The 115,343-nt window shown below is 43.7% G+C and carries 110 protein-coding genes, 2 tRNA genes, 1 other RNA gene, 2 pseudogenes and 1 riboswitch (1 of these 116 running past the window's edge); of the genes and pseudogenes, 93 read left to right on the top strand and 22 right to left on the bottom strand.

The window, feature by feature from the left end; translation table 11 throughout:
* The first annotated feature begins 36 nt into the window (after positions 1 to 36).
* From rsmH to pepC, 12 genes are all read left to right on the top strand, one after another.
* Positions 37 to 987 carry a 16S rRNA (cytosine(1402)-N(4))-methyltransferase RsmH gene (gene rsmH, locus SSV_RS08720; RefSeq protein WP_002901313.1) on the top strand — a complete coding sequence of 317 codons (951 nt, stop codon included), beginning with the start codon at positions 37 to 39 and terminating at the stop codon, positions 985 to 987.
* 7 nt (positions 988 to 994) lie between these two features.
* On the top strand, positions 995 to 1,318 hold the full coding sequence (gene ftsL / locus SSV_RS08715; RefSeq protein ID WP_002893529.1) for a cell division protein FtsL: 324 nt from the start codon (positions 995 to 997) through the stop codon (positions 1,316 to 1,318).
* Entirely contained in the window at positions 1,308 to 3,596 is a 2,289-nt protein-coding gene (pbp2x, locus tag SSV_RS08710; protein WP_072074493.1) for a penicillin-binding protein PBP2X, read from the top strand. The genes ftsL and pbp2x overlap by 11 nt, the downstream gene beginning before the upstream one ends.
* 1 nt (position 3,597) lies before the next feature.
* On the top strand, positions 3,598 to 4,581 hold the full coding sequence (mraY, locus tag SSV_RS08705) for a phospho-N-acetylmuramoyl-pentapeptide-transferase (protein ID WP_072074492.1): 984 nt from the start codon (positions 3,598 to 3,600) through the stop codon (positions 4,579 to 4,581).
* Positions 4,582 to 4,685: 104 nt separating this feature from the next.
* Positions 4,686 to 6,029, top strand: coding sequence for a DEAD/DEAH box helicase (locus SSV_RS08700; protein ID WP_072074491.1), 1,344 nt, complete (start codon positions 4,686 to 4,688; stop codon positions 6,027 to 6,029).
* 261 nt (positions 6,030 to 6,290) lie between these two features.
* The gene (locus SSV_RS08695; protein ID WP_072074490.1) at positions 6,291 to 7,097 is read left to right on the top strand and encodes an amino acid ABC transporter permease; all 807 of its coding nucleotides are present in this window, start codon (positions 6,291 to 6,293) and stop codon (positions 7,095 to 7,097) included.
* Positions 7,097 to 7,840, top strand: coding sequence for an amino acid ABC transporter ATP-binding protein (locus tag SSV_RS08690; RefSeq protein ID WP_072074489.1), 744 nt, complete (start codon positions 7,097 to 7,099; stop codon positions 7,838 to 7,840). The genes SSV_RS08695 and SSV_RS08690 overlap by 1 nt, the downstream gene beginning before the upstream one ends.
* A gap of 170 nt (positions 7,841 to 8,010) precedes the next feature.
* Positions 8,011 to 8,235 (top strand): DUF4059 family protein, encoded by a 225-nt coding sequence (locus SSV_RS08685; RefSeq protein WP_002893522.1) that lies wholly within the window; start codon positions 8,011 to 8,013, stop codon positions 8,233 to 8,235.
* A 65-nt stretch (positions 8,236 to 8,300) separates the two neighbouring features.
* Positions 8,301 to 9,215, top strand: coding sequence for a thioredoxin-disulfide reductase (gene trxB, locus SSV_RS08680; RefSeq protein ID WP_072074488.1), 915 nt, complete (start codon positions 8,301 to 8,303; stop codon positions 9,213 to 9,215).
* 107 nt (positions 9,216 to 9,322) lie between these two features.
* Entirely contained in the window at positions 9,323 to 10,783 is a 1,461-nt protein-coding gene (locus SSV_RS08675; protein WP_072074487.1) for a nicotinate phosphoribosyltransferase, read from the top strand.
* Entirely contained in the window at positions 10,780 to 11,604 is an 825-nt protein-coding gene (gene nadE, locus SSV_RS08670) for an ammonia-dependent NAD(+) synthetase (RefSeq protein WP_072074486.1), read from the top strand. The genes SSV_RS08675 and nadE overlap by 4 nt, the downstream gene beginning before the upstream one ends.
* 117 nt (positions 11,605 to 11,721) lie before the next feature.
* Positions 11,722 to 13,056, top strand: coding sequence for an aminopeptidase C (pepC, locus tag SSV_RS08665; protein ID WP_072074485.1), 1,335 nt, complete (start codon positions 11,722 to 11,724; stop codon positions 13,054 to 13,056).
* Positions 13,057 to 13,133: 77 nt separating this feature from the next.
* Here the strand turns inward: pepC and pbp1a are convergent, their stop codons facing one another.
* Positions 13,134 to 15,272 carry a penicillin-binding protein PBP1A gene (gene pbp1a / locus SSV_RS08660; RefSeq protein ID WP_072074484.1) on the bottom strand — a complete coding sequence of 713 codons (2,139 nt, stop codon included), beginning with the start codon at positions 15,270 to 15,272 and terminating at the stop codon, positions 13,134 to 13,136.
* A complete protein-coding gene (gene recU, locus SSV_RS08655; RefSeq protein WP_002905196.1) occupies positions 15,265 to 15,867 on the bottom strand; it encodes a Holliday junction resolvase RecU in 603 nt (200 codons plus the stop codon). Before recU ends, pbp1a begins: the two co-directional genes overlap by 8 nt.
* Before the next feature lie 67 nt (positions 15,868 to 15,934).
* On the opposite strand from recU, the gene SSV_RS08650 reads away from it, so the two are divergent.
* The 5 genes from SSV_RS08650 to SSV_RS08625 all read left to right on the top strand — a co-directional run bounded on the left by SSV_RS08650 (position 15,935) and on the right by SSV_RS08625 (position 20,186).
* Positions 15,935 to 16,462, top strand: a complete 528-nt coding sequence (locus SSV_RS08650) for an SLOG family protein (protein ID WP_002905195.1) — start codon at positions 15,935 to 15,937, stop codon at positions 16,460 to 16,462.
* Between the two features lie 71 nt (positions 16,463 to 16,533).
* Entirely contained in the window at positions 16,534 to 16,896 is a 363-nt protein-coding gene (gene gpsB / locus SSV_RS08645) for a cell division regulator GpsB (protein ID WP_023917285.1), read from the top strand.
* Positions 16,897 to 16,918: 22 nt separating this feature from the next.
* Positions 16,919 to 17,286: RNase P RNA component class B (gene rnpB, locus SSV_RS08640), an RNA gene on the top strand.
* Positions 17,287 to 17,570: 284 nt separating this feature from the next.
* Positions 17,571 to 18,725, top strand: coding sequence for a THUMP domain-containing class I SAM-dependent RNA methyltransferase (locus SSV_RS08630; protein ID WP_072074483.1), 1,155 nt, complete (start codon positions 17,571 to 17,573; stop codon positions 18,723 to 18,725).
* A gap of 12 nt (positions 18,726 to 18,737) precedes the next feature.
* Positions 18,738 to 20,186 (top strand): cell division site-positioning protein MapZ family protein, encoded by a 1,449-nt coding sequence (locus SSV_RS08625; RefSeq protein WP_072074482.1) that lies wholly within the window; start codon positions 18,738 to 18,740, stop codon positions 20,184 to 20,186.
* Positions 20,187 to 20,286: 100 nt separating this feature from the next.
* Here the strand turns inward: SSV_RS08625 and SSV_RS08620 are convergent, their stop codons facing one another.
* Positions 20,287 to 20,769 carry an S-ribosylhomocysteine lyase gene (locus SSV_RS08620; RefSeq protein ID WP_002893508.1) on the bottom strand — a complete coding sequence of 161 codons (483 nt, stop codon included), beginning with the start codon at positions 20,767 to 20,769 and terminating at the stop codon, positions 20,287 to 20,289.
* A 365-nt stretch (positions 20,770 to 21,134) separates the two neighbouring features.
* On the opposite strand from SSV_RS08620, the gene SSV_RS08615 reads away from it, so the two are divergent.
* The 13 genes from SSV_RS08615 to SSV_RS08555 all read left to right on the top strand — a co-directional run bounded on the left by SSV_RS08615 (position 21,135) and on the right by SSV_RS08555 (position 35,551).
* Entirely contained in the window at positions 21,135 to 22,748 is a 1,614-nt protein-coding gene (locus SSV_RS08615) for a ribonuclease Y (RefSeq protein WP_072074481.1), read from the top strand.
* 186 nt (positions 22,749 to 22,934) lie between these two features.
* Complete coding sequence (gene gmk, locus SSV_RS08610) at positions 22,935 to 23,567, top strand: guanylate kinase (protein WP_002893505.1); 633 nt, start codon at positions 22,935 to 22,937, stop codon at positions 23,565 to 23,567.
* 25 nt (positions 23,568 to 23,592) lie between these two features.
* Positions 23,593 to 23,907 (top strand): DNA-directed RNA polymerase subunit omega, encoded by a 315-nt coding sequence (gene rpoZ, locus SSV_RS08605; protein ID WP_072074480.1) that lies wholly within the window; start codon positions 23,593 to 23,595, stop codon positions 23,905 to 23,907.
* Between the two features lie 60 nt (positions 23,908 to 23,967).
* A complete protein-coding gene (locus tag SSV_RS08600) occupies positions 23,968 to 26,355 on the top strand; it encodes a primosomal protein N' (RefSeq protein WP_072074479.1) in 2,388 nt (795 codons plus the stop codon).
* An 83-nt stretch (positions 26,356 to 26,438) separates the two neighbouring features.
* Positions 26,439 to 27,374, top strand: coding sequence for a methionyl-tRNA formyltransferase (gene fmt / locus SSV_RS08595; protein WP_072074478.1), 936 nt, complete (start codon positions 26,439 to 26,441; stop codon positions 27,372 to 27,374).
* Positions 27,364 to 28,680 carry a 16S rRNA (cytosine(967)-C(5))-methyltransferase RsmB gene (gene rsmB / locus SSV_RS08590; RefSeq protein WP_072074477.1) on the top strand — a complete coding sequence of 439 codons (1,317 nt, stop codon included), beginning with the start codon at positions 27,364 to 27,366 and terminating at the stop codon, positions 28,678 to 28,680. The genes fmt and rsmB overlap by 11 nt, the downstream gene beginning before the upstream one ends.
* 18 nt (positions 28,681 to 28,698) lie before the next feature.
* A complete protein-coding gene (locus SSV_RS08585) occupies positions 28,699 to 29,439 on the top strand; it encodes a Stp1/IreP family PP2C-type Ser/Thr phosphatase (protein WP_002903268.1) in 741 nt (246 codons plus the stop codon).
* Positions 29,436 to 31,283 carry a Stk1 family PASTA domain-containing Ser/Thr kinase gene (pknB, locus tag SSV_RS08580; RefSeq protein WP_072074476.1) on the top strand — a complete coding sequence of 616 codons (1,848 nt, stop codon included), beginning with the start codon at positions 29,436 to 29,438 and terminating at the stop codon, positions 31,281 to 31,283. Before SSV_RS08585 ends, pknB begins: the two co-directional genes overlap by 4 nt.
* 144 nt (positions 31,284 to 31,427) lie before the next feature.
* The gene (gene liaF, locus SSV_RS08575; protein ID WP_072074475.1) at positions 31,428 to 32,123 is read left to right on the top strand and encodes a cell wall-active antibiotics response protein LiaF; all 696 of its coding nucleotides are present in this window, start codon (positions 31,428 to 31,430) and stop codon (positions 32,121 to 32,123) included.
* The gene (locus tag SSV_RS08570) at positions 32,120 to 33,139 is read left to right on the top strand and encodes an envelope stress sensor histidine kinase LiaS (RefSeq protein WP_072074474.1); all 1,020 of its coding nucleotides are present in this window, start codon (positions 32,120 to 32,122) and stop codon (positions 33,137 to 33,139) included. Before liaF ends, SSV_RS08570 begins: the two co-directional genes overlap by 4 nt.
* Entirely contained in the window at positions 33,117 to 33,749 is a 633-nt protein-coding gene (locus SSV_RS08565) for a response regulator transcription factor (RefSeq protein WP_002920048.1), read from the top strand. The genes SSV_RS08570 and SSV_RS08565 overlap by 23 nt, the downstream gene beginning before the upstream one ends.
* 39 nt (positions 33,750 to 33,788) lie before the next feature.
* Complete coding sequence (locus SSV_RS08560) at positions 33,789 to 35,189, top strand: bifunctional Cof-type HAD-IIB family hydrolase/peptidylprolyl isomerase (RefSeq protein WP_072074473.1); 1,401 nt, start codon at positions 33,789 to 33,791, stop codon at positions 35,187 to 35,189.
* Positions 35,189 to 35,551 (top strand): S1 RNA-binding domain-containing protein, encoded by a 363-nt coding sequence (locus SSV_RS08555; protein WP_002901252.1) that lies wholly within the window; start codon positions 35,189 to 35,191, stop codon positions 35,549 to 35,551. Before SSV_RS08560 ends, SSV_RS08555 begins: the two co-directional genes overlap by 1 nt.
* Positions 35,552 to 35,655: 104 nt before the next feature.
* On the opposite strand, the gene cysK is transcribed toward SSV_RS08555, so the two are convergent.
* The 3 genes from cysK to SSV_RS08540 all read right to left on the bottom strand — a co-directional run bounded on the left by cysK (position 35,656) and on the right by SSV_RS08540 (position 37,782).
* A complete protein-coding gene (gene cysK / locus SSV_RS08550; RefSeq protein WP_002893488.1) occupies positions 35,656 to 36,585 on the bottom strand; it encodes a cysteine synthase A in 930 nt (309 codons plus the stop codon).
* Between the two features lie 100 nt (positions 36,586 to 36,685).
* Complete coding sequence (locus SSV_RS08545) at positions 36,686 to 37,126, bottom strand: PH domain-containing protein (protein WP_002911311.1); 441 nt, start codon at positions 37,124 to 37,126, stop codon at positions 36,686 to 36,688.
* Positions 37,127 to 37,137: 11 nt separating this feature from the next.
* Positions 37,138 to 37,782, bottom strand: coding sequence for a YigZ family protein (locus SSV_RS08540; RefSeq protein WP_072074472.1), 645 nt, complete (start codon positions 37,780 to 37,782; stop codon positions 37,138 to 37,140).
* Positions 37,783 to 37,838: 56 nt separating this feature from the next.
* Between SSV_RS08540 and SSV_RS08535 the strand changes: the two genes are divergently transcribed.
* The 5 genes from SSV_RS08535 (at position 37,839) to SSV_RS08515 (ending at position 40,811) form a co-directional block, all read left to right on the top strand.
* Entirely contained in the window at positions 37,839 to 39,137 is a 1,299-nt protein-coding gene (locus SSV_RS08535; RefSeq protein WP_072074471.1) for an ATP-dependent helicase ComFA, read from the top strand.
* Positions 39,134 to 39,799 (top strand): ComF family protein, encoded by a 666-nt coding sequence (locus SSV_RS08530; RefSeq protein WP_072074470.1) that lies wholly within the window; start codon positions 39,134 to 39,136, stop codon positions 39,797 to 39,799. Before SSV_RS08535 ends, SSV_RS08530 begins: the two co-directional genes overlap by 4 nt.
* An 81-nt stretch (positions 39,800 to 39,880) precedes the next feature.
* Complete coding sequence (gene hpf, locus SSV_RS08525) at positions 39,881 to 40,423, top strand: ribosome hibernation-promoting factor, HPF/YfiA family (RefSeq protein ID WP_002893481.1); 543 nt, start codon at positions 39,881 to 39,883, stop codon at positions 40,421 to 40,423.
* 194 nt (positions 40,424 to 40,617) lie between these two features.
* Positions 40,618 to 40,691, top strand: a tRNA-Arg gene (locus SSV_RS08520).
* 46 nt (positions 40,692 to 40,737) lie between these two features.
* Positions 40,738 to 40,811, top strand: a tRNA-Pro gene (locus SSV_RS08515).
* Between the two features lie 340 nt (positions 40,812 to 41,151).
* Here SSV_RS08515 and SSV_RS08510 read toward each other — a convergent pair.
* From SSV_RS08510 to SSV_RS08495, 4 genes are all read right to left on the bottom strand, one after another.
* Positions 41,152 to 41,469, bottom strand: coding sequence for a DUF960 domain-containing protein (locus SSV_RS08510; protein ID WP_002899683.1), 318 nt, complete (start codon positions 41,467 to 41,469; stop codon positions 41,152 to 41,154).
* Between the two features lie 127 nt (positions 41,470 to 41,596).
* The gene (gene ntdP / locus SSV_RS08505) at positions 41,597 to 42,130 is read right to left on the bottom strand and encodes a nucleoside tri-diphosphate phosphatase (protein WP_002896978.1); all 534 of its coding nucleotides are present in this window, start codon (positions 42,128 to 42,130) and stop codon (positions 41,597 to 41,599) included.
* 86 nt (positions 42,131 to 42,216) lie between these two features.
* A complete protein-coding gene (gene recX, locus SSV_RS08500) occupies positions 42,217 to 42,993 on the bottom strand; it encodes a recombination regulator RecX (RefSeq protein WP_072074469.1) in 777 nt (258 codons plus the stop codon).
* Positions 42,994 to 43,019: 26 nt separating this feature from the next.
* Complete coding sequence (locus tag SSV_RS08495; RefSeq protein WP_072074468.1) at positions 43,020 to 43,796, bottom strand: aminoglycoside 3'-phosphotransferase; 777 nt, start codon at positions 43,794 to 43,796, stop codon at positions 43,020 to 43,022.
* Between the two features lie 55 nt (positions 43,797 to 43,851).
* Between SSV_RS08495 and rlmD the strand changes: the two genes are divergently transcribed.
* Positions 43,852 to 45,243 carry a 23S rRNA (uracil(1939)-C(5))-methyltransferase RlmD gene (rlmD, locus tag SSV_RS08490; protein WP_072074467.1) on the top strand — a complete coding sequence of 464 codons (1,392 nt, stop codon included), beginning with the start codon at positions 43,852 to 43,854 and terminating at the stop codon, positions 45,241 to 45,243.
* A gap of 175 nt (positions 45,244 to 45,418) precedes the next feature.
* Here the strand turns inward: rlmD and SSV_RS08485 are convergent, their stop codons facing one another.
* From SSV_RS08485 to SSV_RS08470, 4 genes are all read right to left on the bottom strand, one after another.
* On the bottom strand, positions 45,419 to 46,123 hold the full coding sequence (locus tag SSV_RS08485) for an MIP/aquaporin family protein (RefSeq protein WP_072074466.1): 705 nt from the start codon (positions 46,121 to 46,123) through the stop codon (positions 45,419 to 45,421).
* Positions 46,124 to 46,191: 68 nt separating this feature from the next.
* Positions 46,192 to 48,018: a type 1 glycerol-3-phosphate oxidase gene (gene glpO, locus SSV_RS08480; protein ID WP_072074465.1), complete on the bottom strand. Its 1,827-nt coding sequence runs from the start codon at positions 48,016 to 48,018 to the stop codon at positions 46,192 to 46,194.
* 67 nt (positions 48,019 to 48,085) lie between these two features.
* On the bottom strand, positions 48,086 to 49,594 hold the full coding sequence (gene glpK / locus SSV_RS08475; RefSeq protein ID WP_002931471.1) for a glycerol kinase GlpK: 1,509 nt from the start codon (positions 49,592 to 49,594) through the stop codon (positions 48,086 to 48,088).
* Positions 49,595 to 49,751: 157 nt separating this feature from the next.
* Complete coding sequence (locus SSV_RS08470; RefSeq protein WP_072074464.1) at positions 49,752 to 51,179, bottom strand: AcpB/EbpR/MafR family transcriptional regulator; 1,428 nt, start codon at positions 51,177 to 51,179, stop codon at positions 49,752 to 49,754.
* 253 nt (positions 51,180 to 51,432) lie between these two features.
* Here SSV_RS08470 and SSV_RS08465 point away from each other — a divergent pair, with 253 nt between their 5' ends.
* From SSV_RS08465 to SSV_RS08330, 28 genes and pseudogenes are all read left to right on the top strand, one after another.
* Positions 51,433 to 51,663, top strand: a complete 231-nt coding sequence (locus SSV_RS08465) for a DUF1858 domain-containing protein (RefSeq protein ID WP_002894544.1) — start codon at positions 51,433 to 51,435, stop codon at positions 51,661 to 51,663.
* A gap of 2 nt (positions 51,664 to 51,665) precedes the next feature.
* Positions 51,666 to 53,027 carry a DUF438 domain-containing protein gene (locus tag SSV_RS08460; RefSeq protein ID WP_072074463.1) on the top strand — a complete coding sequence of 454 codons (1,362 nt, stop codon included), beginning with the start codon at positions 51,666 to 51,668 and terminating at the stop codon, positions 53,025 to 53,027.
* 26 nt (positions 53,028 to 53,053) lie between these two features.
* Positions 53,054 to 53,308, top strand: a complete 255-nt coding sequence (locus SSV_RS08455; RefSeq protein WP_061595414.1) for a DUF1912 family protein — start codon at positions 53,054 to 53,056, stop codon at positions 53,306 to 53,308.
* A 265-nt stretch (positions 53,309 to 53,573) separates the two neighbouring features.
* Positions 53,574 to 54,143, top strand: a complete 570-nt coding sequence (locus SSV_RS08450) for a GNAT family N-acetyltransferase (protein ID WP_072074462.1) — start codon at positions 53,574 to 53,576, stop codon at positions 54,141 to 54,143.
* 60 nt (positions 54,144 to 54,203) lie between these two features.
* Complete coding sequence (locus SSV_RS08445; RefSeq protein WP_072074461.1) at positions 54,204 to 55,355, top strand: hypothetical protein; 1,152 nt, start codon at positions 54,204 to 54,206, stop codon at positions 55,353 to 55,355.
* A gap of 174 nt (positions 55,356 to 55,529) precedes the next feature.
* Positions 55,530 to 58,178 carry a valine--tRNA ligase gene (locus tag SSV_RS08440; RefSeq protein WP_072074460.1) on the top strand — a complete coding sequence of 883 codons (2,649 nt, stop codon included), beginning with the start codon at positions 55,530 to 55,532 and terminating at the stop codon, positions 58,176 to 58,178.
* Between the two features lie 94 nt (positions 58,179 to 58,272).
* Complete coding sequence (locus SSV_RS08435; protein WP_125438299.1) at positions 58,273 to 59,376, top strand: hypothetical protein; 1,104 nt, start codon at positions 58,273 to 58,275, stop codon at positions 59,374 to 59,376.
* A 246-nt stretch (positions 59,377 to 59,622) separates the two neighbouring features.
* Entirely contained in the window at positions 59,623 to 61,047 is a 1,425-nt protein-coding gene (gndA, locus tag SSV_RS08430) for an NADP-dependent phosphogluconate dehydrogenase (protein ID WP_002899701.1), read from the top strand.
* 9 nt (positions 61,048 to 61,056) lie between these two features.
* Positions 61,057 to 61,746, top strand: a complete 690-nt coding sequence (locus SSV_RS08425) for a response regulator transcription factor (protein ID WP_072074459.1) — start codon at positions 61,057 to 61,059, stop codon at positions 61,744 to 61,746.
* A gap of 286 nt (positions 61,747 to 62,032) precedes the next feature.
* Positions 62,033 to 64,225, top strand: a complete 2,193-nt coding sequence (locus tag SSV_RS08420) for a PTS transporter subunit IIBC (RefSeq protein ID WP_072074458.1) — start codon at positions 62,033 to 62,035, stop codon at positions 64,223 to 64,225.
* Between the two features lie 17 nt (positions 64,226 to 64,242).
* On the top strand, positions 64,243 to 65,058 hold the full coding sequence (locus SSV_RS08415) for an endonuclease/exonuclease/phosphatase family protein (protein WP_072074457.1): 816 nt from the start codon (positions 64,243 to 64,245) through the stop codon (positions 65,056 to 65,058).
* A 171-nt stretch (positions 65,059 to 65,229) separates the two neighbouring features.
* Positions 65,230 to 65,703, top strand: coding sequence for a transcriptional regulator NrdR (gene nrdR, locus SSV_RS08410; RefSeq protein ID WP_072074456.1), 474 nt, complete (start codon positions 65,230 to 65,232; stop codon positions 65,701 to 65,703).
* A complete protein-coding gene (locus SSV_RS08405; protein ID WP_072074455.1) occupies positions 65,704 to 66,864 on the top strand; it encodes a DnaD domain protein in 1,161 nt (386 codons plus the stop codon).
* Positions 66,865 to 67,761 (top strand): primosomal protein DnaI, encoded by an 897-nt coding sequence (gene dnaI / locus SSV_RS08400; protein WP_072074454.1) that lies wholly within the window; start codon positions 66,865 to 66,867, stop codon positions 67,759 to 67,761.
* The gene (locus SSV_RS08395; RefSeq protein WP_072074453.1) at positions 67,758 to 68,474 is read left to right on the top strand and encodes an NADPH-dependent oxidoreductase; all 717 of its coding nucleotides are present in this window, start codon (positions 67,758 to 67,760) and stop codon (positions 68,472 to 68,474) included. Before dnaI ends, SSV_RS08395 begins: the two co-directional genes overlap by 4 nt.
* Positions 68,475 to 68,516: 42 nt before the next feature.
* On the top strand, positions 68,517 to 69,827 hold the full coding sequence (der, locus tag SSV_RS08390) for a ribosome biogenesis GTPase Der (protein ID WP_072074452.1): 1,311 nt from the start codon (positions 68,517 to 68,519) through the stop codon (positions 69,825 to 69,827).
* A gap of 47 nt (positions 69,828 to 69,874) precedes the next feature.
* Positions 69,875 to 70,213: a hypothetical protein gene (locus SSV_RS08385; RefSeq protein WP_072074451.1), complete on the top strand. Its 339-nt coding sequence runs from the start codon at positions 69,875 to 69,877 to the stop codon at positions 70,211 to 70,213.
* Positions 70,213 to 70,401 (top strand): annotated as a pseudogene (gene engA, locus SSV_RS08380) (ribosome biogenesis GTPase Der); the annotation flags it as partial. The gene SSV_RS08385 and the pseudogene engA, both read left to right, overlap by 1 nt.
* Before the next feature lie 127 nt (positions 70,402 to 70,528).
* The gene (locus tag SSV_RS08375; RefSeq protein ID WP_072074449.1) at positions 70,529 to 73,630 is read left to right on the top strand and encodes a pilus expression-regulating Snf2 family helicase; all 3,102 of its coding nucleotides are present in this window, start codon (positions 70,529 to 70,531) and stop codon (positions 73,628 to 73,630) included.
* A gap of 54 nt (positions 73,631 to 73,684) precedes the next feature.
* A complete protein-coding gene (locus SSV_RS08370; RefSeq protein ID WP_072074448.1) occupies positions 73,685 to 74,344 on the top strand; it encodes a divisome accessory protein ZapJ in 660 nt (219 codons plus the stop codon).
* Positions 74,345 to 74,612: 268 nt separating this feature from the next.
* A complete protein-coding gene (murC, locus tag SSV_RS08365) occupies positions 74,613 to 75,947 on the top strand; it encodes a UDP-N-acetylmuramate--L-alanine ligase (RefSeq protein WP_072074447.1) in 1,335 nt (444 codons plus the stop codon).
* An 11-nt stretch (positions 75,948 to 75,958) separates the two neighbouring features.
* Positions 75,959 to 76,471 (top strand): GNAT family N-acetyltransferase, encoded by a 513-nt coding sequence (locus tag SSV_RS08360; protein ID WP_072074446.1) that lies wholly within the window; start codon positions 75,959 to 75,961, stop codon positions 76,469 to 76,471.
* On the top strand, positions 76,471 to 76,986 hold the full coding sequence (locus tag SSV_RS08355) for a GNAT family N-acetyltransferase (protein WP_072074445.1): 516 nt from the start codon (positions 76,471 to 76,473) through the stop codon (positions 76,984 to 76,986). The genes SSV_RS08360 and SSV_RS08355 overlap by 1 nt, the downstream gene beginning before the upstream one ends.
* Before the next feature lie 50 nt (positions 76,987 to 77,036).
* Positions 77,037 to 78,533, top strand: coding sequence for an endolytic transglycosylase MltG (gene mltG / locus SSV_RS08350; RefSeq protein ID WP_072074444.1), 1,497 nt, complete (start codon positions 77,037 to 77,039; stop codon positions 78,531 to 78,533).
* A 145-nt stretch (positions 78,534 to 78,678) separates the two neighbouring features.
* The gene (gene greA, locus SSV_RS08345; protein WP_002894584.1) at positions 78,679 to 79,161 is read left to right on the top strand and encodes a transcription elongation factor GreA; all 483 of its coding nucleotides are present in this window, start codon (positions 78,679 to 78,681) and stop codon (positions 79,159 to 79,161) included.
* Between the two features lie 153 nt (positions 79,162 to 79,314).
* Positions 79,315 to 79,935, top strand: a complete 621-nt coding sequence (locus SSV_RS08340; RefSeq protein ID WP_072074443.1) for a GTP pyrophosphokinase — start codon at positions 79,315 to 79,317, stop codon at positions 79,933 to 79,935.
* 4 nt (positions 79,936 to 79,939) lie between these two features.
* Complete coding sequence (locus SSV_RS08335; protein ID WP_304362503.1) at positions 79,940 to 80,641, top strand: response regulator transcription factor; 702 nt, start codon at positions 79,940 to 79,942, stop codon at positions 80,639 to 80,641.
* Positions 80,625 to 81,860: a sensor histidine kinase gene (locus tag SSV_RS08330; RefSeq protein WP_072074441.1), complete on the top strand. Its 1,236-nt coding sequence runs from the start codon at positions 80,625 to 80,627 to the stop codon at positions 81,858 to 81,860. Before SSV_RS08335 ends, SSV_RS08330 begins: the two co-directional genes overlap by 17 nt.
* 115 nt (positions 81,861 to 81,975) lie before the next feature.
* Here SSV_RS08330 and yidC read toward each other — a convergent pair whose 3' ends face one another.
* Together yidC and SSV_RS08320 are read right to left on the bottom strand one after the other, a co-directional pair.
* Positions 81,976 to 82,899 carry a membrane protein insertase YidC gene (gene yidC, locus SSV_RS08325; RefSeq protein WP_002909077.1) on the bottom strand — a complete coding sequence of 308 codons (924 nt, stop codon included), beginning with the start codon at positions 82,897 to 82,899 and terminating at the stop codon, positions 81,976 to 81,978.
* Positions 82,900 to 82,980: 81 nt separating this feature from the next.
* Entirely contained in the window at positions 82,981 to 83,259 is a 279-nt protein-coding gene (locus tag SSV_RS08320; RefSeq protein ID WP_072074440.1) for an acylphosphatase, read from the bottom strand.
* An 84-nt stretch (positions 83,260 to 83,343) separates the two neighbouring features.
* Between SSV_RS08320 and SSV_RS08315 the strand changes: the two genes are divergently transcribed.
* The 14 genes from SSV_RS08315 (at position 83,344) to yidD (ending at position 92,810) form a co-directional block, all read left to right on the top strand.
* A complete protein-coding gene (locus SSV_RS08315) occupies positions 83,344 to 84,084 on the top strand; it encodes a TrmH family RNA methyltransferase (RefSeq protein ID WP_072074439.1) in 741 nt (246 codons plus the stop codon).
* A gap of 44 nt (positions 84,085 to 84,128) precedes the next feature.
* Positions 84,129 to 84,620, top strand: a complete 492-nt coding sequence (locus SSV_RS08310; RefSeq protein WP_002931402.1) for an HD domain-containing protein — start codon at positions 84,129 to 84,131, stop codon at positions 84,618 to 84,620.
* 25 nt (positions 84,621 to 84,645) lie between these two features.
* Positions 84,646 to 85,329: a Bax inhibitor-1/YccA family protein gene (locus SSV_RS08305; RefSeq protein ID WP_072074438.1), complete on the top strand. Its 684-nt coding sequence runs from the start codon at positions 84,646 to 84,648 to the stop codon at positions 85,327 to 85,329.
* A gap of 104 nt (positions 85,330 to 85,433) precedes the next feature.
* Positions 85,434 to 86,684, top strand: coding sequence for a diaminopimelate decarboxylase (locus tag SSV_RS08300; protein ID WP_072074437.1), 1,251 nt, complete (start codon positions 85,434 to 85,436; stop codon positions 86,682 to 86,684).
* Positions 86,685 to 86,740: 56 nt separating this feature from the next.
* On the top strand, positions 86,741 to 86,989 hold the full coding sequence (locus SSV_RS08295; RefSeq protein WP_072074436.1) for a YneF family protein: 249 nt from the start codon (positions 86,741 to 86,743) through the stop codon (positions 86,987 to 86,989).
* Between the two features lie 98 nt (positions 86,990 to 87,087).
* Complete coding sequence (gene racE / locus SSV_RS08290) at positions 87,088 to 87,882, top strand: glutamate racemase (RefSeq protein ID WP_072074435.1); 795 nt, start codon at positions 87,088 to 87,090, stop codon at positions 87,880 to 87,882.
* Complete coding sequence (locus SSV_RS08285; protein ID WP_072074434.1) at positions 87,879 to 88,883, top strand: nucleoside-triphosphate diphosphatase; 1,005 nt, start codon at positions 87,879 to 87,881, stop codon at positions 88,881 to 88,883. The genes racE and SSV_RS08285 overlap by 4 nt, the downstream gene beginning before the upstream one ends.
* Positions 88,862 to 89,383: a metallophosphoesterase gene (locus SSV_RS08280; protein ID WP_002923538.1), complete on the top strand. Its 522-nt coding sequence runs from the start codon at positions 88,862 to 88,864 to the stop codon at positions 89,381 to 89,383. Before SSV_RS08285 ends, SSV_RS08280 begins: the two co-directional genes overlap by 22 nt.
* Positions 89,380 to 89,841, top strand: a complete 462-nt coding sequence (gene cbpB, locus SSV_RS08275; protein ID WP_072074433.1) for a cyclic-di-AMP-binding protein CbpB — start codon at positions 89,380 to 89,382, stop codon at positions 89,839 to 89,841. The genes SSV_RS08280 and cbpB overlap by 4 nt, the downstream gene beginning before the upstream one ends.
* Positions 89,838 to 90,569 carry a site-specific tyrosine recombinase XerD gene (gene xerD / locus SSV_RS08270; RefSeq protein WP_072074432.1) on the top strand — a complete coding sequence of 244 codons (732 nt, stop codon included), beginning with the start codon at positions 89,838 to 89,840 and terminating at the stop codon, positions 90,567 to 90,569. Before cbpB ends, xerD begins: the two co-directional genes overlap by 4 nt.
* Positions 90,570 to 90,571: 2 nt before the next feature.
* On the top strand, positions 90,572 to 91,282 hold the full coding sequence (locus SSV_RS08265; protein ID WP_072074431.1) for a segregation/condensation protein A: 711 nt from the start codon (positions 90,572 to 90,574) through the stop codon (positions 91,280 to 91,282).
* Entirely contained in the window at positions 91,275 to 91,844 is a 570-nt protein-coding gene (gene scpB, locus SSV_RS08260; protein WP_072074430.1) for an SMC-Scp complex subunit ScpB, read from the top strand. The genes SSV_RS08265 and scpB overlap by 8 nt, the downstream gene beginning before the upstream one ends.
* On the top strand, positions 91,831 to 92,559 hold the full coding sequence (locus SSV_RS08255) for a pseudouridine synthase (protein ID WP_072074429.1): 729 nt from the start codon (positions 91,831 to 91,833) through the stop codon (positions 92,557 to 92,559). The genes scpB and SSV_RS08255 overlap by 14 nt, the downstream gene beginning before the upstream one ends.
* Complete coding sequence (gene yidD, locus SSV_RS08250) at positions 92,556 to 92,810, top strand: membrane protein insertion efficiency factor YidD (protein ID WP_072074428.1); 255 nt, start codon at positions 92,556 to 92,558, stop codon at positions 92,808 to 92,810. Before SSV_RS08255 ends, yidD begins: the two co-directional genes overlap by 4 nt.
* 50 nt (positions 92,811 to 92,860) lie before the next feature.
* Here yidD and SSV_RS08245 read toward each other — a convergent pair whose 3' ends face one another.
* Both SSV_RS08245 and trkA read right to left on the bottom strand, forming a co-directional pair.
* Positions 92,861 to 94,300, bottom strand: coding sequence for a TrkH family potassium uptake protein (locus SSV_RS08245; protein ID WP_072074427.1), 1,440 nt, complete (start codon positions 94,298 to 94,300; stop codon positions 92,861 to 92,863).
* A gap of 4 nt (positions 94,301 to 94,304) precedes the next feature.
* The gene (gene trkA, locus SSV_RS08240; RefSeq protein WP_072074426.1) at positions 94,305 to 95,654 is read right to left on the bottom strand and encodes a Trk system potassium transporter TrkA; all 1,350 of its coding nucleotides are present in this window, start codon (positions 95,652 to 95,654) and stop codon (positions 94,305 to 94,307) included.
* A gap of 341 nt (positions 95,655 to 95,995) precedes the next feature.
* Here trkA and SSV_RS08235 point away from each other — a divergent pair, with 341 nt between their 5' ends.
* From SSV_RS08235 to SSV_RS08190, 10 genes and pseudogenes are all read left to right on the top strand, one after another.
* Positions 95,996 to 96,499 (top strand): tRNA (cytidine(34)-2'-O)-methyltransferase, encoded by a 504-nt coding sequence (locus SSV_RS08235; RefSeq protein ID WP_176693593.1) that lies wholly within the window; start codon positions 95,996 to 95,998, stop codon positions 96,497 to 96,499.
* Between the two features lie 116 nt (positions 96,500 to 96,615).
* A riboswitch (FMN riboswitch) is annotated at positions 96,616 to 96,763 on the top strand.
* 131 nt (positions 96,764 to 96,894) lie between these two features.
* Positions 96,895 to 97,452, top strand: a complete 558-nt coding sequence (locus tag SSV_RS08230; protein WP_072074424.1) for an ECF transporter S component — start codon at positions 96,895 to 96,897, stop codon at positions 97,450 to 97,452.
* Complete coding sequence (locus SSV_RS08225) at positions 97,442 to 98,092, top strand: phosphatase PAP2 family protein (RefSeq protein ID WP_072074423.1); 651 nt, start codon at positions 97,442 to 97,444, stop codon at positions 98,090 to 98,092. Before SSV_RS08230 ends, SSV_RS08225 begins: the two co-directional genes overlap by 11 nt.
* 95 nt (positions 98,093 to 98,187) lie before the next feature.
* Entirely contained in the window at positions 98,188 to 98,496 is a 309-nt protein-coding gene (locus SSV_RS08220) for an MGMT family protein (RefSeq protein WP_072074422.1), read from the top strand.
* A gap of 59 nt (positions 98,497 to 98,555) precedes the next feature.
* The gene (locus SSV_RS08215; RefSeq protein WP_072074421.1) at positions 98,556 to 99,503 is read left to right on the top strand and encodes a tRNA modification radical SAM protein MnmL/YtqA; all 948 of its coding nucleotides are present in this window, start codon (positions 98,556 to 98,558) and stop codon (positions 99,501 to 99,503) included.
* Positions 99,497 to 100,048, top strand: a complete 552-nt coding sequence (locus SSV_RS08210; RefSeq protein WP_072074420.1) for a tRNA 5-(aminomethyl)-2-thiouridylate-methyltransferase MnmM — start codon at positions 99,497 to 99,499, stop codon at positions 100,046 to 100,048. Before SSV_RS08215 ends, SSV_RS08210 begins: the two co-directional genes overlap by 7 nt.
* A gap of 239 nt (positions 100,049 to 100,287) precedes the next feature.
* Positions 100,288 to 100,884 (top strand): TetR/AcrR family transcriptional regulator, encoded by a 597-nt coding sequence (locus SSV_RS08205; RefSeq protein WP_072074419.1) that lies wholly within the window; start codon positions 100,288 to 100,290, stop codon positions 100,882 to 100,884.
* Entirely contained in the window at positions 100,884 to 101,837 is a 954-nt protein-coding gene (locus tag SSV_RS08200; protein ID WP_072074418.1) for an ABC transporter ATP-binding protein, read from the top strand. The genes SSV_RS08205 and SSV_RS08200 overlap by 1 nt, the downstream gene beginning before the upstream one ends.
* The gene (locus tag SSV_RS08195) at positions 101,824 to 102,600 is read left to right on the top strand and encodes an ABC transporter permease (RefSeq protein ID WP_072074417.1); all 777 of its coding nucleotides are present in this window, start codon (positions 101,824 to 101,826) and stop codon (positions 102,598 to 102,600) included. Before SSV_RS08200 ends, SSV_RS08195 begins: the two co-directional genes overlap by 14 nt.
* Positions 102,601 to 102,703: 103 nt before the next feature.
* Positions 102,704 to 102,872 (top strand): annotated as a pseudogene (locus SSV_RS08190) (IS200/IS605 family transposase); the annotation flags it as partial.
* 266 nt (positions 102,873 to 103,138) lie between these two features.
* On the opposite strand, the gene SSV_RS08185 reads toward SSV_RS08190, so the two are convergent.
* The 3 genes from SSV_RS08185 to SSV_RS08175 form a co-directional block, all read right to left on the bottom strand.
* The gene (locus SSV_RS08185; protein WP_072074416.1) at positions 103,139 to 103,513 is read right to left on the bottom strand and encodes a hypothetical protein; all 375 of its coding nucleotides are present in this window, start codon (positions 103,511 to 103,513) and stop codon (positions 103,139 to 103,141) included.
* Between the two features lie 111 nt (positions 103,514 to 103,624).
* The gene (locus SSV_RS08180) at positions 103,625 to 105,187 is read right to left on the bottom strand and encodes a beta-carotene 15,15'-monooxygenase (protein WP_072074415.1); all 1,563 of its coding nucleotides are present in this window, start codon (positions 105,185 to 105,187) and stop codon (positions 103,625 to 103,627) included.
* Positions 105,184 to 105,978 (bottom strand): ABC transporter ATP-binding protein, encoded by a 795-nt coding sequence (locus tag SSV_RS08175; protein WP_072074414.1) that lies wholly within the window; start codon positions 105,976 to 105,978, stop codon positions 105,184 to 105,186. Before SSV_RS08175 ends, SSV_RS08180 begins: the two co-directional genes overlap by 4 nt.
* 74 nt (positions 105,979 to 106,052) lie before the next feature.
* Between SSV_RS08175 and SSV_RS08170 the strand changes: the two genes are divergently transcribed.
* Both SSV_RS08170 and SSV_RS08165 read left to right on the top strand, forming a co-directional pair.
* Positions 106,053 to 107,177 carry an AI-2E family transporter gene (locus tag SSV_RS08170; RefSeq protein ID WP_002897049.1) on the top strand — a complete coding sequence of 375 codons (1,125 nt, stop codon included), beginning with the start codon at positions 106,053 to 106,055 and terminating at the stop codon, positions 107,175 to 107,177.
* A 151-nt stretch (positions 107,178 to 107,328) separates the two neighbouring features.
* Positions 107,329 to 108,669: a hemolysin family protein gene (locus tag SSV_RS08165; protein ID WP_072074413.1), complete on the top strand. Its 1,341-nt coding sequence runs from the start codon at positions 107,329 to 107,331 to the stop codon at positions 108,667 to 108,669.
* A 366-nt stretch (positions 108,670 to 109,035) separates the two neighbouring features.
* Here the strand turns inward: SSV_RS08165 and treR are convergent, their stop codons facing one another.
* The gene (gene treR, locus SSV_RS08160) at positions 109,036 to 109,749 is read right to left on the bottom strand and encodes a trehalose operon repressor (protein WP_176693629.1); all 714 of its coding nucleotides are present in this window, start codon (positions 109,747 to 109,749) and stop codon (positions 109,036 to 109,038) included.
* Positions 109,750 to 109,936: 187 nt separating this feature from the next.
* Between treR and treP the strand changes: the two genes are divergently transcribed.
* From treP to SSV_RS08145, 3 genes are all read left to right on the top strand, one after another.
* Entirely contained in the window at positions 109,937 to 111,934 is a 1,998-nt protein-coding gene (gene treP, locus SSV_RS08155; protein WP_072074411.1) for a PTS system trehalose-specific EIIBC component, read from the top strand.
* A 72-nt stretch (positions 111,935 to 112,006) separates the two neighbouring features.
* Positions 112,007 to 113,638, top strand: a complete 1,632-nt coding sequence (treC, locus tag SSV_RS08150; protein WP_072074410.1) for an alpha,alpha-phosphotrehalase — start codon at positions 112,007 to 112,009, stop codon at positions 113,636 to 113,638.
* Between the two features lie 187 nt (positions 113,639 to 113,825).
* On the top strand, positions 113,826 to 115,343 hold the 5' portion of the coding sequence (locus SSV_RS08145) for an endonuclease/exonuclease/phosphatase family protein (RefSeq protein ID WP_072074409.1). It continues 732 nt past the right edge of the window; 1,518 of the gene's 2,250 nt are visible here — the first part of the coding sequence; the start codon lies at positions 113,826 to 113,828; the stop codon falls past the right edge of the window.

The following is a 115,343-nucleotide window of genomic DNA, read 5'->3' as shown; positions in this document are numbered from 1 at the left end:
TTTTTTTGCTTTTGAATGTGATATAATAAGTAAGATATGACAAACGAATTTCATCACATTACGGTTCTTCTTCATGAAACGGTTGACCAGTTGGCGGTTAAGCCTGACGGCATCTATATCGATGCGACCCTTGGCGGTGCTGGTCACAGCGAATATCTTTTGAGCCAGCTCGGAGATGAGGGACATCTCTATGCTTTTGATCAGGACCAGACGGCTATTGACAATGCTAAAAAGCGCTTGGCTCCCTATGTAGAGCGGGGGATGGTGACCTTTATCAAGGACAATTTCCGCCACCTCAAGAGCCGTTTGCAAGAAGCCGGTGTGGAAGAAATTGATGGGATTTGTTATGACTTAGGCGTTTCCAGCCCTCAGCTGGATCAGCGTGAGCGTGGTTTTTCCTATAAACAGGATGCGCCTTTGGATATGCGCATGAACCGCGAGGCAGCCTTGACAGCTTTTGAGGTTGTCAATCATTATAGCTATCAGGATTTGGTACGAATCTTTTTTAAATACGGCGAAGACAAGTTTTCTAAGCAGATTGCCCGCAAGATTGAGCAGGCTAGAAGTGTCAAGCCTATTGAAACAACGACAGAACTGGCTGAAATTATCAAGTCAGCCAAGCCAGCTAAGGAGCTGAAGAAGAAAGGCCACCCAGCTAAGCAGATTTTTCAGGCCATTCGGATTGAGGTCAATGATGAATTGGGCGCAGCGGATGAGTCTATTCAGCAGGCTATTGATCTGCTAGCGGTGGACGGCCGGATTGCGGTCATTACTTTTCATTCGCTGGAAGACCGTCTGACCAAGCAGCTTTTCAAGGAGGCGTCGACAGTGGATGTTCCCAAAGGCCTGCCTTTCATCCCTGATGAACTGCAGCCTAAGCTGGAGCTGGTCAGCCGCAAACCAATTTTACCAAGCAAAGAAGAATTAGAAAGCAATAACCGGGCTCATTCTGCCAAGCTGCGCGTGGCCCGTAAGATACACAAGTGAGGAAGAAATGTCAGAAAAAAGACCAAACCCGCTTCAAGATCAGATGAGAAAATTTTCCCGAGTTGAGAAGGCTTTTTACGGATCTATCGTTTTGACTGCCATTATTTTAGCAGTCAGCATCGTCTTTATGCAGACCAAGCTATTGCAGGTGGATCGGGATTTGACGGAAGTCAATACGCAGATTGAAGCGGAGCAGACAGAGCTAGCCGACATCAAGCAGGAAGTCAATGAACTGACCCGCTATGAAAGATTGTCCCAGTTAGCCAGCTCTCAGGATATGAAACTCCAGAAGGGAAATCGTAAAACAGTGAGTTCAACGGATGAAGAATAAAATTTTTGAAAAAATTAAAAAATACGCCCTGAAAAATAGGCAAACCCCTGAATACAATCGGCGGCAAGTGGGAAAGAGCATGAGCATCTTAGCTATCTTTCTCTTTTTCGTTTTCTTGATTAATTTTGCCATCATTATCGGGACAGACCAAAAGTTCGGTGTTAATCTATCAAAGGGTGCAGAAGTAGTCCATCAAAAGACGGTTACAGTCGCTGCGCGGCGGGGAACAATCTATGACCGAAATGGAGTTCCCATTGCAGAGGATGCCACGACTTATAATGTTTATGCCATTATTGACAAGAGTTACAAGTCAGCTACCGGCAAGATTCTCTATGTAGAAGAATCCCAGTACGATAAGGTGGCAGAGATTTTCAATCAATACCTAGAGCTGGACAAGGACTACGTCAAAACTCAGCTGTCTCAGAAAAATCTCAAGCAGGTTTCCTTCGGGGCACAGGGCAATGGCATTACCTACAGTAATATGAACGCCATGCGGGAAGCTTTTGAAGCTGCTGGTATTGAAGGGATTGACTTTACTACCAGTCCTAACCGCAGTTATAGTAACGGTGTCTTTGCCTCCCAGTTTATCGGTCTTGCCCAGCTGCAGGAGGATAAGGAAGGCAATAAGACGCTGAAAGGGACTTCTGGTATGGAGCAGGCACTGGATAGGATTCTTGCTGGTCAGAATGGGATTGTGACCTACGAAAAAGACCGAAACGGTAATGTTGTGCCTGGGTCAGAAAAGGTCTCTGTACAGGCAGAGGATGGCAAGGACGTCTATACAACACTGTCAGCTGATTTGCAAACCTACCTAGAAACGCGGATGAACGCCTTTCAGGAAAAAGTCAAAGGTAAGTTTGTCAATGCGACCTTGGTCAGTGCCAAAACTGGCGAAATCCTAGCTACCTCTCAAAGGCCGACCTATAATGCAGATACCAAGGAAGGCTTGAATGAGAAAAATCTGGGCAACTGGAACACCATGCTCTATCAAGGCCAGTACGAGCCAGGATCTACTATGAAAGTTATGACTCTGGCTTCAGCTATTGATAATGGCAGCTTTAATCCTAACGATACCTATGACAGCAGAGAATACAAGGTTATGGATGCGACCATTCGGGACTGGAACGTCAACATGGGGATTTCAGAAGGGGAAACTCTGACCTTTGCCCAAGGATTTACCTATTCCAGTAACGTTGGTATGACTATTTTAGAACAGAAGATGGGCAATGACAAGTGGCTGGACTACTTGAGTAAGTTTAAGTTTGGTCTGCCGACCCGCTTTGGGATGGGGAATGAAACCTATGGCTCCTTGCCAGGTGATAACTATGTTACGATTGCCATGAGCTCCTTTGGTCAAGGGATTGGTGTGACCCAGGTGCAGATGCTGCGTGCCTTCTCGTCCGTTGCCAATGACGGCGTCATGGTAGAGCCTAAGTTTATCAATGCCATCCATGATCCAAAAAACAATACAGCTCGTAAGACAGCGACAGAAATTATCGGAAATCCTGTCTCAGAAAAAGCAGCTCAAACCACTCGGGATTATATGGTTCAGGTCGGAACAGACCCCTACAAAGGAACCCTGAATGTCGGTGGAGAACCCGTCATTCAAGTGGCTGGTCAGAATGTCGCTGTTAAGTCAGGGACCGCTCAGATCGCTTCTGAAAATGGTTATCTAGAGGGTGAGAATGACTATATCTATTCAGTTGTTGCCATGACGCCGGCAGAAAATCCTGAATTTATCATGTATGTGACAGTTCAGCAGCCTGAAGAAAAATTCCAGCCTATATTCTGGCAGGAAGTGGTCAATCCGGTCTTGGAAGAAGCGGTCGCTCTCAAAGATAGCCTTAATCTGACGACAGAGGCGACTCCAGCTCTTGAAACAGTCACTGAAGAAACCAGCTATAAAATGCCATCACTGGAAGATCTGACCAAGCAACTAGGTCTGAAACATCAAATCAGTCCTGGCGGTCTGGCAGATGAATTGCGCCGCAACCTAGTCCAACCAATTGTGCTGGGAACAGGTGGCAAGATTAAAAAAGTATCTGTCAAAGAGGGCAAGAATCTCAAGGCCAACCAGCAGGTTTTGATCTTGTCAGATGATTTAGACAGTCTGCCTGATATGTATGGCTGGACCAAGGCCAATGTCGAACGTTTTGCGAAGTGGCAGGACATTGAAGTCACTTTCAAAGGAGAGGGCTCCAAGGTCGTCAAGCAGAGCGAAAAGACCAATACTTCGCTGAAAAATCTCAAGAAAATAACAATTACAATGGGAGACTAATATGCTTATTGCTCTTATTGCAGGAATCGTAACTTTTATCCTAACTATCATCGGCATTCCTGCCTTTATTCGTTTTTACCATAAGGCTCGTATCACAGGCCAACAGATGCACGAAGATGTTAAGCAGCATCAGGCCAAGGCCGGAACACCAACCATGGGTGGTACTGTCTTTCTCTTGACATCTGTTCTGGCCAGCTTTGTTATCGGTCTGGTTTCGCATCAGTTGTCCAATGGTCTCATCATGATTCTTTTTATCTTGGTCCTGTATGGCGTTGTCGGCTTTTTGGATGACTTCCTCAAGGTGTTTCGTAAGATCAACGAAGGTCTAAATCCCAAGCAGAAACTGTTTCTGCAGTTGGTCGGCGGAGTTGTCTTTTACTTCTTCTATAATCAGCATGGTGCAGGTGACCAGCTGAATATCTTCACCGTTCCTGTCCAGATAGGCTTCCTCTATGTCTTTTTCGTCCTTTTTTGGCTTATTGGCTTCTCCAATGCTGTCAATCTGACGGATGGAATTGATGGTTTGGCCAGCATTTCTGTGGTCATTAGCTTGGTGGCCTATGCTGTAATTGCTGTTGAGCAGAAGCGTTTTGATATTTTGATTGTCATCATCAGTATGATTGGCGGCTTGCTAGGCTTCTTTGTTTTCAACCATAAGCCTGCTAAAATCTTCATGGGCGATGTAGGAAGTCTGGCTTTGGGCGGTATGCTGGCTGCTATCTCCATTTCCCTTCATCAAGAGTGGACCCTGCTCTTGATTGGTATCGTATATGTGTTTGAGACGACCTCTGTCATGATGCAGGTGACCTACTTCAAGCTGACCGGCGGCAAGCGGATTTTCCGGATGACTCCGGTTCATCACCACTTTGAACTTGGCGGCTTGAGTGGTCATGGCAAGGAGTGGAGCGAATGGAAAGTCGATTTCTTCTTCTGGGGAATCGGCATCGTGGGCAGTCTCTTGACCCTAGCCATTCTATATCTATAGCAAGAAGCGAGTTTCAGACTCGCTTTTCTGCTTCTTAGGTTTGAGGGGGAGCAGGATGGCAGTTTTTTTGGTATAATAGTTAGGATAATAGAATAGAGGACAAGATGAAATTTACAGAATTTAAGTTTAAAGAATATATTCAGGAAGCGCTTAGGGATTTGAACTTCGTTGAAGCGACTCCAGTCCAAGAAAAGCTGATTCCTTTGGTATTGTCAGATCGGGATTTGGTCGGTGAGTCCAAGACAGGCTCTGGGAAGACCCACACGTTTTTGCTACCAATCTTTCAAATGCTGGATGAGGAAGCAGACAGCGTGCAGGCTGTTATTACAGCCCCAAGTCGGGAGCTAGCAGCCCAGATTTATCAGGCGGCTCGGCAGTTAGCTAGCTTTTCTGAAAAAGAGATTCGGGTGGCCAATTATGTCGGTGGAACTGACAAGGCTCGTCAGATTGGGAAGTTAGAGTCCAGTCAGCCTCATATCGTCATCGGAACGCCTGGGCGGATTTATGACTTGGTAGAGTCTGACGACTTGGCCATTCACAAGGCCAAGACCTTTGTCGTTGACGAGGCAGATATGACACTGGACATGGGCTTTTTGGCGACGGTTGATAAGATAGCAGGCCGGCTGCCAAAAGACCTGCAGTTTCTCGTTTTTTCAGCGACTATTCCGCAGAAGCTTCAGCCTTTTTTGAAAAAATACCTGTCTAATCCAGTTATTGAGCAGATTAAGACCAAGACGGTCATTGCGGACACCATTGAAAACTGGCTCCTATCAACCAAGGGACGAGACAAGAATGCCCAGATTTACCAAATCAGTCAGCTCCTTCAGCCTTATCTGGCTATGATTTTCGTTAATACCAAGACGAGGGCAGATGAGCTGCACAGCTATCTGACAGCTCAAGGGCTCAAAGTTACTAAAATTCATGGGGATATTGCTCCGCGGGAGCGCAAGCGTATCATGAATCAGGTCAAAAATCTGGATTTTGAGTACATTGTCGCTACTGACTTGGCCGCGCGGGGGATTGATATCGAAGGTGTCAGTCATGTTATCAACGATGCCATTCCTCAGGACTTGTCTTTCTTTGTCCATCGGGTAGGCCGCACCGGCCGTAATGGTCTTCCTGGCACAGCCATTACTCTCTACCAGCCGAGTGACGACTCAGATATTCGGGAGTTGGAAAAGATGGGGATTAAGTTCACTCCCAAGATGATAAAGGATGACGAGTTCCAGGATACCTACGACCGAGACCGCCGGGCCAATCGGGAAAAGAGCCGGGAGAAGCTGGATACGGAAATGCTAGGGCTGGTCAAGAAGAAAAAGAAAAAAATCAAACCAGGCTACAAGAAAAAAATCCAGTGGGCGGTGAACGAGAAGCGCCGCAAGACTATGCGAGCAGAGAATCGTGCACGTGGTCGGGCAGAGCGTAAGGCTAAGCGCCAAACATTTTAGTGATATACTTTTCTTATGGCTGTGATAAGAAAAATATATTAGTCTTTGTGAGATAGATATGATAGACTAGTGAAACTAGTCTATTTTTATATTGGGCTTAGTGCGGTCTTTTTGGTATTCGGATACATAATATTTGCACAGACTGCTCATATTTTAATTGTCAAAAAGGCCGTAGCTTGCTAGTCCAAGCGGAGCAAATTCTTTGTTTTGTTCCAGATTTATGTTAAAATATTTCATTATCAAGAAAAGGAAGTAATAATAGTGGTTACAACTTATTTTCTGACAACTGGTTGGTATGAGGAGTTTCTCAAGATCATTCCAGATGGTAAATTATTTAGTTTAAGGGCCGTTTTTGAGGCCATTCCGGGCATTTTGCAAAATCTGCCAATCACCCTTCTTTTGACGGTGGGCGGTGCAGTCTTTGGTATTATGCTTGCCATGGTTTTTGCTGTCGTCAAGATTAATCGGGTTAAAGTCCTGTATCCGATTCAGGCTTTCTTTGTCAGTTTTCTGAGAGGAACGCCTCTGCTGGTCCAGCTCATGCTGACTTATTTTGGGATTCCTTTGTTGCTCAAGGCCATCAACCAGCAGTATGGCACAAGTTTTAATATCAATGATATACCAGCATCTGTCTTTGCGATTGTTGCCTTCGCTTTCAACGAAGCGGCTTATGCCAGTGAGACCATTCGGGCAGCAATCTTGTCCGTAGATCCGGGAGAAATCGAGGCTGCTCGTAGCTTAGGGATGACCAACAAGCAGGTTTATATACGTGTCATTATCCCCAATGCAGCAGTGGTAGCGACGCCTAGTCTGATTAATTCCCTGATTGGCTTGACCAAGGGGACTTCTCTGGCCTTTAGTGCTGGTGTAGTGGAAATTTTTGCCAAGGCGCAGGCTATCGCAGGGGCAGACTACCGTTATTTTGAGCGTTTTATCTCGGTGTCCCTGATTTATTGGGCTGTCAATATTCTCATTGAGCAGCTTGGTCGCTGGATTGAAAAGATGATGGATATCAAGCAGCCGGATAAATTTGAATCGCTTCAGCAAGCAGAAGGAGAAGGAATCTGATGATTAATATTTCACATTTAAGTAAGACTTTTTCAGGTCAAAAGGTTCTGGATAATCTCAGTTTGGATATTCAAAAAGGCGAAGTGGTAGCTTTGATTGGCTCTTCGGGTGCTGGGAAATCAACCTTCCTCCGTAGCCTCAACTATCTGGAACAGCCAGACAGCGGAAAGATCACCATCGACGGCTTCAAAGTGGATTTTTCAAGGATTTCCAAAGATGAGATCTTGCTGCTGCGCCGCAAGCTAGCCATGGTCTTTCAGCAGTTCAACCTCTTTTCTCGTCGGACAGCTCTGGAAAATGTTAAGGAAGGTCTACTGGTAGTTAAGAAATTGTCAGACCAAGAAGCGACTAAGCTAGCCAAGGAAGAGTTAGCAAAGGTTGGCTTGTCAGACCGAGAAAATCACTATCCTAGACATCTGTCAGGCGGTCAGAAGCAGCGGGTGGCTTTGGCAAGGGCTTTAGCTATGAAGCCAGATGTTCTTTTGCTAGACGAGCCGACCTCAGCCTTGGATCCCGAGTTAGTTAGAGAAGTAGAGAAATCAATCGCTGATGCAGCCAAGTCTGGCCAGACCATGATCCTGGTCAGTCATGATATGTCCTTTGTCGCTCAGGTGGCCGACAGGGTACTCTTTTTGGACAGGGGGAAAATCATAGAGTCTGGGACACCAGATGAGATCATCCATCATCCAAAGGAAGAAAGAACCAAGGAATTTTTTGCTAGTTACAAACGGACCTATATTTGATATAATAGAGACAGTGAAGGCTCAGTTGGCTAGACCAGCTGAGTTTGTTTTCAGTCTTAGCATACTGTGGAGCAGGCTTTCTTGTCTGGTGGGTGTTTTATGTAGATGGCTAGATTTGGAGTTATTCTTATTTTTGTAGAATAAGGCTGATTGACCTTTGAGGAGTTGACATGTTAGATCAAATATTTGCACTTTATATCGAGAGCTTGCTTTATACTGCAGTCGGTGTAGGGATCATTGCGGGTTTATGGATTGGACTACGGATGATTCGCCGCAAGGACAAGACAGCCAAGGAGCGCCAGAGTCATCTGTACGATGTCCTTCTGATTGTCATTATGACGATTCCAGTCCTGTCTTTTGCGACGTTGGGCCTGCTCATTGTCCTAAAAGCTTAAATGCTTGTAAAACTGTAGAAAAGTTGTTAGAATAATTCTAGTTACAACAAGGAGAAAGAAGAGTTATGTACGATACAATTATTATTGGAGCTGGGCCTGCCGGCATGACAGCTGCCCTCTATGCAGCCCGCAGCAACCTAAAAGTTGCCCTGCTGGAGCGTGGTATTCCTGGTGGTCAGATGAACAATACAGCTGACATTGAAAACTACCCAGGCTATGCCAATATCAGCGGTCCAGAGCTAGCAGAGAAAATGTTTGAGCCTCTTGAGAATCTAGGTGTTGAACATCTATTTGGCCTAGTAGAAAAAATTGAAGATCGGGGCGATTTCAAGGAAATCATCACAGAAGATGAGCGTTTTGAAACTAAAACGGTCATCATTGCTTCTGGTGCTAATCATCGACATCTGGGGGTTCCTGGTGAGGAAGACTACAACAGCCGCGGCGTTTCCTACTGTGCAGTCTGTGATGGCGCCTTCTTTCGTGATGAAGACCTATTGGTTGTCGGTGGAGGCGACTCGGCGGTAGAGGAAGCTATTTTCCTGACGCGCTTTGCAAAAAGTGTGACCATCGTTCACCGTCGTGATGAACTGCGAGCACAAAAAGTGCTGCAGGATCGCGCCTTTGCCAACGAAAAGATTCGCTTTGTCTGGGATTCTGTAGTGGAAAGTATCCATGGTGATGAGCGTAAGGTGACTGGTGTAACCTTCAAGAATGTCAAGACAGGTGAAACTAGCCAAGCAGATTTTGGTGGCATCTTTATCTATGTCGGCCTGGATCCAGTTAGTGAATTTGCTAAGGATTTGGGCATTACTGATGAGGCTGGCTGGATTCTGACGGACCATCAGATGAAGACTTCAGTAGCCGGCATTTACGCTGTTGGTGATGTTCGCCAGAAAGACCTGCGTCAGATTACGACGGCTGTTGGCGATGGTGCCATTGCCAGTCAGGAAGCCTACAAATATCTTACAGAGCAAGCATAAGAATATAAGCTAAGCAAGTGTGTCTGTTCAAGTGAGTTGACAGGATTTGCTTAGCTTTTTTGGAATTATGATATAATAAAAGGTATCTAGCGAAAAGGAGCAAGAAGATGTACCCAGATGATAGTTTAACTCTGCACACTGATTTGTACCAAATCAACATGATGCAGGTTTATTTCAAGCAAAATATTCACAACAAGCGTGCAGTTTTTGAAGTTTTTTTCCGTAAGAATCCTTTTAATAACGGCTACGCAGTCTTTGCAGGCTTGGAAAGAATTATTTCCTATCTCAATAATCTGACATTCAGCCAGAGCGATTTAGATTATTTGCAATCCTTGGGCTATCACGGAGAATTTCTGGATTATTTGCGGAATCTCAAGATGAGCCTGACCGTAAGGTCTGTTCAGGAAGGTGATTTGGTTTTTGCCAATGAGCCAATCGTGCAGGTGGAAGGTCCATTAGCTCAGTGTCAGCTTGTTGAGACTGCCCTGCTCAATATCGTTAATTTTCAGACGCTGATTGCCACCAAGGCAGCCCGTATCCGCTCTGTCATCGAAGATGAACCTCTGATGGAGTTCGGTACGCGCCGGGCCCAGGAAATGGACGCTGCTATTTGGGGGACTAGGGCAGCTGTGATTGGCGGAGCGAACGGTACCAGCAATGTCCGGGCTGGCAAGCTCTTTGATATTCCAGTTTTGGGAACCCATGCCCATGCTCTCGTTCAAGTTTATGGGAATGATTATGATGCCTTTAAAGCCTACGCTGAGACTCATCATAACTGTGTTTTCCTAGTAGATACCTACGATACATTGCGCCTAGGTGTTCCGGCAGCCATTCGGGTGGCGCGTGAGTTAGGGGACAAAATTAAGTTTCTGGGTGTCCGCATTGATTCGGGAGACCTTGCCTATATTTCTAAGAAAGTTCGGCAGCAATTAGATGAAGCTGGCTTCCCTGATGCTAAGATTTATGCGTCCAATGATCTGGATGAAAATACCATTCTCAACTTGAAAATGCAAAAGGCTAAGATTGATGTCTGGGGCGTGGGAACCAAGCTTATTACAGCCTACGATCAGCCGGCTTTAGGAGCAGTTTATAAGATAGTTGCTATTGAAGATGAGAGTGGAGAATTGCGCAATACCATCAAGCTGTCCAATAATGCTGAAAAAGTTTCTACCCCAGGCAAGAAGCAGGTTTGGCGTATTACCAGCCGTGAAAAAGGGAAGTCCGAGGGAGACTACATTACCTATGATGGCCTTGATGTCAATGCCTTGGAAGAGCTGGAAATGTTCCATCCAACCTATACCTACATCAATAAAACGGTCAAAAATTTTGATGCCGTACCGCTTTTGGTGGACATTTTCCAAGAAGGGAATTTGGTTTATAATCAGCCGACCTTAACTGAGATTCAAGCCTATGCCCGTAAGGAATTTGATAAACTCTGGGACGAGTACAAGCGGGTTCTCAATCCACAGGATTATCCAGTTGACTTGGCTAGAGATATCTGGCAGGATAAGATGGATTTGATTGACCAGATGCGCAAGAAAGCCTACCAGACAGGAGCAGAAAAATGAGTCTACAAGAAGAAATCATCGCTCAACTGGGCGTCAAACCAATCATTGACCCGGAGGAAGAAATTCGCAAGTCGGTGGACTTTCTCAAGGCCTATCTGAGAAAGCACCCTTTTTTGAAAAGCTTTGTTCTGGGAATTTCTGGCGGTCAGGACTCGACCTTGGCTGGACGCTTAGCTCAGCTGGCTGTAGAGGAAATGCGGGCTGAGACTGGGGATGATAGCTATCGCTTTATCGCTGTCCGCCTGCCTTACGGTGTTCAGGCAGATGAAGATGATGCGCAAAAGGCTCTGGCTTTTATTCAGCCTGATGTCAGTCTGACAGTCAATATCAAGGAATCTGCTGATGCTATGACAAGGGCTGTAGAGGCAACGGGTGCCAAAGTCTCTGATTTTAACAAGGGCAATATCAAGGCCCGCAGCCGTATGATTGCCCAGTATGCTTTGGCTGGTTCATACAGCGGGGCTGTCATTGGGACGGATCATGCTGCAGAAAATGTCACGGCTTTTTTCACCAAGTTTGGGGATGGCGGAGCAGATATCTTACCACTTTACCGTCTCAATAAGCGTCAAGGCAAGCAGCTTTTGACCGCCTTAGGAGCGGATCCGGCCCTCTATGAAAAGGTGCCGACAGCAGACTTGGAAGAGGAAAAACCTGGGATTGCGGATGAAGTTGCTCTGGGCGTGACCTACAATGAAATTGATGACTACCTCGAAGGCAAGTTTGTTTCAGCCCAAGCCCAAGAAACTATCGAGTCTTGGTGGCATAAAGGCCAGCACAAACGCCATTTGCCAATTACAATTTTTGATGAATTTTGGAAGTGAAAAGGCTAGTAGATTTTTTAGAAGAGGATACAAAGAAAAGTTAGGTTTTCCTAACTTTTTTACTTGCGCTCCTTTTTTAAAGTTCTATAATAGATGTATAATGACAAGGAGGGTTCTATGCATTCGTTAGAACAAGATTTTACAGATAAGCTATACGCTGCTTATGAGGCAAATCCCAAGTTTGCAGCAATGGAAAATGCCATCAGCCACAATGGCCTTTTGGCTTCCTTAGAGAAGCGAAGCGCTGCCGTGGAAAATACACCTGTCTTTTCACTAGACCTCACTAAGGACAAGGTCAGTGACCAGAAAGCTTCAGGACGCTGTTGGATGTTTGCAGCTCTTAATACCTTCCGCCACAAGATGATTGCTGGTTTCCAATTGGAAGATTTTGAGCTATCTCAGGCCCATACTTTCTTTTGGGATAAGTATGAAAAATCCAACTGGTTCTTGGAGCAGGTGATTGCGACGGCTGACCAAGAATTGACTAGTCGCAAGGTCAAGTTTCTCTTAGACACGCCTCAGCAGGATGGCGGTCAATGGGATATGGTTGTTTCCCTCTTTGAGAAATACGGCGTCGTGCCTAAGTCAGTCTATCCGGAGTCAATTTCTTCCAGTAACAGCCGTGAGCTCAATCAGATTCTCAATAAGCTCTTGCGCCAAGATGCGCAGATTTTGCGAGAATTAGTGGCAGAGGGTGCAAACTCTGCTGAACTTCAGGCCAAGAAAGAAGAACTCCTACAAGAAGTCTTTAACTTCCTAGCTATGAATTTAGGCTTGCCGCCTCGCCAGTTTGACTTTTCTTATCGCGATAAGGACAATCATTTCCACAGTGAGAGCGGCTTGACACCTCTGACTTTCTATCAAAAATATGTCGATCTAAAGCTAGATGACTATGTCTCTATCATCAATGCGCCGACTGCAGACAAGCCTTATGGTAGGTCCTATACAGTTGAGATGCTGGGCAATGTCGTTGGCAGTAAGCCAGTCCGTTATTTGAATGTTGAAATGGATCGACTAAAAGAGCTTGCGATAGCTCAAATGAAGGCTGGCGAGACTGTTTGGTTTGGTTCGGATGTTGCTCAGTCTAGCAATCGTAAGGCTGGTGTTATGGTTGAGGGGATGCACGATTTCACTGCCAGCATGGATATTGGATTAACTCAGGACAAGGCTGGCCGCTTGGACTATAGCGAAAGCCTCATGACCCACGCCATGGTCTTGACAGGGGTAGACTTGGATGAAAATGGTAAGGCTAAGAAATGGAAGGTCGAAAACTCTTGGGGTGAAAAGGTTGGTAACAAGGGCTATTTCGTAGCCTCTGACGCTTGGATGGACGAATATACCTATCAAATCGTCGTCCGAAAGGAGTTTCTGACAGCTGCAGAATTAGCAGCATATGAAGCAGAGCCTATTGTCTTGGCTCCTTGGGATCCCATGGGGGCTTTGGCAAAGTAAGCTTTGATGAGAGAATAAGAAAAGAGTAAGAATGAAGAATTCTTACTCTTTTAGTTTGTATTCTAATCTTCGTCTCTCTAGTCATTTCCACCGTCACCGGAAGATGAGTCATTGTGGCTAGAAGAGCTATTGTTTGAATCACCAGAATGCTCACTGGAAGCTGATGTGTCAGAGCTAGCTTCTGTACTGTAACTGCTATAGCTAGAATAGTTATAGTACTGCTGGTTATTGTAGTAACGGTTATAGCCAGTGCCACTGTTGAGGTAGACATAAGAGCCACTGCGGTAGAGACCATCTGGCATTTCCCAATCTTCTGAAGCAGAGCCATCTTGAGCTAGGTAAAGCATCATTTCGCGGTAGACATCTGTTGCAACCTTAACCCCGTCATCAAGGATTGGTGTCAGGCGGTTGGAGTAGCCAGTCCAAACAGCCATTGAATACTTAGGCGTGTAACCAACGAAGAGCTCGTCTGGTGTGACAATGCTAGAGTAGTAGTAAGGCTTGGTCAGTTTGGCTAATTCATCGTCAGCATAGTTGGAGGTTCCAGTCTTACCAGCCTGATAAACCCCAGAAATAGCAGCGTTTGTACCTGTACCAGACTGCAAGACTGTTTTCATCATATCGGTCATCATGTAGGCTGTAGTTTCCTTCATAGCCTTGGAACCATTGTTGGAGAAGGTCTTCTCCGTTCCGTCACTGAAGACGACGCGATTGACATACTGAGGTTTGTAGTAAGTACCACCATTGGCAAAAGCAGCATAGGCAGCAGCCATTTTTTCACTGCTGGCTCCGTATTCGTTGCCGGATTTGCTGGTGTTACTTGAAAAGGCATTAACATAGAACATTTCAGGATAGTTAATCCCAATACGATTTAGGAACTTGAGAGACTCATCCAGACCAACGGCTTCCAGCGTTTTCACGGCAGGAACGTTCCGGGATTCCTGAATAGCGTATTGAATCGTCATCCCGCCATAATATTTCTTATCCCAGTTGTAGACGGGTGTGCTGGAATACGGGAAGTTATATGGAGCATCCGTGATAGGAGCGGCTGTCGAAGTATAGACTTCATTTTCAAGAGCTGGAGCATAATCGGTGATTGGCTTCATTGTTGAACCGAAGTCACGGTTGGTTTCAACAGCTTGGTTGGTACCAAAGGATACGTTGGTAGATTGGTTACGAGAACCGAGCTGGGCAATGACTTTACCAGTTTGCACATCCATAACGGTGGACGCAACCTGCATTTCGTCATCTGGATAAGCAACATAGTCTCCTGTGTTGTAAATATCCCAGAGTTTCTTTTGGGCATCAGTGTTGACATTTGTATAGACTTCCATACCAGTTGTCAGGACATTGTAGCCAGTCTCTTCTTCTACTTGTTCAATTACTTCCTTAAGATAATTATCCATGTAAGCAGGATAGCTAGTGGAAGCTTTCAAACTTTGAAGTCCGTCGGTGACAGGGGTATTCTTAGCTTGCTCATACTGCTCATCTGTGATGTACTTGAGATCATGCATCTCACGAAGTACCAGATTACGGCGATTGGTTGCAGCCTCTGGATGGGTGTAAGGGTCGTATTGGTTAGGTGCCTGAGGCATACCTGCCAGCAGAGCCGTTTGGTGTAAGCTCAAGTCTTTTAGGTCCTTGCCATAGTAGCTTCGGGCTGCTGTCTGCATACCGTAGTTACTGTTAGACATGTAGACTTTATTGACATAATAGGTCAAGATTTGCTGCTTGGTTGCTTTACGCTCAAGTTGAGCGGCCAGCCAAGCTTCTTGGATTTTACGTGAAAGGGTCGCGTCCGAAGAAGAGGTTGAGAAATAGGACAGCTTAATCAATTGCTGGGTCAGAGTTGATCCCCCTTGGCGACCTCCGCGGATGTTGCTAACAAGGGCACCTGCAATCCGAATAAAGTCCACCCCGCGGTGATTGAAGAAGCGATGGTCTTCAATGGCGACAATGGCGTTGACCAAATCCGTAGGAATTTCACTTGTTTCAGCATTGACCCGCTTTTCAGCGCCTAGGTCCGCAATCAAATTGTTATTGCTGTCAAAAATCTTACTGGATGTGGTCGCGATGAGATCTTTTTCAGAAAGCTTAGGAGCCTTGACTGCATAGTAGGTAAATACCAAACAGCCAATTACGAATCCAATCATAAGCAGGGTTATAAGTGCACTTGCAAGATATTTCAAAGCCTGCATAAGAGTTTGTTTATTCATTTATAATACCACCTAGTAGTTTTTGTTCGATAATTTCAAGATAAGGGATGCTGGGAAGTTGCTGCATTTCAATCGGATAACCATGCTCTTGAATGTAGGTTAAGGGCATGGACTTCCCTCCCTTGTCAATCTTGTAAAACTCAATTAAATAAGAAGCGGGAAGCAGGTAAGTCTCCCTTAAGCTGGAAAAATGCAGTAAGACAAAGCAGATGCCCTTTTGCTCAAGGACAGCCTCCATGTGCTCAATCTGATGCGAATGAAAATTTTTCATGGGCATCGATTTTTTCTGTCGGGTTTCCTTGGCTTCAAAGTCAATATAATGGCCCTTGTAGACGCCAGAATAGTCTGTTGTGGAAGCTTGCCGAAAGTAAGCCTCTACAATCTTGGCTCGGCTACGGTGCGGATAATCAACCTTGACAATCTGAATGGGGGTGGGCTTTTTATGGATGACAGCGAGTCCTCTGCTTAGATAGTAGCTGTTGGATTCGTTGATCATCTTTTCAAAAGACATCCCACGATTGGCAAAGTTAACAATGCCGGGAACAGGCCTGTTGATACTGCTTTTTGCCTTTAGCTTATGCGGATAGTTGACCATAAAACTCCTTATTGGTACAATAGAGTGATGCTATTATACCACAAAAAACTTTTTTAAGGGAGAATAAATGACCAGTCTACTAATAACAGGCTACAAAGCCTTTGAAATCGGCATTTCAACGGAAAAAGATATGAGAATAAAAATTATAAAAGAAGCCGCTAAGAGGGACTTAATCCGTTTTTTGGAAGATGGAGTAGATTGGCTGGTTTTTATGGGCAATCTGGGCTTCGAGTCTTGGGTTTTGGATCTAGCGAATGAATTGAAAAAAGACTATGAATTTCAGACGGCAACCATCTTTCTCTTTGAGAATCAAGGTGAAAATTGGAACGAAGCCAATCAGGCAAAATTAGCTGCTTTTAAGCAAACCGATTTCGTCAAGTATGCTTATCCGACCTACCAAAATCCTAGTCAGTTTCGTGATTACAATCAATTCGTCATTCAAAATACAGACGGAGCCTACCTCTTTTATGATGAAGAACAGGAGACAAAACTGAAATATCTTTACCAAGAAATGAAAAAACAAGAACAATATTTTATCAAAAAATTAACATTTGATGACTTGAATGAAGTGGCCGAAAATTTTTCGGGAAATTAGATGATAAATCTTGATTTTTATTAGGCATTTTGTTTATAATTGAATATGATAAACTAGATTGGAGAGAGAAGATGGCAAGTATTATTTTTACAGCAAAAGATATTTTTGATCAGGATTTTAAGCGCGAAGTACGCGGCTATAGTAAGTCCGAAGTGGATGAGTTTTTGGATGATATTATCAAAGATTATGAGACTTACGCAGCCTTGGTAAAGGAGCTGCGTGAGGAAAATCGCCGTCTCAAGGAAGAGTTAGCTGCGAAGCCGGTTGAAAAAGCACCGGTTCAGCCGACTCAGCCTGTCCAATCAACACAAGCGACTCAGTCAACTGCAGAAAGCTTCCCTCAGATGACTTCTGCGACTAATTTTGATATCTTGAAGCGCTTGAACCGTCTTGAAAAGGAAGTATTCGGAAAACAAATTCTGGATCGTGAATAATGGTTCTTTTTAGAACAGTGCAATTTTTGGATAATCGCGTGGAAATTTTAGATTTTCATGAGGAAAGTCCATGCTAGCACTGGCTGTGATGCCGGTAGTGTTTGTGCTAGGCGAAGAAATAAGCCTAGGGACGGATTTTTCCGTTACGGCGACTGAAAGGGCTAAGTCTTTGGATATGTCTGATTAGGTCTGAAAGTGCCACAGTGACGTAGTTCTTCTGGAAACAGAAGAAGTGGAACGCGGTAAACCCCTCAAGCTAGCAACCCAAACTTTGGTCGGGGCATGGAGTGCGTGGAAGCGAACATAGCACTCTGACTGGAAACAGTAGACAGATGATTATCGAAGGAAATGGTACCTAGTCATTTCCGGAACAAAACATGGCTTACAGAAAATTGCATATAGGCTGAGGCTGGGACGTCAAGTCCTGTCCTCTTTAAATTTTATAATAGAATAGCAAGAGAGTGGCTGAGCGCTCTATTCTCTGCCAAGTTCAACTAGCTGTTGCTTCATTTGTCTGATGGATATTTCAAGGAATGAGCTAGCTGATAAATGGCAGCGAAACCTTCTCAGCCCAAAATTTAAAAAGGGAGAGTGAGGAAAATCGATGTGACGAAATCACGATTTTTGTCTCACTCCCTTTGTTTGTATAGATTGGAATCCATTTAAAAGCCGAGATGAAAGAAAAATTTAATTTAATTGCGACCGCAGCGGCAGGGCTAGAAGCTGTCGTCGGCCGTGAAATCAGAGAGCTGGGACTTGATTGTCAGGTCGAAAATGGCCGGGTTCGCTTCGAGGGTGATGTCAGTACCATTATTCAAACCAATCTCTGGTTGCGCGCGGCCGATCGGATTAAGATTGTAGTTGGCAGTTTTCCAGCCAAGACTTTTGAAGAGCTCTTTCAGGGAGTTTTTGCTCTGGATTGGGAGAATTATCTACCGCTGGGAGCTAAATTTCCTATTGCCAAGGCCAAATGCGTCAAGTCAAAACTTCACAATGAGCCTAGCGTTCAGGCTATTTCTAAAAAGGCGGTTGTCAAGAAGCTGCAGAAGCATTATGCACGTCCGGAAGGGGTTCCTTTGCAGGAAAATGGAGCTGAGTTTAGGATAGAGGTTTCTATTCTAAAAGATGTAGCGACGGTCATGATTGATACAACAGGGTCTAGCCTCTTCAAACGTGGCTATCGGGCAGATAAGGGCGGTGCACCGATCAAGGAAAATATGGCAGCGGCCATTTTACTCCTGTCCAATTGGTATCCAGATAAGCCTTTGATTGATCCGACTTGCGGCTCTGGTACTTTTTGTATCGAGGCTGCTATGATAGGGATGAAGATGGCACCAGGACTTCATCGTTCCTTTGCCTTTGAAGACTGGAATTGGGTAGATAAAGACTTGGTAGCACAGGCTCGCTCGACTGCACTCAGTCAGATTGATCAGACCATTCAGCTGGATATTTCTGGCTCGGATATCGATGGCCGTATGGTAGAGCTAGCTCAAAAAAACGCTGAGCAAGCAGGAGTAGCAGAGCAGATTCACTTTAAGCAGATGCGTCTGCAGGATTTGCATACAGATAAGATTAATGGTGTGATTATCTCTAATCCGCCGTATGGGGAGCGCCTCCTAGATGATGAGGCTGTGACTCGTCTTTATCAGGAGATGGGAGAAACCTTTGCTCCGCTCAAAACCTGGAGCAAGTTTATCCTGACTAGCGATGAAGCTTTTGAAAGCAAATATGGCAGTCAGGCCGATAAAAAACGCAAACTTTATAATGGAACTTTAAAAGTTGATTTGTATCAGTATTTTGGCCAGCGGGTCAAACGTCAGTTAGATTAGAAAGGATTTGCCGTGACGAAAGAAGAAAACTACTCACCGGAAGAAGAAAAGAAAGAGTCGGTCCTTGATTTTGAAGAGGCCAAGGAAATGACAGTCGGTCAAGCTACTCGTAAAAAAGAGGAGCTGGAAGCCGGTGTGAATGAAAGCGACAATGTGCTGGATAAGTACATCAAGCAGCACCGTCAGGAAATCGAAGCTGGAAAATTTGAAACCCAGAAAATCAGAAAGCTGCAGGAGCAGGAAGCTGCTCAAGCCTCTTCTGATTTGACCGACTTCATCAAAGAAAGACGGCAAGAGGTTGAAAGTGAACAGGAGACTCCAGCAGCTCAGTCGGCAGGCACTGAGACAGCAAGCGAGCCAGAAGCAGCTCCAAACCCCTTAGGTTCTCGCAGTCAACGCACAGAGCAGGAAGATGCGGTTCCCGCTTCTCCCGTTCAAAAGACATCTTACGGTCCTATTCCGGAGCCGCTTGATGAGAAGGAATTACAGGTTCCTAAGACACCTTTCTACAAGAAAAAAGCTTTCCTTTATCCAGTTTTAGGACTTTTCGGGATTGCTGTAGCGGGCACAGGGCTTTACTTTGCTCTGGGGCATAATTGGGGGCACAAGACTGTTACAAGCTCAAGCTCTTCAACATCGCAGTCCAGCAAAAAGAGCTCGTCTTCCTCTAGCTCTGATAATACTGCCAAGGATCTGAAGTCCTTTAATGATGAGTATGCTGCATTCTTCACAGATAGCAATCAGACAGCTGTCAAAAACAGTAAATTCGGCGATTTGGAAAAATTAAAAACCTTACTTGAAAAGCTAAAAGGCAGCAAAGATTATGATGCAGCCAAGAGTAAGTATGATTCCCTAGTAAAACAAATTTCAGCTATCCAAAGTGTCAATTCGCAGTTTGACGGTGGAGCGATCACTGACGGTGTCTTGAACAAGGATGCCAAGGCTAATACAAATGCGACCTTCTCAGATGTATCAAGTGGCAATGCTAAGCTAGATGAAGTTCTAAAGGCAGCAATTGCCCAAGGACGCGGCCAACAGGTACCAACTCCAGCTCCTGCTACTGATCAGGGAGGCGCAGGTGCAGGTACAAGTGGCGGTTTAAGCTCGTCTGCTTCTGGTTCAGGAGCTTCCAGCTCTTACTCTGGCTATGGTCTTCCTAGCAACGGAGTAAATCTGCAGAGAGACCTCAGTCGTGTCCCTTATAACCAAGCGGCTATTGATGACGTCAACAATCCAGCTTGGACATTCAATCCTGGCGTTTTGGAGAAGATTTTGCAAACTTCTCGTGAACGTGGCTATATTTCTGGAGATAACTATATCCTGGAACGCGTCAATATTATCAAAGGAAACGGCTACTATAACCTCTTCAAGCCAGACGGCACCTACCTCTTCAGTATCAACTGTAAGACAGGATACTTCGTCGGCAATGGACCAGGTTATGCTGACTCGCTTGATTTTTAGTTATATTTGAACATTTCTTCAGCAGCTGGCTTTCTAGTTTGTTTATGGATTCCATTATACATGCACAAAAAAAGTTCTCAATTTCGAGAACTTTTTTGTTTTAAATCACATGGCGTTCAAAGGCATCATCTGAGATTCCTTGGCTGAGAATAAGTTTGGCCCATTCTTTGGCTGAGAAAAGACTGTGATCCTTGTAGTTTCCGCAGGATTCAATGGTTGTTCCAGGGACATCTTCCCAGCTAGTTGACTCAGCGATTTCTTCCAGACAGGATTTGATGACCTGAGCAATCTGGCTGGAGCTGTGTTGGCCCCACATAATCATGTGAAAACCAGTGCGACAGCCAAAAGGTGAGCAGTCAATCATACCATCAATGCGCTTGCGAATCAGCATAGCCAGCAGGTGCTCGATGGTATGCAGGCCAGCAGTCGGAATGGAATCTTCATTGGGCTGAACCAAACGGATATCAAAATTGGAAATGATGTCTCCTTTAGGACCAGTTTCCTCTCCGATGAGACGAACATAAGGTGCTTTGACAATGGTGTGATCCAGCTCAAAGCTTTCAACGATAACTTCTTTAGACATGGTTTCTCCTTTACAATGTAGCGGGTGCGAGAAGGTTTTTCTAGTGATATCAAGCCATAAGTTTGTCTTGTTAGTGAAGAAAAAGCCTATCTCATAGACACCTTTTCTTCTCTGATTATAGCATAAAAAATTTTTATTTGGGAATAAAGTTCAAGTTTTAGGAAAATGAAAAGTTTGAATAATCTTGCTTATGGTTTGAAAAGAGTTTTGGTGCTCAGGCTTCTACAAACTTTGATGATTTTGTCTCTAAAAATTGGACAAAAGCTTTCTTGAATTTCAAAAAATAGGTTTGTGAATTTTTTAGATTTGTGATAGAATAGTATGGAATTTTGAATTCAACAATTAAATAGATTTGGAGTAAAAACATGGACCTATTTCCTATAATTATGTCTGTTTTTGCTGCCATCATTGGTTTAGTGATTGGATATGTAAGCGTCTCAGCTAAGATGAAATCATCTAAAGAAGCTGCAGAGCTTACTCTTTTAAATGCTGAACAAGAAGCAACCAATTTACGTGGACAGGCTGAACGCGAAGCTGATTTGATTGTCAAAGAAGCCAAGCGGGAAACAAGTTCGCTTAAAAAAGAAGCACTTTTGGAGGCAAAGGAAGAAGCCAGAAAATATCGTGAACAAGTTGATGCAGAATTTAAGTCTGAACGTCAAGAGTTGAAACAAATCGAAAGCCGCTTGACAGAGCGTGCTTCCACCCTTGACCGCAAAGACGATAATTTAAGCAACAAAGAAAAGGCTTTGGAGCAAAAAGAACAAAGTCTCTCAGATAAATCTAAACACATTGATGCGCGTGAAGAACAAGTAGCGGAACTTGAAAAGCAGAAGGCGGCAGAGCTGGAGCGAGTTGCTTCGCTATCGCAGACAGAAGCGCGTGATATTATTTTGACGCAGACCGAGGACAAGCTTTCTAAAGAGATTGCGACTAGAATTCGGGATGCTGAGCAAGATATCAAAGAGCGGTCTGACAAGGTTGCGAAGAATATCTTGGTCCAAGCCATGCAGCGTATTGCCGGTGATTATGTCGCTGAGCAAACCAACTCAACGGTACATCTGCCAGATGACAGTATGAAGGGTCGGATTATTGGTCGTGAAGGTCGCAATATCCGGACTTTTGAAAGTCTGACTGGTATTGATGTCATCATTGATGATACGCCTGAAGTAGTCACTCTCTCAGGTTTTGATCCGATTCGCCGGGAGATTGCTCGTATGACCATGGAAGCACTCTTGAAAGACGGTCGTATTCACCCAGCTCGCATCGAGGAGTTGGTTGAGAAGAACCGTCTGGAAATTGACAATCGCATCCGTGAGTACGGAGAAGCCGCAGCTTATGAAATTGGAGCACCTAACCTGCATCCTGATTTGATGAAGATTATGGGTCGCTTACAGTTCCGTACTTCTTATGGTCAGAACGTCCTTCGGCACTCTATTGAGGTTGCCAAACTTTCCGGTATCATCGCTGGTGAGCTTGGTGAAAATGCCAATTTAGCTCGCCGTGCTGGATTCCTCCATGATATTGGCAAGTCTATCGACCGTGAGGTTGAAGGTAGCCACGTGGAAATCGGGACAGAACTTGCTCGTAAGTACAAGGAGCATCCAATCGTTGTTAATACGATTGCCAGCCACCACGGGGATGTGGAAGCAGAAAGTGTCATTGCTGTTATCGTAGCTGCAGCAGACGCTCTCAGTGCCGCTCGGCCAGGTGCTCGTAGTGAATCTCTGGAAAGCTATATCAAGCGTCTCCAAGATTTGGAAGAAATCGCTAATAGCTTCAAGGGTGTCAAGAACAGCTTTGCTTTACAAGCTGGCCGGGAAATCCGGATTATGGTTCAGCCAGACAAGATTAAGGATGACAAGATTACGATTTTGGCTCACGATGTTCGTGAAAAGATCGAAAACAACTTGGAATATCCAGGCAATATCAAGGTAACGGTTATCCGTGAGATGCGTGCCGTTGACTACGCAAAATAAAGAAGAAATGCAGTCTGGTAACAGATTGCTTTTTTCTTGAATTTTCTGCTGGTCTATTTGGTTTTCCGTATGCTTGCTTGCTTATTTTTCTATTTTCTCAAAACTCTAGACACATACATTTCTTCCTATCCTCTTGAAATATCAGCCTAATTTTGTTACACTAGATAGAAAGACTGTGAAGGAGACATGATGACGGAACGAGGCTTACTAATCGTCTTTTCTGGTCCCTCTGGTGTAGGAAAAGGGACTGTTAGACGAGAAATTTTTGAAAGCACTGATAACCAATTCCAGTACTCGGTATCCATGACGACTCGTCCGCAGCGTCCAGGTGAAGTGGATGGAGTTGACTATTTCTTCCGCACTCGCGAGGAGTTTGAAGAGCTGATTCGTCAGGGACAGATGCTGGAGTATGCAGAGTATGTAGGAAACTACTACGGTACGCCTCTGACTTATGTCAATGAAACGCTGGATAAAGGTATTGATGTCTTCCTAGAGATTGAGGTTCAGGGAGCTTTGCAAGTCAAGAAAAAAGTTCCAGATGCCGTCTTTATTTTTTTGACTCCTCCAGACTTAGAAGAACTCAAAGACCGCTTGGTCGGGCGTGGGACAGACAGTGCTGAGATTATCGCCCAGCGCATTGAAAAGGCCAAAGAAGAAATTGCCCTTATGCGCGAGTATGATTATGCCATTGTCAATGATCAGGTGCCGCTGGCTGCCGACCGTGTCAAGCGCGTGATTGAAGCAGAGCATTTCCGAGTAGACCGTGTTATCGGCCGTTATCAGGACATGCTTCCCAAAAATGAAACGATTATTCGATAGAAAGTTAGAAATTAGGTAGAAAATTATGATGTTAAAACCGTCTATTGACACTTTGCTGGACAAGGTTCCGTCAAAATATTCCTTGGTTATTTTAGAAGCTAAGCGCGCTCATGAGCTTGAAGCTGGAGCTCCCGCTACGCAGGAATTCAAGTCTGTCAAATCCACTCTTCGTGCTTTGGAAGAAATTGAATCCGGCAACGTGGTCATCCATCCAGATCCAGATGGCAAGCGCGAAGCAGTTCGCCGTCGGGCAGAAGAAGAGCGCCTGCGTAAGGAAGAAGAAGAACGCAAGATTAAAGAGCAAATCGCTAAAGAAAAAGAAGAAGGTGAGAAGATTTAAGGTTGGGGATGCTCAATCTTATTTTTTCTGTAATGACGTTTAGGAAAGTGGGGTGAGAATGTGAAGTTAGCAAAGATTATTGTGGATGTTCCTCTGATGCAGACGGACAAGCCCTATAGTTATGCTATTCCAGAAGAGTTTGCTGGAATGCTAACGGCTGGCATGCGGGTCCATGTCCCTTTTGGGCAGGGAAATCGCCTGATTCAGGGGATTGTGGTCGGCTTTGATGAGACGGGAGGCCAAGAAGAGCTGAAGGAAATTGCGGAAGTCCTTGATTTCAGGCCAGTGCTGAATCAGGAACAGCTCTGGATGGCGGACGAACTGCGCAAGTCGGTCTTTTCCTATAAGATTACCCTTTTAAAGGCCATGCTGCCTAGTCTTCTCAACTCAAGTTATGATAAACTGCTCTATCCGACGGAGCTGCTGAATGATGAGGAACGTTCAGCTATCTTTGGACAGGAAGACAGCCTTCGCTTTTCTGATTTGGACAAGAAAAGCCAGGCTAAACTGATGCGAATGACTCAGACTGGCCGCATTCGACTGGAGTATCAGGCGACGGACAAGAAGCATATTAAGACTGAGAAATGGTATCAGGTCAATCATACTACTCTGCAAAATCATGATCTTCCCCGAAAGGCTAAGAAAAAACAAGAATTAAAAGAAGTCTTGCTAGAGCAGAAAGATAGCCGTCTCTTGGCTGATTTGCGAGAAAACTTTTCGCGCGATATTATTAATTACTTTATCAAAGAAAATCTAATTAGCATAGAAGATAGAGAAATCAGCCGTTCTGCTGCTTATTTCCAAAAGGAGCGGCAGCAGCAAAGTCTGACCTTAAACGATGAACAGGCCGCAGCGGTTGTGGCAATCACTCAGAAAATTGGTCAGAGTCATTCTCAGCCAGTCCTCTTAGAAGGGGTTACTGGCAGCGGGAAGACCGAAGTTTACCTGCAGGTCATCGCAGAGGCACTGGCCCAAGGCAAGACCGCTATCATGATGGTTCCAGAGATTTCTCTGACTCCGCAGGTTACTGATCGCTTTATTTCTAGATTTGGCGACCAAGTTGCAATTTTGCATTCAGGTCTGTCTGACGGTGAGAAATATGATGAATGGCGCAAGGTGGAGCGAGGAGCTGCTCAGGTTGTTGTCGGCGCGCGTTCAGCTATTTTTGCTCCGCTGACAAATATTGGAGCCATCATCATTGATGAAGAGCATGAATCCTCCTACAAGCAGGATTCTAATCCCCGCTATCATGCCAGAGAGGTGGCTCTCCTGCGAGCTCAGTACAATCAAGCTGTTTTAGTGCTGGGTTCGGCGACTCCGAGCTTGGAGAGCCGTGCTCGAGCAAGCCGTGGTGTCTATGATTTTCAGCTGCTCAGCAAGCGTGCAAATCCTCTGGCGCAGATTCCCCAAGTGGAAGTGGTGGATTTCCGGGATTATATCGGACAGCATGAGGCCAGTAATTTCACTCCAGTCTTGCTAGAGGCAATTCAAGATCGTCTGGATAAGGGAGAGCAGACGGTTCTCATGCTCAATAGGCGGGGTTATTCCAGCTTTGTTATGTGTCGAGAATGTGGGACCGTTGATAGCTGTCCTAACTGTGATATTTCTCTAACCCTGCATATGGACACCAAGACCATGAACTGCCACTACTGTGGTTTTACTAAGAACATTCCTCAGTCTTGTCCTAACTGTGCCAGCCGCAGCATTCGCTATTATGGTACTGGGACACAGAAAGCTTATGATGAGTTGGTTCAGCTCTTTCCCCAGGCTCGCATTTTGCGGATGGATGTAGATACGACCCGTAAGAAAGGCAGTCATGAAGCCATTTTAGAAAGCTTTGGTCAGGGTCAGGCAGATATTCTCTTAGGCACCCAGATGATTGCCAAGGGATTGGATTTTCCAAACGTGACGCTAGTTGGTGTACTCAATGCGGATACTGCTCTTAATCTACCGGACTTTCGCTCTTCAGAGCGAACTTTCCAGCTGCTGACTCAGGTGGCTGGCCGTGCTGGTCGGGCTGAAAAGGCTGGTCAGGTCTTTATCCAGTCCTACAATCCTCATCATTATGCCATTGAATTTGCCAAGCAGCAGGATTATGAAGGTTTTTATACTTATGAAATGGGAATCCGCCGGCAGCTAGGCTATCCGCCTTATTACTTTACGGTCGGCCTGACTCTGTCGCACAAGGACGAAGAGACAGCAGTGCGAAAAGCCTATGAGGTTATGGATATTCTGCGGAGAGGTCTGTCAGAAAAAGTGCAAATCCTAGGTCCAACTCCGAAGCCCATTGCCCGCACCCACAATCTCTATCATTATCAGATTTTGCTCAAATATCGCTTTGAAGACAAGCTGCAGGCGACACTAAATCAAGTCTTGGACTGGACACAGAATCGAGACAATAAAGATTTACGCCTGACAATTGATAATGAACCACAAAATTTTATGTAAAGCTTTTTAGCCGAGATTAAGGTAGTTGCAGGCGACTTCTGATATAATAAGGGAAGGAACAAAGAAGGAATCAATAGTTAAAAATGATGAAAATAATATTTATGGGAACGCCGGACTTCTCAGCGACTGTCTTAAAAGGGGTGCTGGATAGCGGTCAATACCAAGTGTTAGCCGTGGTGACGCAGCCGGACCGTGCGGTCGGCCGTAAAAGAGAGATACGCATGACTCCAGTAAAAGAATTGGCCTTGGAATACAAGCTGCCGGTTTATCAACCGGAAAAGCTGGCACAAAGCTCGGATTTAGAGGAGTTGATGAACTTAGAAGCAGATGGTATTGTCACAGCTGCTTTTGGGCAGTTTTTGCCTAGCCGCTTGCTGGACAGTGTTGACTTTGCGGTAAATGTTCATGCCTCTTTGCTGCCTAAATACCGAGGTGGTGCGCCTATTCACTACGCTTTGATCAACGGCGATGAGCAGGCGGGTGTTACGATTATGGAAATGGTCAAGGAAATGGATGCCGGAGACATGATAGCCAGCAAGGCGACGCCGATTGAAGAGACAGACAATGTCGGAACTCTCTTTGAAAAATTGGCGCTTATCGGTCGAGATCTGTTATTGGATGTTCTACCAGCTTATAGGGCAGGGCAGATTACACCTCAGCCGCAGGATCCTAGCCAGGTCACTTTTTCTCCGAATATCAGCCCAGAAGAAGAGCGGATAGACTGGAGCAAAACAAACCGGCAAATTTTCAATCAAATTCGCGGCATGTATCCTTGGCCGGTAGCTCATACCTTGCTGCAAGGGCAACGTTTTAAGATTTACCAAGCAGATATGGCAGCTGGCAGCGGTCAGCCGGGACAGATATTGTCTATTAGTAAAAAAGAACTGGTGATCGCAGCTGGTCAGGGAGCTCTCTCGCTGAAGACAGTTCAGCCTGCTGGTAAGCCCAAGATGGCTATCGTTGATTTTTTGAATGGACTAGGCCGCAGCCTGTCCATAGGAGATACTTTTGGAAAGTAAGCAAAAAACGGCCCGTTGGCAGGCCTTGGAAATTTTGGAAGAAGTTTTTGAAGAAGGAGCCTATTCCAATATTGCCTTAAACCGAGCTCTGAGTCAAAGTCCGCTGAGCCAAGCAGATAAAGGTCTGGTAACAGAGCTGGTTTACGGCACAGTTGCTCGGAAAATCACTCTGGAATGGTATTTATCCCATCTGATTGAGGATAGGGACAAATTAGATAACTGGCTCTACATTCTGCTTATGCTCAGCCTGTATCAGATGCTCTATCTGGACAAAATCCCTCAGCACGCAGTTGTTCATGAGACTGTTGAAATTGCGAAAATCCGTAAGCGCGGCAGCGAAAAATTTGTCAATGCTTTGTTACGTAGGATTGAGCGTGAGGGTGTAGCTGATTTTGAAACAATCAAGCGCAAAAACAAGCGCTATTCGATCCAGTATTCTCTGCCGGTCTGGCTGGTCAAAGCATTGATAGAAGAGTATGGCGAAGAAAGAGCTCTAGCTATCTTTGCCAGTCTCTTTGTTCGCAGCAAGGCCAGCATTCGCGTGACGGATATGTTGCGCAAGGCAGAGCTTCGTCAGCTTTTAGGGGTTGAGGACTCGCTCTTGTCTCCGTCAGCCTTGGTTAAGAAACAGGGGCATTTTGCTGGGCATCAGCTCTTTGAAAGCGGAGCGATTACGATTCAGGATGAGTCTAGCCAGCTGGTGGCTCCGACTCTAGCCATCGAAGGGGGGGAGGAGATTTTGGATGCCTGCAGTGCACCGGGCGGCAAGACTGTCCACATGGCTTCTTATCTGACGAGTGGCCACATTACAGCCTTGGACCTCTACGATCATAAGTTAGAGCTCGTAGAAGAAAATGCAAAAAGACTGGGCTTGGCTGATAAAATCACCACTAAAAAGCTGGACGCGACCAAGGTATTTGAGACTTTTGGCCCAAATACTTTCGATAAAATCTTAGTGGACGCTCCTTGCTCAGGTATTGGCTTAATTCGTCGCAAACCAGATATAAAATATAATAAAGAAAATGCAGATTTTGAGAATTTACAAAAAATTCAGCTGGATATACTAGACAGCGTTTGTCAAAGTCTACGTAAAGGTGGTATAATAGCTTATAGTACTTGCACAATCATGGCCAAGGAGAATTTTGAGGTTGTCGAGAAATTCTTGGCCAGTCATCCGAATTTTGAGCAAGTCTTATTAGACCATGAAAGAAAAGATATCGTCAAAGACGGCTGTATCTTGATTACGCCGGAATTATATGAAAGCGACGGATTTTTTATCAGTCAATTTAGGAAGATATCGGAATAAGAGGAGGAAACTGACAGTATGGAAATTTCATTATTAACAGATGTTGGTCAAAAGCGTACAAATAACCAAGATTATGCCAATCTTTTTGTAAATCGGGCTGGCAAGACCCTGATCATCTTGGCAGATGGTATGGGCGGCCACAGAGCTGGAAATATTGCCAGTGAAATGGCTGTGACAGACTTAGGAGCTGCCTGGGTTGATACACAGATTGATTCGGTGAATCAAGTACGTGAATGGTTTGCGGAGCACTTGGAAGAGGAAAATCAGCGCATTCATCAATTTGGTCAAGATGAAGAATACAAGGGCATGGGCACGACTTTGGAAGCCTTGGCTATCATTGATAATCAAGCCATCTATGCCCATATCGGCGATTCTCGCATTGGCTTGATTCGCGGTGATGAATACCGCCAGCTGACCAATGATCACTCGCTTGTTAATGCTTTATTGAAAGCTGGACAGATTACTCCAGAAGAAGCAGAGCGTCATCCGCAGAAGAATATCATTACCCAGTCTATTGGTCAAAAAGACGAAGTACAGCCTGACTATGGCATGATTACCTTGGAAGATGGTGACTACCTTCTGCTCAACAGTGACGGTCTGACCAATATGATTTCAGACAGTGAAATTTGTGACATTGTCACTAGCGACATCAGCCTGTCTGAAAAAACACAAACCTTAATTCGCTTTGCCAACAATGCTGGAGGACTGGATAACATCACAGTTGCTCTGGTTCGCTTTGACAAGGAGGATAAGGCATGATTCAAATCGGCAAAATCTTTGCCGGGCGATATAAAATCATCAAGCAGATTGGCCGCGGAGGCATGGCAGATGTCTATCTGGCCAAGGACTTGATTTTGGATGGTGAGGAAGTTGCGGTAAAGGTTCTTAGGACCAATTACCAGACAGATCCTATCGCTGTCGCGCGTTTCCAGCGGGAAGCTAAGGCGATGGCTGACTTGGACCATCCGCACATCGTTCGGATCACTGATATTGGAGAAGAAGACGGCCAGCAGTATCTGGCTATGGAATACGTGGCGGGTCTTGACCTCAAGCGCTATATCAAAGAGAATTCTCCGATTTCAAATGAAGAAGCAGTCAGAATCATGGGACAAATCTTGCTGGCAATGCGCTTAGCGCATACACGCGGTATTGTCCATCGTGACCTGAAACCACAAAATGTCCTCTTAACCCCAGATGGCAATGCCAAGGTAACAGACTTTGGAATTGCGGTGGCCTTTGCGGAGACAAGTCTGACTCAGACTAACTCAATGCTAGGCTCAGTTCATTATCTATCGCCTGAGCAGGCACGTGGCTCTAAAGCAACTGTTCAGAGTGATATTTATGCGATGGGGATTATTTTTTATGAGATGCTGACTGGTCACATTCCTTATGATGGGGATAGCGCCGTTACGATTGCCCTGCAGCATTTCCAAAAGCCGCTGCCATCAATCATTTCTGAAAATCCTAATGTGCCTCAGGCCTTGGAAAATGTGGTCATTAAGGCAACAGCCAAAAAACTGACGGATCGTTATCAGTCGGTTGCAGAGATGTATGTTGACTTGTCCAGCAGCTTATCTTATGAGCGCCGCAATGAAAAGAAATTGGTCTTTGATGATGTTGCGAAAGCAGACACCAAGACCTTGCCAAAAATCTCACCTGTACCTCAGCCGGCAGTTCCACCTGTTAAGTCTACCCCGCCTAAAGCGGAAGCGGCTGAAGTCAAGGAAGCGACATCTGATGCGGTTAAGAAAGCTCCAAAGAAACGTCGTTTGAGAACGCGTTATAAGGTTCTTTTCTTTGCAGTCCTATTGGTTTTGGCCGCCTTTGTGGTCCTTCTCTATAACAGCCCGTCTAACACCAGCGTGCCAGATGTTTCAGGCCAGACTGTAGCAGAGGCTCGCTCCGCTATTGAAGCTAAGAAGCTGGTTGTCGGAGAGGAAAAGGAAGAATACAGCGACAATGTCGAATCTGGCAAAGTTATTAAAACCGATCCACAGGCTAACAGTCAGCGCCGCGAAGGCAGCAAGATTGATCTGATTATTTCTAAGGGACCAAAGACCTTTGTGATGGAAGATTATGTCGGTCAAGCAAAATCAGCCGTAGTTGAAAATCTGAAAACAAACTATAATGTTTCTGAGAAATTGATTGAGATTGTTGAGGAGGAATCGGACGAGTACGAGCCAGGTCAGGTCATTCGCCAGTCACCGGCAGCTGGTTCGACCTATAATTTGACTTCTAATCATAAGATCAAGCTGACAGTGGCGAAAGAAGTAACTAGTGTGTCCATGCCTGACTTTGGCAGCATGCAGTACACCTACGCTAATGCACGGTCTTACTTGATCCAAATGGGAATTTCTTCTTCCCGAATTGAGCGAGTTGTTGACCGTTCGGTCACTTCGACTCAGGCAGACTTGGTAACTTCCCAGTCACCAGCGGCAGGTCAGACAATTGACCTCAAGTCAAATGAAAAAATCACTCTTTACGTGACAGAAGCAACGACACCATCGTCATCTAGCTCGTCATCATCTAGCAGCTCTAAAAACAGTTCATCATCCGATGATGAAAGTCATTCTAGTAGTTCTAGTTCTTCAGAACATCAATGATAAAAGACCATTCCTTTTAAGCTTTCTAGCTTGAAAGGAATGTTTTTTTCTTTTTTGCTGGACAAATTTCCCCATTTCATGCCTTGGACGGAGGTTTTTTGCTTTAATTTTGTTAAAATAGGAAGGTAGAGAAAGGAAACGGCTATGTGGAAGGTTCAATTATTTGTCTTTGTTGAAACAGTCTTATTATCTATGGCATTGGTTACCATGTTGGCAGCTGATTTTTCACGAGTTGTCATTATCTTGGTCCTTTTTTTGCTGCTGCTCTATTATTACTTCGGCAAGCAAAAAGGGAATTTTCTGCTGGTCGCTTCTATGATTATGCTGTTTTTCATTATCATGCTCAATCCCTACGTCATTGCTGCCCTTTTATTCGCGCTGGTTTATGGGATGATTGTTGCCTATCCTTATATCTATAAGGAAAATCAAGAAACCCATCTCGTTTATGAAGAAGATGTGGAAATTCAGAGTGAAAAAAATCGCTGGTTGGGGGACCTGCAGCATTTTTCTAAGGACAGCTGTCAATTTCATGACATCAATCTTTTGCGTATCGTTGGGAAAGACACCATTCATTTGGAAGACGTGATTTTGGTCAACCATGATAATGTCATTGTCATTCGAAAAGGTTTTGGCGATACCAAGATTATTGTGCCGCTGGATGTAGAAATTCAGCTGCAAATCAACACTCTCTACGGGGAGCTGAACTTTCTGCATCATCCATCTCGCAAGATGCGCAACGAAACCATTTCGCTGACGACACCAGACTATAAACGAGCCAATAAGACAGTGAAGATTGTCCTCGTCAGCTTCTTAGGAAATGTGGAGGTTGTCAGAAAGTGAAGAAATCAAATTATTTTCTCATTCTCCTCTATACTTTCTTTGTCTTATTTATCATCTTTCATTATATTTTTAATATTTTTGATTTCACTTGGCAGGAGCTCTTTAATGATTTGGAGCTGTTGCAGTCTTTTGTATTCTTTGTTGTGATTATCGGTTTATCACTGACTATTCTGATTGTGATTGCGGCTCGCTTGATACAATATCTGTCGGTAGCCAATGTGCAAAAAAATCTTCGGCATTTGCTAGATGGACGGAGGCTGGAGCCGACAGACCAACCCGAGTTGGATCGTTCTCTGCATCAGCTCGAGAGAAGGCTGCACCGTTTAACAGAGAATCTCCAGAAGTCTGAAAACCAAACCCTGCAGACAGAAGAGAAAATTATCGAAAAAGAACGGCGGCGGATTGCGCGTGATTTGCACGATACTGTCAGTCAGGAATTATTTGCAGCCAATATGATTCTTTCAGGAGTGGCTGGAAATGTAGAACGGCTCGATGGACAAAAACTGCAAAAGCAGCTCAAGGGGATTGCAGATATTCTGGACACAGCCCAGAAGGATTTGCGGATTCTCCTGCTCCACCTACGACCTACAGAGTTGGAAAATAAGACTCTGATCGAAGGTATGGATGTGATTATCAAGGAGCTGACTGATAAAAGCGACATTGATGTTCACTTCAATCATCAGGTTGGGCATCTACCCAAACAGATGGAGGAGCATGTCTTCAGAATCATGCAGGAAATTATCAACAACACACTGCGGCATGCCCAGGCCAGTCGGTTGGATATTTACCTCTATCAGGCACCTAATGAACTTAAAATCAAGGTATCTGATAATGGCGTTGGTTTTGATCCGCTGGCTCAGGATGAACTCAGCTACGGCTTGAAAAATATGGAAGACCGTGTACGGGATATGGCGGGTACCTTTAAGCTTTTGACTGCCCCCAGAAAAGGTCTTTCTATTGAAATCACGATACCTTTACTAGAAGGAGAAGATCATGAAGATATTGTTAGTGGATGACCACCAGATGGTCAGATTGGGATTGAAAAGTTATCTGGAACTGCAAGAGGATATAGCAGAAGTATCTGAAGCAGTCAATGGTAAAGAAGGCGTTGAGCAAGCTTTGGCAAGTCGTCCGGATGTGATTATCATGGATATTGTCATGCCTGAGATGAATGGGATTGAAGCGACACTGGCCATTTTAAAAGAGTGGCCAGAAGCAAAAATTCTGATTTTGACTTCCTATCTGGATAATGAAAAAATTTATCCTGTTCTGGATGCAGGGGCTCACGGGTATATGCTTAAGACTTCCAGCGCTGAAGAAATTCTCCGTGCCGTCAAAAAAGTGGCCAAGGGAGAATTTGCCATTGAAACAGAGGTCAGCAAGAAAGTGGAGTACCATCGTAACCATATCGAGCTCCATGAGGATTTGACAGCTCGTGAGCGTGATATTTTAGGGCTTTTGGCCAAGGGTTATGAAAATCAACGGATTGCAGATGAGCTCTTCATTTCCCTCAAAACGGTCAAGACTCATGTCTCCAATATCCTGTCCAAATTGGAGGTGAGCGACCGCACTCAGGCAGTTGTTTATGCTTTTCAGCACCATCTTGTCCCACAAGAAGACTTTTAATGATATAATAGAAAAGATTAAGATTGGACAAGGGGAGATATGGACGCGAAATTAAAGTATAAGGCAAAAAAGATAAAAATTGTCTTTTTCGATATAGATGATACCCTTCGGGTCAAGGATACAGGTTTTATCCCAGATTCTATCCAGACAGTTTTCAAGCAGTTGAAAACCAAAGGGATTTTGACGGGTATTGCGTCTGGTCGAGGAATGTTTGGTGTCGTGCCGGAGCTGAGAGCTTTGCAACCAGACTTTTTCGTTACGCTGAATGGAGCCTATGTCGAAGACAGCAAAGGGAAGGTGATTTCTCAGACGGTTATCCCTTCCGATAGAGTGGTGTCCTATATTGCTTGGGCTCAGGAGGAAGGGATTGACTATGGTTTGGTCGGCAGCCATGGAGCAGCCTTGTCCAATCGAAATTCTCTGATTTCAGAGGCCATTGATGTGGTTTATCCAGATTTGCCTGTAAATCCAGACTTTCATTTAGACAAAGATATTTATCAGCTTTGGACTTTTGAGGATAGAGGAGATGGCCTGCAGTTGCCAGAGGCGTTAGCGGAGCATCTGCGTTTGGTTCGCTGGCATCCTCATTCGTCAGATGTCGTGCCGACAGAAGGTTCCAAGGCAGCCGGAGTTTCCAAGGTTGTCGAGCATCTGGGCTTGAAACCTGAAAATGTCATGGTTTTTGGCGACGGACTCAATGATCTGGAATTGTTTGACTATGCCGGAATTGGCATTGCCATGGGCGTTTCCCATGAAGAACTGCGAAAAAGAGCAGATTATATTACAAAAACAGTAGAAGAAGACGGTATCTTTGCCGCCTTAGAGGAGTTAGGTATGGTAGAAAAAGAATTACATTTTCCACAAGTAGAACTTGCAGCAGCAGAAGGTCCAAAAGCGACTATCAAGACTAATCATGGAGACATGAAAGTTCAGCTGTTTCTAGAACAGGCACCAAAAACAGTAGCTAACTTTATTGCCCTTGCTAAAGATGGTTATTATGACGGTGTAATTTTCCACCGCATTATTCAGGACTTTATGATTCAGGGTGGCGATCCTACTGGTACTGGTATGGACGGTCAGTCTATTTATGGCGAGAAATTTGAAGATGAGTTTTCACCAGAATTGTACAATATTCGCGGTGCTCTTTCCATGGCAAATGCTGGGCCGAATACTAACGGCAGTCAATTTTTCATTGTTCAAAATAAAAATCTACCTTATTCGGCTAAGGAGTTGAGCCGCGGCGGCTGGCCTGAAGCTATCGCTGAAGTCTATGCCAGTCAGGGAGGAACACCGCATTTGGATAGGCGCCACACTGTCTTTGGTCAGCTGGCTGATGAAGCGTCCTACCACGTTTTGGACAAGATTGCAGCTGTTGAGACGGGTGCTATGGACAAGCCCGTGGAAGATGTTGTGATTGAGACGATTGAGGTTGAAGACTGATGAAAATCGGTGATAAATTAAAAGGCAAAATCACAGGGATTCAGCCTTATGGAGCTTTTGTTGAGCTGGAAAACGGAACGATTGGCCTGATTCATATCTCAGAAATTCGTCCGGGTTATATTGAAAATATCCATGATAGTGTAAAGATCGGCCAGCAAGTATTGGTACAGGTTGTGGACTATGATGAATTTTCTGGGAAGTCCAGTCTGTCCATGCGAACCCTGGAAGAAGAAAAGCACCGCCTCCCTAGACGCCACCGCTTTTCAAATGACCGCTGTAAAATTGGTTTTGAGCCTTTAGGCAGACAGCTGCCTATCTGGATCAAAGAGGCAAAAAAATTCTTAAAAGAAGAAAAAGTTTAAAAAATATCCTGTTCCATAAGAGAACAGGATATTTTTGTTAGATAGAATTGCCATTCAATTCCTAGCCGAGTGCTGAATTGAAATGGACATGTTTTCAAAAAATACTAAGCATCAAATTCATAGAGAGCGGTAGACAGGTAGCGTTCGCCGTTATCAGGTGCCAGAGCAAGGACTTTCTTGCCAGCTCCTAGTTTTTTCGCTACTTCAATAGCTGCGAAAATAGCAGCAGCAGATGAAATTCCCACTAAGAAGCCTTCCTGACCGCCAATATAGCGTCCAAATTCCAGTGCTTGATCAGAAGTTACGCGGACAATACCGTTGTAGGCTTCTGTATCTAAGGTCTCTGGAATGAATCCAGCTGAAAGTCCTTGGATTTTGTGAGGGCCTGGCTTCTCACCAGAAAGGATAGCAGATTCGTCTGCTTCAACTGCATAGATTTGGATGTCTGGATTAACTTTTTTGAGAGCATGAGACACACCAGAAATGGTTCCGCCAGTTCCGACACCGCCTACAAAAGCATCCAGTCCAGTTTCACCGAAAGCAGCGATAATTTCTGCTCCTGTTGTTCGTTCGTGTACCTCTGGATTAGCCGGATTGTTAAATTGCAGTGGCAGCCAGCCATTACGTTCTTGTGCGATTTCTTGTGCTTTTGCAATAGCGCCTTTCATTCCTTCGCTACCCGGAGTCAAGACCAACTCAGCACCATAAGCTTGGATAATCTTGCGGCGCTCCACACTCATGGTTTCAGGCATAACAATGACAACCTTGTAGCCTTTGGCTGCTCCAACCCATGAAAGGCCAATACCAGTATTTCCGCTGGTTGCTTCAACGATGGTATCGCCAGGCTTAATAAGGCCATCGCGTTCAGCCGCCTCAATCATGCTGAGAGCAATCCGGTCTTTAACAGACGAACCAGGATTGAAAGCCTCTAACTTCACATAAACCTCAGCAGCTCCTTCTGGAACCAAGTTGTTCAATTTGACGATGGGAGTTTGCCCAATTAGTTCTGTAATGTTTTGATAAATACGTGACATAGGATACATACCTCAATATAATTTAATAGAATTAGTATAAAATGAAACAAGCGCTTTGTAAAATATAAAAATCCTATCAAAGTGATAGGATTTTTTTATATTAGATTAAACCATTAATTTTCAAACGATTATTATAGGCTAATTCAAATAGATATTTATATAAGGGTGCAATATCTGCCTTTTTAGGAAATTCGAACTTATGTTTCTTAGGGAACTCGTTGTGGGCTTTTAAAAAGGCATTGTCTAAATAAGTGATTGTAATTTCACTATCATCAATACCAGCTCCAGCAGTTTCCATATCAACGTCCACAATATTCATCAGAAAAATTGATTTCACAGACATCTTCCGGCCAGTTGCTCCTTGCTTGTCAGTAAAAATAATACGAATATTTGTAAATAAGATAGAGTCACGAATCAGAGTGTAGCCACTCTGGATAACTTCACCTTCAAGTAAATATTGTCCGTATTCTTTTGAAAGTTGATCAACATTTTGTTCGCTGAAATTTCCAGCTAATCCTTGCATTAATTTTCCAAATGCCATAATTTTCTCCTTTAATTTTCTTTATCTAGTATAGCATGCACTTCAACTTCTCGCAAGCCTAAGTCAGTTAGTTCTATTTTTCCGTTGAAAAATTCTGTTAAATTTCTCTTAGTGATTTCTTTGATATTTTTGTCAATATAAATGGTTGTATCAACTAATTCTGTAAAGATAGTATCGGTTTCTTCTAAGTTTTGGACCTTAAGAAAATTCGTAAAATCCTGATATTGACTGTAAGACAGTTGTAGGCGCAGGCCAGCCTGTTCTTTTATCTCAACCAGTCCAATCTCCTTAATAGCCAGAGTAACACTGCCGGCATAAGCTCGAATCAGACCGCCGGCTCCGAGTTTAATACCGCCAAAATAGCGAGTAACCACAACGCAAAGATTGGTCAAATTGTGCTTTTCTAGGACTCCCAGCATAGGAACTCCGGCTGTTCCACTGGGCTCACCATCATCGCTAGTTCGCTTTATATCACTCTTTTCCCCAATGACAAAAGCAGAGCAGTTATGAGTGGCCTTGTAATGTTCTTTTTTTATAGCAGCTATAAAAGCGCGAGCCTCTTCCTCAGAGTAAACTCTTTTTACATGGCAGATAAAGCGGGATTTTTTAATTTCCTCTTGAACCATGCCATCTTCTTTAATTGTCTTAAATTCCATAACTATATTTTATAAAAAAAAGATGAATTTTGCCAAAAAATTACGAATAAATAAGTATGTTAGAGTTACAAGATTGTTTAGGACGGATATTTACAGAAAGTCAGTTAGAGTCTAGCTTGCGAGCACAAGCAAAAGAAATTCCCAGTATCCGAGAAGAAAAAGGCAAGCTCTGCTGCGGACGCTGCAACAGCTTGATTGAACGAGAAAATCAACTGCCGGTTGGAGCTTATTATTGCAGAGAATGCTTAATCTTGGGTCAGGTACGGAGTGACCAAAAACTCTACTATTTTCCCCAAGAGGATTTTCCTAAGAATCAGGTGCTTAAATGGCAGGGGCAACTGACAGAGTTTCAAGGAAAGGTTTCCAAAGGATTACTTGATGCGCTGGAGAAAAGGCAGAATACGTTAGTGCATGCTGTTACTGGCGCTGGAAAAACAGAAATGATTTACCAAGTGCTTGCAAGGGTTATTGATAGAGGAGGTTCTGTCTGTTTGGCCAGTCCGCGGATTGATGTTTGTTTAGAGCTTTATCGGCGCCTTAAAGAAGATTTTTCTTGTGAAATAGCTCTTCTGCATGGGGAGTCAGAAGCTTATTTTCGCAGCCCCTTGGTAATTGCCACCACCCACCAGCTCTTAAAATTTTATCGGGCTTTTGATTTGTTGATTGTGGACGAGGTAGACGCCTTTCCTTATGTGGATAATCCCATACTGTATCACGCTGTAGAGCGTTCAGTTAAAGAGGATGCTACAACTATTTTTCTGACAGCCACTTCCACAGATGAACTGGATAAAAGAGTTCAAAAAGGTGAGTTGAAACGCCTGAGTCTTCCCAGAAGATTTCATGGTAATCCCTTGACTATCCCTCAGAAAATTTGGTTATCCGATTTTCAAAAACATCTTCAGAAGAAGAAAATAGCACCTAAACTTTTGAACTATATAGAAAAACAGAGAAAGACTCAATTTCCTCTCTTGATATTTGCTGCAGAAATTCAAAGAGGAGAGGATTTTTCTCATGCTTTGCAGATAGCTCTGCCTGATGAAAAGCTGGCTTTTGTCGCCTCCACAACAGAAAATCGTCTGGAGATTGTCGAACAGTTTCGTCGCAAGGAGATTACTATTTTGGTGACAACGACTATCTTAGAGCGTGGAGTAACCTTTCCTGGTGTAGATGTTTTTGTCTTGGAAGCCAATCATCGATTGTTCAGTCGTAGTGCTCTGGTACAGATTTCAGGACGAGTTGGCCGTAGTAAGGATAGACCGACTGGACAGTTGCTATTTTTTCATGATGGAACTACCCTTGCTATGGAAAAGGCAATTCGAGAAATGAGAGATATGAATAAAGAGGCAGGATTATGACAGAGTGTCTTTTATGTAAAGGGCAAATTAAGGAGAAAGGCAGTTTTTTACAGCTTTTTCTATTAAAAGGAGAAGGACCAAGCTGCTGCTCCACTTGTTATCAAAATTTTGAAAGCATATCTGAAGAGCGTTGCCCACGCTGTTTTCGCAATGGGAAATCAGATTTATGTACAGATTGCCAAAAATGGGAGGGAGAGGGGAATCAAGTTCAGCATCAGTCACTATTTACCTATAATGAAGCAATGAAGAATTATTTCAGTCAATACAAGTTTCAGAGAGACTATGCATTGCGTTTTGTATTTGCAAAAGCAACTAAAAAAGCAGTCAAAATGTTTAGAGAGCATACCATTGTTCCGATTCCAGTGAGTAACGAAAAATTTCAAGTGAGAGGATTTAATCAAGTGCAGGGGATTTTAGATGCTGCAAACTTGTCATATAGAAATATCTTAGAGAAAAAAGACACTCTAGCACAGTCGAGCAAGACACGTGAGGAGCGTCTGCAGACGCAGCAGGCTTTTAAAATTAAGAATGGAGTTGATTTGCCGAATAAAATTTTGCTGGTTGATGATATCTATACGACTGGAAAAACTTTGCAATTAGCCAAGCAAATCTTGCTGGAAGCAGGAGTGAAAGAAATTTTGACATTTTCAATCGCAAGATAAGAAAAAATTTGCAAAAAAGGAATGAAAGCGTTATAATGATATTATAAATAAAACATTTATGTTTAGAAAGAAGGTACTTATATGCTTAAATATAGTATCCGTGGTGAAAACCTAGAAGTAACAGATGCTCTCCGTGACTACGTAGTTTCTAAACTTGAGAAGATTGAGAAGTATTTCCAAGCAGAGCAAGAACTTGATGCGCGTGTGAACCTCAAGGTTTACCGTGAAAAGACTGCGAAAGTGGAAGTAACAATTCCGCTAGGCTCCATCACTCTTCGTGCAGAAGATATCTCTCAGGACATGTATGGATCAATTGATTTGGTCACAGATAAGATTGAGCGCCAAATCCGCAAAAATAAGACCAAGATTGAAAGAAAGAATCGCAATAAGGTTGCTACAAGCCAGCTTTTCACAGATTCCTTTGCTGAAGAAGCAGAAGAAATTCCGTCAAAAGTTGTTCGTTCAAAACACATAGATTTGAAGCCAATGGACTTGGAAGAAGCGATTCTGCAGATGGATTTATTGGGACATGATTTCTTTATCTATTCCGATGCTGAGGACAGCAGCACAAATGTTATATACCGTCGTGAGGATGGAGATATTGGCCTGTTAGAAGTCAAATAAATAATCTAAAAAGGTTGAGAGCAAGTTTCTCAACCTTTTTAGATTATAGAAAGTCATACTGTCAGCTGACAAAGAACAAGCACCCTATGCACTAGATAATAAAAGATATTTTTAGGTTCAAAAAATAAACTTCAAAAAAATCGTTCGATTCCGGTCCTCGGCATAGACTTGTAAGAGGCAGTAGAAGAAGATGAGCACCCTTAGCTCAACTGGATAGAGTACCTGACTACGAATCAGGCGGTTAGAGGTTCGACTCCTCTAGGGTGCATTTGGAAGCGAAGTCTTAGGGCTCCGTTTTTAGATTGTTTAAACACCGGGAAGTAGCTCAGCTTGGTAGAGTACTTGGTTTGGGACCAAGGTGTCGCAGGTTCGAATCCTGTCTTCCCGACTAGATAACATAGAAGATAGATGTACTGCTCTATCTTTTTTGTTTTTCAAGAAAACTGTATTTACAGTATTTATGACTTAGTTTACATTGGATTTAATTAGCGATAGAATCTTTTAGAACTACTGATCTTGTCTCTTTATATAATCCTATTTGAATGCAAGGAATTTGATTATTTAATCAAGTTTAGTTTGATTTTAAAGTCTAGTGTTTCGGGTGTTTTGCATCTATCATTCTGCTCGAATGTACTTTCCATTTGAGATGAGTAATATTAAAAACAAAAACCTCTGATAGCAGTGAATAGTTGCTTTCAGAGGTTTTTATATGTGCTGAGTATGATTTACTACATCAAAGAGTATTCGTCAGATAGCATAATGGTTTCTTTGCCCTTATTATCAACGATGTAGACTTTTCTGGGAAAGAAAGGGTCAAATTGATAGTTTAAGTCAAATGAAATAATGGTGTTGAAGTTTTTTTGTGAGAATCGTAGAGATACTCTTCCTTGACGATTGATGATTTCGAACTTGAGGACTGGGCGAAGTTCAAAGACCCCTTTGAGATTGTTATCAATGATGTACCAGAATGAGTCGACAATTTCTTCAGGGAGGCTCGTCATGATGCCAAAGCTGGCATATCGGCCGAGAGTATTTGTAAATGCCATGGGAGACTCCTTTCTTACAGTCTGGATTTTCTTATATGATACCCGAAAACGCTTGAGATTGCAAGAATTTGACCTCTAGTGAGGCCGAATTGGACAAAAGAAAAAGAGCTTGCGCTCTTTGACAACTTTATCGATTCTTTAGTTCAACATAACGTTTGTACCAAATATTGACATAAGCATCTGAAAATGGACCTCTTCCGTTGTTAATCCAATCAACTAGGATTTTGACATTTTCTTTGAGAATGAAATCCAAATCATCAGAATAGTGCATCTGTTTTTTGTGGCGTTCATATTCTTCTACATCCAACAGGCGTTTTTCACCATCAGCAAAGACTTTGACGTCTAAATCATAGTCAATGTATTTTAGAGCTTCATTATCCAGATAGTAAGGACTGGCTAGGTTGCAGTAGTATGAAGTTCCATTGTCTCGAATCATGGCAATGATATTAAACCAGTATTTTTTATGAAAATAGACAATGGCTGGTTCACGAGTTACCCAACGTCGGCCATCACTTTCTGTTACCAGTGTGTGGTCATTAACGCCAATAATGGCGTTTTCTGTTGTCTTTAGTACCATGGTATCTCGCCAGGTGCGGTGAAGATTCCCATCATGCTTATAACTTTGAATTGTAATAAAGTCGCCTTCTTTTGGAAGTTTCATAACTTACCAACTTTCTACAATTTATAAGTTCATCTTCTATATTGTAACATATTTTCATAGAAATGCATAAGTTTTCATTGGAAATCTTAAAGATATTCTCTCAGGGCGCTAGCGATGTCGGAGAAATCATAGCCTTTGCGTGCTAGAGCTTGGGTCAGACGCTGTTTTAAGTCATAGCCGTCGTATTTTTTTGAGTACTTGCGGTATTGCTTGTCTAGCTCTTTATAGAGCAGATCTTGCTGGTTTTCTTGGTCTTCTTCGATTTCCAAATGCTGATAGGCGGTTTTAGCTTGACTATAGGAAAAACCTTTGTTTATCAAGGATTGAAGAAGTTTATCTTGTAAGGCCTTGCTGGGTAGTTTTCCCTGGTATTTTTTGAGCAGCTTTTCGGCAACCTTGTCCGTTAGTTCAGTAAAATCAAACTGGCTCAATTCTTCCTTTATGATAGTGCTAGAAATTCCTTTTTGACTGAGTTTTTGCTTTAGAACAAAAGCGCCTTTGTCACCAGTGAGAAGGTTGGATTGGATAAAAGAATGAGCATATTTTCTATCATTAATCCAATTATCCTTTTTTAGATTGTCCAAGACCTGACTGATGATTTCTGGTTGAATGTCGTGCTGCGTTAAGTAGTCTTTAACTTCTTTTTCAGTTCTTTGCTTGAAGGAGAGATGGTAGAGGGCTAGATTTTTTCCGTAGGAAAATTGGGCATAGTCTTGAATTTCTAATAACTCCTGCTCCGTAATTTCCATTCCTTTAGACAGCATGAAGCGAACGATGGTGTCTTCTGTGATATAGAACTTTTCACTGTCGTCCAACTCCAAGAGGTAGAGTCTTTTTTTCTTTTCGATTTTTGTGATTTTCATAAGAGATTTTGGTAGAATCCTTTCTTTTAGCCAAATGCTTCAAAGGCAGCTATCAAGCGTAGTTTGTCAGTGTTAATGTCTTTCCTGCCATAGTGGTCAAGAAAGAGCTCTGCATATTGAGGTTCAGATAAATTATAAGTAAGAGACCAGATTGCCCAGTAAAGATCAATGTGTCTATCACTAAATCCAGCGAGGCCAAGGTCAATAAAGCAGGAGAAAGTTGTTGCGCCTTTCAGAATAAAATTAGGTAAACAGGCATCTCCGTGAATCAAGGCGTCCGCTGTCAGCAAGTGTCCTTGTTCTTGGATAAGCTGGTAGGCTTCCTCTCGACTTTGGATGTGGAATTGAGGCAGCAAGGCTTTTTGATAAAAGCAGCCTTTCCGATAATTTTCCTCTGCTTGCCCTTTATAGAGTTGGAGGCGATGTTTAATTGGGAAATACTGGGGTTGGATGCTGTGAAGTTTTTTTAGTGCAGCAGCCATTGTTTGGCAAAGTTCTTCTGGCTGTTGGAGAAAGGCTAGGGCGTCCTTGCCCTCGGCTTCTTTAGTCAGCAGGTAGTCTTTATCTGCTGTCAGGTAGTGGATGACAGGTACACCGAGCCCTTGCTCTTCAAACCATTTGGCAAGTGTGGCTTCTTGGGCTAACTGGCCTTTTTGATCGATTTTCAAATAATAGCCCGTATCAGCATAGAAAACACTGGCTCCGGAATGTGAGGAGCTGTCGTAAAGGGTGGCTCCCTCTAGATAAGTTCGTATTTGCTCAGGTAACTGGACTAGTGGAAGGGATATTTTTTTTGCTTTCATACTTTTATTGTAACATATTCTCAACTAATGCGAGGCGGCGTGGTATAATAGAAGCATGAATGTGAAAGTGAAGCAAAGAATCCCTTTGAAAATTAAGAAAATGGGGATTAATGGGGAAGGGATTGGATTTTATAAGAAAACGCTGGTCTTTGTGCCTGGGGCCTTGAAAGGTGAGGAAGTTTACTGTCAGGTGACCAGGGTTCAGCGTAATTTCATCGAGGCCAAGCTCTTGACCATCAACAAGCGGTCGAAATTTCGGGTGGAAGCGCCTTGTGAGATTTATGATAGGTGTGGGGGCTGTCAAATCATGCACCTCCACTATGACAAGCAGTTGGAGTTTAAGGAAGATTTGCTGCGTCAGGCTTTGAAAAAATTTGCGCCAGCTGGCTATGAGAACTATGAGATTCGTCCGACCATCGGTATGCAGGAGCCGCTCTATTATAGGGCCAAGTTGCAGTTTCAGACTCGAAAGTTTAAGGATGAGGTAAAGGCAGGGCTCTATGCCCAGAATTCCCACTATCTGGTCTCTCTGAAAAACTGTCTGGTTCAGGACAAGGTAACACAACAGATCATCAATAAGGTGGCTCGTCTTTTAGGCAAGTATAGGCTGCCTATCTATGATGAGAGAAAGACAGCTGGAGTACGCACGGTCATGATTCGCAGAGCCAGAAAGACAGGTCAGGTGCAGATGATTTTTGTGACGGGACGCAAGTTAGACTTTTCTCCAGTCGTTCAAGACCTAGTGGCTGAATTTCCAGAGCTAGAGACAGTTGCAGTCAATTATCATATGAGCAAATCCAGTGAGATTTATGGGGATAAGACAGAGATTATCTGGGGCAAGGAGGCTATCCAAGAAGGTGTGCTGGACTATGAGTTCTCTCTGTCGCCTCGGGCTTTTTATCAACTTAACCCTGAACAGACAGAGGTGCTTTATGGGGAGGCAGTCAAGGCACTGGATGTATCGGAAGAAGACCATTTGATTGATGCTTATTGCGGAGTGGGGACCATCGGCTTTGCCTTTGCTAAAAAGGTCAAGTCTTTGCGGGGCATGGACATCATCCCTGAGGCCATTGAAGACGCCAAGCGCAATGCGAAAAGGATGGGCTTTGACAATACACTCTACGAGGCTGGAACGGCAGAGGAGATCATTCCTCGCTGGTATGCTGAGGGCTATCGAGCGAATGCCTTGATTGTCGATCCGCCGCGAACAGGTCTGGATGATAAGCTACTGGAGACAATTGTCCGCTATGCACCTGAGAAGATGGTCTACGTTTCCTGCAATGTCTCAACTCTGGCTCGGGATTTGGTCAAACTCTGTCAGGTCTACGATGTTCACTATATCCAGTCGGTTGATATGTTTCCGCATACCGCTCGAACAGAGGCAGTGGTGAAATTGTCCAAGAAAGACAGCATTCGTATGGGTTCAGAAAGGACTCACAAAAGTTGATAAAATAGCTTTAAAAAAGGACTTAGTTTTCTGTGATACGGAGCTAAGCCTTTTCTTTTGTCAAAATTGCAATGGATTTATCGGAGGCATAAGCTAGGAAGGTTAGTCTCCACCTAATCAATTAGTCAAAAAAAGAGAACACTCGTCAAGTGTTCTCCAATCGTAATCGGTTATATTAGAATAAACCAAAGACTAGGACTGCAAGGACGGCACCAATAATTGGTCCGATAACTGGAATCCAAGCATAGCTCCAATCACCATCACCTTTGTTTGGAATAGGAAGAAGACTGTGCATGATGCGAGGTCCTAAGTCACGAGCTGGGTTGAGGGCATAGCCAGTTGTTCCACCAAGTGAGAGACCAATTCCGACAATCAATGTTCCGACTGCAAAAGTGCCAATGCCTGCTTGCAGTTTATAAAATCCAAGAGCGAAGATAGTCAGTACAAGAACAAAGGTTCCAAGGATTTCACTAATCAGGTTAGAGAAGGTATCTTTGATAGCTGGGCCTGTGCTGAATGTCCCCAAAACATTAGCTGGATTTTCTTCAGCCAAATAGTGAGGTTTGAACTGTAGGAAGACGAGGAACTGTCCGACCATAGCACCTGCAAACTGAGCAAGGATGTAAGGAAGAACAGATGCCCAAGGCAAATCACCTTTCAGAGCTACTCCGATAGTTAGGGCAGGATTCAGATGGGCTGGGCCAAGGTTGCCAGATACAAAAGCAGCGATGGCAACGGCAATCCCCCATCCCATGGTAATCACAATCCAACCTGAATTGTGGCTCTTAGTTTTGGGAAGAACTACACCTGCAACTACACCATTTCCCAAAAGGAGCAAGAGCAGTGTTCCTAAAAATTCGCCAAATATTTCTTTCATCATCTATGTTACTCCATTTAAAAGAAGGGGTGGTAGACAGTTGTTTTGCCTACCGCCTCTTCTCGTACTTTCTATTTTTTTAATTCTTCTAAATCGTTATTTGCAAGGGCAGCTTGAACATCGTTTCGATAAGCTGCTTTTTCTTCTTCTGTCCAGTCGTAGAATCGTCCCATTTCATCCAGAACAGGCTCAACAATAGCGTCTAAACCATCTCGCATAAAGAGCATGTGGTTTGTCCGGCGAAGCAAGAAGTCAACTGGGCTGAGTGCTAATTCGTTACGCATTGCATAATGCAGTGACAAGGTATCGGCTAAGCTAAGACCTGGTGCTTGTTCGATGCTGTGTGCGAGGGCAAAGACTTTAGGAGCATTTGATCCGTAGAGGTTTGCAAGATAGAAGGCTTCTTTGCTGTCTAAGCCGCGTGATACACCAAGTTGAGCAAAAGCTTCGATTTCGGAATCCACATTTGCTGGATTGAGCTCTCCGCCTGAAACAGGATAGGTCTTCGAGTTGATTAGCTTGAAGCTGCGGTCGAATTCTGCTTTTAAGATTTCAACCACGCGCTCCATAGCGCCTTCAGCCATCTTACGGAAGTCTGTAATCTTACCACCAGCAAGAGTCAAGAGACCATTGTTATCACGGTCCAAACTAGAGCCACGTGATACAGCAGATGGATCCAAGTGTTTTTCAGACGTGCTGCTTTCGAGTTGAGTAACAGCCGCTTCAACATCTTCACGGGATTTTTCTTTAGCCAGATAGCTCTCAACGGTCGCAATCAGTGCATTGAAGCTTTCGTCGCTAATGGTACCGTTGTTTCCGCCGTTATAGTCAGAAGCGCTGTTTCCTGCAATGAGAGGACGAAGACCTGCCCAGCTGCTTTCGATATCGTCAATTGTGATCTTTGCTTCTGGGAAGCGATTGTTGACAATGCCCAAGAGGTAATCCACATCTTCTTGTGTTACTTTTGGATGCTCTAGGTCGCCAGTGTAGTCAGTGTCAGTCGTACCAAAGTAGGTTTTATTTTCACGTGGAAGAACAAATACCATCCGGCCGTCTCCCAAGCCTGTATCAAAGTAAACTGGCTGAGAAACCTTGATCTTGCTAGAGTCAACTACCAAGTGAACACCCTTGGTTGGACGCATTTGAGAATATTGCTCACCATCATTTGACAGATTGCGAACCTTGTCGCTCCAAGGTCCAGTTGTGTTGATAACCAAGCGAGCCTTGATTTCAAAGACTTCATCCGTCAAGAGGTCACGCGCAACAACGCCTGTAATCTTTCCAGATTCGTCAAAGAGGAAGCCTTCTGCTTTGACATGGTTGGCAATCAGGGCGCCGTCTTGGTTGGAGCGTTTGATGTTTTCAATCACGAGGCGCGCGTCGTTGTTGCGGAAGTCAAGATAGACACCACCGCCGACTAAGCCTTCCTTCTTAAGTTCAGGTTCCCGTTCTAGGACTTCTTCCTTACTCAAGACCTTGTTGGCAGCAGGAGTGTTGTTAACACCAGCCAAGAGGTCGTAGAGGTCCATAGCCACTTTGAGGCGGAAGAGACTGAAAGTAGCGCCATCTTCTTCATAGACAGGAAGCAGCATTGGATCTGGTTTTGGAATATGAGGGGCAATTTGCTGAACTACAGCACGCTCAGAAACTGTATCTGAGACCACTTCTACATCGAATTGCTTAAGGTAACGAAGGCCTCCGTGGACCAATTTGGTAGAACGGCTAGAAGTCCCTTCTGCAAAGTCCTGCATTTCAATCAGACCGGTCTCCAGTCCACTAGCTGCCGCTTGCAAGGCTACCCCAGCACCGGTAATCCCACCACCGATAATCAAGAGGTCCAAGGTGCGTTCCTGCATTTTTTTTATCGATAATTCACGTGTTTTCTTTGAAAATTCCATAATTACACACTTTCTAACTTAGTCGTTTCCTGCTTCTACTGACTTTTTTATCAAAAATAAATCAGTATCAGTCGTCGATTTCTGCAAAGGCTTGAGTTGCCTTAACGGCTTTTTTCCATCCTTTGTAGAGTTGTTCCTTGCGGGATTCATTCATAGACGGTTCAAAGAGTTCTCCAGTTTCATTGAGAGTGCGGAGTTCGTCCAAGTCTTTCCAGTAGCCTACTGACAGTCCTGCCAAGAAGGCTGCACCGAGAGCAGTTGTTTCTAAGTTTTTAGCACGGGCAATATCGATTCCTAAAATGTCAGCCTGGAACTGCATGAGGAAGTTGTTCATAGCGGCACCGCCATCGACTTTGAGGACCTGAATAGCAGTCTTGGCATCCACCTGCATAGTGTCAATGATGTCTCGTACTTGGTAAGCGATGGATTGCAGGGTAGCCTTGATAAAGTCTTCCTTGCTGGTTCCGCGGGTCAAGCCAAAGACAGATCCACGGGCATTTTGATCCCAATACGGAGCGCCTAGACCTGTAAAGGCAGGTACGACATAGACTTCGTCATTGTTGTGAGAATCGAGAGCATATTTTTCAGATTCTGGTGAATTTTCAACCATTCGAAGACCGTCACGCAGCCATTGAATAGCACTTCCGGCAATGAAGATAGAACCTTCTAAAGCATAGTAAACCTTGCCATTAATTCCATAGCCAATGGTTGTCAAGAGGTTGTTTTCAGACAGCTGCATCTCTTCACCAGTGTTCATGATGATGAAGGAACCAGTTCCGTAAGTATTCTTGACCATGCCAGGCTCAAAAGCTAGCTGTCCAAAGAGAGCTGCCTGCTGGTCACCAGCCATACCAGAGATTGGAACTTCTCCACCGTAGAAATGGAATGGAGCAGTCTTACCATAAATTTCTGAGTTAGAACGAACTTCTGGAAGCATAGCCTTTGGAATGTTGAGGATTTCCAAAATCTCATCATCCCATTTGAGATCCTTGATGTTATAGAGCATGGTACGAGCTGCATTTGAGTAGTCGGTCACGTGAGCTGCGCCGTCAGTTAATTTCCAAACCAGCCAGGTATCAATAGTACCAAAGAGCAATTCGCCCTTTTCAGCTCTTTCTTGCGCTCCCTCTACATGGTCCAAAATCCAGCGAACCTTGGTAGCAGAGAAGTAAGCGTCAATAATCAAACCAGTCTTTTCATGGAATTTTTCCACATAGCCTTGGCTTTTCAGCTGTTCAGCCAGAGGAGCAGTCTGACGAGATTGCCAAACGATAGCATTATAGATAGGAAGACCAGTATTTTTATCCCAAACGACAGTTGTTTCACGCTGGTTGGTTATTCCGATGGCTTCGATTTGATTAGGTTTGACTCCACTTTCGATGAAGGCACCTGCGATAACGGACTGAACAGAGTTCCAAATTTCATTGGCATTGTGCTCAACCCATCCAGCTTGAGGGAAAATCTGAGTAAATTCTTTTTGACTGGAGCTAACTTTTTCTCCTTTTTTATTAAAGATGATGGCGCGTGAACTAGTTGTTCCTTGGTCGATGGCCATGATGTATTTTTCTTGTGACATGAACTGTCCTCCTAGTAAAAATCTTGAGGAGATTTCCTCTACAGTAACTAGTATATAAAATAAAACGCTTTCTTTTTTATCAACTTTTTTTAAATTTTAAAAAAATCTGAGGAGATTGTGCGAAAATCACAAAGAAACCTGGATTTCTCCAAGTTTCTTAATGAAATATCATGTGACGGATTTGAGCCAAATCTTCCAAATCCAAGTCATTTTTTAAATAATAGATGGGAACCTGCTGGGCCTGATGAATAGGATTGTTGGTGATGATGAGGTCATAATTTCTGGTAAGATCGTAGGATTCAATCGTAATAAAGCGATTGTACTCTAAATACCGCCTTAAAATGGCCGTCATCCTGGAAACAACTATGAAGCTATCTATCAAGTCCATGCCTATCTTGATGACTTGACCGTCGTTTTCAGCAATGTACTCCATCAGTTGGAGCCATTCCCACAAAACCTTTTTATCCAGAGATGTTCCCCGCTGGAAAATAGGCAGTTTGCTAAAAATAGTGTCTGCTACTTGTCGGTAATCGTATTCGCTCCATAAATATGGGTGGCGAAGTTCCAAGTCATGCTTGTATTTGTCTTGCAAGAGGTAGCCTCGGAAAAGAAAGACGCGGGCGCAGAGCTGACTGAGTTCGTAGGTCACTTGGTCTTCAATGTAGTCACCTAGCAAGTCCTGGCCCTTCATCTCTTGAATGAGTTGCGTAATCAGGCTGGCAATTTCACCGCCAAAGCCCAGTATATATTCCATGGTGTGCAGGGGTAAAATCCGATGGGAAAGCAGAAATGAAAAGAAAATCATCATTTCGCCATCTTCGAGACTCAGGGTGATGTGCTGCCCGGCAAAGAAATCATTTGCCCGGCGATGCAAGCGCTGGTAGAAGATATTGTCAAAATAGCCCTGCATTTTCTGCTCAATGTTTTGGAATTGACAGGCATTGACTCTTAGGCGCTGTTGGGTGATATGTGCCCAAAGAGCCAAGTCCAATCGCTGTCCTTGAGAGAGCTGGGCTCCGCAGAGTTCTTCTAAGACGGCAACTTCCTGCCTTCTTTCTGGTTTTTGAAGTTCTTTTTCCCAATCTTGGCTGGACCAGACCTTGCGAAAGAGGCAGAAATAAAAATAGCGGATTTGGTGCTCAGGCCCTTTCAAGCGGCCGTTTTGGATAGATAGCTCAAACTCTGATAAAATCTGATTTAGACCGGATATATGACGGCCGAGGGTTGCTTCACTGATCATGAGCTCTTGGGCTAATTGATGGGCTAAAAACTGCTGATGGTAGAGCAGGTGGGTTAAAATCTGGTATTTGACAGCATTGCTCAAAAAGAGCCTGCGAATGTCCCGTCCCTTGGTATCCGGTCCTATAGACAGACTGAGCGTTTCGTCCTGAAGCTGGATGGATAAGGCTGCATGATGGTCCGCTGCCTTGTCGTTAATCAGGCTAATGTACTTGGTCAAGGTTGCTTTCGAGAAGCCTGTTTCAGACATAACGTCCTTCAAACTGGATGTAGAATGCTGCTGTAAATAAGATAGGACAATAAACTGCCCCGCTTCACTCTTTTCCATTAAGTCTGCAAGATACATACGAAAACCCTCTCAATTCACTAATCTTAGCTTATCATAAAAGGGAAAAAAGACGAAGCAATGTGCTTTATATTTTCTTATCGTTGTCTAAGGAAATAATAAACTGAAACAATCTGTCATCATGTCTATCTTAATGTGCTATTCCATTTCTTTTGAACAAGCGTAAGAAGAGCAAATTATCACACTTTTTTGCTTTGGGTCTGATAGATTTTTTATGGTATAATTGTAGAAAAATAAGGATGAGGGAGCAGCTATGGATAATGTGATTGATTTGTCTATCCCAGTGGCAGAAGTGATTGAGAAGCAGCCTGAGGTTTTGGATGTTCTGGTAGAATTAGGCTTTACGCCTCTAGCCAATCCTGTCATGCGCAATACAGTAGGGCGCGTGGTTTCGATCAAAAAAGGTGCTGGTATGAACGGCATTGACCTGAATAAAATTAAGCAAACTCTGGAATTAAACGGCTATGAAGTGGTGGGGATTTAGGCATGGCTACTGAACGCATTGAGGTCCTCAAGTCTATCTTGCTGGATTTACATAACGGAGCTTCTGCAGAATCTGTTCAGGAGCTTTTCAACAAGCATTTTGCTGGTGTGTCCGCTATTGAGATCAGCTTGATGGAGCATGAGCTGATGAACTCGGATACGGGAGTGACCTTTGAAGATGTCATGTCCCTCTGCAATGTTCATGCCAACCTCTTTAAAGGTGCCATTCAGGATGTGGAGGTGGCTGATACCGACCATCCAGGCCATCCTGTTCAAATTTTTAAGCAGGAAAATCTAGCGCTGCGGGCTGCCCTCATGCGGGTTCGCAGGCTCCTATCTACCTATGAAAGCACTAAAGATGAGGACCTTCTTCCAGAAATCTGCAAGGGACTCCAGCGCCAGCTGGGTTTGGTGGGGCAGTTTGATATCCACTATCAGCGTAAGGAAGAGCTCATGTTTCCTATCATGGAGAGCTACGGCCACGATTCGCCGCCAAAGGTCATGTGGGGAGTAGATGACCAGATTCGTGACCTTTTCCAAGCGGCTAAGATTGCTGCTGAGCAGCTACCAGACACTTCGATTCAAGAAGTCAAGGACAAGTTTGAGACTTTTGCAGCTGAGTTTGAAGCTATGATTTTCAAGGAAGAGTCTATCCTTCTCATGATACTCCTCGAGTCCTTTCATCAGGATGACTGGCTCAAGATTGCTGAGGAGAGCGATGCTTATGGCTATGCCATTATCAAGCCGACGGAGAAATGGATTCCTGCACGCCACTCATTCTCGGAGGAGGAAGCTGGGAATGCTGCTGATGAAGTAAGCGAAGCGCCAGCCAGTAGAGAGCAGACGAGTGATGGCAGGTTTCAGCAGTTCATTGATACGCCGGATGGTCAGGTCACTATTTCTTTTAAGCCCAAGGAAAAGAAGGAGCAAGCCTTTAATCGGGACTCCCAGCAGCCTTTTGGTCATGGCTATCTGTCGGTGGCGGAGGCCAATCTGATTTTGGATCATCTGCCCATGGAGATTACCTTTGTCAATAAGGACGATATTTTCCAGTATTATAATGACGGTGTGCCGGCGGACGAGATGATTTTCAAGCGGACGCCGTCCCAGATAGGGCGCAATGTCGAGCTCTGTCACCCGCCCAAGTTTTTGGACAAGGTGCGGCGGATATTCAAGGCTCTGCGCGAGGGAGAGCGGGACAAGTTTGAGATGTGGTTCAAGTCGGAATCAAGGGGCAAGTTTGTTCATGTGACCTATGCAGCGGTGCGGGATGAATCTGGTGAATTTCAGGGAGTGCTTGAGTATGTACAGGACATTCAGCCCTTCCGTGACATTGACAGTGATTTTTACCGAGATTTGGACTAAATATTTGCAGTTAGAAAGTGAGAAAAATGAGTTACGAACAAGATTTTTTACAGGAGTTTGAAGCTTGGGTCAAGACCCAGGTCATGATTAATGAGATGGCCCTCAAGGAGAGTCAGGCAGTCTATGAAGCGGACCAGGACGAGCGGGCAAAGGAAGCGGCCATTCGCTATGAGAGCCGTTTAGACGCTTATCAGTTTCTTTTGGGGAAATTCGCCAACTATCAGGCGGGCAAAGGCTTCCACGACCTGCCAGATGGACTTTTGGGGGAGAGAAATTATTGATTTTTCGCTGGAAAGGTGATAGAATAGGTTCATCAGAGGTGTTTTGAGTCAAGCATTTTACAGAAAGTGGCAGTGCTGAGAAGTCCACAAATGTGTCAAGACTGGTTGCTGATGAGATAATAAATTGAAATAAAAGTGTCTTTGTATTTACTTCAAAGACGAAAGTTGCGGGCAACTGCCCGAAATTGGGTGGTACCGCGGATATTGATTCGTCCCTGTCAGATTGATGACAGGGGCGATTTTTTGTAGAAAGTGAGGGAGAAGGATGACAAGAGCTGAGTTACCAGAACGAATCGAAACAGAACGGCTCGTGTTACGAGTCCGCACCGTGGCTGATGTTGTGGATATTTTTGACTATGCCAGTCGGCCAGAAGTCTCCTATCCAGCAGGCTTTCCGCCCGTCAAGACCTTGGAAGATGAGATTTATTACCTAGAGCATATCCTTCCTGAGCGCAATCAAAAGGAAAATCTCCCAGCGGGCTATGGAATTGTTGTCAAAGGGACCGACACAGTCATTGGTTCTGTTGATTTCAACCATCGCCATGAAGATGATGTGCTGGAAATCGGCTATATCTTGCATCCAGACTATTGGGGTCGAGGCTATGTCCCAGAAGCAGCGCGTGCCTTGATTGACCTAGCTTTTAAAGAATTGAATCTACATAAAATTGAATTGTCCTGCTTTGGCTATAACCTTCAAAGTCAACGAGTCGCTGAAAAATTAGGCTTTACCCTCGAAGCTCGCATAAGGGACCGCAAAGATGCCCAAGGCAATCGCTGTGATGATTTGAGATATGGCTTGCTGAAGAGTGAGTGGGAGGTAAAAAATGGTAGTTGAACCATTCGAAAATTTCGAACAGTTGTGATTTATTGATTTTCAAAAGTGAGGTGAAAAAAATTGGAAGCAAGCCAGATTATTACTCTGCTTAGTGGTGCAGGCTTAGGGGCTATATTAAGTGCGATTTTAGTTTTTGTCTCCAATAATAAGTCACGTAGTTTAGAGTATATGAGCGAGGAACACTTATATTATCGAAATAACCTAAGGATAATTATAAAAGATTTGTATTCACTTGAGGATGTTCAAAAATCATTGAATGAATTAAAGTTATTATTGGATGCAAAAGGAAAGCGAATAGGAATGGTTGGTGGTTATTCAATTTATTTAAAGGATGGTCATATTTGGATACTGGTCAATAGGATTGAGAGTGAACTAAAGAACAATGGTAAAGCATCCAAGGAGTTAATTGAAAAATTAATTTCTTATTTGGAATTACTATTAGATTATGAATTGAGTACCAGCAGAAAAAAAGTAAGATATAAACTCTTTGAGACGTTTGTTTTTATATCTTTAGCATTGGGTACTGTGCTGTCAATAATTTGGTTTATTAAACCCAATTGGCGTGATGCAAATGGAGATATTATTGCCTGTTGGATACCCTTAATATGTTTAATCCTCTTTTTAATTTCATTTTTCCTATTCTATTTTTTGAGAGATTCTCTGAGATTATCTTTGGGAAATGGAAATTCATTTCTTACGATGATTTTTCTAATCTTTTATTTATTGCCATCTTTTGTAATTATTCAACGCTATAATGAAAATGCCATCGAAGCACTCTCTCGTATATCTTTTCTAGAAAATATTGATAAGGATAAATTCATATTTATTATTCGTGGAGCGTTATCTATTTTAGAAATATTATTCTTGATTTTTAGTGTAGACGATGTAAAAAACCAATATATAGAAGAAATTCGGAGCGTGGAAAACGCTGATATTTTTGAGTATCTGTTGAAAATTAATAATGCAATTGAAAATGAAGGTGAATCATCTAGTCTTAGAAAAAATCAATATATTCGTCGCTTTCAAAAGTCTTTAGCTAAAAAAAATCCAAGAAAATTAGAGAAGATGGTATTGGAAGAACAGGAGGAGATGGTATTGGAAGAAGAATGGGAAAAAGTTATAAGTGATTTACAAAAGGAAAACTTATGGAAAAAGAGTTTGTATAAAAAAGAGATTACTTATTTGGATAAATACTTAAAAGATAAAATATAAGTTTTTGAAGTATAGTTTTAGAAGAGTTTCCATATTGTTTTCAAACAGTTCTTTTAAAACTATTTTAGATTACTTTAAGTGTAAAGCTATTCATTTATATAACCATTAAAAAAAAGATTTAGTTATTGGTTTTTAAACAAATATAAACTGTCGTAAAAAAGAAAGGACACACACATGTCTAAAGAACTTTCACCTAAATACAATCCAGCCGAGGTTGAGGCTGGGCGTTATCAAAAATGGCTTGATGCTGATGTTTTCAAGCCTTCAGGCGATCAAAAGGCTAAGCCTTATTCGATCGTGATTCCACCGCCAAACGTGACTGGTAAACTTCACCTTGGTCACGCTTGGGATACGACCTTGCAGGATATTATCATCCGTCAGAAGCGCATGCAAGGCTTTGATACCCTTTGGCTTCCCGGAATGGACCACGCTGGGATTGCCACTCAGGCTAAAGTCGAGGAGCGCTTGCGGGAGCAAGGCATTTCCCGCTATGACCTCGGTCGTGAGAAATTTCTCGATAAGGTCTGGGAATGGAAGGATGAATACGCTGCGACCATCAAGGAGCAATGGGGCAAGATGGGGCTCTCTGTAGACTATTCTCGTGAGCGTTTCACCCTTGATGAAGGTTTGTCAAAAGCCGTCCGCAAGGTCTTTGTCGAGCTTTACAAGAAAGGCTGGATCTACCGTGGTGAGTTTATCATCAACTGGGACCCAGCAGCTCGCACAGCCTTGTCTGATATCGAGGTTATTCACAAGGACGTTGAAGGTGCCTTCTACCACATGAACTACATGCTGGAAGATGGCTCACGCGCCCTCGAAGTAGCGACTACTCGTCCTGAGACGATGTTTGGGGATGTTGCCGTTGCGGTCAATCCAGAAGACCCACGCTACAAGGACTTGATTGGTAAAAATGTAGTCCTTCCAATTGCTAATAAACTAATTCCAATCGTGGCCGATGAACACGCAGATCCTGAGTTTGGTACGGGTGTCGTGAAAATCACGCCTGCTCACGATCCAAATGACTTCTTGGTTGGTCAACGCCATAACTTACCACAAGTTAACGTGATGAACGACGACGGAACTATGAATGACTTGGCCTTCGAATTTGCAGGCATGGACCGTTTTGAAGCTCGTAAAGCAGTCGTCGCTAAGTTGGAAGAAATTGGTGCTCTGGTTAAAATCGAAAAACGTGTCCACAGTGTTGGTCACTCAGAGCGGACTGGTGTTGTGGTTGAGCCACGCTTGTCTACGCAATGGTTCGTCAAGATGGACCAATTGGCTAAGAACGCTATTGCAAACCAAGATACAGAGGACAAGGTAGAATTCTACCCACCTCGTTTCAACGATACCTTCCTCCAATGGATGGAAAATGTCCACGACTGGGTTATCTCTCGTCAGCTCTGGTGGGGTCACCAAATCCCTGCTTGGTACAATGCTGAGGGTGAAATGTATGTTGGTGAAGAGGCTCCAGAAGGTGACGGATGGACTCAGGACGAAGACGTCTTGGATACTTGGTTCAGTTCTGCCCTTTGGCCATTCTCAACCATGGGCTGGCCTGATGTTGAATCAGAAGACTTCAAACGCTACTTCCCAACTTCAACCTTGGTAACAGGTTACGACATCATCTTCTTCTGGGTATCTCGGATGATCTTCCAATCTCTGGAGTTCACTGGTCGTCAGCCATTCCAAAATGTGCTCATCCACGGTCTTATCCGTGACGAGGAAGGACGTAAGATGTCCAAGTCACTGGGAAATGGGATTGATCCAATGGATGTCATTGACAAATACGGTGCCGATGTCCTGCGTTGGTTCCTGTCAAACGGCTCTGCCCCTGGACAAGATGTGCGCTTCAGCTATGAAAAGATGGATGCTTCTTGGAACTTCATTAACAAAATCTGGAACATTTCCCGCTATATCCTCATGAACAATGAAGGCTTGACGCTGGATGCGGCGCGTGAGAATGTTGCTCAGGTGGCGACTGGTCAGGCAGGCAATGTCACTGACCGCTGGATTCTCCACAACCTCAACGAGACCATTGGCAAGGTCACTGAGAACTTCGATAAGTTTGAGTTTGGTGTAGCTGGACACATTCTCTACAACTTCATTTGGGATGAATTTGCCGACTGGTACGTTGAATTGACTAAGGAAGTCCTTTATAGCGACAACGAAGAAGAGAAAGTCATCACACGTTCTGTTCTCCTTTACACGCTGGACCAAATCCTGCGCCTGCTTCACCCAATCATGCCTTTCGTGACCGAGGAAATCTTTGGACAAATCTCAGAAGGCACCATTGTGACAGCGGCTTATCCAGTGGTTCGTCCAGAGTTTGAAAATGCCGAGGCTGCAGCTGGCGTGGAAGCCCTCAAGGACCTGATCCGTTCGGTGCGCAATAGCAGAGCTGAGGTCAATGTGGCGCCAAGCAAGCCGATTACCATCTTGATTAAGACGACAGATAGTGCGCTGGAAACCTTCTTCAAGGATAATGTCAACTACATCAAGCGTTTCACCAATCCTGAGCATTTGGAAATTGCAGCAGACCTTGCTGTGCCAGAGCTGGTTATGTCTAGCATCATCACAGGAGCAGAAATCTACCTGCCGCTGGCAGACCTCCTCAATATCGAGGAAGAGCTAGCTCGTCTCGAAAAAGAACTAGCCAAATGGCAAAAAGAACTGGATATGGTTGGCAAGAAACTCTCTAACGAACGTTTCGTAGCCAACGCCAAACCAGAAGTCGTCCAAAAAGAACGCGACAAACAAGCCGACTACCAAGCTAAGTATGATGCAACAGTAGCGCGGATTGATGAGATGAAGAAGTTGCTTTAGTCATACTTGATGAATGTACACAAGAAAACACGGTGTAAAAACTGTGTTTTTTTGGTATAATATAATCTTATACTTAATGATTAAGGAGAAGATAATGAATATAATTACTATGGAATTTAATTTTCTAGAAGTTAGTGAAACAGATTTGGAGCTATTTAATTTTATTAGAGATACTGATGAGATTGGTGTATCTATAAAAGTTGATCTATCTAAAAAATATTTTTTAAATCACAAGAAATTTTTAAAACAATTTAAAGAATATTTTGGTAGTGTCAGATTAGAAGAATTTTTGAATAAATTATCTTTGATTGAAGAAATAAAATTTTCGCATGAGGATAAATTAAATCATCAACAATTGGCTAGTGAAGCTATAAAAAACCAAAAAATTAAAGAGCTTGCTGATAGAGTTTATGGTGAGTATCATTATAATTTGCTAATTAAACTTGTCTCTTTATCAACTGCTATTTGGCTTTTGAAAGATTCTTGTGTACAATCGAATTTAGCTTATACGATTATTGAGAATGGGTATTACTCTGCTTCAAATTCTGATATGAATTATACAATGGCAAATGGGAGCCATCAACTGGTTTCAGTTGATGGCAGAGAAATTAAAAGTATAAAAAAATATTATGAATTAGTATTTCCGATTTTAAATTCTCGTATAGGAACCAAAGAAATTGAGAGCAATCATATTACCAATCATTATACTTCGTTTGAAAATGATAAAATAGATAGAAGTAAATTTGCAAGTTATTCTAGAGCACTTGTCTATTTACAAGAAGCACGTAATAGTGGTTTACTTGCTTCTAAAATTGATAAATATATGCAAGTTCTACAGTGTTTATATGCCTTTGAAGACGGTACGCGTAGAATGGGAAGAAAGCTAAAGTATATAACAGCTAATTTATTGTCAGAGGAATCAACAGAAAAGCAAAAAATTGTTGATAATATTGCCATTGCATATAAGATTAGGTCGCAGCATACTCATGGAAATAGAATAAAATTTGACCAAAATGAGATTGAGCGCATTTCAATAGCTCTTGATGATTATGTTAGGGAGGTTCTAAAAAAGTTATTACCAAATAAAGAATTAGAATATTCAGATGAAAAGACAAGACTTTTTGTTGAAAAACAAATGCGAGGTTTTAATGAAGGCAAATTTTTGAATTTCTTTAAGAAAATTTTAAAGATAAAATAAAATTAACTTCTAAAAAAAATATATCAAAATTAGGATATCCATGATGTTCAGTCGGAGGACATTCTAGCTAGGTATTTGGGGATTATTATGAAAGTCTCTACTTTACTGTAAATTCCCACAACCAAGTTCAGTTTCATCTGAGCTTGGTTTTCCTATCCCCTACCCCTTTCATAAGTCACCGACTTAATACTTTCTTTTAAGCCTTAAAAATGATAAAATAAGACAAACAAACTATAGGAGAACATAATGACTAAAGCAAATTTTGGTGTTGTTGGTATGGCTGTTATGGGCCGTAACCTTGCCCTAAATATCGAATCTCGTGGCTACACAGTTGCCATTTATAATCGCTCAGCAAACAAGACAGAGGACGTCATTGCCTCTCATCCTGAGAAAAACTTTGTGCCAAGCTATGATGTGGAGTCTTTTGTCAACTCTATCGAAAAGCCACGTCGGATTATGCTGATGGTTCAAGCTGGTCCTGGTACCGATGCGACTATTCAAGCGCTGCTCCCTCACTTGGATAAGGGCGATATTCTGATTGACGGTGGGAATACTTTCTACAAAGATACCATTCGCCGTAATGAAGAGTTGGCTAACTCTGGTATCAACTTCATCGGTACAGGTGTTTCCGGTGGTGAAAAGGGCGCATTGGAAGGACCGTCTATCATGCCGGGTGGTCAAAAAGAAGCTTATGAGTTGGTGGCGGATGTCTTGGAAGAAATCTCTGCTAAAGCTCCTGAAGACGGTGCACCATGTGTTACCTATATCGGTCCTGATGGTGCTGGTCACTATGTAAAAATGGTCCATAACGGGATTGAATATGGAGATATGCAGCTTATCGCTGAAAGTTATGACCTTATGCAGCACTTGCTGGGGCTTTCAGCTAGTGAAATGGCAGACATCTTCACAGAGTGGAACAAAGGCGAGCTGGACAGCTATCTGATTGAGATTACAGCGGATATCTTGACACGTAAGGACGATGAAGGTCAAGATGGTCCAATTGTTGATTACATTCTGGATGCAGCTGGCAATAAGGGAACTGGTAAGTGGACAAGTCAATCTTCTCTGGATTTAGGTGTGCCGCTGCCATTGATTACAGAATCAGTCTTTGCGCGTTACATTTCTACCTACAAAGATGAGCGTGTAGCTGCCAGCAAGGTATTGCCAAAACCAGCTGCTTTCACTTTTGAAGGAGATAAGGCAGAGTTGATTGAAAAGATCCGTCAGGCTCTTTACTTCTCAAAAATCATGTCTTATGCTCAAGGATTTGCTCAACTGCGTGTAGCTTCTAAGGAAAACAACTGGAATCTGCCGTTTGGTGAGATTGCTTCTATCTGGCGTGCTGGCTGTATCATCCGTGCTCGCTTCCTGCAAAAGATTACAGACGCATACGGTCGTGATGCTGACCTTGCAAACCTGCTCTTAGATGAATACTTCATGGATATTACGGCTAAGTATCAGCAGGCAGTTCGTGATGTTGTCAGCTTGGCTGTGCAAGCAGGTGTACCAGTACCAACCTTCTCCAGTGCCATTGCTTACTTTGATAGCTACCGTGCAGAAAATCTGCCAGCTAATCTGATTCAGGCGCAGCGTGATTACTTTGGTGCTCATACGTACAACCGTAAAGACAAAGAAGGTACCTACCACTATTCTTGGTACGACGAAAAATAGGATAGGCCTATGGCAAAGCGAATTTTACTAGTAGAAAATGAAAAAAATCTTGCCCGATTTGTGAGTTTGGAACTGCAAAAAGAAAGCTTTCTTGTAGATTTGGCTGAGACTGGTCATGAGGGACTGGCTCTGGCAAAAGATGTGGATTATGACTTGCTCCTGCTCAACTATGATCTTCAAGATATGACTGCCAGCGATTTTGCTAAGCAGCTGAGCTTGATTAAGCCAGCTTCGGTCATTATCGTTTTGGCTAGTCGCGAAGAGATTGCGGAGCAACAGGAAGCAATCCAGCATTTTGCTGTTTCCTATGTAGTCAAGCCCTTCATTATCAGTGATTTAGTGGAGCGTGTCTCTATTATTTTCCGCGGGCGTGACTTTATTGACCAGCACTGCAGCCTCTTGAAAATTCCGACCTCTTATCGCAATCTGCGCGTGGATATTAAAAATCATACGGTTTACCGCGGTGAGGAAGTCATTGCGCTGACGCGTCGGGAGTACGATCTGTTGGTGACCCTGGTGGGCAGCAATAAGGTCATGAGCCGTGAGCAGCTGCTAGAGCGTGTCTGGAAGTACGAGAGTGCAACAGAGACCAACGTTGTAGATGTTTATATTCGTTATCTGCGCAGTAAAATTGATGTGGAAGGACAGCCAAGCTATATCAAAACTGTTCGTGGTGTTGGTTATGCCATGCAAGAATAAAAATTCAAAACTCTATTCTCCTTGAGAGACGGAGTTTTTTTGCGCTTGTTACAGTATTGATCGGAGAAATAATGCGGACTCTCTGGCAATTCTATGCAATCGTTTTCGTTAAAATATAGCAAGAATATGGCTGGTAAAGAGAGATTTTAGCCTTTGGGATGCAAAAAAAGAGAAAATATTTTTATAAAAGCCTTTACAAAATAAAAAATCGTGCTATAATAGATGTATCGACATGCAAACGATTTCACAAAAAGGAGTGGTTTGCAAAAAATATAAGGAGGTCTGAATGATGAAAGATTCATTCAAGAACATTTTTAGCTTTGAATTTTGGCAAAAATTCGGTAAAGCTTTGATGGTGGTCGTTGCTGTTATGCCGGCAGCAGGACTGATGATTAGTATCGGTAAGTCTATTCCGATGATTAATCCAAATTTAGGTGTTTTAGTCACTACCGGTGGTGTTTTAGAGCAGATTGGTTGGGGGGTTATTGGTAACCTGCATATCCTCTTTGCTTTGGCTATCGGTGGAAGCTGGGCAAAAGAACGCGCTGGTGGAGCCTTTGCTGCAGGTCTTTCCTTTATCCTGATTAACCGTATCACTGGTGTCATGTTTGGCGTTACTGGTGATATGTTAGCTGATAAGACAGCTGTAGTTAAAACCATGTTTGGTGCTTCTATTAAGGTTTCTGACTATTTCATCAGTGTTTTGGAGTCACCAGCTCTGAATATGGGTGTCTTTGTCGGAATCATCGCTGGTTTTGTAGGAGCAACAGCTTACAACAAATACTATAACTTCCGTAAATTGCCAGATGCCTTGTCATTCTTCAATGGTAAGCGTTTTGTACCTTTCGTTGTTATCTTGCGCTCAGCAATCGTAGCAATTGTTTTGTCATTCGTATGGCCAGTTGTTCAATCAGGTATCAATAGCTTTGGTATTTGGATTGCTAACTCACAAGATACTGCACCAATTTTGGCTCCATTCATCTATGGTACTTTGGAACGTCTCTTGCTTCCATTTGGTTTGCACCACATGCTGACCATTCCGATGAACTACACAGAGCTAGGTGGTGTTTATGAGGTTATTACTGGTTCTGGTGCGGGAACAACCGTAGCTGGTCAAGATCCACTTTGGTTGGCTTGGGTAACTGACTTGGTTGGTACGAAAACAGCTGACCCTAATACTTATAAGCACTTACTTGAGACTGTTCACCCAGCTCGCTTCAAAGTTGGTCAGATGATTGGTTCCTTCGGTATCCTTATGGGGGTAGCAGCAGCTATCTATCACAATGTGGATGCTGACAAGAAACACAAATACAAAGGTATGATGATTGCGACTGCTCTGGCAACCTTCTTGACAGGGGTTACTGAGCCAATCGAGTACATGTTCATGTTTGTTGCAACTCCACTTTACTTGGTCTACTCACTTGTTCAAGGTGCTGCTTTTGCAATGGCTGACATTGTTGCTTTACGTGTGCACTCATTCGGTTCTATCGAATTCTTGACTCGTACTCCTATGGCCATCAATGCTGGTCTTGGTGGAGATATCATCAACTTTATCTGGGTAACGATCCTCTTTGGTGTTGTGATGTACTTCATTTCTAACTTTATGATTAAGAAGTTCAACTATGCAACTCCAGGGCGTAACGGCAACTATGAAACTGCTGAAGGTTCAGATGAAGCTTCTTCATCAGATTCAACTGGTGGTAAAGTTGCTGCAGCTTCTCAAGCAGTAAATGTTATCAACCTTCTGGGTGGTCGTGCTAATATCGTAGATGTAGATGCATGTATGACTCGTCTGCGTGTGACTGTCAAAGATGCTGAAAAAGTTGGAACAGAAGAACAGTGGAAAGCAGAAGGCGCTATGGGCTTGGTTATGAAGGGCCAAGGTGTTCAAGCTATCTACGGACCAAAAGCTGACGTTCTTAAATCTGATATTCAAGACTTGTTGGATTCTGGTGAAGTGATTCCTGAAACACTTCCTAGCCAAAAAGCAGAATCTGAAGCTGCCGAAGTTTCTTACAAAGGTGTGACTGAGGAGGTTGAAACTGTTGCGGACGGTCAAGTCATTGACTTGGCAGATGTTAAAGATCCAGTATTCTCACAAAAAATGATGGGTGATGGATTTGCAGTTGAGCCTGAAAACGGTAAGATTTATTCACCAGTTGCTGGTACAGTAACTAGCGTCTTCCCTAGCAAGCATGCTATCGGTCTTGTGACAGATAACGGCTTGGAAGTCTTAGTACATATTGGTTTAGAAACTGTTAGCCTTGAAGGCAAACCATTCGAAGTTCATGTTTCTGAAGGTCAAAAAGTTGCAGCTGGAGATCTTCTTGTAACGGCTGACTTGGAAGCAATCAAAGAAGCAGGACGTGAAACTTCAACAATCGTAGTCTTCACAAATGCAGCAGCTATCAAGTCTGTAACAGTAGAAAAACTTGGTCAAGCATCTGCTAAGACAGTTGTTGCTAAGGTTGAATTGTAATATAGAAAAGAGAAATCATGGCAAAATTCCTGACATTAAATACTCATAGTTGGATGGAAGAAGAGCAAGAAACTAAGCTTAATCAGTTGGTAGAGCGCATTCTTCAAGAAAAATATGATGTCATTTGCCTGCAGGAAGTCAATCAATTAACGGAGTCTGAACAGGTTGTTCAGGCTCCTTTCTATCAGGCGGTTGAAGGAGCGATTGCGATTCATCAAGACAACTTTGCTCTATGTCTGGTAGAAAAGTTGGCTGAGGCAGGACTGGACTATCATTGGTCCTGGGCCTATAATCATATTGGGTTTGATATTTACAACGAAGGAGTGGCAATTCTATCTAGAAATCCTATGGCTCCTAGAGAAGTTCTGGTATCAGAGACTAATGATCCTACAGATTACCATACCCGCAAGGTCTTGCTAGTCGAGACTGAGGTAGAAGGTCAATTGCTGACAATTGCCTCCTGCCATCTGTCTTGGTGGGACAAAGGATTTCAGGGGGAATGGGCTAAGCTTGAAGCAGAGCTGCTAAAAGCAGAAAGTCCCTTGGTCCTGATGGGGGACTTCAACAATCCGGTCGGCCAGCAAGGCTACCAGGCCATCTTAGCGAGTCCGCTGAAGCTGCAGGATAGTCATACCGCTGCAAAAGAAGCTAGCGGAGAGGCGACAGTAGAAGGAACTATCGCTGGCTGGGATGATAATAAGCATGCTCTGAAGATAGACTATGTTTTCACTAGTCAAGGGATGGATGTTGAGCGCTCCGCTGTTGTTTTTGACGGGAAAGCAACACCTGTTGTCAGTGACCATTTTGGTATAGAAGTGCAAGTGACATTATAAAAACAAAAAAGATGAGGCAAGGCTGTGAATGCAACAGATTTGCCTCGCTTTTTCTTTTTGATAAAGATATATTTAGGAGAAAGTGGCGAAATTTTACACCCCAAACGGCTGTCTTTTGTTATTCTTGAAAACGTGTTATAATGAAGTATTAGGATTCTAGGAGGAAATGGTATGCGTTGTCCGAAATGTGGTGGGAATAAATCAAGTGTAGTTGATAGCAGACAGGCAGAAGATGGGAATACAATCCGCCGCCGCCGTGAGTGTGAGGAATGTCAGCATCGCTTCACGACCTACGAGCGCGTCGAAGAGAGAACCCTAGTTGTTGTCAAAAAGGACGGGACACGTGAGCAATTTTCTCGAGATAAGATTTTTAACGGTATTATTCGCTCGGCTCAAAAGCGGCCAGTATCTAGTGACGAAATAGAGGAGATTGTCAACCGAATCGAGCAAAAGGTCCGTAGTCAGAGCGACAATGAAATCAATAGTGAGTATATTGGATCCTTAGTCATGGATGAACTGGCCGAGCTTGATGAAATCACCTATGTTCGCTTCGCCAGTGTTTACCGGAGTTTCAAGGATGTGGGCGAGCTAGAAAACCTGCTCAAGCAGATTACCAAGGGGTCCAAGAAGAAAAAGGACAAATAAATGAAACCAAACCATCAGTTTTCTTTCTTGCGCAATAATGCAGTCAGCCCAGATATTGCTATCTTGACCAAGCTCTATCTGCCGATTTTGGGAAGAGAAGCGGTAACACTTTATCTTTATCTGCTGTCTTTTGGGGATAATGGGCAAAAGCAGCACCTCTTCAGTCAGATTCTCAATCATTTAGATTTTGGACTTAATATTTTAGAAGAAAGTTTTGAGCGTTTAGCGGCGATTAAGCTAGTGGACCTGTATCAAACAGATGGCCATTATCTGATTCAACTCCACCCGACCTTAACGGCGGAGGAATTTTTCAGCCATAATGTGTACAGCCGGCTCTTGGAAAAGAAAATCGGCGAAGCTGCTGCAGAAACCCTGCGACCAGAAAATCCTAGCGGAGAGAAATTGGTCAAACCTTTTATGCAAGTGTTTGGTATGGAAGCTGAGCAACCAAGAGCAGTGCGAAAGGCCAATGATTTTGACTTGGAGTATTTCAAGCAACGGATGGCTCAGGACAATCTTCGCTTTGCCAATGAAAAAGAAGATTTATTAGAATTGTTTGCAATTGCTGAACAGAAAAAGTGGACTTGGTATGAGACCTATGTTTTGGCTAGAGAAACTGCTGTTTCTCAGGTCATTTCTATAAAGCGGATGAAGCAAAAGCTAGCTCAGAAGCCAGCAGAAGGTCAGTTTTCTAAGCAGGAGCAGTCTATTATCCAAGAAGCGAAACGAACATCGCCAATGGTCTTCCTGGCAGAAATCAAAAAAACCCGTCAGGCTGCTATTACTCGGACGGAGAGAAAGCTTTTGCTGGATTTAGCTGACTTAGGTCTTTTGGACGAAGTTATCAATGTAATCTTGCTCTTGACCTTTAATAAGGTGGATTCAGCCAATCTCAATGAAAAGTATGCCCTCAAGGTAGCCAATGATTTTTCTTATCAAAAGGTGACGACAGCTGAGGAAGCTGTCTTGAAAATCCGTGAGCGCAACCAGCAGACGAATAATCGTCCTGCGCAAGTCAGCTCAGCTTCTGCCAAAAGCAATGTGCCAATCTGGAGTAATCCTGACTATAAAGATGATACTACTCCTGAGCAACAAGCAAAATTAGAAGAGAAAAGACGCAAGCTTTTAGAAAAAATTAGAAAGGGTTCGGGTGGCGATTAAATGGAGAAAATAGGACAGAATATGCCTCATAGGAACAGGGTGCGGCATTTTGACTATCAGGAGCTGGTCAAGCAGATTATGGCGGATCCAGATGTGGCAGCCCTTATTCAGCAGGAAAAGCTGACCCAAGCTGAGATTCAGCGGAGTGTCTCCAAGTTTAACCAGTATATTACGGAGCGCAACCGCTTTTTGCTTGGGGACGAGACCTATATTGCCAAGGGTTATAAACCAATCTTGGTGAAGAATGAAGGCTATGCGGATGTTGCCTATGAAGAGACACCTGAGTTGATTGAGCAGGAAAAGTTGAAAAATATTAAAGAACGGATCAATCTAATTAATCTACCTTCTAGTCTTAAAGATGCGAGTTTCAGTCAAATTGACTTAAAAAAGAATCGTGATGAAATTTTTGAACGATTGGCTAATTTTGTCGCTGCTTATCCTAATTATCAAAAGGCTGTTTATCTCTATGGAGATTTTGGTATTGGGAAAAGTTATTTGATGGCTGCTTTAGCTCATGAATTATCAGTAGAGCGAGGGGCTTCAACTACTCTAGTTCATTACCCAAGCTTTGTTTTAGATGTTAAGAATGCGATCAGTTCCGGCTTGGTCAAGGAGAAGATTGACCAGGTCAAGACGGCTCAAGTGCTGATTTTGGACGATATCGGTGCAGAGCAGTCTAGCCCCTGGATGCGAGATGAGATTTTGCAGGTCATTCTCCAGCATCGCATGCAGGAAAATCTGCCAACTTTCTTTACTTCTAACTTTAGTTTTGCGGATTTGGAGCGTCACTTTGCCAGCTCTAAGAATGGCGATGAGACTTGGCAGGCCAAGCGGGTTATGGAGCGGATTAAGTTTCTGGCTCAGGAGGTACGCCTAGAAGGAGAGAACCGCCGATGAATGAAACAATTAACTTGATGAATGCTCACACGTCTGTCCGCCGCTTTACGGAGGAGCAGATTTCGGATAAGGAACTTCATGCCATCATTGATGCTGGGCGGGCTGCGTCCAGCTGGAAAAATTTCCAGTCCTACTCTATCATTGTGGTGCGAAGCAAAGAGAAAAAAGAAGCTCTCTTTGACCTGGTACCTCAAGAAGCCATTCGGCAGTCTTCAGCCTTCCTGCTTTTTGTTGGCGACCTCAATCGAGCTCAAAAGGGCGTTCAATTGCATACGGAGGACTTTTATCCTGAAGGGACAGAGAATCTCCTGATTAGCTCAGTAGATGCTGCTTTAGCGGGGCAAAATACCCTGTTAGCAGCTGAAAGTTTGGGTTATGGCGGAGTAATCATTGGATTGGTTCGTTATGCTTCCAGTCAAATAGCAGAGCTTTTCAAGCTGCCGGACTACACTTATCCAGTCTTTGGGCTTGCTCTGGGAACTCCTAACCAGAACCATGCAGTAAAGCCACGCCTGCCTTATGAAGCAGTGGTCTTTGAGGAAGAATATCGTGAACAGGATTGTTCAACTATCCAAGCCTATGACCGCGTTCAGACTGAATATGCTGGCGAGCGAGCTAAGGAAACCTGGAGTCGGCGCCTAGCTGCTCAATTTGGTCAAGAGCCAAATCAGGCTATCGACCAATTGTTCAAAGAAAAGAAATTAGAAAAATAGGACGGAGTTTGGCTCTGTCCTAAAGAATGAAAGAGGAAAAACATGGCCTTACCAACTATTGCCATTGTCGGCCGGCCTAATGTCGGCAAATCAACGCTCTTCAATCGGATTGCCGGTGAGCGGATTTCCATTGTGGAAGATGTTGAAGGGGTGACCCGCGACCGAATCTATGCGACTGCAAACTGGCTCAACCGCAAGTTTAGTATTATTGATACGGGCGGAATTGACGATGTTGACGCGCCTTTTATGGAGCAAATCAAACACCAGGCTGAGATCGCTATGGACGAAGCAGATGTTATCGTTTTTGTCGTGTCTGGCAAGGAAGGTATCACGGATGCGGACGAGTATGTGGCTCGCATGCTCTACAAGACCCATAAGCCGATTATTTTAGCGGTCAATAAGGTGGATAATCCCGAAATGCGCAATGAGATTTTTGATTTCTATGCGCTGGGCTTGGGTGATCCATTCCCGGTTTCCTCAGTCCATGGGATTGGTACAGGAGATGTTCTTGACGCTATTGTTGAAAATCTGCCAAATGAAGAAATGGCTGAAAATCCTGATATGATTAAGTTTAGCTTGATTGGCCGTCCTAATGTTGGCAAGTCTAGCTTGATCAATGCCATCTTGGGGGAAGACCGGGTTATTGCTAGTCCTGTTGCTGGTACTACGCGTGATGCTATTGATACGGTCTTTACGGACAGTGAAGGTCAGGAATTTACCATGATTGACACGGCTGGCATGCGCAAGTCTGGCAAGGTCTATGAAAACACAGAGAAATACTCTGTCATGCGGGCCATGCGGGCCATTGACCGCTCAGATGTCGTTTTGATGGTGCTGAATGCTGAAGAAGGAATTCGTGAGTACGACAAGCGAATCGCTGGCTTTGCCCATGAAGCTGGAAAAGGTATTGTTATTGTTGTCAATAAGTGGGATACGCTGGAAAAAGACAACCATACCATGAAAGACTGGGAAGAAGATATCCGTGACCAGTTCCAGTACTTGTCTTATGCGCCGATTATCTTTGTCTCTGCCCTGACCAAGCAGCGTCTCCATAAGCTGCCGGACATGATTAAGCAAATCAGTCAAAGCCAAAACACCCGTATTCCATCAGCGGTGCTCAATGATGTCATCATGGATGCCATTGCCATTAATCCGACACCGACCGATAAGGGCAAACGCCTCAAGATTTTTTATGCGACTCAGGTAACGACCAAACCGCCGACCTTTGTCATCTTTGTCAACGAAGAAGAGCTTATGCACTTCTCTTACCTGCGTTTCCTGGAAAATCAAATCCGCAAAGCTTTTGTCTTTGAAGGAACGCCCATTCACCTGATTGCAAGGAAGCGGAAGTAGAAGCTGGAAGATTGGGGATTTCTACTTTTACTATGAGGAGATAGAAAGTGTCATATTTTGAATTATTTATAATAACTTTCTTGTCTGTATTTCTGCTTGTGGTTTGGGCATTAAGGAGATATCTAGGGAATAATATAGTGTTTTGGATATTTGCAACTATTTATTTACTGGCTTTCTTTCTTCTGCTTTGGCAACTTTTTTTCAGTGGAGTTGAAGTACAAGTGCAAGGTCACTATTTGAGTGAAACTTATTATAGTTTTTATGAGAAGACTATTGTTTTTTTGCTTATGCTATGGTCTTTGTTTAAACTTATTCTAGTTATATCACTGTATGTTACAATTGGTATGTTCTTAGTGAAAAATTCATCTCAAAGCACAGCGGCTTAAACAAGGGCAAACGCCTCAAGATTTTTTATGCGACTCAGGTAACGACCAAACCGCCGACCTTTGTCATCTTTGTCAACGAAGAAGAGCTTATGCACTTCTCTTACTTGCGTTTCTTGGAAAATCAAATCCGCAAGGCTTTTGTCTTTGAAGGGACCCCAATTCACTTGATTGCAAGGAAGCGGAAGTAGAGTTGTAAAACAGCAATTTGACAAACATACGTTTATATGTAAAAATGAAAGTAAGCATAAGAGCTTGCTTTTCTTTTTTTATGTCGAAAGTATGGTATAATGGTGAGATAAATGTAAGGTGGTAATTATGGCAAAATTAATTCCTGGTAAGATTCGGACAGAAGGAATTGCCCTGGTTGAAAACAATAAGGTAGTAATCCTTGAGGTCAGTGATTCTCTTTTATATGCTCGTGTGGACGAGTGTAATCTGCGCTATAGCTTGGATGATGATGTCATCTTTTGTTATTGCGACTTTTTCCAGAAGAAAAAATATTGTGCCCATCTGGCGGCCTTGGAGTATTACCTGAAAAATGCTCCATCTGGAAAAGATGTGCTAAAGAGTATGGAAGAAGAGGAGTTGACCAGTCAGGAGACCCAAGAGCTGGTTTCTTTTGGAAGCTTGTTCTTGGATAAGGTCTTGCCAGAGAAATCCGAACAACAGGTTCGTTATGAGCTCTCGGCTACTGGTCAGGAGGACTCTTATACAGGACAGTTTCTCTGGAGTCTCCGGATCAGTCGCTTGCCGGACGAGCGCTCTTATGTTGTCCGAGACGTTCTTTCCTTCCTTCGGACCTTGGAAAAGGGCGGGCATTATCAGATTGGTAAGAGTTACTATGAGGCTATTCATTTGGAGGATTTTGATGAAGCCAGTCAAGATTTGCTCTTTTTCCTGCAGGGGCTAGTGCCCGACTATCAGGGGCAAGATTCCTCTTTGATTTTCCCAAATGCTGGGCGTAATCTTTTCTTCCCGGCTAGTATCTTTGAAGAGGGGGTTATCTTCCTGATGAATCTGTCTTCTTTCCGCTTAGAGTACAGCCTTTATGACTACAGTGAAGTCTTTTTCCAAGATTTACATGAAGAGGCAGAAGTTTATACTTTCCAAGTGGAAGAGCATGAAGAGCATTTTGAGCTAGTCATTGCTGAGAAGAATTATAAGATGCTTTATGATGGGCAGTTTATCTTTTATGGAGATACCTTCTATCAGCTAAATCCTCAGCAGATTAGACTGATGAAGGCTTTACGGGAGCTGCCTATAGAGCATGATCGGTTGAAGCGCCTGCAATTCGACTTGGCAGAGAGAACGAAGCTGGCTTCCAGTTTGTCTGAGTTTAAAAAGGTTGGTCGGGTAGAAGCACCTAGAAGTATGATGATTCATGACTTTACAGCCAAGTTTGACTTTGATATCGGCCCTGACAAGCGTCTGATTTTGGACACTGTCTTTGACTATGGAGACAGGAAGGTGACGACTCGCAAAGATTTGGAACGTCTGCCTTTTGCAGGTAATTTTGAGCATGAGCAGCAAGTATTTAAGCAAATGCTGCAGGCAGGTTTTGTGGCAGACTTTTACAGTCAGCGACCGCCTCTGAAGCCGGAAGAAATTTATCATTTCTTCTCGGAAGTCATTCCCAATTTTGAGGCTTTGGGCCGTGTCAGCATGACAGAAGAGTTAGAGGCGCTGGCACAGATAGAAAGTCCAAGGATCACTGTCAAGATGAAGGGCGGCCTCTTAGATGTTGGTTTCGATTTTGCTGGTATTGCGCAGTCAGAGATTGACGCGGTGCTTGATTCGCTCTTTAAGGAGCAGGACTTCTTTATCAGTAAGTCTGGGCAAGTCTTGATTTTCGATGAAGAGACCAAGGAGATGAGCCGGACTTTGCAGCAGCTGCGGAGTAAGCGGACTAAAAATGGTTTCATTCAGACTAGCAGTCTAGCAGCTTACCAACTGGCAGAGTTTTTCAAGGGCAAGGATAGAGTACAGTTTTCAAAAGATGTGCAGCAGCTGGCCTTTGACCTGACTCACCCTGAGGAATTTCCTCTTCCCAAGCTACAAGTCAAGGCTGACCTTCGGGATTACCAAGAGACGGGTGTCAAGTGGCTATCCATGCTGGATAAGTATGGATTCGGTGGCATCTTGGCTGACGATATGGGGCTAGGAAAGACCCTGCAGACGATTTCTTTTCTGAGTTCGCGTATAGATGACTCTAAGAAAGTCTTAATCTTGGCACCATCCAGCCTGATTTACAACTGGAGCGATGAGTTTGCTAAATTTGCTCCACATTTGGATGTGGCGGTGGTGTATGGTCTGAAAAATGTTCGTGATGAGCTGATCGCGGAGAAACATCAGATTACCATTACCAGCTATGCTTCTTTCAGGCAGGATGTGGAAGAATACCGGGATAATCACTTCCAGTATCTGATTTTGGATGAGGCGCAGGTCATGAAGAATGACCAGACTAAGATTGCCCAGTATTTACGGGATTTTGAAGTGGAGCATACCTATGCCCTTTCTGGGACGCCGATTGAAAATAATCTGGGAGAACTTTGGTCTATTTTCCAGATTGTCATGCCAGGACTTTTGCCAAGCAAAAAGGAATTTTTAAAACTGCCGGCTGAGAAAGTCGCTCGCTATATCAAACCATTTGTTATGCGGCGCAAGAAAGAAGATGTGCTGCAGGAATTGCCTGATTTGATTGAAGTTGCCTATCGCAATGAATTGGCGGATAGTCAGAAGACTATTTATCTGGCTCTGCTCAAACAAATGCAGGACAGAATTATCCATGCGACAGAAGATGAAATCAACCGCAGCAAGATAGAGATTCTGTCCGGTCTTATGCGCCTCCGTCAGATTTGTGACACTCCGAAACTGTTTATGGAAGATTACGAGGGCGAGAGCGGTAAGCTGGAAAGTTTGCGGGAATTACTTGAACAGATACAAGATGGTAATCGTCGTGTCCTCATATTTTCACAATTTCGTGGTATGCTGGATATTATCGAGAGCGAGCTGGACAAGCTGGGCATGGAGTCCTTTAAGATTACAGGCTCTACTCCAGCCAAGGAGCGTCAGGACATGACAACAGCCTTCAATGACGGTCAGCGTTCAGCCTTTCTGATTTCCCTTAAGGCTGGAGGTGTCGGTCTCAATCTGACCGGTGCTGACACAGTCATCCTGGTCGACCTCTGGTGGAATCCAGCAGTTGAGGCCCAGGCCATTGGCCGTGCCCACCGTATCGGTCAGGAGCGCAATGTCGAAGTCTATCGGATGATTACACGGGGAACGATTGAGGAGAAGATACAGGAGCTGCAGGAGAGCAAGCGCAATCTGGTTTCAACTATTCTGGACGGAGCAGAAGCCAAATCCAGTCTCTCTGTGGAGGAAATTCGAGAAATTCTAGGAATTTCGGCAGAATAGCTTGAAAAATAGCCTGAATAGTTTATAATAATGAAGGGTTGAAAGGAAAAAGATATGACTGATAAACAATTTCCTCTGGTGTCAGATGATGAAATCATGCTGACGGAAATGCCGCATATGAATCTTTATGATGAACTAGATCTCATTAGCAACATTACCGGAGACTATACAGACCGTAATTATTTGGAATGGATGCCGATTGTGGATTCCAACAAGCATGCTCCCATAGCTGCCAGTCAGGCTATCAGAAGACCGCTGCAAAAGCAGTCTGCTTTCAAGGATTTTAAAAAGCCGATTGATAAGAAAGATCCGGCCATTCGTTATGCTGAGCAGGCACGCGAGGAAGCTCGGGCAGATTTGAAAAAAAAGCGTTCAGCGCCTTATCTGACCAGCGACCTTCTGACTAAGGTCCGCAGCAGAAAGCTTCCGACAGCTTCTAATGCGGAAAGACCGAAGCCAACAGCCCCTTTTCAGAAGAATACATCAGGGGAATTTACGAAGTATGGCGACAGGCTTCAGCAGGATAACTATATTTTGGCAGATATTCAGCCTGAGTATAGCCCTCAGCCGCAGGAGCTGGAAGAGAAGCCTAAGAAGAACAATTATGATTTTTTAAAAACCAGTCAGATCTATAATCAGGATAGGGCTAAGGAGGAGCAGTTGAAGCATTCCAAGGCTCAAGAGCTGAATTTGACAGGCTTGGACAACAAATAAAGCTGGCTTGCTCGAGTCTTTTCTGCCTACAGTTTTCTGATGTATAAAGGAAATTGCTAAATGTAAAATCTATCTGCATATAACATCCATCATCGGTTGAAAAAGACCGATGCCAGAAGCTGGGACTTACTGATTTGTCCGGCTTCTTTGGTGTTTTGGTGGTGCCTAAAAGTTTGTAATTAAAGAAAATCCCTGTGGGCTGATTTGGGTCTGAGGAGATTTTCCTCTTTGGACTTGCTTTTATGGCCTTGTATCTTAAGGAGTAATCATGACGAAAACCTATCATTTTATCGGGATTAAGGGCTCTGGTATGAGCGCTTTGGCTTTGATGCTGCACCAGATGGGCCATAAGGTTCAGGGCAGTGACGTTGATAAATATTATTTCACTCAGCGCGGTCTGGAGCAGGCTGGCATTTCCATCCTGCCTTTTGATGAAAAGAATATCCAGCCAGACTTCGAAATCATTGCTGGCAATGCCTTCCGTCCAGATAACAATGTAGAAATTGCCTATGCAGACGCAAACGGTATTGGCTATAAACGCTACCATGAATTTTTAGGTGGCTTTATGCGTGACTTTGTCAGCTTGGGAGTGGCTGGTGCCCACGGGAAGACTTCTACAACGGGCATTCTTTCCCACGTTCTCTCCAATATCACGGATACTAGTTATTTAATTGGGGATGGTACTGGACGCGGTTCTGCCAATGCCAAGTATTTTGTCTTTGAATCAGACGAGTACGAGCGTCATTTCATGCCATATCATCCGGAATATTCAATTATTACTAATATCGACTTTGACCATCCGGATTATTTCACGAGTCTGGAAGATGTCTTTAATGCTTTCAATGACTATGCCAAGCAGATTACCAAAGGACTTTTCATTTATGGAGAAGATGAGCAATTGCGCCGGATTACGTCCAAGGCTCCGATTTACTACTATGGCTTCAAGGAAGAAGGCAATGACTTTGTCGCTCACGACCTCTTGCGATCTACCAGCGGTTCAGGCTTTAAAGTTTCTTTCCGCGGGAAAGAACTGGGTGAGTTCCAGATTCCAAGCTTTGGCCGCCACAACATTATGAATGCGACAGCAGTAATCGGTCTCTTGTATACTGCAGGTCTTGATCTGAATCTAGTTCGGGAACACCTCAAGACTTTTGGCGGAGTTAAGCGCCGTTTTACAGAGAAAATTGTCAACGAAACAGTTATCATTGATGACTTTGCTCACCATCCGACGGAAATTATTGCGACCCTGGATGCAGCCCGTCAGAAGTATCCAAGCAAGGAAATCGTGGCAATCTTCCAGCCACATACCTTCACTCGGACCATTGCTCTCTTGGACGAATTTGCGGAAGCCCTCAATCAGGCTGACTCAGTCTACTTAGCTCAGATTTACGGATCTGCGCGTGAGGTGGACAATGGCGATGTTAAGGTTGAAGATTTGGCTGAAAAGATTGTGAAGCGGGCCAAGGTCATTGACGTAGATAATGTTTCTCCGCTTCTTGACCACGATAATGCCGTTTATGTCTTTATGGGAGCTGGAGACATCCAGACCTATGAATATTCCTTTGAACGTCTCTTGTCCAATCTGACCAGCAACGTTCAGTAGGAGGAGACTTGATGGAAGCACCAATTCGAATCAGACAGGCTGACTTGAGCGACTGGGAAGAAATTCTTGCAATTGAGCAGCTAAATTTTCCAGCAGCAGAAGCAGCCAGTTCAGAAGTTCTCAAAGAGCGGATTGAGCAGATTGCTGATACTTTTTTGCTAGCAGAGCTGCACGGTCAGCTGGCGGGCTATATTGTTGGACCAGCTGTTCAGGAGCGATATTTGACAGATGATCTCTTTAGCAAGGTGGGGGCTAATCCTCCAGAAGGTGGCTTCATTGCTGTCCAAAGTCTGTCCGTCCATCTGGATTTTCAGAAGCAGGGGGTCGGAACCTTGTTGCTTGCAGCTCTCAAGGAGACAGCTGTTCAGCAAAATCGACAGGGCATTAGCCTAACCTGTCATGATGAGCTGATACCTTATTATGAGATGAATGGTTTCGTCCATGAAGGGATTTCTGACTCAACTCATGGTGGAGCTGTCTGGTCTGATATGGTGTGGGAAAATCCCAATTTTAAGGAGAAGTGATGATTGTCCGTCAAGCTCAAATGGCTGACTTAGATGCCATTTATGCTATCGAATTGGAAAATTTCAGTCCAGAAGAGGCTGTTAGCCGCGAAAGTCTAGCAGCACATATCCAAACCCTATCTTCAACTTTTTTGGTGGCAGAAAAGAACGGTAAGATTTTGGGCTATCTGGAGGGACCTGTTCGTCCAGAACGTTATTTAAAGGATATTTCCTTTACAGAGGAGATTGAAGATTATGGTCATCTGGACGGTGGCTTTATCTCTCTGACCAGCCTTTCTATCTCGAAAGATGCTCAGGGGATGGGGATCGGCCGCAAGCTATTGGAAGCTATGAAAGAAATTGCTATAGCAGATGAACGCCACGGCATTAATCTGACCTGCCACGACTATCTCACCGCTTACTACGAGAAGCATGCCTTTGTAAATGAAGGTTTGTCACAATCAACTTACGCAGGCGCTACTTGGTTTGATATGGTCTGGGAAAATCCTAGACTCAAACTGCAAAAAAACCAATAATAAGCTAGAAAAACCTACTCTTATTGCATTTATCTGACTTTTAAGATATAATGTTAGGGATTATGATGAAGGAGGTCAAATTTTTGACTGAAAAATCACAAGACAAAGAGAAGAATCTGAGCTTTAAAGAGCAGATTTTGAAAGACTTAGCTGGAGAAAAGGAAGAACAAACTCCCTCTTCAACTAGCCAGTCAGAAGTGGACTCTGCTTCTGCAAAAGAAACAGCAGCTGCGGATGACTTTGAAGCTAGACCGGCTTCGGTAGATGTTTCCTACAAGGTTGCAGAGAATGAAAAGGCTCACCCTCAGGTCTATGGCCGAGTGGATGAGGAAGATAAGAAGCCCAATGAGGTCCTATCTCGGGCTAATCGGGCTAACAACACGGTCAAGAAAAAACGCCAAAACACATTAGCTCGCAGGATTATGACAACTGTTCTGCTGATTGTCCTGCTGGGACTTGTGGTCACAGGAGTTGTCGGCTATACTTATGTATCTTCAGCACTCAAACCTGTTGATGCAAACGCAACAGAGTATGTGACAGTTGAAGTACCAGAAGGCTCAAGCTCTAAGCAGATTGGAGAAATCCTCGAGAAAAAGGGGCTGATTAAAAATGCCCAAGTTTTTAGTCTCTATTCCAAGATTAAAAGCTTTAACAATTACCAGTCTGGCTATTACAATCTCCAGAAGAGTATGGACCTAGACACCATTGCTCGGCAGCTTCAGGAAGGTGGAACAGATACACCGCAACCACCAGTTGTTGGTAAGGTTACTATTCCTGAAGGCTACACACTGGAGCAGATTGCAGAGGCTGTGACGGTTAATGCAGCTGCAACTTCTAAAAGGACTAGCAAGACACCTTTTAGCAAGGACGATTTCCTAGCTAAGGTGCAGGATGAAGCTTTCATTTCCAAGATGGCGGCTAAATATCCACAGCTGCTGGGCACATTGCCAAGCAAGGACAGCGGAGTCAAGTACCGCTTAGAAGGTTACCTCTTCCCTGCCACTTATAACTATGGTGAGGATGCGGATTTGGAAAGCTTGATTGACCAGATGTTGGGCGCTATGAATACCAATCTGTCTTCTTATTACTCTACTATTGAAGCGAAGAACCTAACGGTTAATGAAGTTCTGACACTTGCTTCTCTGGTAGAAAAAGAAGGTTCAACAGACCAGGACCGCAAAGATATTGCCAGCGTATTTTATAATCGTCTCAATCAAGCGATGCCGCTTCAGAGTAATATCGCTATCCTCTATGCTCAAGGCAAGCTAGGAAAGAAAACGACTTTGAAAGAGGACGCTGAAATTGATACCAATATCGACTCGCCTTTCAATGTCTATAAAAAAGAAGGGCTTATGCCTGGGCCAGTTGATAGTCCAAGCCTGTCAGCTCTGGAAGCTACCATTAATCCAAGTAAGACGGACTACCTCTACTTTGTGGCAAATGTTGAAACAGGCGCTGTTTACTTCGCCAATACTTATGAGGAACACGCTAAAAATGTTGAGGAGCATGTCAATAGCAAGCTCACTCAATCCAGCAGCACTGATTAAAATGCTGTTATTGCAGACGAGAGAAAGCTAGGGCAGCTAGTTCTAGCTTTCTCAGTCCTGCTATATAAAAAAGGGACTGATACAGACTTGTCTCAGCCTCTTGTTTTAGTTTTAAAATAAAAGAAAATAAAAGAAAAGAGAAAAAATGGCTGAAAAAACTTATCCTATGACCCTAGAGGAAAAGGAAAAACTAGAAAAAGAATTAGAAGAATTGAAATTGGTGCGTCGTCCAGAAGTGGTAGAGCGTATTAAGATTGCTCGCTCCTACGGCGATTTGTCAGAAAATAGTGAATACGAAGCTGCTAAGGACGAACAGGCTTTTGTGGAAGGTCAGATTTCTAGTCTGGAAACCAAGATCCGCTACGCTGAGATTGTAAACAGTGACGCTGTAGCCAAGGATGAAGTAGCTATCGGAAAAACAGTTACTATTCAAGAAGTAGGCGAAAGCGAAGAGGAAGTTTATATTATCGTTGGTTCTGCTGGTGCAGATGCTTTCGCAGGAAAGGTATCCAATGAAAGCCCAATTGGTCAAGCCCTGATTGGCAAGAAAACAGGCGATACTGCAACAGTTGAAACACCGGTTGGCAGCTACGATGTTAAAATTCTTAAGGTTGAAAAAACCGTTTAATAAGTATTAAAAGGAACTGGCTAGAAGACTGGTTCTTTTTTCGTTTCTTTTAAGACAGAGAGTGTAGGCTAGATAAGAAGAGCAGGGGAAAAATAGAGAAAAGACAGATGGTTATGCTATAATGAGAATAAGCTAGAAAAGTAGGAGAACTGTATGCAAGAGCAAGATATTTATGGGAAATACGGCGTTTACCTGCCAAAGATTTTAGATGATCTTAGTCAGCGTATTCAAGAGGCTAATGATCAAGTCAAGCAGGAAACGGGGCAGAAGCTTTTTGAGCATTTTAATGCACGGGTCAAGCAGGCAGCCAGTATGGAAGAGAAATGTCGACGCAAGAATCTGCCTAGGGCGCCAGAGTCTGCCCTGAAAGAAATTCGTGACGCGATTGGGATTCGGATTGTTTGCGGTTTTATCGAGGACATCTATCAGACTATTGAGGTGCTTCGTCAGCTGGAGGGCTGTGAGATTGTTCTGGAAAAGGACTATATCCGGGCTGCCAAGCCTAATGGCTATCGATCCTACCACTTGATATTAGAGGTGGAGACTCCTTATGAGGATTGTCATGGTCAAAATCCTGGCCGCTATTTTGTAGAAATCCAGCTTCGGACCATTGCTATGGATTCTTGGGCCAGCTTAGAGCATCAGATGAAGTACAAGCATGAGATTAAAGACAGCAAGCGGATTGTCCGCGAGCTGAAACGCTGTGCAGATGAGTTGGCTTCCTGTGATGTGACCATGCAGACCATCCGCAATTTGATTCGAGAAAGTGAGTGAGATGATGAAGATTTTATTAGCTGAAGATGAGCAGCAGCTGTCCCGTGTCTTGGAAACGGCGATGACCCATGAAGGCTATCAGGTTGATACAGCCTTTGATGGGCAAGAGGCTGTTGACTTGGCCAAGGGAAATGCCTATGATTTGATGATTCTGGATATCATGATGCCGGTCAAGACAGGCATTGAAGCATTGAAAGAAATCCGCCAAACCGGCAATACGACCCATGTCATCATGCTGACAGCTATGTCAGAGGTGGATGACAAGGTCACAGGGCTGGATGCCGGTGCAGATGATTATCTGACCAAGCCCTTCTCTCTGAAAGAGCTTCTGGCTCGCCTGCGCTCCATGTCAAGGCGGGTAGCGACGTTCACCCCCAATTTGCTGCAGATTGGCCAAACGAGCCTTAATGTCGGAGAGCATGAGCTCATTAGCTCCAACTCCATCCGCCTAGCCGGCAAGGAATCTAAAATGATGGAATTTCTCATGCTCAATGCCCAGAAGAGTCTTTCCACTCAGGAAATCTTCCGTCATGTTTGGTCCAAAGACGAGGATGAGGATTTGGACGAAGGCTTCGTCTGGATTTATATTTCCTATTTGCGCCAGAAGTTGAAGGCTATCCATGCTGACCTTACTATCTTGGGTGAGGAAGGTGGCAGTTTCACTCTGGTGCCGCTGGAAGGAGATGGCCATGTTTCGGAAGCTTAAAATTCGGTTCATTCTGCTGGCTTCGGCGGCTATTGTCTGTATTTTGCTGACCATGATTGCTGTCTTAAACTCCGTTCGTTTTCTGCAGACCAACGGAGAAATCCAAGCCGTTCTCAATATTCTATCTGCCAATAATGGAGATTTTCCCAGCGTAGAAGAAACGGCAGAGAGCTTGCAAAACGACCGTATCACCATTGACACAATCTACCAATACCGCTATTTCAGTGTGGTTTATAAGGAAGACAAAACACTTTACTCCACCAACTTGGATCATCTTTCCAATCTATCTAAGGAGCAGGCGCTCAGCTACGCTAACAAAGTGATTAAGGACAGCCGCAGCAGTGGGGTTTTTAAGGTAGGCAGTCAATTTTATTCCTACCAGATAACGCAGGATTCCAAGACCAAGCGCTATTTACTGGTGGTCTTAGATTCGACTAATTATCTCGAAAGCCGCAATGACTTTTTCTGGCTGTCTATCCAGTTGTGCTTCTATAGCTTTATTTTCTTTGTCTTGGTCGTGTCTGGATTTTCCAACTTTGCCATCCGTCCCTATATCAAAAACTATGAAAACCAAAAGCGTTTCATTACCAATGCGGGACATGAATTGAAGACGCCATTGGCCATCATTTCAGCCAATACGGAGCTGCAAGAGCTGATGACTGGCGAAAATGAATGGACAGAAAGCACCAAGGATCAGGTCAAGCGACTCAGCAACCTAATCAATCAAATGGTCGTTCTGGCCCGTCTGGAAGAGCAGCCAGATGTTACCTTGGTAGATGTGAATTTCTCAGAAGTTGTCAAAAAAGTAGCAGGGAACTTCAAGTCTGTCATCGAGAAGGCAGGTAAGAAGTACGAGATCAAGTTGCAGGAAGACATCCATGTCAAGGCAACTGAAGATGAACTCTATGAATTGGTCAGTATCCTGATTGACAATGCCTGCAAGTATTGTGACGATGATGGGCAAATTTTTGTCACCCTGACCAAGGCCAAGCGCGGGAAACGAGCTCGTTTGACGGTAGCCAATAGTTACGCGGACGGAAAAAATGTTGATTATAGTCGTTTCTTTGACCGTTTCTATCGCGAAGACGAATCGCATAATCAGAAGCAGCCTGGCTACGGCATTGGCCTATCCATGGCAGAAAGTCTGGTTCGGATTTTTAAGGGCAGGATTTGGGTTTCTTACAAGAAGGGTTTGATTGGCTTTACCGTTTTACTGTGATAGAGTCACCTCGTTCATCAGTTATTGCTTTGTTTGCTGAGCTTTTGGTATCGGTTATGCTGATTCTTACTCGAGATTAAAAAATTCTTCTAGCTAATGCTAGAAGAATTTTTCTTTATCTTGACCGTTGCTTACCTGCATTGCGGTTCTTTTTCTTTTTGTTCTTTTGTTCAATAGCCGGCTGGGCTTTTGGAGTAACATCTTTAGCCCGACTAGCTTTTTTCAAACCTTTAGGAGGATTTTTTTCAAATTCCTCTGCTACCTGTTTTCTCAGGCGAGGTCGAATGATGTAGTTGATGATAAATTGCTGGATGATTTGGATAAATCCGCCGACTACCCAGTAGAGAGTGACTGCGGCAGGAGAGAGGAATGAGAAACCAACAATCATGATAGGACTCATATAAGAAGCCTGTTTCATGCTGTTTCTTTGAGTTTCATCTTCAATACCATGCAGAGAGAGCACTGACTGGATATAGTAGAGGATACCGACAATAGCGGTCAAAGCCCAGTCGCTTTTGGCCAGGTCTTTAATCCAGAGGAAGGAACTGCCTGCAACTCCTTGAGTATACTGGGCTGCAAAGAAGAGGGCTGAGAAGAAAGGCATTTGGATGAGCAGAGGCAGACAGCCTATACCGCCAAACATGCTGAGTCCATTTTCTTTTTGAGCAGCCATCAGTTCTTGCTGAGCCTGCATTTTCTCTTCCTGAGTTTCAGCATTTTTGATTCGCTCTTGGATTGGGGCAAAAATCGGCTTAAAGTAGTTCATCTTTTCAGACTGAAGCGTTGCCTTCCAAGACTGGTAGATTCCCAGCGGAAGAATGATAATCCGCACGATGAGCGTAACGATAATAATCGCCAGACCATAACCCAAGCCCGAATTTTTGGCGAAAAATTGGATGCCATCCGCCATAGGCTGACCAATCACATCCCAGATTAGACCAGAAGGATTACCGGCCTTGTCGCGGCCCACACAGCCAGACAGGAAAAGAAGCGCAGCCAGTCCCATACCGGAGAATAAAAAGCGTTTGAAATGTTTCACGAGTTCATATCCTTTGTTTCTAAAAAATAATACCTATCTATTCTACTGTTTTTTTGCAAAATATACAATAGTTCTGCAGACCTAATTTGAAATTTTGAAGTCAGGATAGGAGTCAAAATTAGCCATGGTCACATCCAAATAGCTGACCTTAGAAAAAGGTGTCGGTCCCTTGCGGATTTCCTGGATAAACTTAGCTATCAGAGCGGGGTCATCAGCCTGAGCCAGAATGCCAACAGTACCATCGTCGTTGTTCCAGACTCGGCCGGTAATACCTCCGATTTCCAGCGCTAGAGAATAGACTCCCCAGCGAAATCCAACCCCTTGTACCCGTCCTTGGGCTATCATTTTTACTTTCTGCATGGCGTCCTCCTTTAGTGAGCGGACCGAGGGGATTTAAGCCCTCAGTATGAGTGCAAGTCTGCTAAATTGTGGTATAATGTTCTTATGAATATTATAACCTCAAAAGCCAATAATGTGGTAAAAAAAGCTAAAAAACTTCATCACAAAAAATACCGCAAGGATTCTTATTTGATCGAGGGCTGGCATTTATTTGAGGAAGCTGTCAGCAGCGGGGCAGAGCTGATTCGAATTTTTGCTTTAGCGGAATACGCAGAGCAATTAGCTGATTTTTCTCAGGTAATCTTTGTCAGTCCAGAGATTTTAGCAGATTTAGCTGACAGTAAGACACCACAGGGCATTGTCGCAGAAGTGGCTTTTGAAAGGGAAGAGATATCGGCGGAGTTAAGTGGACGCTATCTTTTCTTGGAGGACGTTCAGGATCCAGGTAATGTCGGTACCATCATTCGGACTGCGGATGCAGCTGGTTTTGACGGGGTTTTCATCTCTCGTTTGTCAGCAGATATCTATAACTTAAAAACGCTGCGCTCTATGCAGGGGAGCCATTTTCATCTGCCAGTTTATCGAATGGATACGGCTGATTTTATTAGGCTGGCTCGTTCTTCAAGTCTGCCAATTCTAGCGTCGACCTTGTCGTCTGCGTCTATTGACTATAGAAAGGTGGACACCAGAGAGAGCTTTGTCCTAGTCATGGGCAACGAAGGGCAGGGAATTAGTCCAGAAATGACGGAAGCAGCTGATCTTCTGGTTCATATTTCCATGAAGGGGCAGGCAGAAAGTCTTAATGTTGCTGTCGCAGCTGGTATTTTAATCTTTCATTTAAGCTAAAAATCAGAAAAAGAGATATAATAGTTGGCAAGGGAGGTGATTCTATGCCTTACAAAAAGGACGAGGAATTTATGGCCTATGTTGGGCACCTGATTGAAAAGCCCAGTGTGCAGCGCCTGAAAGAAATTCCCCATCATATTCATTCCAATAGACTTGAACATTCCATCAATGTAAGTTATACTAGTTACAGAATTGCCAAAAAATTTGGTTGGAATGCCCGCAGCACGGCACGCGGTGCCCTGCTTCATGACTTATTCTACTATGACTGGCGTGTGACCAAGTTTAAGAAGAGTCATGCTTGGGTTCATCCGAGGCTGGCAGTTCGCAATGCTCGCAAGATTACTAAGCTCAATAAGGTCGAAGAGGACATTATCGTCAAGCATATGTGGGGCCTGACCTTGGCACCGCCTCGCTACAAAGAGTCATTCGTTGTGACGATGGTGGATAAATATTGGGCCGTCAAGGAAGCGACTGCACCTTGGAGACGCAAGAGCGGTAATCGCAAGCTCTTTCATCGAAAGATGCTGAAACCGTAAATGTTTTATTATAAAAGGAGTAACTATGAATCATTCTATTATTCAAGATCAATCAGATATTAATTCTTTCTATGCTAAGATTTATTCTATCGTTGGTGTCGGTATCGGAATCTCAGCAATCGTATCCCTCTTGATGCTGAACTTCTTTCAGGACATTATTATCTCTGTTCTGACAGGTTCCACCTGGATTTTCTATGCGGCTATTGCAGTTGAGTTTATCTTTGTTTTGGTAGCTTCTGGGGCAGCTCGGAGCAATAGTCCGGCGGCGCTGCCAATGTTTTTAGGATACTCAGCCATCAATGGTTTTACCTTAAGTATTATCATGGCACTGTATCTTCAGTCAACTGTTCTCTTAGCCTTTCTGACAACGACTGTTATGTTCTTTGCTATGGGCTTCATCGGCAAGGTGACTAAAAAGGACCTATCTGGAATAGGGAAAGCTTGTATGGCAGGTTTGATTGGTATTATCGCTGCCAGCATCCTCAACATCTTCTTGAGAAGCAGTGGCTTGGACTTTATTGTCAGTATCGTTGGTGTCCTTATTTTCTCAGGACTCATCGCTTGGGACAATCAGAAAATCCGCTATGTTTATGAGCAGACCAATGGCAATCCAGGGAATGGCTGGGCAATTTCGCTGGCTCTGCATCTGTACCTGGACTTCATTAATCTCTTCCTCAGCTTGCTGCGTATTTTTGGAAGAAACAAATAACTCAGCTAAATAAGACTCAAGCATTGGACGTTTGCTCCAGTGCTTTTTGTTTCTCCTATGGATTTATGGTATAATAAACCCAGCAAATAGAAAGCGAGAATAGTATGAAAACTCCTTTTGTCAGTCGTGAAAAGCTAGCTGAGATTACGGCGCAGTTTCCAACCCCTTTCCATCTTTATGATGAGAAGGGGATTCGGGAAAGAGCGCGTGCCTTGCATGAGGCCTTTTCTTGGAATCCAGGCTTTAAAGAGTATTTTGCCGTCAAGGCCACTCCCAATCCTGCTATTTTAAAAATCCTCAAAGAAGAAGGCTGCGGGGTGGACTGTGCTAGCTACGTTGAGCTGCTCATGAGCCAAAAGCTGGGCTTTGCTGGACAGGATATCATGTTTTCGTCCAATAACACACCAGCTGAGGAATTTCAGTTTGCGCGAGACCTAGGAGCGACTATCAATCTGGATGCCTATGAAGATGTGGCCTTTCTGAAGGAGGCTGCTGGTATTCCCAAGGTCATTTCCTGTCGTTACAATCCTGGCGGTGTCTTTGAGCTGGGAACTAGCATTATGGATAATCCGGAAGAAGCTAAGTTTGGTATGACCAAGGACCAGCTGATTCAAGCTTTCAAAGAGCTCAAGGAATTGGGAGCTGAGAAGTTTGGAATTCATGCCCTCTTGGCCTCAAATACTGTCAGCAATGACTACTATCCTGAACTTGCCCGTCAGCTTTTTGAGCTGGCTGTAGAAGTAGTGGCTGAGACAGGAGTTGAGCTGGACTTTATCAATCTATCTGGCGGTGTCGGTATTAATTATCAGCCTGAAGGTGAGGAAAATGACATTGCGGTTATTGGTCAAGGAGTTCGTCATGCCTATGAAGCTATTCTAACTCCGGCTGGCCTAGGACAGGTCAAGATTTATACGGAGCTGGGCCGCTTTATGCTGGCGCCTTATGGCCTGCTGGTCACCAAGGTTACCCATAAGAAGCAGACCTACCGAACCTATCTGGGGGTGGACGCTTCTGCGGTCAATCTGCTGCGTCCTGCCATGTACGGTTCATATCACCACATTACCAATATGGATCGGCCTGAAGGTGAGACAGAAATTGTGGATGTTGTCGGCAGCCTCTGCGAGAATAACGACAAATTCGCCATTAATCGCCCGCTGCCCGTCAGCGAAATTGGGGATACACTAGTGATTCACGATACGGGTGCTCATGGTTTTTCTATGGGTTATCAGTACAATGCCAAGCTCCGCTCCAGCGAAATTCTCTTGGAGCAAGAGGGCAATGTTCGCATGATTCGTCGGGCTGAAAAACCAGAAGATTATTTTGCGACACTGTATGGCTTTGATTTTGAAAAATAGAGAAAATTTGATATAATGAAGAGCAATGTAAAAATGGAAATAGAGGAGTTCTTGATATGAATTTAGTTTTAGCAATTTTCTTGATTATGGCAGCATTTGCTGGAGGCGTGATCTTGGGTATGTATCTGCTTCGTCGGCAAGTGGAGAAGGAATTTGCAGAAAATCCGCGTCTGAATGTAGAAGCAGTTCGGACCTTGCTTAGCGCTAGCGGCCAACGGCCAAATGAAGCGAAAGTACAGCAAGTCTACCGTCAAATTATCAGCCAGCAGAAAGCGGCGCTTGCTAAGAACAAAAAGAAAAAATAATTTTCTAGAGGCTGGCTTTTAATACCAGTAGAGAAAATCTATAAAAAAATGGGGATTTGGAATCGGCTTCCAGTCCCTTGTTTTAGAAAGAAGACCTTATGGATAATCGACCAATCGGTTTTTTAGACTCAGGAGTGGGCGGTTTGACTGTAGTCCGTGAGCTCATGCGGCAGCTCCCCCACGAAGAGGTCATTTATATTGGAGATTCGGCGCGGGCTCCTTACGGTCCAAGGCCTGCTGAGCAGATTCGCGCTTATACCTGGCAATTGGTCAACTTCCTCCTGACCAAGGATGTTAAGATGATTGTCATTGCCTGCAATACAGCGACTGCTGTTGTCTGGGAAGAAGTGAAGGAAAAGCTGGATATTCCAGTACTAGGCGTGATTCTGCCGGGGGCCAGCGCGGCTATTAAGTCAACTGCCAGCGGCCGCATCGGTGTTATTGGAACGCCAATGACTGTTTCCTCTGATATCTATCGTCAGAAGATTGAAGCGCTCTCGCCGGAGATGCAGGTGGAAAGTTTGGCCTGCCCTAAGTTTGTACCTCTGGTAGAGTCCAATGAACTTCATTCCAGTCTTACTAAAAAAGTTGTCTATGAAACCCTGCAGCCTTTAGCTGATCGGGTAGATACCCTGGTCTTGGGCTGTACCCACTATCCCTTGCTCCGGCCTATTATTCAAAATAGGATGGGACCAAATGTGAAGCTGATTGACAGCGGGGCAGAGTGCGTACGGGATATTTCTGTCCTACTCAATTACTTTGAAATCAACCGCAGTCGGGAAAAGCAGGAACTCAACCACCGATTTTACACAACTGCCAATGCCAAGAGCTTTTCGGAGATTGCAGAAAGCTGGCTGGACCTGAAAGTGAATGTGGAGCATGTAAGCTTATGACAAATAAAATTTATGAATACATTGACGAAAACAATTGGTATATCGGAGAATGGACCCGCTTTCGCAAGGCTGGCTATCATTTCAACGACATTCCTTACAGGCTCTTGGAGCATATAGATGCAGAGTTGAGTGAGCTGATTGAGCGGGATTTGGATGAAGAATACAATGCTTTTACCACAGTTGTGGTCAAATACGGCTCACCCATGTCCTATATCCAGTTTGTCCTCAATATGATTAATGACCGTCAGGAGCGGGATTTTAAGGCTACCAGTCATAAGGGGGCTATTCTGATTACAGAAAAGGACTTGCTGCGCAAGGTTTTCTTCCTGTCTAAAGATGGAGTTAAGATGACTGACTTTTTTGGTCAGGGGCAGGAGTCAGAGATGGCTGTCGGAGATACTATTTTGATTGCGACTCGCAACGAAGGAAAGACAGCAGAATTTCGTAAACTCTTTGATAAGTTGGGCTATAAGGTTGAAAATCTCAATGATTATCCTGATTTGCCAGAAGTGGAAGAGACGGGAACTACCTTTGAGGAAAATGCGCGGCTCAAGGCAGAGACAATCAGTAAGCTGACAGGTAAAATGGTGTTAGCTGACGACTCAGGTCTGCAGGTCGATGTTTTAGGCGGCTTGCCTGGTGTCTGGTCGGCTCGCTTCGCTGGAGTAGGTGCGACAGATGATGAAAACAACATCAAGCTCCTGCATGAATTGGCTATGGTGTTTGAAATCAAGGATCGCTCTGCCCATTTTCATACGACCCTAGTGGTGGCCAGTCCTGACAGGGAGTCTCTGGTAGTTGAAGCGGATTGGCCGGGCTACATTGCCCATGAGCCAAAAGGGGAAAATGGCTTTGGCTATGATCCTTTGTTCTTAGTGGGAGAAACAGGAAAAACGTCTGCCGAGCTGACGATGGAAGAAAAAAATGCCCAATCCCATCGGGCTCAGGCAGTTAAGAAATTAGTGGAGGTATTTCCAGCATGGCAAAGCAAACCATTATAGTCATGAGTGATTCTCATGGCGACCGTGCTATTGTAGAAGAAATTAGGAATCATTATATTGGAAAGGTAGATGCGATTTTCCATAACGGAGACTCTGAGCTTCCTTCTGATGATGAGGTATGGCAAGGGATTCAGGTTGTTGCAGGGAATATGGACTTTTACGACGGCTATCCAGAACGATTGGTGACGGATTTGGCGGGGACCATTATTGCCCAGACTCACGGGCATCTCTTCCATATCAACTTTTCTTTTCAAAAGCTGGATTTGTGGGCTCAAGAGGTTAATGCAGATATCTGCCTTTACGGCCACCTGCATATTCCAGATGCTCGAATGGAAGGCAAAACGCTCTTTCTGAATCCGGGCTCCATCAGCCAGCCACGCGGCCTGATCAACGAACGCCTCTACGCTAAGGTAGAGATTGATGATGACCGCTTTAAAGTTGATTTCTATACGCGAAATCATGAACTTTATCCAAGCTTGTCCAAGGAGTTTAGCCGATGATTGCTAAGGAATTTGAAGACTATCTGCTGCAACATGAAGAAACTTTTTTGACGCCTGGGGAAAATCTGGCGGTGATGATTGACACCCATAATGTGGATCATGCAATCCTACTATTGAGCCAGATGACATACTCACGTGTACCGGTTGTGACTGCAGATAAAAAGTTTGTTGGCACGATTTCCTTGACAGACATCATGTCCTATCGCATGCGCCATGATTTGCCAGAAGAGGAATTCATGATGACAGACATCGTCCACATGACCAAAATGGACGACTTGACAGTTGGGCCAGATTATACTGTATCAGATGTGCTTCATAAGCTGGTCGACGAGTCCTTTCTGCCGGTTGTGGGCGAGGATCAGCATTTTTACGGAATTATTACTAGAAAGTCTATTTTGAAAGCTTTCAATTCTTTGTTGCACGGCTTTAGCAAGCAGTACGAAATTCGCAAAAAATGAAAGAATACATTAGACCGTTTTTAAATCAAAAAAACATCTCAGAAAATTCTAAAATTGCCTATTCTTATGATTTGGAGCAGTTTGTCGAGGAAGTACATGGCCGGATTACCGAGACCAATCTGCGGATTTATCAAGCCTCTATCAAGGATTTTAAGGCAGCTGTTCAGAAGCGGAAGCTCTCAGCAGTCAATCAATTTCTCTACTTCCTTTATCAGCAGCAGCTTATTGAGGAGTTTCACCGCTTGGTCTTGCCCAAGGTTTCCGTATCGAAGGAGCAGGAAAATGAACTGCTGGACCTGTCTGCTTTTTGGCAGGAATCAAGCGTTCCTAGGGGGCGGCTAATGGCTCTTCTTATCTTGGAAATGGGCTTGCTGCCCAGCGAGATTCTACAGGTCAGAGTGGCAGACGTCAATCTGGACTTTCAGGTTTTGAAGATTGAAAAGGCCGGTCAGAAGCGGGTTATCAAGATTCCTGAGAGTCTGACGGGTGAGCTGGAAGACTATCTGACGGGGACATATTTATTTGAGAAAAACGGCAAATCCTATTCTCGTCAATGGGGCTTTCGTCAGCTAGAGGCCTTCTTGATTGAGCAGGGACAAGCCAGTCTATCTGCCCAAAGCCTGCGTGAGCAGTTTATTTTGCGCCAGCGGGAGAAAGGGATTGGCCTCTATGATATTGCCCAAGATTTGGGCTTGAAAACCATGATTACACTAGAAAAATATAGATAAAAATGGATATCAAACTAAAAGATTTTGAAGGCCCGTTGGACCTGCTGCTCCACCTTGTATCTAAGTACCAGGTGGATATTTATGATGTTCCAATTACGGAGGTCATCGAGCAGTATCTGGCTTATGTGGCTACTTTGCAGGCCATGAAGTTGGAAGTGACGGGGGAGTACATGGTCATGGCAAGCCAGCTCATGCTGATTAAGAGCTGCAAGCTCCTGCCTAAGGTGGCAGATAATGCTGAGTTGGAAGATGACTTGGAGCAAGACCTTTTGAGCCAGATTGAGGAATACCGCAGGTTCAAGCTTTTGGGTGAGAAAATGTCGATTCAGCATGATGACCGAGCGCTTTATTATTCTAAGCCTAAGTTGGAGCTGGTTTATGAAGACGCTGAGCTCCTGCATGACAAGTCAACGATTGATCTTTTCTTGGCTTTTTCCAAGGTTATCGCCAAGAAGCAAGAGGAGTTTTCTAAGAGCCATACAACCATTGTGCGAGATGAGTACAAGATTGAGGACATGATGAATGTGGTGCGTCAGCGCTGTGCTGGTAAGAGCCGTCTGGCTCTGCAGGAGATTTTTGCAGAGACCAAGGACATGAATGAAGTTATTACTCTCTTTCTGGCGACATTGGAATTGGTCAAGGTGCAGGAAGTGCAAGTCATTCAGGAAGAAAATTTTGGAAATATTTATTTAGTAGGAAGAGGAAATGAGTAAGTTAGCAGAGATTGAAGCCCTGCTTTTTGTGGCGGGAGAAGATGGACTCAAGGTTCATCAATTGGCAGAAATCCTTTCTTTGCCGCCGACCGGGGTTATTCAGAGTTTGGAGAAGTTGGCTGAGCAATATGAAGCCAATCCAGACTCCAGTCTGACCCTACTGGAAACCTCAAAGACATACAAGCTGGTCACAAAGCCGGAGTTTGCTGAGATTCTGCGGGCCTATTCACGGGCACCAATCAATCAAAGTCTGTCGCGGGCAGCGCTGGAGACCTTGTCTATCATTGCCTATAAGCAGCCGATTACAAGGGTAGAAATAGATGACATCCGCGAGGTTAATTCCAGTGGGGCATTGGCCAAGCTCTTGGCTTTTGAACTGGTTCGAGAGGATGGCAAAAAGGAAGTTATTGGCCGGCCAAATCTCTATGTGACAACGGATTATTTTTTAGACTATATGGGGATCAATCACCTAGATGAGCTGCCGATTGTCGAAGAAACAGAGCTAGTTGCTGAAGAAAGCCAGCTCTTTATTGAAAGGACAGATATCGATGAGAATCAATAAATACATCGCTCATGCTGGGATAGCCAGCCGCCGTAAGGCAGAAGAGCTAATCAGGCAGGGGAAGGTCAGTATAAACGGCCAAGTGGTACGTGAGCTGGCGACAAACGTCAAGTCTGGCGATCGTGTGGAAGTAGAAGGCCAACCTATCTACAACGAAGAGAAGGTTTATTACCTCCTCAATAAGCCGCGTGGGGTCATTTCCTCTGTCAGTGATGACAAGGGACGTAAGACAGTCGTGGAGCTCTTGCCTCAGGTCAAGGAGCGGATTTATCCGGTCGGTCGTTTGGATTGGGATACTTCTGGTATCCTCATTCTAACCAATGACGGAGACTTTACGGACGAGATGATTCATCCTCGCAATGAGATTGACAAGGTCTATGTGGCGCGTGTCAAAGGATTGGCCAACAAAGAAGTCCTTCGTCCTCTGACTCGCGGTATTGAGATCGAGGGGCGCAAAACTAAGCCAGCGGTTTATGAGATTATCAAGGTTGATCCAGCGAAAAATCGATCGGTCGTTCAGCTGACCATCCACGAAGGCCGTAACCATCAGGTCAAGAAGATGTTCCAGGCGGTCGGATTGCAAGTAGATAAGCTTTCACGGACTCGATTTGGTCATTTGGGCCTGACGGGCCTCAAACCTGGTGAATATCGCAAGCTCAGCAAGAAAGAAGTCAGCCAGCTGCATACACTGGCTGTAACCAAGACCAAGAAATGATAAAGAAACTGCTTATTGCTCCTGTCCGCTTTTATCAGCGCTTCATATCGCCTGCTTTTCCTCCATCTTGCCGCTTTCGGCCCACCTGCTCTAACTATATGATAGAGGCTATCCAGAAGCATGGTGCTAAGGGAGTTTTGATGGGCTTGGCGCGCATTCTCCGCTGTCATCCCTGGTCTCAGCCAGGAGAGGATCCTGTACCAGACCATTTCAGCCTGAGAAGAAATAATTCAAGAAAAAAGTCACACTAGCTATTTAGCTAGTGTGACTTTTTTATATATCTATATTCTCCGAATATTTACTATCTTCTAGACCAAGTCTTAGGCAGGAAGAGCAGGAGAATCGGGTAGATTTCCAAGCGACCGCCAATCATGGCAAAGGCTAGCAGCAGTTTGGAAAAAGGACTAAAGATAGAAAAATTATCTGTCGTCCCAATCATGGGACCGATATTGTTGAAGCAAGAGACAACCCCGCTGACAACCGTCATGAAATTATTATTATCCAAGCTGACAATGAAAATGAGAGCTAGAATAATCAAGATATAAACAGCTAAGTATTTCAGTACCTTATGCTGGGTATCCTTGTCGATGACTGCACCATTGATATGCAAGGTCAGGACACGATTAGGTGATAAGGTAGATAGAATCTGATTTTTAGCAATGCGGGAAATGATAATCCCCCGAATGACCTTGAATCCCCCAGCTGTTGATCCAGCTGAGCCCCCGATACACATGAGCAGGAGCAGGATAACCTGAGAAAAGAGTGGCCATTTGACTGTATCGCCATAGCCAAATCCAGTTGTTGTGATGACATTGGCTACCTGGAAGAAGGAAATCTCCACGCTCTTGGCAAAGCCTTGATAAAGGTGGAAGACATTAAAGGCAATCAAGGCTGTGGAAAGAAAGACAATCCAGAGATAACCCTTGAGCTCCTCATCTTCAAAGCAAGCTTTAAACTTACGAATCAGCAAGTAATAGTAGAGATTGAAGTTGACCCCGAAAGCTAAAACTCCAAAGCTGACCAGATAAGTAATCAGCGAGCTGTTATAGTGGGCGATACCGTCATTGTATACGGTGAATCCTCCTGTACCAGCAGTTCCCATGGCAATGACCAGACTGTCAAAGAGCGGCATGCCCGCTAGGAAATAAAGGAGGGCAAATATAGCAAAGAGAGCCAGATAAATGATATAAAGAATCTGGGCCGTACTCTTGAGTTTGGACACAACCTTGCCAAAGACTGGTCCCGGAACTTCTGCTTTCATGACCTCCAAGTGACCATTTTTGGCATTGTCCATAATAGCTAGGGCAAAGACCAGCACTCCCATCCCTCCGATTAAGTGGGTAAAGCTGCGCCAGAAGAGCAGCGAATGGGAGAGAACGCCGACATCGTTGAGAATAGTCGCTCCCGTGGTTGTAAAGCCGGAGCTGACCTCAAAGAATGCATCGATAACATCCGGAATCTGCCCGGAAAAAACAAAGGGCAGGGCTCCGAAGAAGGACCAAAGAATCCAACAAAGGGCTACAATCAGCACACCTTCCTTGGCGTAGATATGCAGGTCCTTGGGCTTGAAATAAGAGCCTATTCCACCTAAAACTAGCAGGATGGCCATGGTCGCCCCGATAGAGAGAAAGATTTTTAAAGGCTCACCGTAGATTAGAGCTACGATAATTGGCACAATCAGCAGTGCCGCCTCAATCAGCAGTAATTTTGCCAGCAGGTAGCGAATCATAGATCTATTCATAGCCCTACCTCGCTAACAGATCGTAAATCTGCGTGATATTTTGCAGCAGAGTAGTGACGATAATCTTATCTCCGACTTGCAGGTCGTCATCACCGGTAGGGAAGATGGCTTTGCCTTGACGGATAATGGCCGCAATCAGGACATCTTTCTTCAGATGAAGCTGAGATAGAGGAATACCAGTCATCTTGTTTTCTTCCTTGATTTGGAACTGCAGGGTCTCGATTTGGCCGTTGGCTACGTGGTGCAGAGCTTCTAGGTTAGAGAACTGAGCATTGTAGCGACCGCGGATAAAGTGCATAATGGTATCAACAGCGATACCTTTAGGTGTCACGATGCTGGCAAAATCTTGATTATCAATGATTTCCAACAAACTAGTCCGGTTAATCTTGGTGATGTTTTTCTGTACACCTAGATTATTAAGGAACATGGAAGTGATGATATTTTCTTCATCTACACCAGTCAGGGTAGCGATGGCATCAAAGTTATTAGCGCGTTCCTCCAGCAGGATGTCCTTGGCAGTACCATCACCATGGACGACATAGAGATCAGGAAATTCCTGACTGAAAAAGTTTGCCCGCTCGCGGTTGGATTCAATGATTTTAAGCTCAATTTTACTGTTCTTGAGAATATTGAGCAGGTAATAAGCGATCTTGCCTGCCCCGATAATCATCAGGCTCTTAACCACTCTAGGGCGTACCATATTGTGGAATTGAACGATGTCTAGGCGGTTACCTGTTACATATATCTTGTCTCCGGCCTCCAAAGTGAAGTCGCCGTCAGGAATTTCCAAGTGCCCTTTTCTCTCAATAGCACAGACAATGATATTTCCAAATTTCTTACGGAACTGGGAAATATTCATCTGGCAGAGATTGCTGTCTTCCTTGAGTTTGAACTCCATCAGTGCCACCCGCCCATTGGCAAAATGCTCTACTGAAAGGGCATTAGGAAAGTCAATGATATTAGCAATATAGCGAGCTGTCAAGAGCTCAGGATTGACCACTAGCGAGAAGCCCAGGATGTTCTTCTCCTTAAAGTAAGGGTTGGAATACTCAGGATTGCGCACTCGGACGATAGTTTCCTTAGCCCCCATCCGCTTGGCTAGGACCGCTGAAACCATGTTGACCTCGTCTTGCTCAGTCATAGAGATGAAGATGTCACAGTGACTAACATCCGCCTGTTCTAGGATTTTAAAGTTGGCACCATTGCCAGCAATACCGATAATATCATAGCGTTTGGTAATCTGGTTGAGAACAGCTTCATCCTGCTCAATTAGGATAACATCATGTTTTTCAGCCACTAAGGAGCGACAGAGGGCCGTTCCGACCTTCCCGCCACCAACAACGATAATTTTCATAAGTTTAGATTCCTCCAAAGTATGTATCTATCATACTCTTTTTTCATTTAAATTTCATCTATAAAATACAGAATAGCCTAGTTATTTCCAGAATTTCGGATATTTTTTCACTAAAATGATATCTTCCTATGAAAATTTTTAAAAAACTAGAATTTTTTGAGCTTTTTTTATTGACTTGTAGGCTGAAAGTGTTATACTAAATGAGTACCTTCATTGGTTTACCTCAAACCTGTTGTGATGTAAGTTAATGAAGCCTTAACCACGCTGTTTGCTGAGCTTGACTCCGGGCAGTGTGGCTATTTTTTTATCTAAAGAAAAATACTAGGAAAAATATTCTTATTATGAAAAATCATATCGTTCTTTTTGAGCCTCAGATTCCGCAGAATACCGGCAATATTGCCCGTACTTGCGCCGCGACTAATTCGCCGCTTCACATCATCAAGCCCATGGGCTTTCCCATTGATGACCGCAAGATGAAGCGGGCGGGGCTGGACTATTGGGATAAGCTGGACATCACCTATTATGATAGTTTAGAAGATTTTATGGAGCAGATGGACGGCCGACTTTATCTGATTTCTAAGTTTGCGGAGAAGGTCTATTCTGAGGAGATTTTTGCAGCAGAAAGCTCGCACTATTTTATGTTTGGTCGTGAGGACAAGGGACTACCAGAGGAATTTATGCGTTGCCATCCAGAGAAGGCCCTGCGTATTCCCATGAATGACCAGCATGTCCGCAGCCTCAATGTTTCAAATACAGTCTGCATGATTGTCTATGAAGCCCTGCGCCAGCAGAATTTTGCTGGCTTAGATTTGGTACATGAGTATGAAGCGGATAAGCTGAAGTAGCGGAATGAATGTATCTAAGCAGTAAATTTTCCTAATAGATAGAACAATATTGTTGAAACACATTTAATTACATCAATCAAATTGCTTGCTCTGGCAGGCTTTTTTTGTTATGATAATGATGTCTTCAGGGCAGGGTGAGATTCCCGACCGGCGGTAATTTTTGGATTGGAAATTTTTTCTCAATGCCAAATCAAGTCCGCGAGCGCAAGCTGATGTGGTGAGATTCCACAACCGACAGTATAGTCTGGATGGGAGAAGACGAGAGGCAGTGAAGTAATCTTGCCGTTTAATCTTTATTTAAGGGCTGAGCCTTATACTAAATAATCATTAGCTGACAAGCTTTTTTCAGTGGCCTTTCCGGCTTCTCTAATTTTTATAAATTGGAGGAACCTGTGATGACAAATACTCGTAAGTTGGCGATTGTAGCAGTTTTATCTGCTCTATCATTTCTACTCATGTTTTATGAGATTCCCTTGATAACCGAGTTTCTAAAGTTGGATTTTTCAATTATTCCGATTTTACTGGCTTTGGTAGTCTTGGATTTAAAAAGCTCTCTGGCAGTGCTCTTGATTCGCTCTGTCTTAAAGCTAGCTTTGAATAATCATGGCGTAGGCACCCTAATCGGTCTCCCCATGAATATACTAGCGGTAGCTGTCTTTGTTTGTGCTTTTTCCCTCTTGTGGAAAAAAAGAAAGAGCTTATCTAGCTATGTGAAGGCTTCCTTGGCAGCAACACTTGGTCTAACGATTACTATGATCATTCTAAATGTCATTTATGCTGTGCCTCTCTATGCGAGGTTTGCTGGTTTTGATATTAATAAGGCATTTGGTCTTTCCAAGTATCTGCTGACCATGATTGTCCCTTTTAACCTATTAGAAGGAGTGATTTGGGCTGTCGTCTTTTGGCTAATTTACAAACTCTTACAGCCCGTCCTAAAACGCTATGAAAAATAAACAATCTTATCTAACAAAGGGCTCTTTTGCCCTTTTACTTTTCGTCATGCTAGGATACATGGTCAAGTTTTATCCTGAGCAGCTGACCAGTCTTGACACCCCGATTCAGGCCAGGCTTCGGGGAGATTTGCCTGCAGCTTTGACGACTTTTTTCAAACTTGTGACCAGTGTGATTGATCCGATGGGGATTATCATCTGGGTTTCAGCTCTTGCCCTGTTTTTCCTTTATAAAAAATGGAAGCTAGAAGCTGCCTTGCTAGCGGGAAATCTAGTCTTACATGGGATTTTGATTAAGCTGATTAAACTCGTTTACCACAGAAGCCGTCCGAGTCTTTCGCATTTGGTCGAAGAGAGCGGTTACTCTTTCCCTAGCGGACATTCCATGGCTACAGCTATTGTTCTTGGGACCTTGATTATTATCGCTCAGCAACGGTTTCAAAACCAAAAAATCAAGCGCTTGGTACAAGGTTTGCTTCTAGTCTATATCTTCACTGTTATGGCATCCAGAGTCTATCTGGGAGTGCACTATCCGACAGATGTTATCGGAGGAGCCTTGATGGGCTATGCCATTCTCAATATTGAATTTCCTTTTTATGACAAGCTGCGCTTTCAGTGGCGTTTCAAGGGAAAGCAGAAATAAATATAGATGAGAAAGGTTGGCTTTGCTGGCCTTTTTGTCTTGACAAAGAAAATCCCTTTCTTTAAGATAGGAGCAAACATGATTAGGAGGTCAGAATGTCCAATTTGAATCAAGAAATCATACAGTCAGTTTTAGCTCTTGTTGATACCATTCCCTCTGGGCGCGTAGTGACCTATGGCCAGATTGCCCGTTTGATTGGTCGGCCAAAAAATGCCCGCTTGGTGGGAAAGATTCTCAGTCAGTCGGAACTTTATGGTGGCAAACATCCTTGCCACCGGGTAGTCAATGCAGCAGGGCGCCTCGCACCTGGCTGGGAGGACCAGAGACACTTGCTCTGGGCGGAGGGAGTGGACTTGAAGGCCAATGGCTGTGTAGATCTCAAGCGTTATCAGTGGGAGCTATGATTTCCTTCTTTCCTTGTGAAAGAGGGAATTTTTGTTTCTATACTCTTTTTTGTGGTAGAATGAAAGGTATGAAATCTTACAATTCTTTGAATGATTATTATCGAAAACTTTTTGGTGAAAAAACTTTTAAGGTGCCCATTGATGCGGGCTTTGACTGTCCCAACCGGGATGGTACCGTGGCGCATGGAGGCTGTACCTTCTGTACCGTTTCGGGTTCAGGTGATGCCATTGTGGCGCCGGATGCGCCCGTTCGCGAGCAGTTCTATAAGGAAATTGACTTTATGCACCGCAAGTGGCCTGATGTTCGCAAGTATCTGGTCTATTTCCAGAACTTCACCAATACCCATGAGAAGCTTGAAGTCATCCGTGAACGCTATGAGCAGGCCATTAACGAGCCAGGCGTCGTTGGACTCAATATCGGGACTCGGCCGGACTGTTTGCCTGATGAGACCATCGCCTACTTGGCTGACCTGTCTGAGCGCATGCACGTGACTGTAGAGCTGGGGCTTCAGACTACCTATGAGGAGACCTCAGACCTCATCAATCGTGCCCATTCTTATGAGCTCTATGTGGAGACGGTCCAGCGAGTCCGTAGGCTAGCTCCCAAGGCGGAGATTGTCTCTCACTTGATCAACGGCCTGCCGGGAGAGAACCATGAGATGATGCTGGAGAATGTCCGCCGTTGCGTGACGGACAATGACATTCAGGGGATTAAGCTCCACTTGCTTCACTTGATGACCAATACCCGTATGCAGCGGGATTACCATGAGGGGCGACTGCAGCTGCTCAGTCAGGAGGAGTATGTCTCCATCATCTGTGACCAGCTGGAGATTATCCCCGAGCATATCGTCATCCACCGCATCACTGGCGACGCCCCGCGAGATATGTTGATTGGCCCTATGTGGAGTCTCAATAAATGGGAAGTTCTCAATGCCATCGAGGCAGAAATGCGTCGTCGTGGCAGCAAGCAAGGCTGTAAAGCAAAGGAGCAGAGATTCGTATGTTAAGACCCTTACAGATGGCTCATGCCTTTTTGGCAGAAGTCGTAACCAAGGAAGACACTGTAGTGGATGCTACTATGGGCAATGGGCATGACACCCTTTTTCTGGCTAAGTTGACCAAGCAAGTCTATGCTTTTGACATTCAGGAGCAGGCTGTGGAAAAGACCCGCCAGCGCTTGGCAGAAGCTGGCTTGGACAATGCTCAGCTAATCTTGGCTGGCCATGAGACTCTGGACCAATACACAGACCATTTCAAGGCAGCTATTTTTAATCTTGGCTACTTGCCTTCGGCGGACAAGTCAGTCATTACCCGACCGAATACGACGCTGGAAGCTTTGGAAAAGGTCTGCCGGGGCTTAGAAAAAGGCGGCCGAGCAGCTATCATGATTTACTACGGGCATGAAGGTGGCGAAGTTGAGAAAGATGCGGTGCTAGACTTCGTTAGTCAGCTGCCCCAGCAGGACTTCACCGTTGCCCTCTACAAGACCATCAATCAGATTAACCATCCACCTTTCTTGGTCATGATTGAGAAATTGAGAGAAGAAACTTGAGATACAATAAGGATACAGAGAGAAAAGCCATATAATAGGAGCTTTCAGTACTGTATCCTTATTTTTTAAATCGTGAAAATCAAATAACTAGGTCTAAAAGAAGAGAATTATGATGTGTGTAAATTTAAAATCTTATATTTTCTTACATAGAAGATATAAGACTTTTGACATTTTTCAATTTATATGATATTCTATGACTGTAAAATCAAAAAACGTCACAGAGTTTTTAGGAGGAAGTTATGGCTACTGCTTTTACTACTGAAGAAAAAGAAGTAATTAGAAAGAAATTACATAAAGTTGCAAAGGAATGCCTTCAAAGATATGGGGTTAAGAAAACCACAGTTGACCAGATGGCAGCAATGGTAGATATTTCCAAAGGTTCTTTTTATAATTTTTATTCCTCAAAAGAAATTTTATTTTTTGCGGTCTTAGAAGAATATCAAATAGATGTTATGAATCGCCTGACAGAACAATTAGATATGGAAGCCAAGATAGATACAAATCGTCTGGTAGAGTTACTTTATGATTTTTATCAAGGTTTTCGCTATTCATTTATGTATACCATATTTAAAAATCATGAAATGGAATTACTCATAAGAAAATTACCAAAAGAGGCGATAACAAATCATCATCTGATAGACGATAGGATGGTTAAAGAAATTGTATCTCGAATCAACATTAGAGAAAATGTATCGGTAGAAATCGTCTCTGCTTTATTTAGAACGATTGCTATGACTATATTACACATCGAGGAAATCGGTGAAGAACAATTTGATACTACATTGAAGTTAGTCATACAAGGAATTGTTGAGCAAATTACTAAGGAGGATAGGTAATGGTGAAAGAAGCAATTAGAACCGCAAACCTTTCTAAAAGATATGGAACAAAAAATGTTGTCAACAACTTGAATATATCAATAAAAAGTGGTGAAATAGTAGGTTTTTTAGGACTGAATGGTGCAGGGAAAACAACGACGATGCGAATGATGCTAGGATTGATAAAATCTACATCAGGAGAATGTTATATCCAAGGAAAAAAGTTAGATCTGAGTAATTTAGAACTTCGAAATGAAATAGGTTATATTATTGAGACACCTTATTCTTATCTAGACTTAACTGTGAGAGAAAATTTAGAAATAGTTAGTAAATTAAGAGGGGTTAATAAAGATAATATTGACTGGGTAATTGAAAAATTAAAACTAAAGCAATATGAACATAAACAGGTGAAACATCTTTCTTTAGGAAATGTTGCACGTTTAGGAATTGCAAAAGCGATTATTCATAAACCTAAAATCCTAATTCTTGATGAGCCAACAAATGGATTAGACCCTTTTGGAGTTATTGAAGTGAGAGAACTATTAAAGGAATTGGCGAATAATCTAGGCACAACTGTTCTTATTTCAAGTCATAATCTGGAAGAAATATCTAAAATTGCTACTAGAATAGTCATTATACATGAGGGCAGACTTATAAGAGAAGTTGAAAGCAGTGAATTAGAACAGTACTTAGAAAAGAAGTTACTAGTAAGTGGCTCTAATAATAAGGCAATGAAAGAAGTATTATCTAACCAAGGCTATCAGGTGAACATTCAATCAGACACAGAAAATAATATTGATTTCTTAGAATTAACTGATAGAAAATCTGTGGAATGCCCGGAAGATATTGCCACATTGCTAGTCCATGCAGGTTATCCACCTAAAACACTGATTGTTGAAAAAGAAGATTTAGAGCATTATTTCTTAAGAATACTGAATGACTATAATGGAGGTGTTTCGAATGAAAAAGCTTAGTTCCTGTATTTTAATTGAATGGAAAAAGTTAATAAAATCAAAACTTTCCATCGTAACTGCTTGTTCTATCTGTTTAGTTCCTTTTATTGTTGGGCTGTTTGCAACTATGATGAAATATCCAGAGAATTTCAAAAATCTTGGTTTGATTTCTGCAAAAATGGAAATGATGAGGATAACAGACTGGTCGTCGTACTTAATGACCGTATCACAAGTCATTTCTGTTGGGGGATTGCTCATTTTTGGATTTACAGCATCTTGGGTTTTTGGTAGAGAATATTCTGATAAAACGATGATAGACCTTTTAGCACTCCCGATAAGAAGAGATACAATCGTATTATCCAAGTTTATCGTTATCGCTCTATGGAGCTATATTCTATCACTTTTTGCACTTTTATTGGGATTATTAGCTGGCGATCTGATTGGACTTGAGGGTGGGAGCTTAACGGTGATTTTCAAAAGTATACTTACTTTTGGTTATTGTACTACTCTTACGATCATACTCTCTACTCCAGTGGCTTTTTTTGCTTGTTTAGGCCGGGGCTATTTGTCTCCATTGGCATTTATCATTTTTACTATTATTTTTTCTCAGCTTGGTTCTGCTCTTAACTTTGGGAAGTATATTCCATGGGCGATTCCTGCACTCGCAAGTGGTATTGCAGGAAAAGCACTATTGAATTTTGGGAGCATTGTCAGTTTATTTGGGGTAAGTATTCTAGGTCTTATCGCAACAATGGCTTGGTGGAGATATGCTGATTACGATTAAAATGAAGTGATAAGAATGCTAATAACACAAAGCTAAGTCTTATTCATTTCAATTCAAAATACCCCCTCCTGTTCAGATTGAAAAACAAGAGGGGGTATATTGTGGCAATCGAAAGTTTTGGGCGAGAGAGGACTATGTGAGCACCGTGGGCCTAAATGAAAAGATAGTTTCTAAATATATACGCGATTGGGAAAAATGACCTTGCCCTGGATAAGTTAAGTGTCAAAGAGTACGAGGATCCGTTCTCAGATGGTAGTTTTAGAACAAGATAAAAGCCCGTTTTTACGGGCATTAGTCAAGGAATCATATCATTAACCTGAACGAAGTTCAGCGAACGTCTTTAGACGTCGCTGGAGGGAAAGGGCTTATAGCCGATGTACAAGCCACCCGTTTTCACGGGTGGTTATAACTTCTCAAAATGAGCAAAAAAACAGTAAACCTTTGTGATTTACTGTTTTAAAAATTTTTCTATTCAATTAGACAAATTCTTATTCCCAACGTCCAAATTGACTCACTGTAGGTTATCGACACTTACATACTACATCTGAAATGCTGTTATCCAAAAACATATTGCAGCTATAAGTGAAATCGGAGTCATAGCATATTTTTCTTTCTTGCTTTTTGAAATCATGTTCATAATCGTATTCAAGGATAGGTAAGCGGCAAAGAAGAAACAAATATATTTAGTAACCTTGAAAGACAGCCACAGGGGAATAAAACCCCCAGCTTGCAAAATAATGATCATGGCAAAAATTTGGATAGCCACCGAAATGACTGCCACAATTCTAAATTTCTTAGGTAAGATTTTATATTGTCCACCCATTGTATATTCGCCCAAAGGCAGACCACAAGCAACAAGAACTGTCATAATTGCTATAACTCCAAATAATACTGCACCTAATATTGAAAACATAAATCACTATTCTCCCTTCGTAAAATATAAAAAGTTTCAGTTACAAATTCAACTTTGTGTCACTTAATATTCCTATAAAATTATAATAAATTCTTATCAAGTGTTCAAGTTTTATAGGTTTTTCTCAAGCTGGTCTGTTGATTTCCCTTTTCCTTTGTTCTTCCACCAATCGCTCAGGTCGACTAAGGATTGAGCGGCGGAAGGGATGAGAAGGAGGACATAGATATAGACATACTGGCTCTTGGTTTCCCAGAAGAAGTGGAAGAGGCCGCCCCCCAGGAGAAAGATGAAGGGATAGAGGTCAAAAGGCGTCAGCTTTTCCTCGGCGACGAAAAATTTATGTAGGATAAAGAAACAGGAGAGCAGATAGATACTGGCTAGCAGGGTCAAGAGCAGGAAATTAACAATCTGATAACCTTTTCTTTCCTCATAAATGCTGCGCAGGACAGCTGGCTTCATGTATTGTTGGCGCTCAATCTGAGGCCCAGTCCAGATAGACTGAAAAGTTGGCTCAGTCCAAGTGGATGTGACTTTTTCGTAGAAGAATTTGAGCGCATAAGCAGGATGCTTGCTGAAGTGAATCAGGATATCCTTCAAATCCCGAGTGGCCATTTCTGTAGCCAAATTTTCATCGTACTTGTTGCGCTTGAGAATTTTGGTATTGTAGGCATCGTACCAGCCTCCCAGACTCTGCCGATTAGGATCATCCCGCAGGCCCATAGTGATGTAGGCGATTTTTGGTGTGCCGACACCTATCTTGCCCCCAATCAGCTGCTCATAATAGGCCGTCAGAGCCTTGTTTGAAAGAACGATGCCGGCTAAAATCAGAATGATGACTAAGGGTTTCTTCCAAGACCATTTATAAAAAATGGACAGGAAGTAGACGCCGATCAGCATAATGGCAAAGATAATGTAGTTGTTGCGCAGGAGGCAGGCCAGACTGATGCTGGCAGCTCCCAGCAAAGCATAGAGTAAGTTTCCTTTCTGATCCAGCTTGATAAAAGCATAGAGACTGAGCAGACAGAAGAAGAGCCCAGGAATGGTGCCGTAGACAAAGAGGACGAAAAATAACTGTGGTAGAAAGAGAAAAGTCAGCAGAATCGTGTATTTCTGGATGATTTCTCTGGCATTGAGGAGAGCTGTAATCTTGTAAATCAAGAAATGACTGAGTAAAGTCCAGACGACATTCATGCTAAAGGCAAATTGAGTCGTCGGAGAAATAAAAGCATAAAGTCGCTCCAGAGTCATCAGTCCTAGCTGATGGGGATTGCGATACATGTAGCTTCCGACGGTCGTCAGTGAGCTGTAATCTCCTCGGTTAAAGGCTAGCGCTGCATTGAAAACGTGCTTGGCGTCAGCTCGGATGCGGCCATCGTAGGCCGTTATCAGAAAAATCGCTGCTGCTATAAAGATGAGGGACAGAATCCAAAAAAGATGCTTGGTCTGAACCTTTTCCAACAGGGGCCGGATTAAAAAGAGGCTGAGGACAAAGAGCAGGAGGATAGGGTAGAAATACCAAGGATTACTGACGAATTGGACCCCTTCAGCAATCCTTAAAGGGATGTAAGTGTGGGACAGCAGAATCTGCCCAGACAGGAAAAGCAAGGCAATCGCAGTCATGGTTAGAATCAGAAAATAGCCCAAATTGAAGATTGTGTTAGAAAATTGCTTCATGAGGACCTGACCTCCACCTTGACGAAATAGCGGTCTTCTCCCAGCTCAATCAGCTCGACTGGCTGAGGATAGAAGCGATCCATGACCTCTTTTTGAAGTATGTCTTCTTTAGGACCTTGGGCTATAATTTCTCCTTCTTTTAGGAGAAGGACATGATCCATAGTAGCAGTGATTTCTTCTACATGGTGGGTGACATAGAGGATTGTTGGAGCCTGATTCATCTGTGTAATCTTACCAATTTGATCCAGCAGGCGCTCGCGGGCAAAGAGATCCAGACCGCTGGTCGCTTCGTCTAAGATAAGCAGTTCTGGCTTTTCCATGAGACTGCGCGCAATCAGCAAGAGCTGTTTTTCCCCTTGAGACAGACTAGCGTAGCTTCGGCCAATCAATTCTTGCCCGCCAATGGAAGCCAGCATTTCCCTAGCTTGATTCAGCTCAGTTTGCCCGTAAGTAGCATAGAGAATACTGCTTTTATACTTGCCTGTCAGGACGATTTCTTCGGCAGTGAGATGGCTGGGCAGATGCTCAGCAATGAAGGAGCCGACTACTCCAATCTTAGTTCGCAGCTGAGGAATGTCGCCGGCACCAAATTCCGTACCGAGAACCGTCACCTTGCCCTGAGTCTTCCAATGCTCAGCCATGAGCAGGCGCAGAAGAGTAGACTTTCCAGAACCGTTGAGACCGAGAATAGCCCAATGCTCCCCCTTTTTCACCTGCCAGTTGAGATCTTTTAAGATGGTTCGGCCTTGTTTAGCTAAGCTTACATTTTCCAGTTTGATAATCTTTTCCATTTTTACTCTTTCTTTCGTTAAATCTCCTTTATTATAACAAAATTTATGGTAAAATAACTGATAGGAGGAGTCAAATGTTTCATAAAAGTAAGCTGATGTTTTGGACCAGTGAGGTCCTTTTGCTAACGATTATCTTCTTTATCTGGCGCCAGATGGGGGATATGATAACCCCGATTGTTAGCGTTGTGAATACCATCTTGATTCCCTTTCTTGTGGGAGGATTTCTTTACTATATTACGAATCCGCTGGTGAAATTTCTCCAGGAAAAGCTCAAAATCAATCGAATGATTGGGATTCTGATTACGCTCAGCCTTTTGTTTGGCTTGATTGCTTTGGGCGTTATTTATCTCTTGCCGATTTTGATTAATCAGCTGAGCAGCTTGATTAATTCAACGCAAGGCCTTTATTGGGAAATTCAAAGTTTTGTCAACCAATTATCTAAAAATCCGCTCTTTCGGAATCTGAATATCCAGTCCACCATCCAGCAGCTTAACCTGTCTTATGTGGATATTCTGCAGAATATTCTCAACAGTGTGACCAACAGTCTGGGCAGTGTTCTGTCAGCAGTTGTCAATACGCTGATGATTTTAATTATGACGCCGATTTTCTTAGTTTACTTCCTCATGGACGGCCATAAACTTTTGCCCATGCTGGAGCGGACAGTCCTCAAGCGCGATAAGCTCAATATCTCCAGTTTGCTGACCAATCTCAATGCTACTGTTGCCCGCTATATCAGCGGGATTTCAATCGATGCCCTGATTATCGGCGCTCTGGCTTATATTGGCTATAGCGTGATTGGACTCAAGTACGCTTTGGTCTTTGCTATTTTCTCCAGTCTTGCTAATCTGATTCCTTATGTAGGACCGAGTATCGGCTTGATTCCCATGGTCATTACGTATGCCTTTACCGATCCTCAGAAGATGGTGGCGGCCTTGATTTACATGCTGATTATCCAGCAGGTAGATGGGAATATCCTCTATCCCCGTATCGTTGGTGGTGTGATGAAAGTCCATCCCATTACTATCATGGTGCTCTTGCTTCTATCCAGCAATATCTATGGCGTTCTAGGGATGATTGTGGCAATCCCGACCTATTCTATCCTCAAAGAAATCGCCAAGTTCTTGGCCAATCTCTATGACAATCACAAGGAAGCCCAGCAGCAGAAGAAGAACGAAGAATTTGGGATTATTAATAAATAAGGATGAGTTTGGTAATCGATTGATTCCAGAGTCTCAAGATTAGAAAATAAGACGGAAGGAAGGCCTTCCGTCTTATTTTCATTTCCTGTGCACTAAATTTAAAAATATGATATAATCAGATTTACTTATACATTTCGAGGAGAAAGAATCAATGGAAGACCCTGGCAGTCAGAATATGTTATGGCAAGCCTTACTACTGTTTATATTGACTTTGTTAAATGCCTTTTTCTCAGCTGCTGAGATGGCAATGGTATCGCTCAATCGGGCGCGTGTGGAGCAAAAGGCTGAGGAGGGCGACCTCAAGTATAGCCGCCTTTTGGCGGTCTTAGAAAGCCCTAATAATTTCTTATCAACCATTCAGGTTGGGATTACAGTTATCAATATCCTGTCTGGGGCCAGCTTTGCGGATAATCTGGGAAAACTTTTCTCTTCTTGGCTGGGAAATTCCGAAACTGCACGTGCTATCGGAACTTTCTTGGCTTTGGTCTTGTTGACATATATTTCTATTGTTTTGGGCGAGCTTTATCCTAAGCGCATTGCCATGAACCTGAAAGATAATCTAGCTGTGCGGGCAGCGCCGGTCATTATCTTTCTTGGCAAGATTGTCAGTCCCTTCGTCTGGTTGCTGTCAGCTTCAACCAATCTGCTGAGCCGGATAACGCCGATGAAGTTTGATGATGCAGACGAAAAGATGACTCGGGACGAGATTGAGTATATGCTGACCAAGAGCGAAGAGACCTTGGATGCGGACGAGATTGAGATGCTTCAGGGGATTTTCTCTCTGGATGAGCTGATGGCGCGTGAACTGATGGTGCCACGGACGGATGCTTTTATGGTGGACATTCAGGACGACACTCAAGAAATCATCAAAAGTATCCTTAAGCAGAGCTTCTCGCGGATTCCTGTCTATGATGGGGATAAAGACAATGTCATCGGTCTGATTCATACAAAGCGACTGCTCAATGAAGGATTCGTCAATGGTTTTGACAATATTGTTCTGCGTAAGATTCTGCAGGAGCCACTCTTTGTACCGGAAACCATGTTTGTCGATGATTTGCTCAAGGAGCTGCGCAACACGCAAAATCAAATGGCCATTCTCTTGGATGAGTATGGTGGTATGGCTGGTCTGGTCACACTGGAAGACCTCTTGGAGGAGATTGTTGGTGAGATCGACGATGAGACAGACAAGGCTGAAATCGAAGTCCATGAAATCGGTGAGAATACCTACATCGTCTTAGGAACCATGACCCTCAATGACTTTAATGAATACTTTGAAGTTGAGATTGAAAGCGACGATGTGGATACGATTGCTGGTTATTACTTGACTTGTGTGGGGACTATTCCAGATCCGAAAGAGCGCATTAGCTACGAAGTCGAAAGTCTAAATAAGCGACTCATTTTAACCAATGACAAGGTAAAAAATGGCCGTGTTACGAAGGTGAAGGTTGAAATTTCAGACATTATTGAAGAAGCAGAAAAGGCTGAGAAATAAACTCAGCCTTTTAAGTTTCCTTCAAGTTTTTTATAAGTCTGTCTTAAGTTTCTGGGATTATACTAATAGCATCAAAATAGAAATGAGGACAGTCCAATGACATCTAAAGTTACCCTATATGATAAGCAAGTATTGACATTCTCTCAGGCGAAGAAGTAAGAAAGGAAGTAATAAGAATCAGTAACGTTTAAAAAGCAGCAGAAGCCCTTAACTAATTTTTTCATATAAATCTCCTAAAACAAGTAAAAAGAAATTTTGAGGCTCTTTGTCGCTCCAAAACAAGGCAGCCTTAGACTACTCATAAAAGAAACCACCTCTGCCAGCTGGAAGGCAGAGGTGGTTTTGTGGCCTAGATGGAACTCAAGGTTATTCTTTCTGACGCTTAGCAAAATCCACAAAGCGAAATTTGTCGAGCTTGTGGCGGCTCTCGGTATATTGAAACTGGCGGCCGTCTGCCAGATAGACTTGAGACTTGACAGAGACGACCTGCTGGTCCTTACCTAGGTCCATGAGAATCTTGTCTCGGTCATTGGCGTGGTCAATGGTAAATTCCTTCTTGGCATAGGCAATGTTGAGTTTTAAGTCATTTTCCAAATAGGCATAAATGGACTGCTCAGCGATTTCCCTTGTCAAGTCAGGGACGATGCCCTTGTCTAAATAGTCAATATCTAAGACCGAGGCGACTTGGTCTACAACGCGCTGACGGACGATTCGCCAAACTAGTCGGTAGGGAGGGAAGCCAGTGATGTCGGACAGTTTCTGATCTACGGTAATCTTTTCCAAGCTGACAACATTGGTTTTGGACTGCATATTGTTCTGCTTGACTACTTCTTGATAGCTGGTCAGCTTAGACACAGGAAAGTCAAACTGTTCATGCTTGATGACTTTGGAACCTTGTCCTCTGACTTTTTCAATCACTCCTTCATCCTGCAGCAGCGCCAGAGCCTTGCGGACTGTATCGCGGCTAACCTGGTAGTCTTCTGTCAGCTGGTGTTCGCTGGGCAAGAAGTCTCCGACTGCATAACGTTCCTCCAAAATATCTTTCTCAATCTGTTTGAACAATTGTTTGTATTTCTTCATCATAAACTCCACTTGTTTTCTTTTTTACATACAACCTAGAAAATTTTATCAAAAATGAGGGCTTTTTTCAACAAACAACTTGCCTACATCTTTGAAATCGATTACAATAATTTGTAGAGATGTGTTGAAAAACTAACTCGTAAAAAATATAAGGAGAGTGCTGGATTCTCATTCAGCCAGTAGTCAAATGGGAAAATTTGAGAAGGAAGCCAAAGATCTGCTAGATGCAATCGGCGGCAAAGAGAATGTCACAGCAGTTAGCCACTGCGCAACGCGGATGCGCTTTGTACTTGGCGACGGTAAAAAGGCCAACATCAAGGCTATTGAGGCAATCCCAGTGGTCAAGGGAACTTTCACAAATGCTGGGCAATTCCAAGTCATCATTGGAAATGATGTGCCAATCTTTTACAATGACTTCACTGCTGTGTCAGGTATTGAGGGAGTATCAAAAGAAGCAGCAAAGTCTGCTGCTAAGAGCAACCAAAATCCCCTTCAGCGGGTTATGGCCACTCTGGCAGAAATTTTTACCCCGATCATTCCAGCTTTGATTGTTGGAGGGTTAATCCTTGGCTTCCGCAATGTCCTTGAGGGCGTGCATTGGTCTATGTTGGATGGGAAAACAATCACAGAGGTATCCAAATTCTGGTCTGGAATAAACCATTTCTTGTGGCTTCCGGGAGAAGCAATTTTCCAATTCCTGCCAGTTGGAATTACTTGGTCTGTTTCTCGTAAAATGGGAACGAGCCAAATTCTTGGGATTGTCTTGGGAATCTGTTTGGTGTCCCCACAATTGCTCAATGCTTATTCAGTAGCATCGACACCAGCAGCTGAAATTGCCAAAGATTGGGTTTGGGATTTCGGTTTCTTCACTGTCAATCGTGTTGGTTACCAAGCTCAGGTTATTCCGGCACTTTTAGCAGGTTTATCTCTATCTTATCTGGAAATCTTTTGGCGTAAACATATTCCAGAAGTAGTGTCTATGATTTTTGTGCCATTCTTATCATTGATTCCAGCTCTGATTCTGGCTCATACTGTCTTGGGTCCTATCGGTTGGACAATCGGTCAGGGGCTTTCAACAGTTGTACTTGCAGGTTTAACTGGTCCAGTTAAATGGCTCTTTGGCGCAGTATTTGGTGCTCTTTATGCTCCATTTGTTATCACAGGTCTTCACCATATGACCAATGCCATTGATACTCAGTTGGTAGCTGATGCCGGTGGTACTGGTCTTTGGCCCATGATTGCTCTGTCCAATATCGCTCAAGGCTCAGCTGTATTTGCTTATTACCTTATGAAACGCCATGATGAGCGGGAAGCGCAAATTTCCCTGCCTGCTACCATTTCAGCTTACCTAGGTGTTACTGAGCCTGCTCTCTTCGGGGTCAATGTCAAGTACGTTTATCCATTTGTTGCGGGAATGATTGGTTCGTCTATTGCGGGTCTGCTTTCTGTAACCTTTAATATAACAGCAAATGCCATTGGTATTGGTGGTTTACCAGGTATCCTTTCTATCCAAGCAAAATATATGATTCCATTTGCAGGAGTTATGCTTGTAGCAATCCTTGTACCAATGTTCCTGACTTTCTTCTTCCACAAGACAGGCTTCTTAATGAAGACTGAGGAAGATCCAGAATTGCAGGCAGAGTTTGCAGCTCAGGAAGAGGCAGAATTTGCTGGGACTTCCAAAGCCGAGTCATCTCCAGAATTGCAGGCAGCTGATTTATCAGTTCCTGTAACGATTACTAGTCCGCTGGCAGGAGAAGTCAAAGAATTGAGTCAGGCAACGGATCCTGTCTTTGCACAAGGTTTGATGGGCCGCGGAGTTGTCATTGTTCCTAGCCAAGGTGAGTTGGTTTCACCAGTCAATGGAACAGTAACCGTCTTCTTCCCAACCAAGCATGCCATCGGCATCTTGTCAGATGAAGGGGTTGAAATCCTGATGCATATCGGAATGGACACTGTTAATCTGGAGGGCAAAGGCTTTGAAGGTTATGTATCTCAAGGAGATAAGGTCAAGGAAGGCGACAAGCTCATTTCCTTTGATATAGACATGATCAAGAAAGCGGGCTATGTAACAGAAACACCAGTCATCATTACAAACTCAGACAGTTATCAGGTGGAGGAACTTGAACAACTTCCTCGGGCAGTTGAGCGAGGTAGTCAGTTGATGAACGCTAAGCCACTTTAAAGAAAAATGAAATGACTATAGAAAGGGACGGTTCTTTAAAATCTGTCCCTTTTCTCAAAAAAAGGAGAAAATATGACACTTGATAAAACAAAGGTTGTCTACCAGATCTATCCAAAATCTTTTAAAGACACGACTGGCAACGGTTTGGGAGATTTTCGCGGGATTATTGAAGAACTTTCCTATCTGAAAGAGCTGGGAGTGGACATGATCTGGCTCAATCCTTTCTATCCGAGTCCGCAACGGGACAATGGTTATGATATTTCTGACTATACTGCGGTTGATCCTATCTTTGGAGATATGGCGGATTTTGAAGAGATGGTCAAGGTTGGCCAGCAGCATGGTATTGACTTTATGCTGGACATGGTTCTCAATCATTGCTCGATTGAACATGAGTGGTTCCAAAAGGCGCTGGCTGGAGATTCCTACTATCAGGACTTTTTTATCCTGCGAGATGAGCCAACGGACTGGCTGTCCAAGTTTGGCGGCAGTGCCTGGGCGCCATTTGGCGATTCGGGCAAATATTATCTGCATCTTTATGATGTTACTCAAGCAGATCTTAATTGGCGCAATCCCAATGTTCGTAAAGAGCTCTTCAAGGTGGTGAATTTTTGGCGAGACAAAGGAGTCAAGGGCTTCCGCTTTGATGTCATCAATGTCATCGGAAAAGATGAGGTACTGACGGACTGTCCAGAGCAGGAGGGCAAGCCAGCCTATACTGATAAGCCAATCGTCCATGACTACCTGCGTATGATGAACGAAGCAACCTTTGGTCAGGACGAGTCCGTTATGACGGTTGGCGAAATGAGCGCTACGACGATTGAGAATTGCATCCTTTACACCGCACCAGACCGGCAGGAGCTATCCATGGCTTTTAATTTCCATCATCTCAAGGTGGACTATGAGGCTGGACAGAAGTGGACGCTTAAGGCTTTTGATTTTGAAGAGTTAAAACGCCTCTTCCATACTTGGGGCAAGGAAATGAGCGATCACGACGGTTGGTCAGCACTTTTTTGGAACAACCATGATCAGCCGCGAGCTCTCAACCGCTTTGTCGATGTAGAGAATTTTCGTAATGAAGGAGCGACCATGCTGGCAGCCAGTATTCATCTGTCGCGCGGGACGCCTTATATCTACATGGGTGAGGAGATTGGCATGGTGGATCCTGACTACGACTCCATGGAAGATTATGTAGATGTCGAGTCTCTCAATGCTTACCAGACTCTGCTTGCTGAAGGTCAATCGCCAGAAGCAGCTTTCAGGATTATCAAGGCTAAATCTCGTGATAATTCTCGGACACCTATGCAGTGGGATGATTCAGTCAATGCAGGTTTTACAACAGGAACTCCATGGCTGAAGGCGGGTAAATCCTACCCTCTCATCAATGTGGAAAATGAAATCAAGGGACCAATCTTTACCTTTTATCAGAAATTGATTGCCCTGCGTAAGGAACTGCCTATCATCACAGAGGGCAGCTATCAGCCAGCTTATGAGGATAGTCCTCAGGTCTATGCCTTTGAGCGGGAGTGGCAAGGACAAAAACTTTTAGTCCTTAACAACTTCTATGCTGATCCGATTACGGTGGACATCCTGCCGGATTATCAAAATGGTCAGGTTCTCCTGTCCAATTACGGCAAGAATCAGGTTGACCATGTGCTGACCCTGCAGCCATACGAAACCTTGGCAATCTTAGTAGGGGAAAACTAAAGTCTCGAAAGAATCTGGAAAAAATTTCAGATTCTTTTTTCTGTGTTGGGCCAGCCTAGACAAGTATTTTTCTGAAGTGAGAGAAACTAATACAGAATTTTGAGAAAGCCTTTGCAAAATTTGATTCTTTTCTTTATAATAAAAATTAAATAGGATAATATACATTTATACAGAAAAGGAGAAGTTCATGAAAAAACAAGTTTCTTACAGGCAGCTCTTTCCCACAGTGGTCTTGCTAGTTGCTTTTTTATTCCTGCTTTTTTCTGTCCAACCGGTCGGAGCAGAAGAAGCGGTAAGTTCGTCGACTTCAGATGCGGCAGATCTCACAGAGAATCCGACTGTAAGCGATGAGTCGGTTGCCAGTCAAGCAGAGAGTCCATCTGCAGAATCGGGAGAGTCAATGCCAGCTTCTACAGAGACAGTGGAAAAGGCAGACCAAGCCCCTGCTGCAGCACAGGCTGCGGCTAGCGGACCAGAAGTTGTTTCCAATGTGGGAACCATTCAGGGAGAATCACAAGCCTCTCCCTATGAGGACAAAGAAGTTCAAGTTTCCAATGTAGTTGTGACGAAAACAGACCGCTATGGTTTTTATGTTCAAGACGTGACTCCTGATGGAAACAGCAGGACTTCTGATGCTCTTTATGTTGTTTCTAAAGAAAAAGTTGATATTGGAGACAAACTTAGTCTTGAAGGTCGCATTAAAGAAGGCTATATGGAAGAGCTCAGCGTTCGTCAGGGGCAGACTTTCAACAAGCCCAGTGATAGTTTGACAGTTACCATGCTGGTGGCTTCCAAGGTGACCAAGGAAGGGAAAGCTGATTTGCCTGATCCAGTAGACATCGTGGCTAATATGCCTCAGGATACGGTCGATAACAATATTAATAATTATCAGCCTCAAAGTGAAGCGTTGGACTACTGGGAAAGTTTGGAAGGAATGTTGACGACGGTGAAGAGGCCCCGCGTTTTAGGCCCGCAGTACCGTGGAGACATTTATCTCTTACCTGAAGGTTACCAAGCCTTGCCATTAAACAATATCGGAGGTCTTAATCTTCGTCCAAACGCTCAAAATACCGCAACCATTCCAGTCTATGTTGGCAATAAATTTATTGCCAAGGCCAAGGATTATTTCAATGGTGATGTGGTCGGAGTCGTAACTTATCGTGGGAAGATTTACAAGCTGGAGCCGATTCAGCTGCCTGATTTGGTGGACGGTGGCTTGCAGAGACAGGTCTCTCCTATCTATCCAAGCGAGGACAAGCTGACCATTGCTTCCTACAATATCGAGAATTTTTCTGCTAATGCTAAAAAAGGTGAAACACCTGAGGAAAAAGTGACTAGAATCGCCAATTCCTTTATCAATGAGATCCACAGTCCAGATATCATCACGCTCATTGAAGTTCAAGATGAGAATGGCAGTGTTAATGACGGAACGACCAGCGGTGTCAAAAGCGGTGAGAAACTAGCGGCCCGCATCAAAGAACTGGGTGGAAAAACTTACAAGTACACCGAAGTTGCCCCCCTTGACGGTCAAGATGGAGGCAAGCCTGGCTCTAATATCCGCGTGGCCTTTCTCTACGATCCAAACCGGGTGAAGTTAGTCGAAAAAGAAGCCGGTACGAGTGACGAAGCAGCTAGCTTCTCCGGTGGCCATTTGGTTAAGAATCCTGCCCGAATCGAACCGACCAATCCAGCCTTTACCAAGGTT

The sequence above is a fragment of the Streptococcus sanguinis genome (assembly GCF_001078705.1).
Taxonomy (GTDB): domain Bacteria; phylum Bacillota; class Bacilli; order Lactobacillales; family Streptococcaceae; genus Streptococcus; species Streptococcus sanguinis_D.
The sequence above is the reverse complement of the archived record's forward strand: the minus strand, read 5'-3'. Positions and strand labels throughout refer to the sequence as shown.

Coding starts and splice junctions, on each gene's coding strand:
- SSV_RS08280 (WP_002923538.1), top strand. CDS start 88,862: ATGGCAAAGCAAACCATTATAGTCATGAGTGATTCTCATGGCGACCGT.
- SSV_RS08470 (WP_072074464.1), bottom strand. CDS start 51,179: ATGTATCTTGCAGACTTAATGGAAAAGAGTGAAGCGGGGCAGTTTATT.
- treR (WP_176693629.1), bottom strand. CDS start 109,749: ATGAAGAAATACAAACAATTGTTCAAACAGATTGAGAAAGATATTTTG.
- SSV_RS08485 (WP_072074466.1), bottom strand. CDS start 46,123: ATGATGAAAGAAATATTTGGCGAATTTTTAGGAACACTGCTCTTGCTC.
- SSV_RS08700 (WP_072074491.1), top strand. CDS start 4,686: ATGAAATTTACAGAATTTAAGTTTAAAGAATATATTCAGGAAGCGCTT.
- SSV_RS08370 (WP_072074448.1), top strand. CDS start 73,685: ATGACTGATAAACAATTTCCTCTGGTGTCAGATGATGAAATCATGCTG.
- trkA (WP_072074426.1), bottom strand. CDS start 95,654: ATGAAAATTATCGTTGTTGGTGGCGGGAAGGTCGGAACGGCCCTCTGT.
- murC (WP_072074447.1), top strand. CDS start 74,613: ATGACGAAAACCTATCATTTTATCGGGATTAAGGGCTCTGGTATGAGC.
- SSV_RS08205 (WP_072074419.1), top strand. CDS start 100,288: ATGGCTACTGCTTTTACTACTGAAGAAAAAGAAGTAATTAGAAAGAAA.
- SSV_RS08530 (WP_072074470.1), top strand. CDS start 39,134: ATGACAGAGTGTCTTTTATGTAAAGGGCAAATTAAGGAGAAAGGCAGT.
- SSV_RS08300 (WP_072074437.1), top strand. CDS start 85,434: ATGAAAACTCCTTTTGTCAGTCGTGAAAAGCTAGCTGAGATTACGGCG.
- SSV_RS08335 (WP_304362503.1), top strand. CDS start 79,940: ATGAAGATTTTATTAGCTGAAGATGAGCAGCAGCTGTCCCGTGTCTTG.
- gmk (WP_002893505.1), top strand. CDS start 22,935: ATGATGACGGAACGAGGCTTACTAATCGTCTTTTCTGGTCCCTCTGGT.
- rlmD (WP_072074467.1), top strand. CDS start 43,852: ATGAATGTGAAAGTGAAGCAAAGAATCCCTTTGAAAATTAAGAAAATG.
- SSV_RS08195 (WP_072074417.1), top strand. CDS start 101,824: ATGAAAAAGCTTAGTTCCTGTATTTTAATTGAATGGAAAAAGTTAATA.
- SSV_RS08185 (WP_072074416.1), bottom strand. CDS start 103,513: ATGTTTTCAATATTAGGTGCAGTATTATTTGGAGTTATAGCAATTATG.
- treC (WP_072074410.1), top strand. CDS start 112,007: ATGACACTTGATAAAACAAAGGTTGTCTACCAGATCTATCCAAAATCT.
- nadE (WP_072074486.1), top strand. CDS start 10,780: ATGAGTCTACAAGAAGAAATCATCGCTCAACTGGGCGTCAAACCAATC.
- SSV_RS08200 (WP_072074418.1), top strand. CDS start 100,884: ATGGTGAAAGAAGCAATTAGAACCGCAAACCTTTCTAAAAGATATGGA.
- pbp1a (WP_072074484.1), bottom strand. CDS start 15,272: ATGAATAAACAAACTCTTATGCAGGCTTTGAAATATCTTGCAAGTGCA.
- SSV_RS08565 (WP_002920048.1), top strand. CDS start 33,117: ATGAAGATATTGTTAGTGGATGACCACCAGATGGTCAGATTGGGATTG.
- pbp2x (WP_072074493.1), top strand. CDS start 1,308: ATGAAGAATAAAATTTTTGAAAAAATTAAAAAATACGCCCTGAAAAAT.
- ntdP (WP_002896978.1), bottom strand. CDS start 42,130: ATGAAACTTCCAAAAGAAGGCGACTTTATTACAATTCAAAGTTATAAG.
- SSV_RS08495 (WP_072074468.1), bottom strand. CDS start 43,796: ATGAAAGCAAAAAAAATATCCCTTCCACTAGTCCAGTTACCTGAGCAA.
- SSV_RS08245 (WP_072074427.1), bottom strand. CDS start 94,300: ATGAATAGATCTATGATTCGCTACCTGCTGGCAAAATTACTGCTGATT.
- trxB (WP_072074488.1), top strand. CDS start 8,301: ATGTACGATACAATTATTATTGGAGCTGGGCCTGCCGGCATGACAGCT.
- SSV_RS08355 (WP_072074445.1), top strand. CDS start 76,471: ATGATTGTCCGTCAAGCTCAAATGGCTGACTTAGATGCCATTTATGCT.
- cbpB (WP_072074433.1), top strand. CDS start 89,380: ATGATTGCTAAGGAATTTGAAGACTATCTGCTGCAACATGAAGAAACT.
- SSV_RS08560 (WP_072074473.1), top strand. CDS start 33,789: ATGGACGCGAAATTAAAGTATAAGGCAAAAAAGATAAAAATTGTCTTT.
- recU (WP_002905196.1), bottom strand. CDS start 15,867: ATGGTCAACTATCCGCATAAGCTAAAGGCAAAAAGCAGTATCAACAGG.
- SSV_RS08340 (WP_072074443.1), top strand. CDS start 79,315: ATGCAAGAGCAAGATATTTATGGGAAATACGGCGTTTACCTGCCAAAG.
- SSV_RS08175 (WP_072074414.1), bottom strand. CDS start 105,978: ATGGAAAAGATTATCAAACTGGAAAATGTAAGCTTAGCTAAACAAGGC.
- SSV_RS08545 (WP_002911311.1), bottom strand. CDS start 37,126: ATGGCATTTGGAAAATTAATGCAAGGATTAGCTGGAAATTTCAGCGAA.
- SSV_RS08230 (WP_072074424.1), top strand. CDS start 96,895: ATGACAAATACTCGTAAGTTGGCGATTGTAGCAGTTTTATCTGCTCTA.
- recX (WP_072074469.1), bottom strand. CDS start 42,993: ATGAAAATCACAAAAATCGAAAAGAAAAAAAGACTCTACCTCTTGGAG.
- rpoZ (WP_072074480.1), top strand. CDS start 23,593: ATGATGTTAAAACCGTCTATTGACACTTTGCTGGACAAGGTTCCGTCA.
- SSV_RS08585 (WP_002903268.1), top strand. CDS start 28,699: ATGGAAATTTCATTATTAACAGATGTTGGTCAAAAGCGTACAAATAAC.
- nrdR (WP_072074456.1), top strand. CDS start 65,230: ATGCGTTGTCCGAAATGTGGTGGGAATAAATCAAGTGTAGTTGATAGC.
- SSV_RS08320 (WP_072074440.1), bottom strand. CDS start 83,259: ATGCAGAAAGTAAAAATGATAGCCCAAGGACGGGTACAAGGGGTTGGA.
- SSV_RS08285 (WP_072074434.1), top strand. CDS start 87,879: ATGACAAATAAAATTTATGAATACATTGACGAAAACAATTGGTATATC.
- SSV_RS08265 (WP_072074431.1), top strand. CDS start 90,572: ATGGATATCAAACTAAAAGATTTTGAAGGCCCGTTGGACCTGCTGCTC.
- SSV_RS08375 (WP_072074449.1), top strand. CDS start 70,529: ATGGCAAAATTAATTCCTGGTAAGATTCGGACAGAAGGAATTGCCCTG.
- SSV_RS08690 (WP_072074489.1), top strand. CDS start 7,097: ATGATTAATATTTCACATTTAAGTAAGACTTTTTCAGGTCAAAAGGTT.
- SSV_RS08630 (WP_072074483.1), top strand. CDS start 17,571: ATGAAAGAAAAATTTAATTTAATTGCGACCGCAGCGGCAGGGCTAGAA.
- SSV_RS08460 (WP_072074463.1), top strand. CDS start 51,666: ATGGCTACTGAACGCATTGAGGTCCTCAAGTCTATCTTGCTGGATTTA.
- SSV_RS08650 (WP_002905195.1), top strand. CDS start 15,935: ATGACCAGTCTACTAATAACAGGCTACAAAGCCTTTGAAATCGGCATT.
- xerD (WP_072074432.1), top strand. CDS start 89,838: ATGAAAGAATACATTAGACCGTTTTTAAATCAAAAAAACATCTCAGAA.
- hpf (WP_002893481.1), top strand. CDS start 39,881: ATGCTTAAATATAGTATCCGTGGTGAAAACCTAGAAGTAACAGATGCT.
- SSV_RS08180 (WP_072074415.1), bottom strand. CDS start 105,187: ATGAAGCAATTTTCTAACACAATCTTCAATTTGGGCTATTTTCTGATT.
- cysK (WP_002893488.1), bottom strand. CDS start 36,585: ATGTCACGTATTTATCAAAACATTACAGAACTAATTGGGCAAACTCCC.
- pknB (WP_072074476.1), top strand. CDS start 29,436: ATGATTCAAATCGGCAAAATCTTTGCCGGGCGATATAAAATCATCAAG.
- SSV_RS08425 (WP_072074459.1), top strand. CDS start 61,057: ATGGCAAAGCGAATTTTACTAGTAGAAAATGAAAAAAATCTTGCCCGA.
- SSV_RS08305 (WP_072074438.1), top strand. CDS start 84,646: ATGAATCATTCTATTATTCAAGATCAATCAGATATTAATTCTTTCTAT.
- SSV_RS08315 (WP_072074439.1), top strand. CDS start 83,344: ATGAATATTATAACCTCAAAAGCCAATAATGTGGTAAAAAAAGCTAAA.
- SSV_RS08395 (WP_072074453.1), top strand. CDS start 67,758: ATGAATGAAACAATTAACTTGATGAATGCTCACACGTCTGTCCGCCGC.
- SSV_RS08170 (WP_002897049.1), top strand. CDS start 106,053: ATGTTTCATAAAAGTAAGCTGATGTTTTGGACCAGTGAGGTCCTTTTG.
- SSV_RS08255 (WP_072074429.1), top strand. CDS start 91,831: ATGAGAATCAATAAATACATCGCTCATGCTGGGATAGCCAGCCGCCGT.
- SSV_RS08310 (WP_002931402.1), top strand. CDS start 84,129: ATGCCTTACAAAAAGGACGAGGAATTTATGGCCTATGTTGGGCACCTG.
- SSV_RS08540 (WP_072074472.1), bottom strand. CDS start 37,782: ATGGAATTTAAGACAATTAAAGAAGATGGCATGGTTCAAGAGGAAATT.
- mltG (WP_072074444.1), top strand. CDS start 77,037: ATGTTAGGGATTATGATGAAGGAGGTCAAATTTTTGACTGAAAAATCA.
- SSV_RS08420 (WP_072074458.1), top strand. CDS start 62,033: ATGATGAAAGATTCATTCAAGAACATTTTTAGCTTTGAATTTTGGCAA.
- SSV_RS08435 (WP_125438299.1), top strand. CDS start 58,273: ATGAATATAATTACTATGGAATTTAATTTTCTAGAAGTTAGTGAAACA.
- mraY (WP_072074492.1), top strand. CDS start 3,598: ATGCTTATTGCTCTTATTGCAGGAATCGTAACTTTTATCCTAACTATC.
- SSV_RS08450 (WP_072074462.1), top strand. CDS start 53,574: ATGACAAGAGCTGAGTTACCAGAACGAATCGAAACAGAACGGCTCGTG.
- SSV_RS08555 (WP_002901252.1), top strand. CDS start 35,189: ATGAAAATCGGTGATAAATTAAAAGGCAAAATCACAGGGATTCAGCCT.
- yidD (WP_072074428.1), top strand. CDS start 92,556: ATGATAAAGAAACTGCTTATTGCTCCTGTCCGCTTTTATCAGCGCTTC.
- SSV_RS08685 (WP_002893522.1), top strand. CDS start 8,011: ATGTTAGATCAAATATTTGCACTTTATATCGAGAGCTTGCTTTATACT.
- liaF (WP_072074475.1), top strand. CDS start 31,428: ATGTGGAAGGTTCAATTATTTGTCTTTGTTGAAACAGTCTTATTATCT.
- SSV_RS08295 (WP_072074436.1), top strand. CDS start 86,741: ATGAATTTAGTTTTAGCAATTTTCTTGATTATGGCAGCATTTGCTGGA.
- glpO (WP_072074465.1), bottom strand. CDS start 48,018: ATGGAATTTTCAAAGAAAACACGTGAATTATCGATAAAAAAAATGCAG.
- SSV_RS08220 (WP_072074422.1), top strand. CDS start 98,188: ATGTCCAATTTGAATCAAGAAATCATACAGTCAGTTTTAGCTCTTGTT.
- SSV_RS08615 (WP_072074481.1), top strand. CDS start 21,135: ATGGACCTATTTCCTATAATTATGTCTGTTTTTGCTGCCATCATTGGT.
- fmt (WP_072074478.1), top strand. CDS start 26,439: ATGATGAAAATAATATTTATGGGAACGCCGGACTTCTCAGCGACTGTC.
- rsmH (WP_002901313.1), top strand. CDS start 37: ATGACAAACGAATTTCATCACATTACGGTTCTTCTTCATGAAACGGTT.
- SSV_RS08330 (WP_072074441.1), top strand. CDS start 80,625: ATGTTTCGGAAGCTTAAAATTCGGTTCATTCTGCTGGCTTCGGCGGCT.
- SSV_RS08165 (WP_072074413.1), top strand. CDS start 107,329: ATGGAAGACCCTGGCAGTCAGAATATGTTATGGCAAGCCTTACTACTG.
- racE (WP_072074435.1), top strand. CDS start 87,088: ATGGATAATCGACCAATCGGTTTTTTAGACTCAGGAGTGGGCGGTTTG.
- SSV_RS08440 (WP_072074460.1), top strand. CDS start 55,530: ATGTCTAAAGAACTTTCACCTAAATACAATCCAGCCGAGGTTGAGGCT.
- der (WP_072074452.1), top strand. CDS start 68,517: ATGGCCTTACCAACTATTGCCATTGTCGGCCGGCCTAATGTCGGCAAA.
- SSV_RS08510 (WP_002899683.1), bottom strand. CDS start 41,469: ATGGCATTTACAAATACTCTCGGCCGATATGCCAGCTTTGGCATCATG.
- SSV_RS08360 (WP_072074446.1), top strand. CDS start 75,959: ATGGAAGCACCAATTCGAATCAGACAGGCTGACTTGAGCGACTGGGAA.
- SSV_RS08465 (WP_002894544.1), top strand. CDS start 51,433: ATGGATAATGTGATTGATTTGTCTATCCCAGTGGCAGAAGTGATTGAG.
- SSV_RS08210 (WP_072074420.1), top strand. CDS start 99,497: ATGTTAAGACCCTTACAGATGGCTCATGCCTTTTTGGCAGAAGTCGTA.
- SSV_RS08225 (WP_072074423.1), top strand. CDS start 97,442: ATGAAAAATAAACAATCTTATCTAACAAAGGGCTCTTTTGCCCTTTTA.
- treP (WP_072074411.1), top strand. CDS start 109,937: ATGGGAAAATTTGAGAAGGAAGCCAAAGATCTGCTAGATGCAATCGGC.
- SSV_RS08535 (WP_072074471.1), top strand. CDS start 37,839: ATGTTAGAGTTACAAGATTGTTTAGGACGGATATTTACAGAAAGTCAG.
- SSV_RS08415 (WP_072074457.1), top strand. CDS start 64,243: ATGGCAAAATTCCTGACATTAAATACTCATAGTTGGATGGAAGAAGAG.
- SSV_RS08455 (WP_061595414.1), top strand. CDS start 53,054: ATGAGTTACGAACAAGATTTTTTACAGGAGTTTGAAGCTTGGGTCAAG.
- SSV_RS08215 (WP_072074421.1), top strand. CDS start 98,556: ATGAAAGGTATGAAATCTTACAATTCTTTGAATGATTATTATCGAAAA.
- SSV_RS08235 (WP_176693593.1), top strand. CDS start 95,996: ATGAAAAATCATATCGTTCTTTTTGAGCCTCAGATTCCGCAGAATACC.
- ftsL (WP_002893529.1), top strand. CDS start 995: ATGTCAGAAAAAAGACCAAACCCGCTTCAAGATCAGATGAGAAAATTT.
- glpK (WP_002931471.1), bottom strand. CDS start 49,594: ATGTCACAAGAAAAATACATCATGGCCATCGACCAAGGAACAACTAGT.
- dnaI (WP_072074454.1), top strand. CDS start 66,865: ATGGAGAAAATAGGACAGAATATGCCTCATAGGAACAGGGTGCGGCAT.
- pepC (WP_072074485.1), top strand. CDS start 11,722: ATGCATTCGTTAGAACAAGATTTTACAGATAAGCTATACGCTGCTTAT.
- greA (WP_002894584.1), top strand. CDS start 78,679: ATGGCTGAAAAAACTTATCCTATGACCCTAGAGGAAAAGGAAAAACTA.
- SSV_RS08620 (WP_002893508.1), bottom strand. CDS start 20,769: ATGTCTAAAGAAGTTATCGTTGAAAGCTTTGAGCTGGATCACACCATT.
- scpB (WP_072074430.1), top strand. CDS start 91,275: ATGAGTAAGTTAGCAGAGATTGAAGCCCTGCTTTTTGTGGCGGGAGAA.
- SSV_RS08405 (WP_072074455.1), top strand. CDS start 65,704: ATGAAACCAAACCATCAGTTTTCTTTCTTGCGCAATAATGCAGTCAGC.
- SSV_RS08675 (WP_072074487.1), top strand. CDS start 9,323: ATGTACCCAGATGATAGTTTAACTCTGCACACTGATTTGTACCAAATC.
- gndA (WP_002899701.1), top strand. CDS start 59,623: ATGACTAAAGCAAATTTTGGTGTTGTTGGTATGGCTGTTATGGGCCGT.
- gpsB (WP_023917285.1), top strand. CDS start 16,534: ATGGCAAGTATTATTTTTACAGCAAAAGATATTTTTGATCAGGATTTT.